General features: G+C 71.9%; 110 protein-coding genes, 4 tRNA genes, 1 pseudogene and 1 riboswitch. Of the genes and pseudogenes, 73 read left to right on the top strand and 42 right to left on the bottom strand.

Annotation, left to right across the window (positions count from 1 at the left end; genetic code table 11):
* Positions 1-20: 20 nt before the first annotated feature.
* The 4 genes from ACFZAT_RS29370 to ACFZAT_RS29385 all read left to right on the top strand — a co-directional run bounded on the left by ACFZAT_RS29370 (position 21) and on the right by ACFZAT_RS29385 (position 410).
* Positions 21-93, top strand: a tRNA-Glu gene (locus ACFZAT_RS29370).
* Between the two features lie 60 nt (positions 94-153).
* Positions 154-226 (top strand) — tRNA-Glu (locus tag ACFZAT_RS29375).
* 12 nt (positions 227-238) lie between these two features.
* Positions 239-310, top strand: a tRNA-Gln gene (locus ACFZAT_RS29380).
* A gap of 27 nt (positions 311-337) precedes the next feature.
* Positions 338-410: transfer RNA gene (locus ACFZAT_RS29385), tRNA-Glu, on the top strand.
* Between the two features lie 74 nt (positions 411-484).
* Here ACFZAT_RS29385 and ACFZAT_RS29390 read toward each other — a convergent pair.
* Positions 485-1126 (bottom strand): MerR family transcriptional regulator, encoded by a 642-nt coding sequence (locus ACFZAT_RS29390; RefSeq protein WP_391268554.1) that lies wholly within the window; start codon positions 1124-1126, stop codon positions 485-487.
* Positions 1127-1228: 102 nt separating this feature from the next.
* Here ACFZAT_RS29390 and ACFZAT_RS29395 point away from each other — a divergent pair, with 102 nt between their 5' ends.
* On the top strand, positions 1229-1720 hold the full coding sequence (locus ACFZAT_RS29395; protein ID WP_391268669.1) for a monooxygenase family protein: 492 nt from the start codon (positions 1229-1231) through the stop codon (positions 1718-1720).
* Positions 1721-1807: 87 nt separating this feature from the next.
* Here the strand turns inward: ACFZAT_RS29395 and ndgR are convergent, their stop codons facing one another.
* Positions 1808-2524: an IclR family transcriptional regulator NdgR gene (gene ndgR, locus ACFZAT_RS29400; protein WP_026237628.1), complete on the bottom strand. Its 717-nt coding sequence runs from the start codon at positions 2522-2524 to the stop codon at positions 1808-1810.
* A gap of 174 nt (positions 2525-2698) precedes the next feature.
* On the opposite strand from ndgR, the gene leuC reads away from it, so the two are divergent.
* The 4 genes from leuC (at position 2699) to ACFZAT_RS29420 (ending at position 5862) form a co-directional block, all read left to right on the top strand.
* Complete coding sequence (gene leuC / locus ACFZAT_RS29405; protein WP_391268555.1) at positions 2699-4126, top strand: 3-isopropylmalate dehydratase large subunit; 1428 nt, start codon at positions 2699-2701, stop codon at positions 4124-4126.
* A gap of 2 nt (positions 4127-4128) precedes the next feature.
* Entirely contained in the window at positions 4129-4722 is a 594-nt protein-coding gene (gene leuD, locus ACFZAT_RS29410) for a 3-isopropylmalate dehydratase small subunit (protein ID WP_391268556.1), read from the top strand.
* A 104-nt stretch (positions 4723-4826) separates the two neighbouring features.
* Positions 4827-5054, top strand: a complete 228-nt coding sequence (locus tag ACFZAT_RS29415; RefSeq protein ID WP_018102425.1) for a hypothetical protein — start codon at positions 4827-4829, stop codon at positions 5052-5054.
* Between the two features lie 142 nt (positions 5055-5196).
* A complete protein-coding gene (locus ACFZAT_RS29420) occupies positions 5197-5862 on the top strand; it encodes an HU family DNA-binding protein (RefSeq protein ID WP_391268557.1) in 666 nt (221 codons plus the stop codon).
* A 94-nt stretch (positions 5863-5956) separates the two neighbouring features.
* On the opposite strand, the gene ACFZAT_RS29425 is transcribed toward ACFZAT_RS29420, so the two are convergent.
* Complete coding sequence (locus tag ACFZAT_RS29425; RefSeq protein ID WP_018102423.1) at positions 5957-6160, bottom strand: hypothetical protein; 204 nt, start codon at positions 6158-6160, stop codon at positions 5957-5959.
* Between the two features lie 9 nt (positions 6161-6169).
* The gene (gene cofC / locus ACFZAT_RS29430; protein ID WP_391268558.1) at positions 6170-6853 is read right to left on the bottom strand and encodes a 2-phospho-L-lactate guanylyltransferase; all 684 of its coding nucleotides are present in this window, start codon (positions 6851-6853) and stop codon (positions 6170-6172) included.
* A gap of 162 nt (positions 6854-7015) precedes the next feature.
* Between cofC and ACFZAT_RS29435 the strand changes: the two genes are divergently transcribed.
* From ACFZAT_RS29435 to ACFZAT_RS29445, 3 genes are all read left to right on the top strand, one after another.
* Complete coding sequence (locus ACFZAT_RS29435) at positions 7016-7768, top strand: 1-acyl-sn-glycerol-3-phosphate acyltransferase (protein WP_391268559.1); 753 nt, start codon at positions 7016-7018, stop codon at positions 7766-7768.
* Positions 7765-8775, top strand: a complete 1011-nt coding sequence (locus tag ACFZAT_RS29440) for an NAD(P)H-dependent glycerol-3-phosphate dehydrogenase (protein ID WP_391268560.1) — start codon at positions 7765-7767, stop codon at positions 8773-8775. Before ACFZAT_RS29435 ends, ACFZAT_RS29440 begins: the two co-directional genes overlap by 4 nt.
* Positions 8776-8854: 79 nt before the next feature.
* Positions 8855-10012: a D-alanine--D-alanine ligase gene (locus tag ACFZAT_RS29445; RefSeq protein WP_391268561.1), complete on the top strand. Its 1158-nt coding sequence runs from the start codon at positions 8855-8857 to the stop codon at positions 10010-10012.
* Between the two features lie 56 nt (positions 10013-10068).
* Here ACFZAT_RS29445 and ACFZAT_RS29450 read toward each other — a convergent pair whose 3' ends face one another.
* Positions 10069-10554, bottom strand: a complete 486-nt coding sequence (locus ACFZAT_RS29450) for a DUF3515 family protein (RefSeq protein ID WP_391268562.1) — start codon at positions 10552-10554, stop codon at positions 10069-10071.
* A 20-nt stretch (positions 10555-10574) separates the two neighbouring features.
* Positions 10575-10808 (bottom strand): Lrp/AsnC ligand binding domain-containing protein, encoded by a 234-nt coding sequence (locus ACFZAT_RS29455; protein WP_391268563.1) that lies wholly within the window; start codon positions 10806-10808, stop codon positions 10575-10577.
* Between the two features lie 240 nt (positions 10809-11048).
* Between ACFZAT_RS29455 and ACFZAT_RS29460 the strand changes: the two genes are divergently transcribed.
* Together ACFZAT_RS29460 and thiD are read left to right on the top strand one after the other, a co-directional pair.
* Positions 11049-12020 (top strand): thiamine-phosphate kinase, encoded by a 972-nt coding sequence (locus ACFZAT_RS29460; protein WP_391268564.1) that lies wholly within the window; start codon positions 11049-11051, stop codon positions 12018-12020.
* A 9-nt stretch (positions 12021-12029) separates the two neighbouring features.
* Complete coding sequence (gene thiD, locus ACFZAT_RS29465; protein WP_391268565.1) at positions 12030-12839, top strand: bifunctional hydroxymethylpyrimidine kinase/phosphomethylpyrimidine kinase; 810 nt, start codon at positions 12030-12032, stop codon at positions 12837-12839.
* A gap of 98 nt (positions 12840-12937) precedes the next feature.
* Here the strand turns inward: thiD and rpmB are convergent, their stop codons facing one another.
* Complete coding sequence (rpmB, locus tag ACFZAT_RS29470) at positions 12938-13123, bottom strand: 50S ribosomal protein L28 (protein WP_026171429.1); 186 nt, start codon at positions 13121-13123, stop codon at positions 12938-12940.
* Between the two features lie 280 nt (positions 13124-13403).
* Between rpmB and ACFZAT_RS29475 the strand changes: the two genes are divergently transcribed.
* The 9 genes from ACFZAT_RS29475 to mutM all read left to right on the top strand — a co-directional run bounded on the left by ACFZAT_RS29475 (position 13404) and on the right by mutM (position 22489).
* A complete protein-coding gene (locus ACFZAT_RS29475; RefSeq protein WP_391268566.1) occupies positions 13404-15041 on the top strand; it encodes a DAK2 domain-containing protein in 1638 nt (545 codons plus the stop codon).
* A 63-nt stretch (positions 15042-15104) separates the two neighbouring features.
* The gene (recG, locus tag ACFZAT_RS29480) at positions 15105-17321 is read left to right on the top strand and encodes an ATP-dependent DNA helicase RecG (protein ID WP_391268567.1); all 2217 of its coding nucleotides are present in this window, start codon (positions 15105-15107) and stop codon (positions 17319-17321) included.
* A 103-nt stretch (positions 17322-17424) separates the two neighbouring features.
* Entirely contained in the window at positions 17425-18009 is a 585-nt protein-coding gene (rsmD, locus tag ACFZAT_RS29485) for a 16S rRNA (guanine(966)-N(2))-methyltransferase RsmD (RefSeq protein WP_391268568.1), read from the top strand.
* A gap of 26 nt (positions 18010-18035) precedes the next feature.
* Positions 18036-18515, top strand: coding sequence for a pantetheine-phosphate adenylyltransferase (gene coaD / locus ACFZAT_RS29490; RefSeq protein WP_391268569.1), 480 nt, complete (start codon positions 18036-18038; stop codon positions 18513-18515).
* 110 nt (positions 18516-18625) lie between these two features.
* Entirely contained in the window at positions 18626-19720 is a 1095-nt protein-coding gene (locus ACFZAT_RS29495; RefSeq protein ID WP_391268570.1) for a cell division initiation protein, read from the top strand.
* Positions 19721-19910: 190 nt separating this feature from the next.
* Positions 19911-20519, top strand: coding sequence for a YceD family protein (locus ACFZAT_RS29500; RefSeq protein ID WP_391268670.1), 609 nt, complete (start codon positions 19911-19913; stop codon positions 20517-20519).
* 2 nt (positions 20520-20521) lie between these two features.
* Entirely contained in the window at positions 20522-20695 is a 174-nt protein-coding gene (gene rpmF / locus ACFZAT_RS29505) for a 50S ribosomal protein L32 (RefSeq protein WP_003965982.1), read from the top strand.
* 19 nt (positions 20696-20714) lie between these two features.
* On the top strand, positions 20715-21539 hold the full coding sequence (gene rnc, locus ACFZAT_RS29510; RefSeq protein ID WP_391268571.1) for a ribonuclease III: 825 nt from the start codon (positions 20715-20717) through the stop codon (positions 21537-21539).
* A gap of 83 nt (positions 21540-21622) precedes the next feature.
* Positions 21623-22489 carry a bifunctional DNA-formamidopyrimidine glycosylase/DNA-(apurinic or apyrimidinic site) lyase gene (gene mutM, locus ACFZAT_RS29515; RefSeq protein ID WP_391268572.1) on the top strand — a complete coding sequence of 289 codons (867 nt, stop codon included), beginning with the start codon at positions 21623-21625 and terminating at the stop codon, positions 22487-22489.
* Here the strand turns inward: mutM and ACFZAT_RS29520 are convergent.
* Positions 22486-22887, bottom strand: coding sequence for a winged helix-turn-helix transcriptional regulator (locus tag ACFZAT_RS29520; RefSeq protein WP_391268573.1), 402 nt, complete (start codon positions 22885-22887; stop codon positions 22486-22488). The genes mutM and ACFZAT_RS29520 overlap by 4 nt on opposite strands.
* A 98-nt stretch (positions 22888-22985) precedes the next feature.
* A complete protein-coding gene (locus tag ACFZAT_RS29525; protein WP_391268574.1) occupies positions 22986-24020 on the bottom strand; it encodes a CAP domain-containing protein in 1035 nt (344 codons plus the stop codon).
* Between the two features lie 142 nt (positions 24021-24162).
* Here ACFZAT_RS29525 and ACFZAT_RS29530 point away from each other — a divergent pair, with 142 nt between their 5' ends.
* From ACFZAT_RS29530 to ACFZAT_RS29545, 4 genes are all read left to right on the top strand, one after another.
* Positions 24163-24444 (top strand): acylphosphatase, encoded by a 282-nt coding sequence (locus ACFZAT_RS29530; protein WP_051093064.1) that lies wholly within the window; start codon positions 24163-24165, stop codon positions 24442-24444.
* A gap of 437 nt (positions 24445-24881) precedes the next feature.
* Positions 24882-25091: a hypothetical protein gene (locus ACFZAT_RS29535; protein ID WP_018102403.1), complete on the top strand. Its 210-nt coding sequence runs from the start codon at positions 24882-24884 to the stop codon at positions 25089-25091.
* 229 nt (positions 25092-25320) lie between these two features.
* The gene (locus ACFZAT_RS29540; protein WP_391268575.1) at positions 25321-29055 is read left to right on the top strand and encodes an AAA family ATPase; all 3735 of its coding nucleotides are present in this window, start codon (positions 25321-25323) and stop codon (positions 29053-29055) included.
* Between the two features lie 100 nt (positions 29056-29155).
* The gene (locus ACFZAT_RS29545) at positions 29156-30580 is read left to right on the top strand and encodes a sugar porter family MFS transporter (RefSeq protein WP_391268576.1); all 1425 of its coding nucleotides are present in this window, start codon (positions 29156-29158) and stop codon (positions 30578-30580) included.
* On the opposite strand, the gene ACFZAT_RS29550 is transcribed toward ACFZAT_RS29545, so the two are convergent.
* The gene (locus tag ACFZAT_RS29550; protein ID WP_391268577.1) at positions 30577-31956 is read right to left on the bottom strand and encodes a cytosine permease; all 1380 of its coding nucleotides are present in this window, start codon (positions 31954-31956) and stop codon (positions 30577-30579) included. The genes ACFZAT_RS29545 and ACFZAT_RS29550 overlap by 4 nt on opposite strands.
* Before the next feature lie 124 nt (positions 31957-32080).
* On the opposite strand from ACFZAT_RS29550, the gene ftsY reads away from it, so the two are divergent.
* Positions 32081-33271 carry a signal recognition particle-docking protein FtsY gene (gene ftsY / locus ACFZAT_RS29555; RefSeq protein ID WP_391268578.1) on the top strand — a complete coding sequence of 397 codons (1191 nt, stop codon included), beginning with the start codon at positions 32081-32083 and terminating at the stop codon, positions 33269-33271.
* Positions 33272-33343: 72 nt separating this feature from the next.
* Here the strand turns inward: ftsY and ACFZAT_RS29560 are convergent, their stop codons facing one another.
* Entirely contained in the window at positions 33344-34003 is a 660-nt protein-coding gene (locus ACFZAT_RS29560; RefSeq protein WP_391268579.1) for a bifunctional DNA primase/polymerase, read from the bottom strand.
* A gap of 360 nt (positions 34004-34363) precedes the next feature.
* On the opposite strand from ACFZAT_RS29560, the gene ACFZAT_RS29565 reads away from it, so the two are divergent.
* The 5 genes from ACFZAT_RS29565 to ffh all read left to right on the top strand — a co-directional run bounded on the left by ACFZAT_RS29565 (position 34364) and on the right by ffh (position 42050).
* Positions 34364-35836 carry a hypothetical protein gene (locus tag ACFZAT_RS29565; RefSeq protein ID WP_391268580.1) on the top strand — a complete coding sequence of 491 codons (1473 nt, stop codon included), beginning with the start codon at positions 34364-34366 and terminating at the stop codon, positions 35834-35836.
* A gap of 377 nt (positions 35837-36213) precedes the next feature.
* Positions 36214-37563 carry an ammonium transporter gene (locus ACFZAT_RS29570; RefSeq protein WP_391268581.1) on the top strand — a complete coding sequence of 450 codons (1350 nt, stop codon included), beginning with the start codon at positions 36214-36216 and terminating at the stop codon, positions 37561-37563.
* On the top strand, positions 37560-37898 hold the full coding sequence (locus ACFZAT_RS29575; protein WP_018102395.1) for a P-II family nitrogen regulator: 339 nt from the start codon (positions 37560-37562) through the stop codon (positions 37896-37898). The genes ACFZAT_RS29570 and ACFZAT_RS29575 overlap by 4 nt, the downstream gene beginning before the upstream one ends.
* Positions 37899-37950: 52 nt before the next feature.
* Positions 37951-40404, top strand: a complete 2454-nt coding sequence (locus ACFZAT_RS29580; protein ID WP_391268582.1) for a [protein-PII] uridylyltransferase — start codon at positions 37951-37953, stop codon at positions 40402-40404.
* A gap of 98 nt (positions 40405-40502) precedes the next feature.
* Entirely contained in the window at positions 40503-42050 is a 1548-nt protein-coding gene (gene ffh / locus ACFZAT_RS29585) for a signal recognition particle protein (protein WP_391268583.1), read from the top strand.
* 65 nt (positions 42051-42115) lie between these two features.
* Here ffh and ACFZAT_RS29590 read toward each other — a convergent pair whose 3' ends face one another.
* On the bottom strand, positions 42116-42961 hold the full coding sequence (locus tag ACFZAT_RS29590) for an SAM-dependent methyltransferase (RefSeq protein WP_391268584.1): 846 nt from the start codon (positions 42959-42961) through the stop codon (positions 42116-42118).
* Between the two features lie 516 nt (positions 42962-43477).
* On the opposite strand from ACFZAT_RS29590, the gene ACFZAT_RS29595 reads away from it, so the two are divergent.
* From ACFZAT_RS29595 to ACFZAT_RS29680, 18 genes are all read left to right on the top strand, one after another.
* Entirely contained in the window at positions 43478-44071 is a 594-nt protein-coding gene (locus ACFZAT_RS29595; RefSeq protein ID WP_018521397.1) for a hypothetical protein, read from the top strand.
* Between the two features lie 157 nt (positions 44072-44228).
* Positions 44229-44663 carry a 30S ribosomal protein S16 gene (rpsP, locus tag ACFZAT_RS29600; RefSeq protein ID WP_073963720.1) on the top strand — a complete coding sequence of 145 codons (435 nt, stop codon included), beginning with the start codon at positions 44229-44231 and terminating at the stop codon, positions 44661-44663.
* Positions 44664-44665: 2 nt separating this feature from the next.
* Entirely contained in the window at positions 44666-44905 is a 240-nt protein-coding gene (locus ACFZAT_RS29605; RefSeq protein WP_005311361.1) for an RNA-binding protein, read from the top strand.
* Positions 44906-44985: 80 nt separating this feature from the next.
* On the top strand, positions 44986-45588 hold the full coding sequence (gene rimM, locus ACFZAT_RS29610; RefSeq protein WP_391268585.1) for a ribosome maturation factor RimM: 603 nt from the start codon (positions 44986-44988) through the stop codon (positions 45586-45588).
* Positions 45588-46409: a tRNA (guanosine(37)-N1)-methyltransferase TrmD gene (gene trmD, locus ACFZAT_RS29615; protein WP_391268586.1), complete on the top strand. Its 822-nt coding sequence runs from the start codon at positions 45588-45590 to the stop codon at positions 46407-46409. Before rimM ends, trmD begins: the two co-directional genes overlap by 1 nt.
* Before the next feature lie 128 nt (positions 46410-46537).
* Complete coding sequence (rplS, locus tag ACFZAT_RS29620; protein WP_266530958.1) at positions 46538-46888, top strand: 50S ribosomal protein L19; 351 nt, start codon at positions 46538-46540, stop codon at positions 46886-46888.
* Positions 46889-46933: 45 nt separating this feature from the next.
* Complete coding sequence (gene lepB / locus ACFZAT_RS29625; RefSeq protein WP_391268587.1) at positions 46934-47704, top strand: signal peptidase I; 771 nt, start codon at positions 46934-46936, stop codon at positions 47702-47704.
* Positions 47697-48767, top strand: a complete 1071-nt coding sequence (lepB, locus tag ACFZAT_RS29630; RefSeq protein ID WP_391268588.1) for a signal peptidase I — start codon at positions 47697-47699, stop codon at positions 48765-48767. Before lepB (ACFZAT_RS29625) ends, lepB (ACFZAT_RS29630) begins: the two co-directional genes overlap by 8 nt.
* Positions 48649-49575, top strand: a complete 927-nt coding sequence (lepB, locus tag ACFZAT_RS29635) for a signal peptidase I (RefSeq protein ID WP_391268671.1) — start codon at positions 48649-48651, stop codon at positions 49573-49575. The genes lepB (ACFZAT_RS29630) and lepB (ACFZAT_RS29635) overlap by 119 nt, the downstream gene beginning before the upstream one ends.
* Positions 49572-50444, top strand: coding sequence for a signal peptidase I (gene lepB / locus ACFZAT_RS29640; RefSeq protein ID WP_391268589.1), 873 nt, complete (start codon positions 49572-49574; stop codon positions 50442-50444). The genes lepB (ACFZAT_RS29635) and lepB (ACFZAT_RS29640) overlap by 4 nt, the downstream gene beginning before the upstream one ends.
* A gap of 49 nt (positions 50445-50493) precedes the next feature.
* Positions 50494-51243 carry a signal peptidase I gene (gene lepB / locus ACFZAT_RS29645; RefSeq protein WP_391268590.1) on the top strand — a complete coding sequence of 250 codons (750 nt, stop codon included), beginning with the start codon at positions 50494-50496 and terminating at the stop codon, positions 51241-51243.
* The gene (locus tag ACFZAT_RS29650; RefSeq protein ID WP_391268591.1) at positions 51233-51721 is read left to right on the top strand and encodes an NUDIX domain-containing protein; all 489 of its coding nucleotides are present in this window, start codon (positions 51233-51235) and stop codon (positions 51719-51721) included. Before lepB (ACFZAT_RS29645) ends, ACFZAT_RS29650 begins: the two co-directional genes overlap by 11 nt.
* Positions 51722-51783: 62 nt before the next feature.
* Entirely contained in the window at positions 51784-52092 is a 309-nt protein-coding gene (locus ACFZAT_RS29655; RefSeq protein WP_018102380.1) for a DUF2469 domain-containing protein, read from the top strand.
* A gap of 84 nt (positions 52093-52176) precedes the next feature.
* The gene (locus ACFZAT_RS29660) at positions 52177-52536 is read left to right on the top strand and encodes a YraN family protein (RefSeq protein WP_018102379.1); all 360 of its coding nucleotides are present in this window, start codon (positions 52177-52179) and stop codon (positions 52534-52536) included.
* Positions 52536-54161, top strand: coding sequence for an ATP-binding protein (locus ACFZAT_RS29665; protein ID WP_391268592.1), 1626 nt, complete (start codon positions 52536-52538; stop codon positions 54159-54161). Before ACFZAT_RS29660 ends, ACFZAT_RS29665 begins: the two co-directional genes overlap by 1 nt.
* Before the next feature lie 68 nt (positions 54162-54229).
* Complete coding sequence (gene dprA, locus ACFZAT_RS29670; protein ID WP_391268672.1) at positions 54230-55426, top strand: DNA-processing protein DprA; 1197 nt, start codon at positions 54230-54232, stop codon at positions 55424-55426.
* Between the two features lie 195 nt (positions 55427-55621).
* Positions 55622-56458, top strand: coding sequence for an RNA polymerase sigma factor WhiG (gene whiG, locus ACFZAT_RS29675; protein WP_391268593.1), 837 nt, complete (start codon positions 55622-55624; stop codon positions 56456-56458).
* Between the two features lie 103 nt (positions 56459-56561).
* Positions 56562-57134 carry a TetR/AcrR family transcriptional regulator gene (locus ACFZAT_RS29680; RefSeq protein ID WP_018102375.1) on the top strand — a complete coding sequence of 191 codons (573 nt, stop codon included), beginning with the start codon at positions 56562-56564 and terminating at the stop codon, positions 57132-57134.
* Between the two features lie 122 nt (positions 57135-57256).
* Here ACFZAT_RS29680 and ACFZAT_RS29685 read toward each other — a convergent pair.
* Positions 57257-57823, bottom strand: a pseudogene (locus tag ACFZAT_RS29685) (murein hydrolase activator EnvC family protein); the annotation flags it as partial.
* 276 nt (positions 57824-58099) lie between these two features.
* On the opposite strand from ACFZAT_RS29685, the gene rpsB reads away from it, so the two are divergent.
* The 5 genes from rpsB (at position 58100) to ACFZAT_RS29710 (ending at position 62680) form a co-directional block, all read left to right on the top strand.
* On the top strand, positions 58100-59002 hold the full coding sequence (gene rpsB / locus ACFZAT_RS29690) for a 30S ribosomal protein S2 (RefSeq protein ID WP_147971192.1): 903 nt from the start codon (positions 58100-58102) through the stop codon (positions 59000-59002).
* 96 nt (positions 59003-59098) lie between these two features.
* Positions 59099-59935: a translation elongation factor Ts gene (gene tsf / locus ACFZAT_RS29695; RefSeq protein WP_073963695.1), complete on the top strand. Its 837-nt coding sequence runs from the start codon at positions 59099-59101 to the stop codon at positions 59933-59935.
* Between the two features lie 156 nt (positions 59936-60091).
* Positions 60092-60868 carry a UMP kinase gene (pyrH, locus tag ACFZAT_RS29700; protein ID WP_143625981.1) on the top strand — a complete coding sequence of 259 codons (777 nt, stop codon included), beginning with the start codon at positions 60092-60094 and terminating at the stop codon, positions 60866-60868.
* Between the two features lie 157 nt (positions 60869-61025).
* Positions 61026-61583 (top strand): ribosome recycling factor, encoded by a 558-nt coding sequence (gene frr / locus ACFZAT_RS29705; protein WP_018102371.1) that lies wholly within the window; start codon positions 61026-61028, stop codon positions 61581-61583.
* Positions 61583-62680 (top strand): phosphatidate cytidylyltransferase, encoded by a 1098-nt coding sequence (locus ACFZAT_RS29710; protein ID WP_391268594.1) that lies wholly within the window; start codon positions 61583-61585, stop codon positions 62678-62680. Before frr ends, ACFZAT_RS29710 begins: the two co-directional genes overlap by 1 nt.
* 65 nt (positions 62681-62745) lie before the next feature.
* Here ACFZAT_RS29710 and ACFZAT_RS29715 read toward each other — a convergent pair whose 3' ends face one another.
* The 18 genes from ACFZAT_RS29715 to ACFZAT_RS29800 form a co-directional block, all read right to left on the bottom strand.
* Entirely contained in the window at positions 62746-63276 is a 531-nt protein-coding gene (locus ACFZAT_RS29715) for a hypothetical protein (protein ID WP_391268595.1), read from the bottom strand.
* A gap of 231 nt (positions 63277-63507) precedes the next feature.
* A complete protein-coding gene (locus ACFZAT_RS29720; RefSeq protein WP_391268596.1) occupies positions 63508-63960 on the bottom strand; it encodes a DUF4145 domain-containing protein in 453 nt (150 codons plus the stop codon).
* A gap of 301 nt (positions 63961-64261) precedes the next feature.
* Positions 64262-65512, bottom strand: coding sequence for a tyrosine-type recombinase/integrase (locus ACFZAT_RS29725; protein ID WP_391268597.1), 1251 nt, complete (start codon positions 65510-65512; stop codon positions 64262-64264).
* Positions 65513-65579: 67 nt separating this feature from the next.
* Positions 65580-65819, bottom strand: coding sequence for a helix-turn-helix domain-containing protein (locus tag ACFZAT_RS29730; protein WP_391268598.1), 240 nt, complete (start codon positions 65817-65819; stop codon positions 65580-65582).
* 437 nt (positions 65820-66256) lie between these two features.
* Positions 66257-67735 (bottom strand): ATP-binding protein, encoded by a 1479-nt coding sequence (locus ACFZAT_RS29735; protein ID WP_391268599.1) that lies wholly within the window; start codon positions 67733-67735, stop codon positions 66257-66259.
* Between the two features lie 3 nt (positions 67736-67738).
* Positions 67739-68602, bottom strand: coding sequence for a bifunctional DNA primase/polymerase (locus ACFZAT_RS29740; protein ID WP_391268600.1), 864 nt, complete (start codon positions 68600-68602; stop codon positions 67739-67741).
* 104 nt (positions 68603-68706) lie between these two features.
* Positions 68707-69204, bottom strand: coding sequence for a hypothetical protein (locus ACFZAT_RS29745; protein ID WP_391268601.1), 498 nt, complete (start codon positions 69202-69204; stop codon positions 68707-68709).
* A gap of 169 nt (positions 69205-69373) precedes the next feature.
* A complete protein-coding gene (gene traB, locus ACFZAT_RS29750; protein WP_391268602.1) occupies positions 69374-71374 on the bottom strand; it encodes a plasmid transfer protein TraB in 2001 nt (666 codons plus the stop codon).
* Positions 71375-71439: 65 nt separating this feature from the next.
* A complete protein-coding gene (traA, locus tag ACFZAT_RS29755) occupies positions 71440-72003 on the bottom strand; it encodes a plasmid transfer protein TraA (RefSeq protein ID WP_391268603.1) in 564 nt (187 codons plus the stop codon).
* 15 nt (positions 72004-72018) lie between these two features.
* Positions 72019-72411 (bottom strand): DUF3307 domain-containing protein, encoded by a 393-nt coding sequence (locus ACFZAT_RS29760; protein WP_391268604.1) that lies wholly within the window; start codon positions 72409-72411, stop codon positions 72019-72021.
* Positions 72401-72880 carry a pRL2-23 gene (locus ACFZAT_RS29765; protein WP_391268605.1) on the bottom strand — a complete coding sequence of 160 codons (480 nt, stop codon included), beginning with the start codon at positions 72878-72880 and terminating at the stop codon, positions 72401-72403. The genes ACFZAT_RS29760 and ACFZAT_RS29765 overlap by 11 nt, the downstream gene beginning before the upstream one ends.
* Before the next feature lie 22 nt (positions 72881-72902).
* Positions 72903-73229, bottom strand: a complete 327-nt coding sequence (locus ACFZAT_RS29770; protein WP_391268606.1) for an RRQRL motif-containing zinc-binding protein — start codon at positions 73227-73229, stop codon at positions 72903-72905.
* Positions 73226-73735, bottom strand: a complete 510-nt coding sequence (locus tag ACFZAT_RS29775; protein WP_391268607.1) for a hypothetical protein — start codon at positions 73733-73735, stop codon at positions 73226-73228. The genes ACFZAT_RS29770 and ACFZAT_RS29775 overlap by 4 nt, the downstream gene beginning before the upstream one ends.
* On the bottom strand, positions 73732-74733 hold the full coding sequence (locus ACFZAT_RS29780; RefSeq protein WP_391268608.1) for a DUF2637 domain-containing protein: 1002 nt from the start codon (positions 74731-74733) through the stop codon (positions 73732-73734). Before ACFZAT_RS29780 ends, ACFZAT_RS29775 begins: the two co-directional genes overlap by 4 nt.
* The gene (locus ACFZAT_RS29785) at positions 74730-75020 is read right to left on the bottom strand and encodes a DUF6303 family protein (RefSeq protein ID WP_391268609.1); all 291 of its coding nucleotides are present in this window, start codon (positions 75018-75020) and stop codon (positions 74730-74732) included. The genes ACFZAT_RS29780 and ACFZAT_RS29785 overlap by 4 nt, the downstream gene beginning before the upstream one ends.
* Positions 75017-75211 (bottom strand): hypothetical protein, encoded by a 195-nt coding sequence (locus ACFZAT_RS29790; RefSeq protein ID WP_391268610.1) that lies wholly within the window; start codon positions 75209-75211, stop codon positions 75017-75019. The genes ACFZAT_RS29785 and ACFZAT_RS29790 overlap by 4 nt, the downstream gene beginning before the upstream one ends.
* Positions 75208-75474 (bottom strand): DUF6284 family protein, encoded by a 267-nt coding sequence (locus tag ACFZAT_RS29795; protein ID WP_391268611.1) that lies wholly within the window; start codon positions 75472-75474, stop codon positions 75208-75210. Before ACFZAT_RS29795 ends, ACFZAT_RS29790 begins: the two co-directional genes overlap by 4 nt.
* A gap of 936 nt (positions 75475-76410) precedes the next feature.
* Positions 76411-77190, bottom strand: a complete 780-nt coding sequence (locus ACFZAT_RS29800) for a UTRA domain-containing protein (RefSeq protein WP_391268673.1) — start codon at positions 77188-77190, stop codon at positions 76411-76413.
* A 16-nt stretch (positions 77191-77206) separates the two neighbouring features.
* On the opposite strand from ACFZAT_RS29800, the gene ACFZAT_RS29805 reads away from it, so the two are divergent.
* From ACFZAT_RS29805 to ACFZAT_RS29825, 5 genes are all read left to right on the top strand, one after another.
* Positions 77207-77695: an NUDIX domain-containing protein gene (locus ACFZAT_RS29805; protein WP_391268612.1), complete on the top strand. Its 489-nt coding sequence runs from the start codon at positions 77207-77209 to the stop codon at positions 77693-77695.
* A 162-nt stretch (positions 77696-77857) separates the two neighbouring features.
* Complete coding sequence (gene rlmN, locus ACFZAT_RS29810; RefSeq protein WP_164401695.1) at positions 77858-78964, top strand: 23S rRNA (adenine(2503)-C(2))-methyltransferase RlmN; 1107 nt, start codon at positions 77858-77860, stop codon at positions 78962-78964.
* Between the two features lie 70 nt (positions 78965-79034).
* Positions 79035-79151, top strand: a riboswitch (TPP riboswitch).
* A gap of 84 nt (positions 79152-79235) precedes the next feature.
* Positions 79236-80339 carry a thiamine ABC transporter substrate-binding protein gene (locus ACFZAT_RS29815; protein WP_391268613.1) on the top strand — a complete coding sequence of 368 codons (1104 nt, stop codon included), beginning with the start codon at positions 79236-79238 and terminating at the stop codon, positions 80337-80339.
* A gap of 86 nt (positions 80340-80425) precedes the next feature.
* Positions 80426-82030, top strand: a complete 1605-nt coding sequence (locus tag ACFZAT_RS29820; RefSeq protein WP_391268614.1) for an ABC transporter permease subunit — start codon at positions 80426-80428, stop codon at positions 82028-82030.
* A 2-nt stretch (positions 82031-82032) separates the two neighbouring features.
* On the top strand, positions 82033-83058 hold the full coding sequence (locus ACFZAT_RS29825) for an ATP-binding cassette domain-containing protein (protein WP_391268615.1): 1026 nt from the start codon (positions 82033-82035) through the stop codon (positions 83056-83058).
* Positions 83059-83069: 11 nt separating this feature from the next.
* Here the strand turns inward: ACFZAT_RS29825 and ACFZAT_RS29830 are convergent, their stop codons facing one another.
* From ACFZAT_RS29830 to ACFZAT_RS29840, 3 genes are all read right to left on the bottom strand, one after another.
* On the bottom strand, positions 83070-84191 hold the full coding sequence (locus tag ACFZAT_RS29830; RefSeq protein WP_391268616.1) for an LOG family protein: 1122 nt from the start codon (positions 84189-84191) through the stop codon (positions 83070-83072).
* Between the two features lie 106 nt (positions 84192-84297).
* Positions 84298-85479 carry a hypothetical protein gene (locus ACFZAT_RS29835; RefSeq protein ID WP_391268617.1) on the bottom strand — a complete coding sequence of 394 codons (1182 nt, stop codon included), beginning with the start codon at positions 85477-85479 and terminating at the stop codon, positions 84298-84300.
* On the bottom strand, positions 85461-86198 hold the full coding sequence (locus tag ACFZAT_RS29840) for an ABC transporter ATP-binding protein (protein ID WP_073963688.1): 738 nt from the start codon (positions 86196-86198) through the stop codon (positions 85461-85463). The genes ACFZAT_RS29835 and ACFZAT_RS29840 overlap by 19 nt, the downstream gene beginning before the upstream one ends.
* Before the next feature lie 256 nt (positions 86199-86454).
* Between ACFZAT_RS29840 and ACFZAT_RS29845 the strand changes: the two genes are divergently transcribed.
* Positions 86455-87894 (top strand): aminobutyraldehyde dehydrogenase, encoded by a 1440-nt coding sequence (locus ACFZAT_RS29845; protein ID WP_391268618.1) that lies wholly within the window; start codon positions 86455-86457, stop codon positions 87892-87894.
* Positions 87895-87995: 101 nt separating this feature from the next.
* Positions 87996-88526, top strand: a complete 531-nt coding sequence (locus tag ACFZAT_RS29850; protein ID WP_391268619.1) for a hypothetical protein — start codon at positions 87996-87998, stop codon at positions 88524-88526.
* A gap of 1 nt (position 88527) precedes the next feature.
* Here the strand turns inward: ACFZAT_RS29850 and ACFZAT_RS29855 are convergent, their stop codons facing one another.
* From ACFZAT_RS29855 to ACFZAT_RS29875, 5 genes are all read right to left on the bottom strand, one after another.
* Positions 88528-89733: a serine hydrolase gene (locus ACFZAT_RS29855; protein ID WP_391268620.1), complete on the bottom strand. Its 1206-nt coding sequence runs from the start codon at positions 89731-89733 to the stop codon at positions 88528-88530.
* A gap of 95 nt (positions 89734-89828) precedes the next feature.
* Positions 89829-90554, bottom strand: coding sequence for a response regulator (locus ACFZAT_RS29860; protein ID WP_391268621.1), 726 nt, complete (start codon positions 90552-90554; stop codon positions 89829-89831).
* Positions 90551-91696, bottom strand: coding sequence for a histidine kinase (locus tag ACFZAT_RS29865; protein WP_391268674.1), 1146 nt, complete (start codon positions 91694-91696; stop codon positions 90551-90553). Before ACFZAT_RS29865 ends, ACFZAT_RS29860 begins: the two co-directional genes overlap by 4 nt.
* Positions 91697-91752: 56 nt before the next feature.
* Positions 91753-92463, bottom strand: coding sequence for a glycerophosphodiester phosphodiesterase family protein (locus tag ACFZAT_RS29870; protein ID WP_391268622.1), 711 nt, complete (start codon positions 92461-92463; stop codon positions 91753-91755).
* A 24-nt stretch (positions 92464-92487) separates the two neighbouring features.
* On the bottom strand, positions 92488-93522 hold the full coding sequence (locus ACFZAT_RS29875) for an adenosine deaminase (protein WP_391268623.1): 1035 nt from the start codon (positions 93520-93522) through the stop codon (positions 92488-92490).
* Between the two features lie 116 nt (positions 93523-93638).
* Here ACFZAT_RS29875 and ACFZAT_RS29880 point away from each other — a divergent pair, with 116 nt between their 5' ends.
* Positions 93639-94616: a DUF4190 domain-containing protein gene (locus ACFZAT_RS29880; protein WP_391268624.1), complete on the top strand. Its 978-nt coding sequence runs from the start codon at positions 93639-93641 to the stop codon at positions 94614-94616.
* 61 nt (positions 94617-94677) lie between these two features.
* On the opposite strand, the gene ACFZAT_RS29885 is transcribed toward ACFZAT_RS29880, so the two are convergent.
* Entirely contained in the window at positions 94678-95247 is a 570-nt protein-coding gene (locus ACFZAT_RS29885; protein ID WP_391268675.1) for an NADAR domain-containing protein, read from the bottom strand.
* A 167-nt stretch (positions 95248-95414) separates the two neighbouring features.
* Between ACFZAT_RS29885 and ACFZAT_RS29890 the strand changes: the two genes are divergently transcribed.
* Together ACFZAT_RS29890 and ACFZAT_RS29895 are read left to right on the top strand one after the other, a co-directional pair.
* A complete protein-coding gene (locus ACFZAT_RS29890) occupies positions 95415-95873 on the top strand; it encodes a hypothetical protein (RefSeq protein ID WP_391268625.1) in 459 nt (152 codons plus the stop codon).
* A gap of 100 nt (positions 95874-95973) precedes the next feature.
* On the top strand, positions 95974-97797 hold the full coding sequence (locus ACFZAT_RS29895; protein WP_391268626.1) for a carbohydrate binding domain-containing protein: 1824 nt from the start codon (positions 95974-95976) through the stop codon (positions 97795-97797).
* Here ACFZAT_RS29895 and ACFZAT_RS29900 read toward each other — a convergent pair.
* Together ACFZAT_RS29900 and gabT are read right to left on the bottom strand one after the other, a co-directional pair.
* Entirely contained in the window at positions 97751-98569 is an 819-nt protein-coding gene (locus ACFZAT_RS29900) for a phosphatase PAP2 family protein (RefSeq protein WP_391268627.1), read from the bottom strand. The genes ACFZAT_RS29895 and ACFZAT_RS29900 overlap by 47 nt on opposite strands.
* A gap of 103 nt (positions 98570-98672) precedes the next feature.
* A complete protein-coding gene (gene gabT, locus ACFZAT_RS29905; RefSeq protein ID WP_391268628.1) occupies positions 98673-100013 on the bottom strand; it encodes a 4-aminobutyrate--2-oxoglutarate transaminase in 1341 nt (446 codons plus the stop codon).
* A gap of 248 nt (positions 100014-100261) precedes the next feature.
* Here gabT and ACFZAT_RS29910 point away from each other — a divergent pair, with 248 nt between their 5' ends.
* From ACFZAT_RS29910 to ACFZAT_RS29940, 7 genes are all read left to right on the top strand, one after another.
* A complete protein-coding gene (locus tag ACFZAT_RS29910) occupies positions 100262-102703 on the top strand; it encodes an ATP/GTP-binding protein (RefSeq protein ID WP_391268629.1) in 2442 nt (813 codons plus the stop codon).
* A gap of 123 nt (positions 102704-102826) precedes the next feature.
* A complete protein-coding gene (locus tag ACFZAT_RS29915) occupies positions 102827-104395 on the top strand; it encodes a PucR family transcriptional regulator ligand-binding domain-containing protein (protein ID WP_391268630.1) in 1569 nt (522 codons plus the stop codon).
* 107 nt (positions 104396-104502) lie between these two features.
* Positions 104503-105948, top strand: a complete 1446-nt coding sequence (locus tag ACFZAT_RS29920; RefSeq protein ID WP_391268631.1) for an aldehyde dehydrogenase family protein — start codon at positions 104503-104505, stop codon at positions 105946-105948.
* 203 nt (positions 105949-106151) lie between these two features.
* Positions 106152-108098 (top strand): acyl-CoA dehydrogenase family protein, encoded by a 1947-nt coding sequence (locus ACFZAT_RS29925; RefSeq protein ID WP_391268632.1) that lies wholly within the window; start codon positions 106152-106154, stop codon positions 108096-108098.
* Positions 108099-108177: 79 nt separating this feature from the next.
* Complete coding sequence (gene aroA / locus ACFZAT_RS29930) at positions 108178-109413, top strand: 3-phosphoshikimate 1-carboxyvinyltransferase (protein ID WP_391268633.1); 1236 nt, start codon at positions 108178-108180, stop codon at positions 109411-109413.
* A 76-nt stretch (positions 109414-109489) separates the two neighbouring features.
* Positions 109490-110752, top strand: coding sequence for a 1-deoxy-D-xylulose-5-phosphate reductoisomerase (dxr, locus tag ACFZAT_RS29935; protein WP_391268634.1), 1263 nt, complete (start codon positions 109490-109492; stop codon positions 110750-110752).
* On the top strand, positions 110749-112059 hold the full coding sequence (locus ACFZAT_RS29940; RefSeq protein WP_391268635.1) for a site-2 protease family protein: 1311 nt from the start codon (positions 110749-110751) through the stop codon (positions 112057-112059). Before dxr ends, ACFZAT_RS29940 begins: the two co-directional genes overlap by 4 nt.
* Positions 112060-112230 lie beyond the last annotated feature (171 nt).

Genomic DNA, 112230 nt, shown 5'->3' on the forward strand with positions numbered 1-112230 from the left:
CAGAGCAAGTTGCAGGACAAGCCCCCGTTGTGTAGCGGCCTAGCACGCTGCCCTCTCACGGCAGTAGCGCCGGTTCGAATCCGGTCGGGGGTACAGATCCTTCCCGCGAGATCATCTGGGTCGCACCCACGGTCTCGATGCAGGATCGCTAGGGCCCCCGTTGTGTAGCGGCCTAGCACGCTGCCCTCTCACGGCAGTAGCGCCGGTTCGAATCCGGTCGGGGGTACTTGCAACACCATGGGCTATGGTGTAATTGGCAACACTACGGTTTCTGGTACCGTCATTCTAGGTTCGAGTCCTGGTAGCCCAGCGCAGTACAGAGCAAGTTGCAGGACAAGCCCCCGTTGTGTAGCGGCCTAGCACGCTGCCCTCTCACGGCAGTAGCGCCGGTTCGAATCCGGTCGGGGGTACAACAGGCAAGAGGCGAAGGCCCTTCACTCCGGTGAAGGGCCTTTCGCTTGTACGCGGCACGGGGCCGTCCCGCTCAATACCCGTACCGCCGGGCCGACTCCTCCTCCTGGGCCAGCCTGCGCAGCGACGCCAGCAACGGCTCGTGCAGCACCGCCGACGCCACCGCCATCTCCACCTGCTGGGAGCGCGTCGGACAGGTCTCCATCTGGTCCAGGTCCCGGACGGCCACCTCGTGCATCAGCCGCGCGTGCTCCTCCAGCTGCGCACTCTCGTACGGATAGCCGAGGCGGGCGAGCGTGGCCAGACCCGCGACGAGCGAGCGGTAGACGGGCGACAGCTCGCCGATCTCGCGGGCGCCCGTCCACCCCAACCGGTCGAGCAGCGCGTCGACTTCCGCCCGCGCCGCCGCCGTCTCCGGAGCCTCCTCGTCCGGCTCCGGCCCGTGCGGGAGCGCCCAGAGGGCCGCGCCCAGCCGGATCGTACGGCCCAGCGACTCGTCGTCCACATGGGCCAGTACCTCGCGGGCCGTCGCGATGGGCAGCCGGCCGACCTGGACCAGCGCCCGGACCAGGCGCAGCCGCCGCAGATGGCTCTCGCCGTACTCGGCCTGTGTGGCGCTCACCCGCTCACCCGGCGGCAACAGGCCCTCGCGCAGGTAGTACTTGATCGTCGCGGTCGCGATGCCGCTCCGCTCGCTCAGCTCCGAGAGGCGCATGCCGTCCTTCCCTTGCGTCCACCCTTGGACAGTGTCACTATCCAATCATTGGACAGTGTCGCTATCCAACGCCTGTCAGGGGGCCCTGTGTTCACGAACATCATGCCGGGACGGACGACCGCCGCAGCCGAGGGCGACGTCGTCGTCCTGCTGATCGGCATGCGGATCAACCACTTCAGGGGTGTGCACCACTGGCTGCCGGTCATGCTGGCGATGCTGCGCATGCTGCGGGAGCTGAAGGCGGACAGGGCCCGGGGGCTGCTCGGCCACGTCCTGCTCTCCGGCTCACCGAGGACGTACTACGTCGTCCAGTACTGGGAGTCGAAGGAGAAGCTGTACGCGTACGCCTCGTCGCCCGACATGTTCCACCGCAAGGCGTGGGCGATGCTCAACCGCAAGGAGAAGAAGTCCCGGCAGCACGTGGGGCTGTGGCACGAGACCTACATCGTGCCCGAGGGCGGCTACGAGGCCATCTACGCCGACATGCCCGCGTACGGGCTGGCCGGGGCGACGGGGTCGCTGCCGATCGAGGGGCGGGGCCGCAGTGCTGCGGACCGGCTCGCGCATCGATCCGGCGCTTCGGGCGCCGAGTGAAGCGGTGAGGGGCTGAGAAGGAGCCGTTGAGAAGGGGGCCGCCACGACGCTGGGGCGGCCTCGGGGGAGGGGAGGCGCGGCCGGGGCTCAGCCGCTGCGGCGCAGCGCCTCGCTCAGCCGGGCGGCCGAGTCGATGACCGCCTGGGCGTGCATCCGGCCCGGGTGACGGGTCAGCCGCTCGATCGGTCCGGAGACCGAGACGGCGGCGACCACGCGATTCGACGGGCCACGCACCGGGGCGGAGACCGAGGCCACGCCCGGCTCGCGCTCGCCGATCGACTGGGCCCAGCCGCGCCGCCGTACGCCGGAGAGCGCCGTCGCCGTGAAGCGGGCGCCCTGGAGGCCGCGGTGCAGCCGCTCCGGCTCCTCCCAGGCCATCAGGATCTGCGCGGACGAGCCGGCCTTCATGGTCAGCGTGGAGCCGACCGGCACGGTGTCCCGCAGTCCGGACAGCCGCTCCGCCGCCGCCACGCAGATGCGCATGTCGCCCTGGCGCCGGTAGAGCTGGGCGCTCTCGCCGGTGATGTCGCGCAGATGCGTGAGCACCGGCCCCGCCGTGGCCAGCAGGCGGTCCTCACCGGCCGCCGCCGCCAGCTCGGAGAGCCGGGGGCCGAGAATGAACCGGCCCTGCATGTCCCTCGCCACCATCCGGTGGTGTTCCAGTGCCACGGCCAGCCGGTGGGCCGTGGGTCGTGCGAGCCCGGTCGCCGCGACCAGCCCGGCGAGGGTGGCCGGCCCGGACTCCAGGGCGCTCAATACCAGAGCCGCCTTGTCGAGAACGCCGACGCCGCTAGAGTTGTCCATACGACGATACTCGCGTCTCACTCTGTGAAACGCAAGTTCAATTTTCCCGGGAAGTTGCGAACCTGTACCGGCGGCCCCACAACGGCCCGTAGCCACCGCCCCGTACGGGGGTCCGGACGGGGGCGCACCGAATCTCTAGTTGGGCCGGCGATGACGCCGGCCGGAGGGAAAGCGATGGGTAGGACACTCGCGGAGAAGGTTTGGGACGACCATGTCGTCCGGCGCGCCGAGGGCGAGCCCGACCTCCTCTTCATCGATCTGCACCTGCTGCACGAGGTGACCAGTCCCCAGGCGTTCGACGGCCTGCGGCAGGCCGGGCGCCCGGTGCGGCGACTCGACCTCACCATCGCCACCGAGGACCACAACACCCCGACCCTCGACATCGACAAGCCGATCGCCGACCCGGTCTCCCGCGCCCAGCTGGAGACGCTGCGGAAGAACTGCGCGGAGTTCGGCGTCCGGCTGCACCCGCTGGGCGACGTCGAGCAGGGCGTCGTGCACGTGGTCGGTCCGCAACTGGGCCTGACCCAGCCGGGCACCACCGTGGTCTGCGGTGACTCCCACACCTCCACGCACGGCGCGTTCGGTGCCCTCGCGTTCGGCATCGGCACCAGCCAGGTCGAGCACGTGCTGGCCACCCAGACGCTGCCGATGGCCCGCCCGAAGACGATGGCGATCACCGTCGACGGCGAACTGCCCGACGGCGTCACCGCCAAGGACCTGATCCTGGCGATCATCGCCCGGATCGGCACCGGCGGCGGCCAGGGCTACATCCTCGAATACCGCGGCTCCGCCATCGAGAAGCTCTCGATGGAGGCCCGGATGACCATCTGCAACATGTCGATCGAGGCCGGCGCGCGGGCGGGCATGATCGCCCCCGACCAGACCACCTTCGACTACCTGCGGGGCCGCGACCACGCCCCGCAGGGCGAGGACTGGGACGCCGCCGTCGCGTACTGGAAGACGCTGCGCACCGACGACGACGCGGTCTTCGACGCCGAGGTGGTCATCGAGGCCGCCGAGCTGGCGCCGTTCGTCACCTGGGGCACCAACCCCGGTCAGGGCGCGCCCCTGTCGGCCAACGTCCCCGACCCGGCTTCGTACGAGGACGCCTCGGAGCGCAACGCCGCCGAAAAGGCCCTGGAGTACATGGGGTTGACCGCCGGCCAGCCGCTGCGCGAGATCAGCGTGGACACCGTCTTCGTAGGCTCCTGCACCAACGGCCGCATCGAGGACCTGCGCAACGCCGCCGCGATCCTGGACGGCCGCAAAGTCGCCGACGGCGTACGCATGCTGGTCGTCCCGGGCTCCGTCCGGGTCGCCCTCCAGGCGGTCGACGAGGGCCTGGACAAGGTCTTCACCGCCGCCGGCGCCGAATGGCGGCACGCGGGCTGCTCGATGTGCCTCGGCATGAACCCCGACCAGCTGGCCCCCGGCGAGCGCTCCGCCTCCACCTCGAACCGCAACTTCGAGGGGCGGCAGGGCAAGGGCGGCCGTACACACCTGGTCTCCCCGCAGGTGGCCGCCGCCACCGCGGTGCTGGGCCACCTGGCCTCGCCCGCCGACCTGTCCGACGACCGCACGCCCGCCGGAGTCCGATAACCATGGAAGCTTTCACCGCACACACCGGCCGGGCCGTTCCGCTGCGCCGCAGCAACGTGGACACCGACCAGATCATCCCCGCCCACTGGCTCAAGAAGGTCACCCGGGACGGCTTCGAGGACGGCCTCTTCGAGGCGTGGCGCAAGGACGAGTCCTTCGTCCTCAACCGCCCCGAGCGCCAGGGCGCGTCCGTCCTGGTGGCCGGCCCCGACTTCGGCACCGGCTCCTCCCGCGAGCACGCCGTCTGGGCGCTGCAGAACTACGGCTTCAAGACCGTCATCTCCTCCCGGTTCGCCGACATCTTCCGCGGCAACTCGCTGAAGAACGGTCTGCTGACCGTGGTCCTGGACCAGAAGACCGTCGACGCCCTCTGGGAGCTGACGGAGGCGGACCCGACGGCCGAGGTGACGGTCGACCTGGAGGCCCGGCAGGTCCGCGCCGAGGGCATCACCGCCGACTTCGAGCTGGACGAGAACGCCCGCTGGCGGCTGCTGAACGGCCTGGACGACATCAGCCTCACCCTTCAGAACGAAGCCGACATCGCGGCTTACGAGGCGGCCCGGCCGGCCTACAAGCCCCGCACAATTCCGGCCTGATCAGCGCGTTTTCAGGACTGCGCCCCCTGCCTTCTGGTAGGGGGCGCAGCCGTTTGTTGGGACCCCGTCGGGCGACAACTCGCCCCAGATGGCACAATCGGTGCATGGAACGCGACAGCCAACTCAAGATTTACGGCCAAGTCGCCGACCAATTGAAGGAAGCGCACTCCCGGGTGCGCGCACTGCAAGTCCCGGACGGCGTAAGGATGGCGTTGAACCGGAAGCTGTTGGTCGTCACGGCCACGGCGAAGCACGATCTCCCGGGCGCGGCAAGGCGTCTGGACCGGTTGATGAAGGACCTCGACGAGGGCCGATTCCCCGAAGGTGACTGACTCCGCAGAACTGCGCGGCGGTCGACTTCGTTGCGGCACTAGGGTGATTAGCCCGTTTCGTGTTTGATTTGCGGTATATATCTGCCTAACGTGCGAAAAAGCCGGACAGATTCGTTCCGGCAATGTCTCCGAAGGGGAAGACGTGAACAAGGCGCAGCTCGTAGAAGCGATTGCCGACAAGGTCGGCGGCCGGCAGCAGGCCGCGGACGCCGTCGACGCGGTGCTCGACGCGATCGTCCGTGCGGTTGTCGCGGGGGACCGGGTCTCGGTCACCGGCTTCGGCTCGTTCGAGAAGGTCGACCGCCCCGCCCGCTACGCCCGTAACCCCCAGACGGGTGAGCGCGTGCGGGTCAAGAAGACCTCGGTGCCCCGCTTCCGCGCGGGCCAGGGCTTCAAGGACCTGGTCAGCGGTTCCAAGAAGCTCCCCAAGAACGACGTGGCCGTGAAGAAGGCCCCCAAGGGCAGCCTCTCCGGCGGTTCTTCCGCCCGTACGACGGCCAAGGCCGCCGCCAAGAAGGCCACCGCGAAGAAGGCCGTGGCGAAGAAGGCCACCGCCAAGAAGGCTGCCCCGGCGAAGAAGACCACCGCCGCGGCCAAGAAGACCACCGCGAAGAAGACGTCGCCGGCGAAGAAGACGACGGCCGCCGCGAAGAAGGCCACCCCGGCGGCGGCGAAGTCGACGGCGGCCAAGAAGACCACCGCCGCCAAGACCGCGCCCGCCAAGAAGACCACGGCGAAGAAGGCGCCCGCGAAGAAGACCACCGCGCGCAAGACCACGGCCAAGAAGGCCACCGCGCGCAAGAAGTGAGACCGGGCCGCACAGGCCCCCACACGCGCCGGGCCGGGCTCCCTCCGGGGAGCCCGGCCCGCGGGCTGTCCGGAGGGCATCCCCCTCGGACGGCTCAGAACGTCTGCAGCGTCACCAGGCTGATCCGCAGCCCGGCCCCCTCGCCCTCGCCCTCGATCCGCACCCGCTGCCCCGGCCGCAGCAGCCGCAGGCCGCCCGCGTCGAAGGCCGCCGCGTCGAAGTCCACCGGGGTGCCGTCGTCGAGCAGCACACTGCCGCTCCGCGTCTCGGGGTCGTACGTGTACGAGGTCGCCTGCATGCAAGCAGACTAGCGGTCCCGGCCGACCGCCCCGGCGGCCCAGCGCCCCGCCGTGAACGGGCCCACGCCCAGGTCCAGCGCCACCCGCAGATCCTCGCCGGTGTCCACGTCCCGGCGCACCGAATCGATGCCCGGCAGCGTGATTTCCACCGCGCCCGAGGCCAGATGGCGTACCCGCGACGGGCCGCCGAATGCGGGCCGCAATTCCACTCCCGGAGCGGCCGACAGAAATGTCGTCCCGATTCCCGCCGCATCGGGAACAAATGCGCGGGGAAAAGCGGCAGAGAATTCGAGGACCCGGGACAATTCCGCCGGACGCAGTGCGGGCAGATCCGCGTTGAGCGCGGCCAGCGGCGCCCCCGGCCTGGCCGACCTGGCCGTCCGCTCACCGTGCGCGAGGGCCGCGTTGAGCCCCGCCCCCGGCGCATCGGGCACGACCAGGGCACCGAGCGCGGCCAGCGCCGCCCCCGCCGCCGTGTCGTCCGTGACGACCACCACATCCGCCACCTCCGGGCAGGACAGCGCGGCGGCCACCGTGTCACGGGCGAAGGCGAGGGCGAACCGGGGGCGCAACAGCGCGCCGGAGGCGGGCGCCAGCCTGCTCTTGGCCCGCGTCAGGGGCTTGAGGGGGACGACCAGGGACCAGCGGCCGGCCGGGTCGGTGTTCGTGGCGGTCCCTCCCTCGATACGCATCGCCGCCTATTCTCGCCTGCCGGTGCGCCGACCCGGAGGGTCGCTCCCCGGGGCGAGGCGTACGGTGTTCTCGACAGAGCAGGGGCCTGGGGCGAGACTTGACCCTCGGTAGTCAGACAGCAGACAGCTCCACGGTCTTGTTCACAGAGGAAAGGTGTCCGAGTGTCCCGCCGCAGAATCGGCTTCTGGTACCGCCTGGCGGCGGTCATCGCGAAACCGCCGCTGGTGGTTCTGTTCAAGCGCGACTGGCGGGGAACGGAACACATTCCGGCCGACGGCGGATTCATCACAGCGGTCAACCACAACTCGTACCTGGACCCGCTCTCGTACGGGCACTTCCAGTACAACACCGGCCGCGTGCCGCGATTTCTGGCCAAGGCGGGGCTCTTCAAGGGCGCCTTCATCGGCACGATGCTGCGCGGCACCGGCCAGATCCCCGTCTACCGCGAGACCACCAACGCGATGGACGCCTTCCGGGCCGCCGTCGGCGCCATCGAGCGCGGCGAGTGCGTCTGCTTCTACCCCGAGGGCACCCTCACCCGCGACCCGGACATGTGGCCGATGGCCGGCAAGACCGGCGCCGCCCGCGTCGCGTTGATGACCCGGGCCCCCGTCATCCCGGTCGCGCAGTGGGGTGCCAACGAGGCGATGCCGCCCTACGCCACCGAGAAGAAGCTGCGCCTCCTGCCCCGCAAGACCCTGCGGGTCAAGGCCGGGCCGCCCGTCGACCTCTCCCGGTTCTACGACCAGGAGCCGACGCCCGAGGTGCTGCGCGAGGCAACCGAGGTCATCATGCGCGCGGTCACCGCGCAGCTGGAGGAGATCCGCGGGCAGCAGGCACCCGCCGAGCCCTACGATCACCGCAAGGCCCGCGCCGAACAGCGGCGCAGGGCCCAAGGAGAGGGACTCACGTGACGCACCCCGCCAAGGCCGCCATCTTCGGAACCGGCTCCTGGGGTACCGCCTTCGCCGTCGTCCTCGCGGACGCGGGCTGCGAAGTGACGCTCTGGGGCCGCCGGGCCGAGGTCGCGGAGGCCATCAACACCACCCGTACCAACCCCGAGTACCTGCCGGGCATCGAGCTGCCCGCATCGGTCCGGGCCACCACGGACGCGGCCGAGGCGCTGCGCGGCGCCGACTACGCGGTGCTCGTCGTGCCCTCCCAGACGCTGCGCGCCAACCTCGCCGACTGGGCCCCGCACCTGGAGCCGCAGACGGTGCTCGTCTCCCTGATGAAGGGCGTCGAACTCGGCACCGCCAAGCGGATGAGCGAGGTCATCGAGGACGTCACCGGGGTCTCCCCGGACCGCGTCGCCGTCGTCACCGGCCCCAACCTGGCCAAGGAGATCGCCGAACGCCGCCCCGCCGCGGCCGTCGTCGCCTGCCGGGACGAGTCGGTCGCCCAGCGCCTCCAGACCGCCTGCCACACCCCGTACTTCCGCCCGTACACCAGCACCGACGTGGTCGGCTGCGAACTCGGCGGCGCCGTCAAGAACGTCATCGGCCTCGCCGTCGGCATCGCGGACGGCATGGGCCTCGGCGACAACACCAAGGGCTCCCTCATCACCCGGGGCCTCGCCGAGACGATCCGGCTGGGCGCGGCCATGGGGGCCGACCCGCTGACCTTCTCCGGACTCGCCGGTCTCGGCGACCTGGTGGCGACCTGCTCGTCGCCGCTCTCGCGCAACCACACCTTCGGCACCAACCTCGGCCGCGGCATGACGCTCCAGGAGACCATCGCCGCCACCAAGCAGACCGCCGAGGGCGTCAAGTCCTGCGAATCGGTGCTCGACCTGGCCCGCAGGCACGGCGTGGAGATGCCGCTGACCGAGACCATCGTCAGCATCGTGCACGAGGGCAAGCCGCCGAAGGTCGCGGTCAAGGAGCTCATGTCGCGCAGCGCCAAGGCCGAACGGCACTGACGCCACCCGGGGCCCACCCGCCCCGGGCGGCCCGTGCCGCGCTGACGCGACCGGTACCAGCAGGTACGCTCATCGCGATATGAGCAGCGAGAACCTCCCCCAGAGCCCGGAGCAGCAGCTCCGCAAGCCGCGCGTGGCCGTCGTGTTCGGCGGCCGCAGCTCCGAACACGGCATTTCGGTGGTCACGGCCGGCGCCGTCCTGAACGCCATCGACCGGACCATGTACGATGTCCTGCCGATCGGCATCACGACGGACGGCCGCTGGGCGCTCACCGCCGACGAACCCGAACGCATGGCCATCGCCGACCGGTCCATGCCGGACGTGGCGCAGCTCGCCGAGTCCGAGGAGGGCGGGGTCGTGCTCTCCGTCGACCCCGGCAGCCGCGAAGTGGTCTACACCGAGCCCGGCGCGGTGCCCAAGGCGCTCGGCGAGGTTGACGTCGTCTTCCCCGTCCTGCACGGCCCGTACGGCGAGGACGGCACCCTCCAGGGACTCCTGGAACTGTCCGGCGTGCCGTACGTCGGCGCCGGGGTCCTCGCCTCCGCCGTCGGCCAGGACAAGGAGTACATGAAGCGCGTCTTCACCTCCTTCGGCCTCGCGGTCGGCCCCTACCTGGTGGTCCGCCCCCGCGAATGGGAGGGCGACCCGGCCGCCGTCCGCAAGCGCATCACCGGCTTCGCCGACGAGCACGGCTGGCCGCTCTTCATCAAGCCCGCCCGGGCCGGCTCGTCCATCGGCATCACCAAGGTCGAGGACGCCTCCGGTCTCGACGCGGCCATCGAGGAGGCCCGCCGCCACGACCCGAAGTTCCTGGTCGAGTCACTGCTGCGGGGCCGCGAGATCGAGTGCGGCGTCCTGGAGTTCGAGGACGGCCCCCGCGCCAGCGTGCCGGCCGAGATCCCGCCGGTCACCGCGCACGACTTCTACGACTTCGAGGCCAAGTACATCGACGCCGCCTCCGGGATCGTGCCGGCGCCGCTGACCGAGGAGCAGACCGCCGAGGTCCAGCGTCTCGCCGTCGAAGCCTTCGACGCCTGCTCCTGCGAGGGCCTGGTGCGCGCCGACTTCTTCCTCACCGAGGAGGGCCGCTTCGTCATCAACGAGATCAACACCCTGCCGGGCTTCACCCCGATCTCCATGTACCCGCGCATGTGGCAGGAGAGCGGCGTCAGCTACCCGCAGCTGGTGGACCGCCTCATCCAGGCCGCGCTGAACCGGCCGACCGGACTGCGCTGACGACACCGGGACACGGCGAAGGGTGTGCGCTCAAGAGCTCCGCGCGGGCGCACACCCTAGAACCGGTTCGGGACCGTCTTCCGCACCGCCGGGGCGAACGCCGCGAGCGGCGTCGTGTCGTGCGCGTACGCCTCCGACAGCGACACCTCGACATACGCCTTGCGCAGGGTCGTCGTCAGCCGGGGCCCGTCGTTCTCCCGCTGCTCCAGCATCCAGTTGACGCCGCTCGCGGTGATGCCCTTCGACTGGTCGTCGTCCATCTTCGCGGGGCGCTCCACACCGCAGCGCAGTACGATCGCCCCGTCCCCCCACCCGGCGGTCAGCACCGACGTGGGTTCGGGGTCGCTCCGCTCCAGACCGCCGACGGTGTCCGGCAGTTCCCCGTCGAGCGCGCGGCAGTAGGCTGCGGCTTCCGGGGACGGGGAGGGCACCGGGACCGACGCCGTCGCGTCGCCCCCGGAACAGCCCGCCGCCAGCAGCACCAGGGCGGCGGACGGACCGAGGAACACGGGGCGGAGGAGCCGGCGGCCGAAGGACGTCACCGGCCCAGCGTAGACGGGGGCTACAGGTGAACGACCGGGCAGGTCAGGGTTCGGGTGATGCCGTCCACTTGCTGGACCCGCGCGACCACCATGCGCCCGAGCTCGTCCACCGTGTCGGCCTGGGCGCGCACGATCACGTCGTAGGGACCGGTGACGTCTTCTGCCTGGATGACTCCCGGGAGCTTGGAGATGGCCTCGGCGACGATCGACGCCTTGCCCACCTCGGTCTGAATGAGGATGTACGCCTGTACCACGGAACCTCCAGGGCGGCCACGAGGATCATGTGGGGGAAAGGGACGCCACGTTATCGCGTCGCCGCGCGGAGCGGGGAGACCCGCGGGCCGGATGACGTCCTCAGCGTGGCGCACAGAACGCGCAAGTTGACGTAACTCTTGACAGTACCGACAGCCAGGACGGCACGCGACCGCGAGTGGGGCGGCGCGCACGGGGGACAGGCCGGAGCGTCCGGCCCGACAAATGAGAGGTGACACTCGGTGAAGGCAACCGTGGGCGAGTTGGGGGAGTTCGGGCTCATCAGGGAGCTCACGTCCCGGCTCACCACCACTCCGGCGGTCCGGCTCGGCCCGGGCGACGACGCCGCGGTCGTGACCGCCCCCGACCGCAGGGTCGTGGCCAGTACGGACATCCTGCTGGAGGGACGGCACTTCCGGCGCGACTGGTCGACGGCGTACGACGTGGGCCGCAAGGCCGCCGCGCAGAACCTCGCCGACATCGCGGCCATGGGCGCCGTGCCCACCGCGCTCCTGCTCGGCCTCGTCGTCCCCGCCGAACTCCCGGTCACCTGGGCCGCCGAGCTGATGGACGGACTGCGCGACGAGTGCCAGGTCGCGGGGGCGGCCGTGGTCGGCGGGGACGTCGTGCGCGGCGACCTCATCACCGTCTCGATCACCGCGCTCGGCGACCTGCGCAACCACGAACCCGTCACCCGGGCCGGCGCCCAGCCCGGCGACGTCGTCGCCGTCACCGGCTGGCTCGGCTGGTCCGCCGCCGGGTACGCCGTGCTCTCCCGGGGCTTCCGCTCGCCGCGCGCCTTCGTGGAGGCCCACCGCCGCCCCGAACCGCCGTACCACGCGGGCCCCGCGGCGGCCGGGCTCGGCGCCACCGCCATGACCGACGTCAGCGACGGGCTCGTCGCCGACCTCGGCCACATCGCCGAGGCCAGCAAGGTCCGCATCGACCTGCGGTCCGGGCTCATCGACGTGCCGTCCCAGATGTCGGACATCGGGCAGGCCGTCGGCGTCGACCCCATGCAGTGGGTACTCACCGGCGGCGAGGACCACGCCATCGTCGCGACCTTCCCGCCCGACGTGAAGCTCCCGGCCCGCTGGAAGGTCATCGGCGAGGTCCTCAACCCCTCGGCGCTGCCCCAGGTGACGGTCGACGGAGCGCCCTGGACCAGCAAGAACGGCTGGGACCACTTCGGCGACATCGAGGACTCCCAGTAGATTGCGGCTATGCCGACCACCACCTCCATACCGCCCCGCGTGCTCACCGTCGCCGGATCCGACTCCGGCGGCGGTGCGGGCATCCAGGCCGACCTCAAGACGATGCTCGCCCTCGGCACGCACGGGATGAGCGTGCTCACCGCCGTCACCGCGCAGAACTCCCTCGGCGTCCAGGGCGCCTGGGAGCTGCCCCCCGAGGCGGTCCGCGCCCAGTACCGCAGCGTCGTGGACGACATCGGCGTCGACGCCGTCAAGACCGGGATGCTGGCGTCCGCCCCGCTCGTGGAGACCGTCGCGGAACTCCTCGCGGACACCGGGGCGCCCGTCGTCGTGGACCCCGTCGGCGTCTCCAAGCACGGCGACCCGCTCCTCGCCGCCGACGCCCTGGAATCCGTCCGTACGAAGCTGCTCCCCGTCGCGACCGTGGCGACGCCCAACCTGGACGAGGTGGCGCAGCTCACGGGCATCGCCGTCACCGACGAGGCCGGGATGCGCCGGGCCGCCGGCGCGCTGCTCGCCTTCGGACCCCGCTGGGTCGTGGTCAAGGGCGGCCACCTGCCCGGCGAGCCCGTCGACCTGCTCACCGACGGCAGCGAGGAGCACTGGCTGCGCGCCCCCCGCCACGACAACCGTCACACCCACGGCACCGGCTGCACCCTCGCCTCCGCCATCGCGAGCCACCTGGCGCGGGGCGCCGGGGTGCCGGAGGCGGTCCGGGCCGCGAAGGCCTACGTCACCGGGGCGATCGAGGCGGGCTTCCCGCTGGGCGCGGGCATCGGCCCGGTCCGCCACGGCTGGCGGCTGCGCGCAGCGGACTGACCACGAGGCGTGCCCCCGTACGGGCACAGCAAAAAGCCGGTCCACCGAGGTGGACCGGCTTTTCGGGCAACCGGTAGGGCTGCGCTACGACGGGAACGTCAGCGCGCGACCTTGCCGGCCTTGATGCACGAGGTGCAGACGTTGAGCCGCTTCGGCGTCCGACCGACCACGGCACGCACGCGCTGGATGTTGGGGTTCCAGCGACGGGACGTACGGCGGTGCGAGTGCGAAATGTTGTTGCCGAAGCTCGGCCCCTTGCCGCAAACGTCGCAGTTGGCAGCCACGGGTCACTCCAAAGACTTCAGATGCACTTACAGTGAATTCCGGTACGCCGGATTCAAGGACTGAAGTGGCGGTACCGGGGGAATGTCCCGACTCTCGTCGGGCAACCGAAGCAGCATACAACGCCTGCTCCGGAGATACGAAACTACCATGTCTTCCACCCCCGCCCTCCCGGCCCCCGGACCGCCCGCACGCTCCGACCGGGGCTAACCTGCGGTGCAGCCAGCCGCCCCGCCCCCGTCACGAGTCCCCGTTCCGAGTCCCGTCCGAGGAGGACCCGAGGTGCCGCAGACCGCCGACGAACCGGATGCCGTCGCGGTACGGAGCTGGTGCTCCCTGGCCCTCGAAGCGCTCGGCCGGGAACGGGAGGCGATCGACGCGATCAACGTCTATCCCGTCGCCGACGGGGACACCGGCACCAACCTCTACCTGACCGTGGAATCCGCGGCGGCCGCCGTCGAAGCGGTCTTCGCCGCCCACGAGACCGGCACCTCGGTCCCCTCCGCCGCCGACGCGGTACGGGCCATGGCCCACGGCGCCCTCATCGGCGCCCGCGGCAACTCCGGCACGATCCTCGCCCAGCTCCTGCGCGGCATGGCCGGCGTCCTCGCGGAGGGCACCGGCGGCGACCGGATGCGCCTCGCCCTCGACCGGGCCGCCGCCTGGGCCCGCGAGGCCGTCGGCCACCCCGTCGAGGGCACCGTCCTCACCGTCGCGGACCGGGCCGCGGCCGCCGCCGCGCAGGCCGCCCCCGGCGCGGACACGGCTGAGGTGGCCCGGGCCGCCTACGAGGGCGCCCGCGCCGCCCTGGACGCGACGCCCGGACAGCTCCCCGCCCTCGCCAGGGCCGGAGTCGTCGACGCCGGCGGGCGCGGCCTGGTCACCCTGCTCGGCGCCCTGGTCGAGGCCGTCTCGGGGCGGGGCCCGGAGCGGCCGTACGAGGCGCCCGTCCCGTTCGTCCCGGTGGGCGGCGGGGACGCGGAGTGCCCGGCGGGCGACGACGGGGACGGGGGCGGCCCCGCATTCGAGGTGATCTACCTCCTGGAAGCGGGTGACGAGGCCGTCGAGCGGCTGCGCGGCCGGCTGGACGCCCTCGGCGACTCGCTGGTGGTGGTCGGCGGCGACGGGTTGTGGAACGTCCACGTGCATGTGGACGACGCCGGCGCCGCGGTCGAGGCGGGCGTCGAGGCCGGCCGCCCGTACCGCATCCGCATCACCCACTTCGCCGCCGACCGCGCCCACGGCCGCCCCGAGCCCGCCCGGCGCGCGGTCGTCGTGGTCGTCCCGGGTGACGGTCTCGCCGCCCTCTGCCGGGAGGCCGGCGCGACGACCGTGCTCGCCCGGCCCGGCGAACCGCCCGCCAGCGGCGAACTGGCCGACGCCGTCCGCCGCGCCCACGCCCGCGAGGTCGTGCTCCTCCCGAACGACGCGGACCTGCGGCACACCGCGGCCGCCGCCGCCGAACAGGCCAGGGCCCAGGGCGTCCGGGTCGCCGTCATCCCGACCCGGGCCGCCGTCCAGGGCATCGCGGCCCTCGCCGTCCACGAGCCGGAACGCAGCTTCGACGAGGACGTGGTCGCGATGACCTCGGCGGCCGGCGCCACCCGCTACGCCGAACTGGCCGTCGCCGAACGGCAGTCCTGGACCACGGCCGGCATCTGCCAGGCCGGGGACATCCTCGGGCTCATCGACGGCGATGTGGCGGTCATCGGCCAGGACGTCCCCGGCACGGCCCGCAAGGTGCTGGACCGGATGCTCGCGGCCGGCGGCGAACTGGTCACCCTCGTCCTGGGCGAGAACACCCCGCCCACGCTGGCCGAGGCCCTGGAACAGCACGTCCGCGACGGGCACCTGGCGGTGGACACCACCACCTACCGGGGCGGCCACCAGGGCGCGCCGCTGCTGATCGGCGTCGAGTAGCACCCGGCGCGACGACCGGCCCGGGCGGCGCCCGACGGACAACTGTCACTGCCGTGGTGTGCAATGGATCGCGTGTCTGCGTTCGAAGAACCCCTCAAGAAGCTCCTCGGCGGGCCCACCGCGAAGGTGATGGCCGACCACCTCGACCTGCACACCGTCGGTGACCTCCTCCATCACTACCCGCGCCGGTACGAGGAGCGCGGCCGGCTCACGGCGCTGACCGACCTCCCGCTGGACGAGCACGTCACCGTCGTCGCCCAGGTCGCCGACGCCCGCGTGCTCACCTTCAACGGCGGACGCGGCAGGCGCCTCGAAGTGACCCTCACCGACGGCCACGGCCGCCTCCAGCTCGTCTTCTTCGGCCACGGCGTCCACAAGCCGCACAAGGACCTGCTGCCCGGCCGGCGCGCGATGTTCGCCGGCAAGGTCTCCGTCTTCAACCGCAAGATGCAGCTCGCCCACCCCACGTACCAGCTGCTCGACGCCGACTCCGCGGACGACGCCGGGGCGACCGAGGCCGTCGACGCCTTCGCGGGCAAGCTGCTGCCGATCTACCCGGCCTGCAAGCAGCTCGACTCCTGGCGGATCGCCAAGGCGGTCGACGCGGTGCTGCCCAGCGCCCGGGAGGCCGTCGACCCGCTCCCCGAAGCCCTGCGCGAGGGACGCGGCTTCACCTCGCTGCCCGAGGCCCTGCTGAAGATCCACCGCCCGGCCACCAAGGCCGACGTGGCCGCGGCCCGGGACCGGCTGAAGTGGGACGAGGCGTTCGTCCTCCAGGTCGCCCTGGCCCGCCGCAGGTACGCCGACACCCAGCTCCCGGCCGTCGCCCGCAGGCCCGCGCCCGGCGGCCTGCTCGACGCCTTCGACGCGAAGCTGCCGTTCACCCTCACCGACGGCCAGCAGAAGGTCTCCAAGGAGATCTTCGACGACCTCGCCACCGAACACCCGATGCACCGCCTCCTCCAGGGCGAGGTCGGTTCCGGCAAGACGATGGTGGCCCTGCGCGCCATGCTCGCCGTGGTCGACGCGGGCGGCCAGGCCGCCATGCTCGCGCCCACCGAGGTCCTGGCCCAGCAGCACCACCGGTCGATCACCGAGATGATGGGGGAGCTGGCCGAGGGCGGCATGCTGGGCGGCTCCGACCAGGGCACCAAGGTCGTGCTGCTCACCGGGTCCATGGGCACCGCCACCCGCCGGCAGGCCCTGCTCGACCTGGTCACCGGCGAGGCCGGCATCGTCATCGGGACGCACGCCCTGATCGAGGACAAGGTCAAGTTCCACGACCTGGGCCTGGTCGTCGTGGACGAACAGCACCGCTTCGGGGTCGAGCAGCGCGACGCCCTCAGGTCCAAGGGGAAGCAACCGCCCCACCTCCTCGTCATGACCGCGACGCCCATTCCCCGTACCGTCGCCATGACGGTCTTCGGGGACCTGGAGACCTCCGTCCTCGACCAGCTTCCGGCCGGCCGCTCGCCCATCGCCAGCCATGTCGTCCCCGCCAAGGACAAGCCGCACTTCCTCAGCCGCGCCTGGGAACGGGTCCGCGAGGAGGTGGAGAACGGCCACCAGGCGTACGTCGTCTGCCCCCGCATCGGGGACGACGAGGACGACCCCGGCAAGAAGAAGGGGAAGAAGACGGCCGAGGAGGAAGCGACGGCCGACAAGCGCCCGCCGCTCGCCGTCCTGGAGATCGCCGGACAACTCGCCGAGGGCCCCCTGAACGGCCTGCGCGTCGAGGTGCTGCACGGCAGGATGCAGCCCGACGACAAGGACGACGTGATGCGCCGCTTCGCCGCCGGCGACGTCGACGTCCTGGTCGCCACCACCGTCATCGAGGTCGGCGTCAACGTCCCCAACGCCACCGCCATGGTCATCATGGACGCCGACCGCTTCGGCGTCTCCCAGCTGCACCAGCTGCGCGGCCGGGTCGGCCGCGGCTCCGCCCCCGGACTCTGCCTGCTGGTCACCGAGGCCCACGAGGCGAGCCCGGCCCGCGCCCGGCTCTCCGCCGTCGCCGCGACCCTGGACGGGTTCGAGCTCTCCCGTATCGACCTCGAACAGCGCCGCGAGGGCGACGTCCTCGGCCAGGCCCAGTCCGGGGTGCGCTCCTCGCTGCGCGTCCTGAACGTCATCGACGACGAGGAAGTCATCGCCGCCGCCCGCCAGGAGGCCGTCGCCGTCGTCGCCGACGACCCAGGCCTGGAGCACCTGCCGGAGCTGCGCACCGCCCTGGACGCCCTGCTCGACAAGGAGCGCGAGGAGTACCTGGACAAGGGGTGAGCCCGTCCGCCCCGGGGAGCCCGGCCCTCCCCGACGCCATATCGTGGGAGGTACGGCGCCCGCGGCATCCCGCGCGCCGCCCCGACCCGAGGACCAGTCACCCATGACCCGCGTGATCGCAGGCGTGGCCGGCGGACGCCGCCTGGCCGTCCCGCCCGGCACCGGCACCCGGCCCACATCCGACCGCGCGCGCGAGGGCCTGTTCTCCACCTGGCAGGCGCTCCTGGGCACCCTCGACTCCATCCGGGTCGCCGATCTCTACGCCGGCTCCGGCGCCGTCGGCCTCGAAGCGCTCTCCCGGGGCGCCGCCCACGCCCTGCTCGTGGAGGCCGACGCCAAGGCCCTGCGCACCGTCAAGGAGAACGCCCGCACCCTCGGCCTGCCCGGCGCCGAGGTCCGGGGCGGCAAAGCCGAGCAGATCGTGACGGGTCCGGCACCCGCGGAGCCGTACGACGTGGTCTTCCTGGACCCGCCGTACGCCGTCACCGACGACGATCTTGGGGAGATCCTCCTCACACTCCGTACGCAGGGGTGGCTCACGAGCGACGCACTCGTCACCGTGGAACGCAGCACCAGAGGCGGAGAATTCAGCTGGCCCAAGGGTTTCGAGCCGTTGCGATCCCGTCGCTACGGCGAGGGAACGCTTTGGTACGGTCGCGCCGCCGCCACGTGCGAAGACGCACGATGACCGGACCGGAGAGCGAGGGAATCAAGTTGCGCCGCGCCGTATGCCCGGGGTCGTTCGACCCCATCACCAACGGACATCTCGACATCATCGGCCGAGCCTCGAAGCTGTACGACGTCGTGCACGTCGCGGTGATGATCAACCAGTCCAAGAAGGGCCTGTTCACGGTCGAGGAGCGGATCGAGCTCATCCGCGAGGTCACCGCCGAGTTCGGCAACGTCGAGGTCGAGTCCTTCCACGGCCTGCTCGTGGACTTCTGCAAGCAGCGCGACATCCCGGCGATCGTGAAGGGCCTGCGGGCCGTCAGCGACTTCGACTACGAACTCCAGATGGCCCAGATGAACAACGGGCTCTCCGGCGTCGAGACGCTCTTCGTGCCGACCAACCCCACCTACAGCTTCCTGTCATCCTCCCTGGTCAAGGAGGTCGCGACCTGGGGCGGCGACGTCTCCCACCTGCTGCCGCCGGTCGTCCAGCGGGCCCTGACCGAACGCCTCGCACAGCGCTGAGCCACTGACAGCGCGTCAGCGTCACGCACCGCAGGTGTCGGGCGGGAGCCGACTGGCCGTACAGTCGTCCCGTCCGTCTCCAACCGGCAGTAGAGAGTGGCGAGCACACGGTGGACGTGCAGAAGAAGCTGGACGAGATCGTCGCGACGGTCGGGAACGCCCGGTCCATGCCCATGTCGGCGTCCTGCGTGGTCAACCGCGCCGAACTGCTCGCGATGCTCGAAGAGGTGCGCGAGGCCCTGCCCGGCTCGCTCGCCCAGGCCGCCGAGGTCATCGGCGGCCACGAGCAGCTGGTGGAGCAGGCCCGCCAGGAGGCCGGCCGCATCATCGAGAACGCCCACGCCGAGCGCACCGCCCTGATCTCCGACACCGAGATCGCCCGGCGCTCCCAGGCCGAGGCCGACCGCATCCTCGCCGAGGCCCGCAAGGAGGCCGACGAGGTCCGCGCCGAGGCCGACGAGTACGTCGACAGCAAGCTCGCCAACTTCGAGGTCGTCCTCACCAAGACCATCGGCTCCGTCGACCGGGGCCGCGAGAAGCTCCTCGGCCGCGGCCAGGGCTTCGACGCCCAGGGCTACGAGGACCCGGACTTCGCCGAGGCCCCCGAGCGCAGCGCCGACCCGGAGACGCTCCGCCGGCGCGCCGACGAGTACGTGGACACCAAGCTCGGCGCCTTCGAGGCGGTGCTCGCCAAGACCCTGGAGGCGGTCGGCCGGGGCCGGCAGAAGCTGCACGGCCGGGTCGCCACCGACGAGCTGGGCGCGCACATCGCCGCCCAGGACGCGGCCGGCGAGCAGGGGCACACCAGCGACGAGGACCACTGGGCCGGACTGGCCGAGGTCGCGGCCCCGCAGCCGCTCCAGATCCCGCACCAGGCGGAGCCGCAGTACGGCCGGCCGGAACCGCAGTACGCGCAGGGCTACGGCTACCAGGACCAGCAGCAGGACGCGTACCAGGCGCAGCAGGACGTCTACGGCTACCAGCAGCAGCCCGACCCGTACGCGGCCTACCAGCAGCAGGGCTACGACCAGGGCCAGGCGCAGGACGCGATGCAGGCACAGGGCGGCTACGACGCCTGGCAGCAGCAGGCCCAGCCCCAGCAGCCCCTTCCGCAGCACGGCGACGCCGCCCTGGACGAGACCAGCCTCTTCGACACCAGCATGATCGACCTGGACCAGCTGCGCCGCTACGAGCAGGAGCGCTGACCCCCGAAGGACCCGGATTGGGAGCTGGGCGGTGTGTCCAGTATCCTGGCTCTTCGGTCGCGCGTATGTCCGCGATCCCGGCTGCCCGCTTCGACTCCGGACGGGCCGGCCCCTCCCACCAGCGCGTGACGCGTTCGATCCGAAAGCAGGAGAAGCCCTGAACGGCCAGCTCGACCACCGAAACCCCCTCGTGTTCGACACGCACGAGCTGGGCCGGCGTCCGGGTGCCATGAAGCGGCTGACCCGCACGGCGGACGCCCCCGCCGACCTCGGGATCGGCGATGTCATCGGAGTGCCGGAAGGCGCCCCGGTGGAGCTGGACCTCCGGCTCGAATCCGTCATGGAGGGCGTGCTCGTCACCGGGACCGCCCGTGCGACGGTCGAGGGGGAGTGCGTAAGGTGTCTGGAGCCGCTGAGCCGAGAGGTCGAGGCGGACTTCCAGGAGATGTTCTCGTACCCTGACGCCGATGACCGGAACCACGGCAAGCCCGCGGATCCGGCCGACGACGCCGAGGACGACGAGGACAGGCTTTTTCTCGAGGACGGCCTGTTCGACCTCGAGCCGGTGCTGCGTGATGCGGTGGTGCTCGCACTGCCGATGCAGCCGGTGTGCAAGGAATCCTGTGCCGGTCTGTGCTCCGAGTGCGGAGTCAGGCTGGACGAGAATCCCGGCCACCACCACGATGCCGTCGACGCTCGTTGGGCGGCACTGCAAGGACTCGCCGAGACCATTCAGGACGGCGAGAAGGACAACATGGGCGGCGCCGCACCCGGCGTCGACAAGAAGCAGGAGAAGTAGCCGTGGCTGTTCCGAAGCGGAAGATGTCGCGCAGCAACACGCGCCACCGCCGGTCGCAGTGGAAGGCTGCGGTCCCCACCCTGGTTTCGTGCGAGCGCTGCCAGGAGCCGAAGCTGCAGCACATCGCGTGCCCCAGCTGCGGCACGTACAACAAGCGCCAGGTCCTCGAGGTCTGAGCGGCTGGTGAGAGGCCCGATGTCTGAGTTGTCCCACGCCAAGAAGCAGGCAGACAACGTCAACACAGCCTCGTCCCACACGCTTCTGGAAGGGCGGCTCGGGTACCAACTCGAGTCCGCCCTTCTGGTGCGTGCGCTGACCCACCGTTCGTACGCGTACGAGAACGGCGGTCTGCCCACCAACGAGCGGCTGGAGTTCCTCGGGGACTCCGTGCTCGGCCTGGTGGTCACGGACACGCTGTACCGCACCCACCCCGACCTGCCCGAAGGCCAGCTGGCCAAGCTGCGGGCCGCGGTGGTCAACTCGCGTGCGCTTGCTGAGGTGGGCCGCGGCCTCGAACTCGGCTCCTTCATCCGGCTCGGCCGCGGTGAAGAGGGCACGGGAGGCCGGGACAAGGCATCCATCCTCGCCGACACCCTGGAAGCGGTGATCGGTGCGGTCTATCTCGATCAGGGCCTCGACGCGGCGTCCGAGCTGGTCCACCGGCTCTTCGACCCGCTGATCGACAGGTCCTCGAACCTCGGCGCCGGCCTGGACTGGAAGACCAGCCTCCAGGAGCTCACCGCGAGCGAGAGCCTCGGGGTCCCCGAGTACCTCGTCACGGAGACCGGCCCGGACCACGAGAAGACCTTCACTGCTGCCGCCCGCGTCGGTGGTGTCTCGTACGGCACCGGCACCGGCCGTAGCAAGAAGGAAGCGGAGCAGCAGGCGGCCGAGTCCGCCTGGCGGGAGATCACCGCCGCCGCCGAGGCGCGGGAGGCGGAGGCGAAGGCCGCCGCCGACGGAGGGGCCGCCGACACCCCTGCCGACCCCGCGCCGTCCACGGACGTCGCTCCGGCCTGACCTGTGGAGAACCCCCCGACGCCACCGCGCGCCGGGGGGTTCTCCCTTTTCTCTGTACGCTTTCTCGCCCCAGGAGCCTCCCCGTGCCCGAACTGCCCGAGGTCGAAGTCGTCCGCCGAGGTCTGGAGCGCTGGGTCGCCGGGCGGACGGCCGGTGAGGTCGAAGTCCTGCACCCGCGCGCGGTCCGCCGCCACCTCGCGGGCGGCGTGGACTTCGCGGCCCGGCTCACGGGGGCGCGGTTCGGGACGGCGATGCGCCGGGGCAAGTACCTGTGGGTGCCGCTGGACGAGGCCGCGGCCGCCGGCTCGCTCCTCGGCCACCTGGGCATGAGCGGTCAGCTGCTCGTCCAGCCCGAGGGGGCGCCGGACGAGAAGCATCTGCGGGTCAGGATCAGGTTCGCCGACGCGGTCGGCACCGAGCTGCGCTTCGTGGACCAGCGCACCTTCGGCGGTCTCTCGCTCCACGAGAACACTCCGGACGGGCTGCCCGACATCATCGCGCACATCGCCCGCGACCCCCTGGACCCGGCGTTCGACGACGCCGCCTTCCACACGGCGCTGCGGCTGCGCCGTACGACGGTCAAGCGCGCGCTGCTCGACCAGTCGCTGATCAGCGGGGTGGGCAACATCTACGCGGACGAGGCGCTGTGGCGCGCCCGGCTGCACTACGACCGGCCGACCGCGACGCTGACCCGCCCCAAGTCCGCCGAGCTGCTCGGCCACGTCCGCGACGTGATGAACGCGGCCCTCGCCCAGGGCGGCACCAGCTTCGACAGCCTCTATGTGAACGTGAACGGCGAGTCGGGCTACTTCGACCGCTCGCTCGACGCCTACGGCCGCGAGGGCGAGCCCTGCCACCGCTGCGGTACGCCGATGGCGCGACGCCCCTGGATGAACCGGTCCAGCTACTACTGCCCCCGCTGCCAGCGACCTCCGCGCGTCACCTCCTAGTTCTCGCGGGCGTCGTAGCGAGCCCGGGCCGCCAAGACCTCGGGCATCCTGCCCTCCACGAAGTGGATCAGGCCGAGCAGCCGCTCCGCGACCTCCCGGCCCAGCGGGGTGAGCTCGTAGTCCACCCGGGGCGGATTGACGAGCTGGGCCTCGCGGTGCACCAGGCCGTCCCGCTCCAGCGCGTGCAGCGTCTGGGACAGCATCTTCTCGCTCACCCCGTCGACCCGGCGGCGCAGCGCGTTGAAACGCAGGCTCTCCTCGTACAGGGCGCCGAGCGTGAGGGCGCCCCAGCGGCCGGTGGCGTGTTCGAGCAGGCCGCGCGAGGGGCACTGCTTCGAGAACACGTCGAAGGGCAGGTCGTCCGTCGCCGACGTCTCCGGTGCGGTGCTCTGGTCCATGAAACCAGCGTACGCCCGCACAGCGCTTTCCCTGAGTCAGTGTGATTCGCGGGAGGCGAGTGGGGCGTACGAGGCGGTGGGTGCGGCGGTGGTGCGGGTCAGAAGCCGAAGTCCTGGGTCCACCAGGGGCCGCCGGCCCCGTAGTGGACGCCGACGCCGAGCGTCTTGTAATCGCAGTTGAGAATGTTTGCGCGGTGGCCGTCGCTGTTCATCCAGGCGTCCATCACGGCCTGTGCGTCGGCCTGTCCGCGGGCGATGTTCTCGCCGCCGAGACCCGAGACACCGGCCGCGTCCGCCCGGTCCCAGGGGCTCTTGCCGTCGGGGTCGGTGTGGTCGAAGAAGCCGCGCGCCGCCATGTCGTCGCTGAAGTCCTGGGCGAGCGAGTTGAGCGAGGCGCTCGCGGTGACCGGGCTGCATCCCACCTTGCCGCGCTCCTCGTTGACGAGCGCCAGGATCGCGGCCTGGGCCGAGGCGGCGGTGCTCGTCGGAGCGCTGCTCTTCGACGGGGCCGGCGCGGAGGGCTTCGCGGCCTTGGCGGCGGGGGCCTTCGAGGACGAGGAGGAGGGCGCGGCCGACCCCTTCCTGCCCGACGTGGCCTTCGACGGCGACGCGGTCTTCGAGGGCGAGGCGGTCTTGGACGGCGACGCGGTCTTGGACGGCGACGCGGACGTGGAAGCCGCGGCCGTCTTCGAGGGCGAGGCAGAAGCGGAAGCCGAAGCGGAGGGCGAGTGCGAAGCGCTGGGCGAGGCCGAATCGGAGGGCTTCGACGTCGCGGAGTGCGACTTCTTGGGCGCGGAGGGCCGGTCGGTCCCGCGGCTCGCCGGTGCGGAAGCGGAGGACCGATCGGAGGGCGACGCGGTGATGCCCCCCTGGGTGAGCAGGTCCGGGGCGGCCTGGGAGCGCACCTGGTCGGCGGCCGGACCGCCGCCCACGGTGTAGCTGTCCCCGCCGGGCAGCAGCCCCGACGCCACGGCGACGGCGCCGACGGCCACGGCCGCCGAGACGCCTATGAGTCCGGTGCGCACGGGGATCGCGGACCGCTTTCTGCGGCCCGTCCCGCGGTGCCGGGCCGAGGCCCCGTCCGCGTGTTCCTCAGCGGCGGGGGCTGCGGCGCTGCGACGATGGCGTCCCATCTGCTGTGCCCTTCTGACGACGCGGACGCCGTTTTCGGCGCCCGTGCTCACCCGATCGAGTGAAGCTTTTGCGAGGGGACTGTACGCCATGGCGATTCGCCGGGACGTGCTCCGAAAGCAATGTGACCGATAGCGTTCGGGCATGAACGAAGATGCACGGCTCACCGCGTGGGTACGCGGCCGAGTACAGCAAGTAGGCTTCCGCTGGTTCACCAGGGCAAACGCTTTGGAGATCGGCGGCCTCACCGGATTCGCCCTCAATCTGGACGACGGCCGGGTACAGGTCGTGGCGGAGGGGCCGCGTGAGAATTGCCACCGTCTTCTCGACTGGCTCCGCTCCGACGACACACCCGGCCGCGTTGACGGCGTCACTGAGATATGGGACACGCCGCGCGGCGGATACGAGGGATTCGCGATCCGCTGAGAGCGCCCCCGAAAGGCTCCCGAAAGGGGCTCGTGTTCGGCCCGTGTTCGATGCGCGGCGGGTGGTGACGGCCGGCGGCCCCGTCGCGCGTACACATGAAATGACCTGCGGAATGTTCCGATGGTTGCCAAGATTCGGTTGGCATGCCAGGCTGCCGCCCTAAGGATGATCTCCGTACCCCTGAGGGCCCCGTCGGAGAGTCGCGCCGCATGATCGTCTTGCCGCGCGCCCCCGGGACGCCCGCCTCTGTGGGGTGTGATCGTGTTGACCGTCAAACTTTTTGGTGAGACTCTGAAATCCCCGCGCACCTCAGCTGTTCGGCAGAGCTGGTAGGCAGCAGGACAGCAGTGACAGCGAGCACTGCCGAACACCGCGGGTGCGATCCCTCACGACCCACACCGCATCGGTCGGTCACTCATTGTGGAGGACCATCCATCATGGCAAAGGCGCTTCTCGGTTACGTCGGCGGTTCCGACCCGCGACTCCTCGCCGAGATGCGACGGCTCCAGCAGCGCGTCCAGGACCTCGAATCCGAGCTCGTACGGATTCAGGAGGAGAACGACGCGCTCAACGCCGCCGCCCAGCACCAGTCGCTGCTCGACAGCATCGACATCGACGTACCCCAGGCGGAGCCGGCACTGACCTGACCCGCACGGCGACCTGATCCGCACGCCACGCCCGCATTTCCGTCAGGCCGCGGGCACGTGTGCGGTACCGCCTGATCCGCAGAATCACAGGGGACGCTTCGGCGTCCCTTCTTTCTTTTCCCCCAGCCTCGCGCAGGTCCCGCCCCGGACGTACACCCCTTCCCTTACCGTCTGATGTGCCCTGCACCTTCATCAGCGAAACCGAGAGTGAAAGGTAGAGTCCGGCGGCGTGCACCTCAAGGCCCTGACCCTGCGCGGTTTCAAGTCGTTCGCCTCCGCCACGACGCTGCGGTTCGAACCCGGCATCACCTGTGTCGTCGGGCCCAATGGGTCGGGCAAATCCAATGTGGTGGACGCGCTCTCCTGGGTCATGGGTGAACAGGGCGCGAAATCCCTGCGCGGCGGCAAGATGGAGGACGTGATCTTTGCCGGGACCACCGGCCGGCCGCCGCTGGGCCGGGCCGAGGTCTCGCTGACGATCGACAATTCCGACGGTGCCCTGCCGATCGAATACGCCGAAGTCACCATTACGCGGATCATGTTCCGGAACGGCGGCAGCGAATACCAGATCAACGGCGACACCTGCCGGCTGCTGGACATCCAGGAACTCCTCTCCGACTCCGGCATCGGCCGCGAGATGCACGTCATCGTCGGCCAGGGACAGCTGGACTCCGTCCTGCACGCCGACCCGATGGGCCGCCGCGCCTTCATCGAGGAGGCGGCCGGCGTCCTCAAGCACCGCAAGCGCAAGGAGAAGGCGCTGCGGAAGCTGGACGCGATGGGCGCGAACCTCGCCAGGGTCCAGGACCTCACCGACGAACTGCGCAGACAGCTGAAGCCCCTCGGCCGGCAGGCGGCCGTGGCCCGCCGCGCCGCCGTCATCCAGGCCGACCTGCGCGACGCCCGGCTGCGCCTCCTCGCCGACGACCTCGTGACGCTGCGCACCGCCCTGCGCAGCGAGATCGCCGACGAGGCCGCGCTCAAGCAGCGCCGGGAGGCCGCCGAGGCGGAGCTCAAGGCCGCCCTCGCCCGCGAGGCCGAACTGGAGGACCAGGTAAGGCGGCTGACGCCACGGCTCCAGCGCGCCCAGCAGACCTGGTACGAGCTCTCGCAGCTCGCCGAACGGGTGCGCGGCACGATCTCGCTGGCCGACGCCCGGGTGAAGAGCGCCACCGCCCCGCCCGAGGAGGAGCGCCGGGGCCGCGACCCCGAGGACATGGAGCGCGAGGCCGCCCGCATCCGCGAGCAGGAGGCCGAGCTGACCGCCGCCCTGGAGGCGGCCGAACACGCCCTGGACGACACGGCATCCCACCGCCATGAGCTGGAGCGCGAGTTGGCGGCCGAGGAGCGCCGCCTCAAGGACGCCGCCCGCGCCCTCGCCGACCGCCGCGAAGGGCTCGCCCGGCTGCACGGCCAGGTCAACGCCGCCCGCAGCCGCGCCGGTTCGGCCCAGGCGGAGATCGACCGGCTCTCCGCCTCGCGCGACGAGGCCCGGGAGCGGGCGGTCGCCGCGCAGGAGGAGTACGAGGAGCTGAAGGCCGAGGTCGACGGCCTGGACGCCGGGGACACCGAACTCGGCGCACAGCACGAGGCCGCCCGCCACGCGCTGAAGGATGCCGAGGCGGCGCACTCCCGGGCCCGCGAGGAGGCCACCGCCGCCGAACGGCAGCGCGCCGCGGTCGCGGCCCGGCACGACGCGCTCGCCCTCGGGCTGCGGCGCAAGGACGGCACGGGGGCGCTGCTCGGGGCCCGCGACCGGCTCACCGGCCTGCTCGGGCCCGCCGCCGAACTGCTCACGGTGGCCCCGGGCCACGAGGTCGCGGTGGCGGCGGCGCTGGGCGCGGCGGCGGACGCGGTCGCGGTCACGGACCCGGCCACCGCGGCCGAGGCGATCCGGCTGCTGCGCAAGCAGGACGCGGGGCGCGCGGCGCTGCTTCTGGGCGCCCCGGCGCGGTCCGCCACCGGGGACGGCGACGCCACCGGGCACGTACCCGGTCAGGGCACCTCGGCACACCCGCCGCACCACGGCGCCGCCGCGCACCTCGCGCTTCCCGGCCAGGGCGCGGAGGGCGGCGGAGCGGTGGAGTCCGGACCGGCGACGCGGGCGCCGGACCCCGTGCACACCGCACAGGCCCTCGCCCCCACGGGCGGCACCGGCGCCCACGTCGCCGATCTCGTCAGCGGTCCCGTCGAACTGGTGGCCGCCGTCCGCAGGCTGGTGCGGGACATGGTGGTCGTCGCGACCCTGGAGGACGCCGAGGACCTGGTCGCCGCGCACCCGGAGCTGACCGCGGTGACGGGGGAGGGCGACCTCCTCTCCGCCCACTTCGCGCACGGCGGCTCCGCCGGGGCGCCCAGCCTCCTCGAAGTGCAGGCGTCCGTGGACGAGGCCGCCGCCGAACTCGCCGGGCTCGCCGTGCGCTGCACCGAACTGGCCGGGGCCCAGCGGCTCGCGGCCGGGCGGCGCACCGAGGCGGCGGCCCTGGTCGAGGAGCTGGGGGAGCGGCGCAGGGCCGTCGAGCGGGAGCGCTCCGGGGTCGCCCAGCAACTCGGCCGCCTGGCCGGACAGGCACGGGGAGCCGCCGGTGAGGCCGAGCGCATGGACGCCTCCGCAGCCCGGGCCCAGGAGGCGCTGGAGCGGGCCACCGAGGAGGCGGAGGAGCTGGCCGAACGGCTGCTCGTCGCCGAGGAGGCGGCCGGGGACGGTGCCGACGACGAACCGGACACCGGCGTGCGCGACCGGCTCGCGGCCGACGGTGCCAACGCCCGCCAGACCGAGATGGAGGCCCGCCTCCAGGTCCGTACACACGAGGAACGCGTCAAGGCCCTCGCCGGACGCGCCGACTCGCTGGACCGGGCCGCGCGCGCCGAGCGCGAGGCGCGGGCCCGGGCCGAGCGGCGGCGCGCCCGGCTGCGCCACGAGGCGGAGGTGGCGGCGGCCGTGGCGTCGGGGGCCCGGCAGCTCCTCGCGCACGTCGAGGTGTCCGTCGTGCGGGCGGAGCGGGAGCGGGCGGCGGCCGAGGCGTCCAAGGGGGAGCGGGAGCGCGAGCTGGCGGCGGAGCGGCTGCGCGGCCGGGACCTCAAGGGGGAGCTGGACAAGCTGACGGACTCGGTGCACCGGGGCGAGGTGCTGGGGGCCGAGAAGCGGCTGCGGATGGAGCAGCTGGAGACCAGGGCGCTGGAGGAGCTGGGCGTCGAGCCGGCCGGTCTGGTGGCGGACTACGGACCCGACCAGCCGGTCCCGCCGTCGCCGCCCGCCGAGGGGGAGGAGCTGCCGGAGGACCCGGAGCATCCCCGTAACCAGCCCCGGCCGTTCGTCAGGGCCGAGCAGGAGAAGCGGCTCAGGTCGGCCGAACGGGCGTATCAGCAACTCGGGAAGGTGAATCCGCTCGCCCTCGAGGAGTTCTCCGCGCTGGAGGAGCGGCACAAGTTCCTCTCCGAGCAGTTGGAGGACCTGAAGAAGACCCGGGCCGATCTGCTCCAGGTCGTCAAGGAGGTCGACGAGCGGGTCGAGCAGGTGTTCACCGAGGCGTACCGGGACACCGCGCGCGAGTTCGAGGGTGTCTTCTCGCGCCTCTTCCCGGGCGGTGACGGGCGGCTGATCCTGACCGATCCCGACCACATGCTCACCACCGGGGTGGACGTCGAGGCCCGGCCGCCGGGCAAGAAGGTCAAGCGGCTCTCCCTGCTGTCCGGCGGGGAAAGGTCCCTCACGGCGGTGGCGTTGCTGGTCTCGATCTTCAAGGCGAGGCCCAGCCCGTTCTACGTCATGGACGAGGTCGAGGCGGCGCTGGACGACACCAACCTCCAGCGGCTGATCCGGATCATGGAGGAGCTCCAGGAGAGCTCACAGCTCATCGTCATCACGCACCAGAAGCGGACGATGGAGGTCGCCGACGCGCTGTACGGCGTCTCGATGCAGGGCGACGGCGTATCGAAGGTGATCAGCCAGCGTCTTCGCTGAGCGCGGGGGAACCCGAGTGGTGGCGGGGCCGAAGATGTGCGCCACTTGAGATCCACTTACCCATGTCCGATGCCGTGGCCCCGCCCCAGGGAGGACTTACGTGACCAGTACGTCGCCAGGATCCGGACCGGAGTCCGGGGCCCGTTCGGCCCATCCGGACCACCTCGGCCATGTCATCTTCATCACCGCCGCCGCCGCGATGGGCGGCTTCCTGTTCGGCTACGACAGCTCCGTGATCAACGGTGCCGTCGAGGCGATCCGCCACCGTTACGACATCGGCTCCGGCACGCTCGCCCAGGTCATCGCCATCGCGCTGATCGGCTGCGCGATCGGCGCCGCCACGGCCGGCCGGATCGCCGACCGCATCGGACGCATCCGCTGCATGCAGATCGCCGCCGTCCTCTTCACGATCAGCGCCGTGGGCTCCGCGCTCCCGTTCGCGCTCTGGGACCTGGCGATGTGGCGCATCATCGGCGGCTTCGCCATCGGCATGGCCTCGGTGATCGGCCCGGCCTACATCGCCGAGGTCTCGCCGCCCGCCTACCGGGGCCGGCTCGGCTCCTTCCAGCAGGCCGCGATCGTCATTGGCATCGCCATCTCCCAGCTCGTCAACTACGGCATCCTGCAGATCGCGGACGGCGACCAGCGCGGCAAGATCGGCGGGCTGGAAGCCTGGCAGTGGATGCTCGGCGTGATGGTGGTTCCCGCCGTCCTCTACGGGCTGCTCTCCTTCGCGATCCCCGAGTCGCCGCGCTTCCTGCTCTCCATCGGCAAGCGGGAGCGGGCCCGGAAGATCCTCGAAGAGGTCGAGGGCAAGAACGTCGACCTGGACGCGCGGGTCGACGAGATCGAGACCGCGATGCGCCGCGAGCACAAGTCGTCCTTCAGGGACCTGCTCGGCAGCCGCTTCGGCTTCCTGCCGATCGTCTGGGTCGGCATCGGCCTCTCGGTGTTCCAGCAGCTCGTCGGCATCAACGTGGCGTTCTACTACTCCGCGACGCTGTGGCAGTCCGTCGGCATCGACCCGACCGACTCCTTCTTCTGGTCGTTCACCACGTCGATCGTCAACATCATCGGTACCGTCATCGCGATGATCCTGGTGGACCGCGTCGGCCGCCGCCCGCTCGCCCTCGTCGGCTCCTGCGGCATGGCCGTCGCCCTCGCCTTCGAGGCGTGGGCCTTCTCCGCCGACCTGGTCGACGGCAAGCTCCCGACCGCCCAGGGCGCGGTGGCCCTCGCCGCCGCCCACATCTTCGTGCTCTTCTTCGCCCTGTCGTGGGGTGTGGTGGTCTGGGTCTTCCTCGGCGAGATGTTCCCCAACCGCATCCGCGCCGCCGCGCTCGGCGTCGCCGCGTCCGCGCAGTGGATCGCCAACTGGGCGATCACCGCCAGCTTCCCGAGCCTCGCGGACTGGAACCTCTCGGGCACGTACATCATCTACGCCTGCTTCGCCACGCTCTCGATCCCCTTCGTCCTCAAGTTCGTGAAGGAGACCAAGGGCAAGGCGCTGGAGGAGATGGGCTAGGGCCCTTCGTCCGGGCGGCCCGGGCGCGGCAGCACCGCGTACAGGCCGCCCGAGACGAGCGCCGTGACCGCCCAGCCCAGGCCGCTGCGGCCCGTCCAGGTCCCGGCGAGCGGACCGGTGAACCACTCCACGCCGGTGAACAGCAGCCCCACCACGAGCCCCGCGCCCCAGGCGGCCACGGCGGGCCACGCGATGCCTCCCGTGTACCAGTACGCACCGCCCCGGCCGGTGTCCATGAGCGCCACCGGGTCGTAGGCCCGGCCGCGCAGCATGTCCGTGGCGAAGACCCCGATCCACGCCGAGAACGTCACCGCGAGCAGCCGCAGGAACGACACGAAGGCGTCGATGAAGCTGCTCGCCACCATCATCAGGAGCGAGCCCAGGAACAGGCTGATCGCCGCGTTCACCCCGACGGCCCAGGCGCGCGGCACGGTGATGCCGAGGCTCTGCGCGGTGAACCCGGCCGAGTACATCGACAGCGCGTTGACCAGCACCATCCCCGTGACCGCCACCACCAGATACGGGACGGAGAGCCAGGTCGGCAGCAGGATCCCGATGAAGGAGACCGGATCGCGGGTCAGCGCCAGCTCCGGCGTCCGCACCGCCATCACCGCCCCCATCACCACCAGCGGCACCAGCACCACCAGCGCCCCGCCCACCGTCGCCGCGACCGTCGCCCGGCCCGAGGAGGAGCGCGGCAGATAGCGGGCGAAGTCCGGACCGGACGGCGCCCAGCTGATCCCCCCGGCCGTCAGCGTGCCGATGCCCGCGATCACCATCGACACCGCGCCCGGCGGCCGGTCGAGCACCGCGCGCCACGGCACCGTCACCGCAAGATGCGCCAGCACCAGGACGCTGAAGGCGCCGAAGAGATACGCCGACCAGACGCAGCACACCCGCAGCGCCCGCAGCCCGAGCCCCGACAGCAGAAAGCTGCCCGCCACGAAGGCGATCAGCGTCGCCATGATCAGCGCGGTCGTGCTCCGGACCCCGAACAGGACCTGGCCCACGGTCAGCAGGGCGTACGCGCCGGTGACCGCGTTCATCGTCTCCCAGCCCCACCGCGCCATCCAGATCAGCGTCCCCGGCGCCAGATTGCCCCGGACGCCGAAGACCGCGCGCGACAGCGCCATGCCGGGGGCGCCGCCGCGCTTCCCGGCCAGCGAGACGAAGCCGACCAGGCCGAACGAGATCAGCGGCGCCAACAGGGCCGCCACCAGCACCTGCCAGAAGCTCAGCCCGTTCAGCACCACGAGCCCCGCGCCCACGGTGAGGAGCAGCACGGTCATATTGGCCGTGGCCCAGGTGGGGAAGAGGGACCGGACCCGGCCGGTGCGCTCCTCGTCGGGCACGGGGTCCAGGCCACGGGTCTCCACGGCCAGGATCGTACCTTTCCGGCATACCGGGCGTGACGACCGCGAGGTCGCACGGGCCCGCGATCCTGCGCCGGACCGGTCCCTCCCTGGATTGCCGGCCCGGGTGACCGATACTGGGAGGGTTATGGAATTCGTCATCCTTGCTGTAGTCATCGCCCTGGTCGCGGTCGGCGTGATCAGCGGGCTCGTGGTCAGCAGCCGCAAGAAGAAGCAGCTGCCCCCGGCACCGTCGAGCACGCCGACCATCACACCTCCCGCCGAGCCCCGTGTCGGCGAGGAGGCCGAAGAGCCGCGCGAGGAATCGCGCCGCACCATCGAGGACGTCGCGGCCCCGCCCGCCGAGGCCGCGCCGGAGACCGTGGAGCCGGAAGCCCCCGCGCTCGACGTCCCCGAGCCCACCGCCGGCCGGCTCGTCCGGCTGCGCGCCCGCCTCGCCCGCTCGCAGAACACCCTCGGCAAGGGGCTCCTCGCCCTGCTGTCCCGGGACAATCTGGACGAGGACACCTGGGAGGAGATCGAGGACACCCTCCTCACCGCCGACGTCGGCGTCGCCCCCACCCAGGAGCTGGTCGAGCGCCTGCGCGAGCGCGTCCGGGTGCTCGGCACCCGCACCCCCGAGGAGCTGCGCGCCCTGCTCCGTGAGGAACTGCTCACCCTGCTCGGCACCGACTTCGACCGCGCCGTGAAGACGGAGGGCGGTCTGGAGACCCCCGGCGTCGTGATGGTCGTCGGGGTCAACGGCACCGGCAAGACCACCACCACCGGCAAGCTGGCCCGGGTGCTCGTCGCCGATGGCCGCAGCGTGGTGCTCGGCGCGGCCGACACCTTCCGTGCCGCCGCCGCCGACCAGCTCCAGACCTGGGGCGAGCGCGTCGGCGCCCGTACCGTGCGCGGTCCGGAGGGCGGCGACCCGGCCTCCATCGCCTACGACGCGGTCAAGGAGGGCATCGCCGAGGGCGCCGACGTGGTGCTCATCGACACCGCAGGCCGGCTGCACACCAAGACCGGGCTCATGGACGAGCTGGGCAAGGTCAAGCGGGTCGTCGAGAAGCACGGCCCGCTGGACGAGGTGCTGCTCGTCCTGGACGCCACCACCGGGCAGAACGGCCTGGTGCAGGCGCGGGTCTTCGCCGAGGTGGTCGACATCACCGGCATCGTCCTCACCAAGCTGGACGGCACCGCCAAGGGCGGCATCGTCATCGCCGTCCAGCGCGAGCTGGGCGTCCCGGTCAAGCTCGTCGGACTCGGCGAGGGCCCGGACGATCTGGCCCCGTTCGAGCCCGAGGCGTTCGTGGACGCGCTGATCGGGGACTGACCCCCACGCGACAGCTGAGAAGCCCGGCCGTTTCGCGCGGCCGGGCTTCTCGGCGTCCGGACGGTACGCGGCTCAGCCGCAGGGCGCCGCCCACCGGTGGCAGAGGTACGCCAGCGTGCCCAGCAGCAGCCGGGCCTCCGGCGGCGTCGCGCTGTCGGGCCCGGGCGCCCGCAGCCAGCGGACCGGCCCCAGCCCGCCCCGGTCCGAGGGCGGAGCGGTGATGTGGCTGCCCGGGCCGAGCGCCCGCAGATCGAGCCCCGCGTCGTCCCAGCCCATCCGGTACAGCAGCCGGGGCAGCTCGGCGGCGGCGCCCGGCGCGACGAAGAACTGCGCCCGGCCCTGCGGGGTCACCGAGACCGGGCCGAGCGGCAGCCCCATCCGCTCCATCCGCACCAGGGCCCGGCGCCCGGCCCCCTCCGCCACGTCCAGCACGTCGAAGCTCCGGCCCACGGGGAGCATCATCGAGGCGCCGGGCACCTCGGCCCAGGCGCGCGCCGCCGCGTCGAGCGTCGCCCCGGCGGGCACCTCACGGGCGAACTCCAGCGGATGCGCGCCCGGGGCGGCGCAGCCGGGGGTCCCGCAGGAGCAGGCGCCGCCCGCCGCGCGGGCCCCGGGCACCACGGCCCAGCCCCACAGCCCGGTGTACTCGGCCACCTCCGTACCGCCGGCGGCGGCACGGGCGCGACGCCGTGCGCCGGTGCGCATCTCGCGGATTCCGATCGTGAAGCCCATGCCCCCTCCAACGGGTCCGGTTCACCGGTGGTTACGAAGAGGAGCGTGCAACCGCCCGCGCGCCCCCGGGCGCTTCCTCGCGCCCGTGCGAATCGTCCTGTCAAGTGAATCGCGGCCCATGGGGGTGGCGTTCAATCGAAGGGGTGGCGAATGGTGGCGATTACGCAAAGGCCTCGCCGGGCCCGTGATCACAGGATTACCGTCGGTACACGAACCATGGAAGTATGTGCGCCCGTGGGTATGCCGCAGGCAACCCGGTTCTCTGTTCGATCGGGCCCAACGCCCGTACGGGCGACATGAGTTCGAGGCATTCTGGTGGTGCTTCGCGCGACACGTATTCGGCGGGATGGGGGCTTATCCGTGAGTGGCAGCGGCGCAGGCGAGACGAATGCCGGCAAGCGCCCGAACGGGCAACTGGGGTCATGGTTCGTGCGCAGCGGCTGGTCGAAGGGCGAGCTGGCGAGGCAGGTGAACCGCCGGGCGCGCCAGATGGGCGCCCACCACATCAGCACCGACACCTCCCGGGTGCGGCGCTGGCTGGACGGCGAGCAGCCGCGCGAGCCCATCCCGCGCATCCTGTCCGAGCTGTTCTCCGAGCGCTTCGGCAGCGTCGTGGCCGTCGAGGACCTGGGGCTGCGAACCCCGCACCAGGCTCCCTCCGTGGCCGGTGTGGACCTGCCCTGGGCGGGCCCGCAGACCGTCGCCCTGCTCAGCGAGTTCTCCCGGAGCGACCTGATGCTGGCCCGCCGGGGCTTCCTCGGCAGCTCGCTCGCCCTCGCCGCCGGTCCCGCGCTCATCGAGCCCATGCAGCGCTGGCTGGTCCCGGTCGCGGCCGCCCCCGCCGCCGAACCGGAACCCGCCGCCGCCCGCCGCCCGTCGCGGCTCTCCGGCCCCGAGCTGGACCTGCTGGAGTCGACCACCACGATGTTCCGCCAGTGGGACGCGCAGTGCGGCGGCGGACTGCGCCGCAAGGCCGTCGTCGGCCAGCTCCACGAGGTCACCGACCTGCTCCAGGAGCCCCAGCCCGCCGCCACCTCCAGGCGGCTGTTCCGCTGCGCCGCCGAACTGGCCGAGCTGGCGGGCTGGATGAGTTACGACGTCGGCCTCCAGCCCACCGCCCAGAAGTACTTCGTGCTCGCCCTGCACGCCGCCAAGGAGGCCGGCGACAAGCCGCTCGGCTCGTACGTCCTGTCCAGCATGAGCCGCCAGATGATCCACCTCGGCCGCCCGGACGACGCCCTGGAGCTGATCCACCTCGCCCAGTACGGCAGCCGCGACTGCGCGACCCCGCGCACCCAGGCGATGCTGTACGCGATGGAGGCCCGCGCCTACGCGAACATGGGCCAGCCCAGCAAGTGCAAGCGGGCGGTCCGCATGGCCGAGGACACCTTCCTCGACGCCGGTGTCGACGGCGAGCCGGAGCCCGACTGGATCCGCTTCTTCTCCGAGGCCGAACTGAACGGCGAGAACTCGCACTCGTACCGGGACCTCGCCTATGTGGCCGGCCGCAGCCCCACGTACGCCTCGCTCGCCGAGCCCGTCATGCAGAGGGCGGTCCAGCTCTTCGGCGAGGACGACGAGCACCAGCGCTCCTACGCGCTCAACCTGATCGGCCTCGCCACCGTGCACCTCCTCAAGGGCGAGCCCGAGGCGTCCACCGCGCCGGCCGAGCAGGCGCTGCGCGTGGCCAAAAAGGTGCGCTCCGAGCGGGTCAACACCCGGCTCCGCAAGACCGTCGACACCGCCGCCAGGGACTTCGGGGACGTGCCCGAGGTCGCCCGGCTCACCGAACTCCTCATCGAACAGCTGCCCGAAACCGTGGAAACCGTCTAGCGACGGTCCACCGGGCCCGCAGTCCCCGGCCACGACGATCACCCAGTACGGACCGACTTCGGCTCCCCCCATTGCCAGGTCAACGGGTGATCGCCGTGGCCGGTTCGTGTGGTCGTTCCCCCGTCGGAGCGTCGTAACCGCACCGTATGCGGCCCGGGCCGCAGAGTGGGCGCGAGCGTGGGTACGGCATGCGCGGTTCATGGGGACGTAACACGTCGCTTCCCTTCGTCACTGCCGCGAAACATCGCGGCGCACCGGCCGAAACGGCGCTGGGCGAACCTCGTGGCTCATAACCGGCCCGCACTTTCCCCAGTGGTTCCGCAGTGGTTGTGCCCCCACCGCCCGCGCGCGGCCGCACCGACGACGAGGAGACGCCGATGCCCCCAGGCATCACGACGCTTGCCGCAGACACCCCGACGCTGTCTGCCGCCAACACCGGCTTCATGCTCATCTGCTCGGCCCTGGTGATGCTCATGACCCCGGCCCTCGCCTTCTTCTACGGAGGCATGGTCCGCGTCAAGAGCACCCTCAACATGCTGATGATGAGCTTCATCAGCCTCGGGATCGTCACGATCCTCTGGGTGCTGTACGGCTTCAGCCTCGCCTTCGGGACCGACGCCGGATCCGTCATCGGCTGGAGCCAGGACTTCGTCGGCCTCAGCGGGATCGGCGTCACGGAACTCTGGGACGGCTACACCATCCCGGTCTACGTCTTCGCCGTGTTCCAGCTGATGTTCGCCGTCCTCACGCCCGCCCTGATAAGCGGTGCCCTCGCCGACCGGGTCAAGTTCACCTCCTGGGCCCTGTTCATCACGCTGTGGGTCACCGTCGTCTACTTCCCGGTCGCGCACTGGGTGTGGGGCGCGGGCGGCTGGCTGTTCGAGCTCGGCGTCATCGACTTCGCCGGGGGTACGGCCGTCCACATCAACGCGGGTGCGGCGGCGCTCGGCGTGATCCTGGTGATCGGCAAGCGCGTCGGCTTCAAGAAGGACCCGATGCGGCCGCACAGCCTGCCGCTCGTCATGCTCGGCGCCGGTCTCCTCTGGTTCGGCTGGTTCGGCTTCAACGCCGGCTCCTGGCTCGGCAACGACGACGGCGTGGGCGCGGTCATGTTCGTCAACACGCAGGTCGCCACCGGTGCCGCGATGCTCGCCTGGCTCGCCTACGAGAAGATCCGCCACGGCGCCTTCACCACCCTGGGTGCCGCCTCCGGCGCGGTCGCCGGACTCGTCGCCATCACCCCGGCCGGCGGCGCGGTCAGCCCGCTCGGCGCCATCGCGGTCGGCGCCATCGCCGGCGTCCTGTGCGCCATGGCCGTCGGCCTCAAGTACAAGTTCGGCTACGACGACTCCCTGGACGTCGTCGGCGTCCACCTCGTCGGCGGCATCATCGGCTCCCTGCTCATCGGCTTCTTCGCCACCGGCGGCGTCCAGTCCGACGCCAAGGGCCTCTTCTACGGCGGCGGGCTCGACCAGCTCGGCAAGCAGGCCGTCGGGGTCTTCGCGGTCCTCGCGTACTCTCTCGTCGTCTCCGCGATCCTCGCCTTCCTCGTCGACAAGATCCTGGGGATGCGGGTGGACGAGGACGACGAGGTCTCCGGCATCGACCAGGTCGAACACGCCGAGACCGCGTACGACTTCAGCGGCGCCGGCGGCGGCGCGGCCTCCCGTACCGCCGCCCCCGCCCCCGGCCCGGCCGCCCCGACGAACAAGAAGGTGGACGCATGAAGCTCATCACCGCAGTCGTGAAGCCCCACCGCCTCGACGAGATCAAGGAAGCCCTCCAGGCGTTCGGCGTCCAGGGCCTCACCGTCACCGAGGCCAGCGGCTACGGTCGTCAGCGTGGCCACACCGAGGTCTACCGGGGCGCCGAGTACACCGTCGACCTCGTCCCCAAGATCCGCATCGAGGTCCTGGTCGAGGACGAGGACGCCGAACAGCTCCTCGACGTCGTCGTCAAGGCAGCCCGCACCGGCAAGATCGGTGACGGCAAGGTCTGGACCGTCCCCGTCGAGACGGCCGTGCGGGTCCGTACGGGCGAACGCGGCCCGGACGCCCTCTGACCGGCCCCCGCCGACTGTTTCGCACGGTTACGCACACGGAAAGGGCAGCTGGGTGACGAGCATCGAAGCGACCACCGAATCCGAGGACTCGCGCCCCAGCGGCTATGCGGCGGCCCGGCTGCGCCTTCTCCAGGAGAAGGAGCGGCCCGGGCCGCCGCGCCGTGCGGCCCTCGCCGCCCTCACCGACGACTGGCTCACCGGTCTGTTCACCGGCGCGGCCCAGCACGCCGGGATCCGGGGCGCCGCCCTCGTCGCCGTCGGCGGCTACGGCCGCGGCGAACTCTCCCCGCGCAGCGACCTCGACCTCCTCCTCCTGCACGACGGCACCGCCGACCCCGCGGCCGTCGCCGCCCTCGCCGACCGGATCTGGTACCCCGTCTGGGACCTGGGCCTCGCCCTCGACCACTCCGTACGCACCCCCGCCGAGGCCCGCAAGACCGCCGGCGAGGACCTCAAGGTCCAGCTCGGACTGCTCGACGCCCGCCCGGTCGCCGGCGACCTCGGCCTCGTCGCGTCCCTGCGCACCGCGATCCTCGCCGACTGGCGCAACCAGGCCCCCAAGCGCCTGCCGGACCTCCGCGAACTCTGCCGCGAACGCGCCGAACGCCACGGCGAACTGCGGTTCCTCCTCGAACCCGACCTCAAGGAGGCCCGGGGCGGCCTGCGCGACGTCACCGCCCTGCGCGCCGTCGCCGCCTCCTGGGTCGCCGACGCCCCCCGCGAAGGACTCGCCGAGGCCCGCCGCGTCCTCCTCGACGCCCGCGACGCCCTCCACCTCACCACCGGCCGCGCCACCGACCGCCTCGCCCTCCAGGAACAGGACCAGGTCGCCCAGGCCCTCGGCCTCCTCGACGCCGACGCCCTGCTCCGCCAGGTCTACGAGGCCGCCCGCACCGTCTCGTACGCCACCGACGTCACCTGGCGCGAGGTCGGCCGGGTCCTGCGCGCCCGCTCCGCCCGGCCCCGGCTGCGCGCCCTGCTCGGCGGCGGCCGGACCCCCGCGCCGGACCGGACCCCGCTCGCCGACGGTGTCGTGGAGGCCGACGGCGAGGCCGTCCTCGCCCGCACCGCCCGGCCCGAACGCGACCCGGTGCTCGTCCTGCGCGCCGCCGCCGCGGCCGCCCAGTCCGGGCTGCCGCTCTCCCGCCACGTCGTACGCCACCTCGCCACCACCGCCCAGCCGCTCCCGGTGCCCTGGCCGGCCGAGGCCCGCGAGGAACTCGTCACCCTGCTCGGCGCCGGCGAGGCCACCATCCCCGTCTGGGAGGCGCTGGAGGCCGAGGGCCTGGTCACCCGCCTGCTGCCCGACTGGGAACGCGTCCACTGCCGCCCCCAGCGCAACCCCGTCCACACCTGGACCGTCGACCGCCACCTGGTCGAGACGGCCGTCCGCGCCGCCTCGCTCACCCGCCGCGTCGGCCGCCCCGACCTCCTCCTCGTCGCCGCCCTGCTGCACGACATCGGCAAGGGCTGGCCCGGCGACCACTCCGTCGCCGGTGAGGTCATCGCCCGCGACATGGCCGCCCGCATCGGCTTCGACCAGCACGACGTGGGCGTCATCGCCGCCCTCGTACGCCACCACCTGCTGCTCATCGAGACCGCCACCCGGCGCGACCTGGACGACCCGGCCACCGTCCGCGCCGTCGCCGACGCCGTCGGCACCACGGCCACCCTGGAGCTGCTGCACGCCCTCACCGAGGCCGACGCGCTGGCCACCGGGCCCGCCGCCTGGTCCGCCTGGCGCGCCTCCCTCGTCACCGAACTCGTCAAACGCGTCGCCCAGGTCCTGGCGGGGGAGGCCCCCGAGGAGCCCGAGCCGGCCGCGCCGAGCGCCGAGCAGGAGCGCCTCGCGATCGAGGCGCTGCGCACCGGCACCCCGGTCCTCGCCCTGCACACCCGGCCCGAGACCCCGCACGAGGAGGACGGCCCGGAACCGGTCGGCGTCGAACTCCTCATCGCGCTGCGCGACCGGCCCGGCGTGCTGCCCGCCGCCGCCGGGGTCCTCGCCCTGCACCGCCTCACCGTCCGCGCCGCCGACCTGCGCGCCGTGGAGCTGCCCACGGAGCTGGGGGACTCCGCGGACCTGCTGCTGCTCAGCTGGCGCGTCGCCGCCGAGTACGGCTCGCTGCCCCGGGCGGACCGGCTGCGCGCCGACCTCGTACGCGCCCTGGACGGCACCCTGGACATCCCCGCCCGCCTCGCCGAGCGGGAGGCGGCCTACCCCCGGCGGCGCGGCGTGAAGGCGCCGCCGCCCCGGGTGACGGTGGCCCCGGCGGGCTCCCGGCTCGCCACGGTGATCGAGGTGCGCGCGCAGGACGCCCCCGGGCTGCTGCACCGCATCGGGCAGGCACTGGAGCGGAGCGCGGTACGGGTGCGGAGCGCGCATGTGTCCACCCTGGGGGCCAACGCCGTCGACGCCTTCTACGTCACGGACGTGGACGGCGAGCCGCTGCCGGCGAAGCGGGCGGCGGAGCTGGCCCAGGAGGTCGAGAAGGCGCTCGGCTGAGGCCGGAACCGGGCGAGGTCTTGGCGTTCTCCGGCGTCCGGATACCCTGGGAACCTACTGACCCGACCCGCCCCCGACCCTGAGGACCGACGAGCGCCGTGTTCGATACTCTCTCCGACCGCCTTGCCGCGACTTTCAAGAACCTCCGGGGCAAGGGCCGCTTGTCCGAGGCGGACATCGACGCCACGGCTCGCGAGATCCGTATCGCCCTGCTCGAAGCCGACGTGGCGCTGCCCGTCGTCCGGTCCTTCATCGCCAACGTCAAGGAGCGGGCGCGCGGCGTAGAGGTCTCCCAGGCCCTCAACCCCGCCCAGCAGGTCGTCAAGATCGTCAACGAGGAGCTCATCTCCATCCTCGGCGGCGAGACCCGGCGGCTGCGGTTCGCCAAGAACCCGCCCACCGTGATCATGCTCGCCGGTCTCCAGGGTGCCGGTAAGACGACCCTCGCCGGAAAGCTCGGACTCTGGCTCAAGGGCCAGGGCCACTCCCCGCTGCTCGTCGCCTGTGACCTCCAGCGCCCCAACGCCGTCAACCAGCTGAGCGTCGTCGCCGACCGCGCCGGTGTCGCGGTGTACGCCCCCGAGCCGGGCAACGGCGTCGGCGACCCGGTCCAGGTCGCCAAGGACTCCATCGAGCACGCCCGGACCAAGCAGTACGACGTCGTGATCGTGGACACCGCCGGCCGCCTCGGCATCGACCAGGAGCTGATGCAGCAGGCCGCGGACATCCGCGACGCCGTCAGCCCGGACGAGATCCTCTTCGTCGTCGACGCGATGATCGGCCAGGACGCGGTCAACACCGCCGAGGCGTTCCGCGACGGCGTCGGCTTCGACGGCGTGGTGCTCTCCAAGCTCGACGGTGACGCCCGCGGTGGTGCCGCCCTGTCGATCGCCCACGTCACGGGCAAGCAGATCATGTTCGCCTCGAACGGCGAGAAGCTGGACGAGTTCGACGCGTTCCACCCGGACCGCATGGCCTCGCGCATCCTCGACATGGGTGACCTGCTCACCCTGATCGAGCAGGCGGAGAAGACCTTCAGCCAGGAAGAGGCCGCCAAAATGGCCTCCAAGCTGGCGTCCAGCAAGGGCAAGGACTTCACCTTCGACGACTTCCTGGCCCAGATGGAGCAGGTCAGGAAGATGGGCTCCATCTCCAAGCTGCTCGGCATGCTGCCCGGCATGGGTCAGATCAAGGACCAGATCAACAACATCGACGAGCGCGACATCGACCGCATGGCCGCGATCATCAAGTCGATGACCCCGAAGGAGCGCGCCGACCCGACGATCATCAACGGCTCGCGCCGCGCCCGTATCGCCAAGGGTTCCGGCTCCGAGGTCTCCGCCGTCAAGGGCCTGGTCGAGCGGTTCTTCGAGGCCCGCAAGATGATGTCGAAGATGGCGCAGGGCGGCGGCATGCCGGGGATGCCGGGGATGCCGGGCATGGGCGGCGGTCCGGGCCGCCAGAAGAAGCAGGTCAAGCAGGCCAAGGGCAAGCGCAAGAGCGGCAACCCGATGAAGCGCAAGGCCGAGGAGCAGGCCGCGGCCGCCCGCCGCGAGGCCGCCCAGAACGGCGTCCCCGGTCTCCCGGCCGGCCAGGACGCCCAGAACTTCGAGCTGCCGGACGAGTTCAAGAAGTTCATGGGCTGACGCCCGCGTCAGGTCGTGCCGGAGGGGCGCTCACCCCGCGTGGTGGGCGCCCCTCCGGCGTACGTTCACGTCGTGCAGACCAGATACCGGAACACGTTGGACATCCACACCGTGCCGTCCGGCCGCCGGTGCGGGTGCAGCGCCTCGGCGAGCTCCTTCTCCACCTGCCAGCGGTCCGTCGCCCGGACCGCCGCCTCGAACAGCCGGGTCGACAGCAGACCGCGTACCGCGCTGTCCATGTCCGCGTAACCGAACGGGCAGGCCACCCGCCCGGAGCCGTCCGGCCGCAGCCCGGCCCGGAAGGCCACGTCCTCCAGATCGTCGCGGCGCGGCCCGCGCCAGCCGCCACCCGGTCCGCGCCCGTCGTCGGCGAGCCGGCCGGCCACCCGGAGCACCGACTCCGTGGCGCACCGCTCCGGCGGGCCCCAGCCGGTCAGGACGACCGTCGCGCGCCGGTCCGCCGACGGCACGGCGGTCTCCAGCGCCCGTACCAGCTCCTCGCCGTCGCCCGCCTCGCAGCCGATCGGGGTGAACGCGGTGATCAGGTGGTGCGGCCCGCCGTCCGCCGCCGCGGCGACGCTGTCCGTGAGCAGCGGGGCGGTGGCCGGTGCGCCGCGGTCCTCCGGTGCGGGGAGCAGCCGGGTCCGGGCGAGGGCGAGGCGGTCCGGGTCGGTGTCCACGCCGGTGACCGAGGCGCCCCGGCCCACGGCCATCAGCAGCGCCAGACCGGAGCCGCAGCCGAGCGAGAGCATCCGTGTGGCGGGCCCCACCTCAAGGCGCGTGTACACCGCTTCGTACAGCGGTGCCAGCATCCGTTCCTGGATCTCCGCCCAGTCGCGGGCGCGGGAGGCGCCGTCCGCGAGGGCGGACGGCTCCGTGGGCCGGTGGTGCCGAACGAGCGTTGGTGTCATGGAATGCGCCCCAATCCGCCGAGGTTGCCGGTTCTGCCGATCGGTCGTGCCCGAAGTGGACGGCTGTCCCGTCCAGGTGACGCGCGCTCCCCCGTATGCAAGAGAACTGCGCATCCGCCGCCGCGTCCAGAGGTCTGCGGGGCGTGGTTCTCCGCACTGCCGTCCGGAGCACGACGGCACCGGCGCACCCGGACGGCGGGGACGCCCCGGAGGGTCCGTCCCGTCCTCTGCCGGTCCAGTCTCACCCGGCACGCCGGTGGGGGCACGTCGAGCACGTCAGGGCGGTGCGGGTACCCTCGCCCCTGCCGTCCGTCCCCGGAGGGGGCGCGTACCGCGGCTACGCGCGCAGGCGTACGCGCCGCTACGTACCGTCTTGGTGCGAGCTGTGAGGCTTCTCCGCAGATCAGCGCACCCGCCCTCGTCGCGACGCATGAAGGTCAACCGACTGGTACGTGCAAAATATTTGGGATGGCCCGGAATCGGAACACCGAGGGCCCCGCGCTCGTTGGTCACGACGTGAGCACGACACCACCTGTACTTGCCGCAGAGCTGGCGCAGGCGTGGGCCGACATTCAGCGGTACCACCCCGAGCTGCCCGATCTCGCCGCACCCGAGTCCCTGATCGGAGAATCCTCGTCCGCCTGTGGCGCCGAGCTCTCCTTCGAGCGACTGCTCCACGAGGCAGTCCACGGCATCGCCGCCGCCAGAGGTGTCCGCGACACCTCGCGCGCCGGCCGCTATCACAACCGACGATTCCTGGCGATCGCCGAGGAGCTGGGCCTCGACCATGCCGAGGAGCCCCATCCCAGCAGCGGCTTCTCGCTGGTCACGCTCAACCCCGAGGCCAAGCGCCGCTACCGGCCGACGACGGAACGGCTGCAGCGCGCCCTCAAGGCGCACACCGTGGCCACCGCCGCCGACACCAAGCGCTCCTTCCGCGGCCCGGCCGCCCGGCACGGCTCCTCCGGAGGGGGCGTGCGGGTCAAGGCCGTCTGCGACTGCGGCCGCAATGTGCGCGTGGTCCCCTCGGTCCTCGCCCAGGCGCCGATCGTCTGCGGCGGCTGCGGAAAGCCGTTCCGGATTCCGGAGACCGCGGTCGCGGTGGGGTGAGCCGATGGGGTGTGGCACAATGGCTAGCTGTACTCGACAGTCGCACAGGACCCCTCTCTCCTCCGGCTGACGCGTCCATCGGGCACCCGAGTACCGCAACCCCACGTGGCATCTTCGTTGTGCCCAACCACGTCATAGACCAGGAGACACCACTTCCGTGGCAGTCAAGATCAAGCTGAAGCGTCTGGGCAAGATCCGTTCGCCTCACTACCGCATCGTCGTCGCCGACTCCCGCACCCGCCGTGACGGCCGGGCCATCGAGGAGATCGGTCTGTACCACCCGGTGCAGAACCCGTCGCGCATCGAGGTCAACTCGGAGCGTGCGCAGTACTGGCTGTCCGTCGGCGCCCAGCCGACCGAGCCGGTCCTCGCGATCCTGAAGCTCACCGGCGACTGGCAGGCGCACAAGGGCCTCCCGGCCCCCGCGCCGCTGCTGCAGCCGGAGCCCAAGGCCGACAAGCGCGCCCTGTTCGAGGCCCTCTCCAGCGATGGTGAGGAGTCGAAGGGCGAGGCCATCACGCCGAAGGCGAAGAAGGCCGACAAGAAGGCGGACGAGGCTGCTGCCTCCTCCGCCGAGTCGACCGAGGCCTGAGCATGCTCGAGGAGGCTCTCGAGCACCTCGTGAAAGGCATCGTCGACAACCCCGATGATGTGCAGGTCGCCTCGCGCAACCTGCGCCGTGGCCGTGTGCTGGAGGTCCGGGTGCACCCCGACGACCTCGGCAAGGTGATCGGCCGCAACGGCCGCACTGCACGCGCGCTGCGCACCGTCGTGGGCGCCATCGGCGGCCGTGGCATCCGCGTCGACCTCGTCGACGTGGACCAGGTTCGCTGACAGAAGTTGAACACCGGCACGGGCCGGGGAGGGCCAAGCGCCCGCCCCGGCCCGTCGTCGTACGACAGGAGAGACACAAGGTGCAGTTGGTAGTCGCGCGGATCGGTCGCGCCCACGGCATCAAGGGCGAGGTCACCGTCGAGGTGCGCACGGACGAGCCGGAGCTGCGGCTCGCGCCCGGCGCCGTCCTGGCCACCGACCCCGCCACGGCGGGCCCGCTCACGATCGAGACCGGCCGGGTGCACAGCGGCAGGCTGCTGCTGCGCTTCGAGGGCGTGAAGGACCGTACGGGCGCCGAGGCGCTGCGCAACACCCTGCTGATCGCCGACGTGGACCCGGCGGAGCTCCCGGAGGATCCCGAGGAGTTCTACGACCACCAGCTGATGGACCTGGACGTGGTCCTCGCCGACGGCACCGAGATCGGGCGGATCACCGAGATCACGCATCTGCCCTCGCAGGACCTCTTCATCGTGGAGCGGCCGGACGGCAGCGAGGTGATGATCCCGTTCGTGGAGGAGATCGTCACCGAGATCGATCTGGAGGAGCAGCGCGCGGTGATCACCCCGCCGCCCGGCCTGATCGACGCGAGCGAGGCGGTCGTGGCGTCCGCGCGCGAAGCCGAGGCCGAGTCCGGCTCCGAGTCGGGGTCCGAGGGCTCCGCGCCGAAGGCCGAGGACGACTGATGCGGCTCGACGTCGTCACGATCTTCCCCGAGTACCTGGAACCGCTGAACGTCTCCCTGGTCGGCAAGGCCCGCACGGCCGGCCGCCTCGACGTCCACGTGCACGACCTGCGCGACTGGACGTACGACCGGCACAACACCGTGGACGACACCCCGTACGGCGGCGGCCCGGGCATGGTCATGAAGACCGAGCCGTGGGGCGAGGCGCTGGACGAGGCCCTGGCGGACGGTTACGAGTCCGGTGCGCACGCCCCGGTCCTCGTGGTGCCCACGCCGAGCGGCCGGCCGTTCACGCAGGAGCTGGCCGTCGAGCTGTCCGAGCGGCCCTGGCTGATCTTCACCCCGGCCCGCTACGAGGGCATCGACCGCCGGGTCACCGAGGAGTACGCCACCCGGATGCGGGTGGTCGAGGTGTCCATCGGCGATTACGTGCTGGCAGGCGGGGAGGCCGCGGTGCTGGTGATCACCGAGGCGGTGGCCCGGCTGCTGCCCGGCGTCCTCGGCAACGCGGCCTCCCACCAGGACGACTCCTTCGCCCCCGGCGCGATGGCCAACCTGCTGGAGGGCCCGGTCTACACCAAGCCGCCCGAGTGGCGCGGCCGGACCATCCCCGATGTGCTGCTCAGCGGCCACCACGGGCGGATCGCCCGCTGGCGGAGGGACGAGGCGCTGCGTCGTACGGCAGCCAACCGGCCCGATCTGATCGAGCGGTGCGAGGCGTCCGGCTTCGACAAGAAGGACCGGGAGATGCTGTCCATCCTCGGCTGGTCCCCGGAGCCGGGCGGCCGATTTTGGCGCAGGCCCGAGGCCGTGGAAGAATAGGCCGCTGCTGTCCGTCCGGCGTGCGCCCCTGCCACAGGGGGACACGACGCCCGTCCGACGCGATCGGCCCCTAGCATTCATCACTCTCCCGTCGATGACCTGTGGCATCGGCGAAGAAAGCAGACAACATGGCTTCCCTGCTCGACGACGTCAATGCCGCGTCGCTGCGTACCGACATCCCGGCCTTCCGCCCGGGTGACACGGTCAACGTTCACGTCCGCGTGATCGAGGGCAACCGCTCCCGTGTCCAGCAGTTCAAGGGCGTCGTCATCCGCCGCCAGGGCGCGGGCGTCAGCGAGACCTTCACGGTCCGCAAGGTCTCCTTCAGCGTCGGCGTCGAGCGCACCTTCCCGGTGCACAGCCCGATCTTCGAGAAGATCGAGCTCGTGACCCGCGGTGACGTCCGTCGCGCCAAGCTGTACTTCCTCCGTGAGCTCCGCGGCAAGGCCGCGAAGATCAAGGAGAAGCGCGACCGCTGAGCTGACTGCCTGGTCCACAGGGTGTCCGGTTAAGCTCTGGCCCCGATGGACACGCAAGCAGAACTCCAGGAGCGCGATCTCTCCTCCGCACCCGATACGGGTCCGGGGGAGGGGTCGCGCTCTTCGCGTGTCCGGGACCGGATCACCGGACGGCTGTCCTGGCGGGGCACGCTCGGGGTCGGTGCCGCCTGCGCGGTGTTCGTGCTCCTCTTCAGCACCTTCGTGGTGCAGCCCTTCCTGATCCCCAGCGGCTCGATGGAGCGGACGCTCCGGGTGGGCGACCGGGTGCTCGTCAACAAACTGGCCTACCGCTTCGGCGGAGAGCCCCGTCGGGGCGACGTGGTGGTGTTCGACGGCACCGGCTCGTTCGTGCGCGAGGGGGCGGCGCAGAACCCCGTCACCGGGCTGCTGCACGGGGCCGCCGCGTCCCTCGGGCTCGCCGAGCCCGCCGAGACCGACTTCGTGAAGCGGGTGGTGGGCGTGGGGGGCGACCGGGTGGTCTGCTGCGACGCGCGGGGCCGGATCGAGGTGAACGGGCGGCCGCTGGACGAGGACTACCTGTATCCCGGGGACGCGCCCTCGACGGTGCCCTTCGACATCGTGGTGCCGGAGGACACCCTGTGGATGATGGGCGACCACCGCTCCCGTTCCCGGGACTCCCGCGACCACCTGGGGGAGCCGGGCGGCGGTGTGGTGCCGGTGGACCGGGTGATCGGGCGGGTCGACTGGTTCGGCTGGCCGCTCGGCCGGCTGGGCTCGCTGCCGGGGACCGACGCGTTCGACTCCGTACCGGCGCCCGGCCCGTCCCATGGGTAGCCACGGGCGCCACGGTGCCCCCGCGGCGGCGGACGGAGGCACGCGCTCCCTGCCCACCCGGGCCGAGCGGCGCAAGCTGGCCCGCAAGGTGAAGCGGAAGCGGCGCAGATCGGCCGTACGGGAGATCCCGCTGCTGATCACGGTGGCGCTGCTGATAGCGCTCGTCCTCAAGACCTTTCTCGTACAGGCGTTCGTGATCCCGTCCGGGTCGATGGAGCAGACCATCCGGATCGGCGACCGGGTGCTCGTGGACAAGCTGACGCCCTGGTTCGGCTCGAAGCCGCAGCGCGGGGACGTCGTCGTGTTCCGCAACCCCTCGGACTGGCCGCCGCCGAATCCCGAGAGCTCCGGGACCGGGGAGTCGCCCGTCGTCGTCAAGCAGGTGAAGCAGGCGCTCACCTTTGTCGGGCTGCTGCCGTCGGACGACGAGCAGGACCTGATCAAGCGGGTGGTGGCGGTCGGCGGCGACACCGTGAAGTGCTGCGCGTCGGACGGGAGGCTCCTCGTCAACGGTGTGGCGGTCGAGGAACCGTACGTCTATCCCGGGGATTCACCCTCCACCATCAAATTCGAGGTAAAGGTTCCGGCGGGTCGCCTCTTCGTCATGGGGGACCACCGCTCCAATTCCGCGGATTCGCGCTTCCACATGGACAAGACGGCGAACGGCACGATCTCCGAGGACGCCGTCGTGGGGCGGGCGAAATGGATCGTCTGGCCCTTCGGACACTGGGCCGGCCTGGAGCAACGCTCGGCGTTCGCCTCGGTCCCGGACGCGCGCGCCGGTACGGGGGCCGCCTCCTGGCCGTCGAATAGTGTGTCCAGTGATCCAGGCGGATTGATCCGGCTCCCGACCCCTGCGGAACTCCCGCTCGTTATGGGAGTGGTGGGCCTGCGTCGGCTAGGACGCGGGCGGTGGCACGGAGTAAGGAGTGGATGTGGGGGATTTGGCGGTCGGCGCACGATCCGGACACGACGAACCCGAGGACCGGCCGGGCCGCTCGGCGCATTCCGATCCCGCCGGTGCGGCGGAGGACGGGGCGACGGTGAGCGGGGCGGACAGTGACGGCGGCGCGTCCGGGGGCAGCACGGCCCGGAAGAAGAACCCCCGCCCGTTCTGGAAGGAGCTGCCGCTCCTCATCGGCGTCGCGCTGGTCCTGGCGCTGCTGATCAAGACGTTTCTGGTGCAGGCGTTCTCGATTCCCTCGGACTCGATGCAGAACACGCTGCAGCGGGGTGACCGGGTCCTGGTGGACAAGCTGACGCCGTGGTTCGGTTCGGAGCCGGAGCGCGGCGAGGTCGTCGTCTTCCACGACCCGGGCGGCTGGCTGGAGGACAGCCAGGCCCCCGAGCCGAACGCGGTGCAGAAGTTCCTCAGTTTCATCGGCCTCATGCCATCGGCCGAGGAGAAGGACCTGATCAAGCGGGTCATCGCGATCGGCGGTGACACCGTGCAGTGCAAGAAGGGCGGCCCCGTCGAGGTCAACGGCAAGGCGCTGGACGACAAGTCCTTCATCTTCGAGGGCAACAGCGCCTGCGACGACGAGCCGTTCGGGCCGATCAAGGTGCCCAAGGGCCGGATCTGGGTCATGGGCGACCACCGGCAGAACTCCCTGGACTCGCGTTACCACCAGAACCTGCCGGGCAACGGCACCGTCTCCAACGACGAGGTGGTCGGCCGGGCCATCGTGATCGCGTGGCCGGTCAGCCGCTGGGCGACCCTCCCGATCCCGAAGACCTTCGACCAGCCCGGTATCAACGCCGCCGCCGCGGCGGCCCCCGGGGCGGTCGGCCTCGCGGGCGCGGTGCCCCTGGTGCTCTGGCGTCGGCGGCGCCGGACCACGACCGCCGGCACAGTGAGGAACGACGCGTGAGCGACCTGGCAGACGGAGCACAGTCCGAGCAGGCACGGTCCGCGGAGTCTCCCGCCGACGAGCCGTCCGCCGCCGAGCCTTCGTCCACCGAGCCGGAGTCCGGCAAGAAGAAGAGCGGTCGGCCGTTCTGGAAGGAGCTGCCGCTCCTCATCGGCATCGCGCTGGTCCTGGCCCTGTTCATCAAGACGTTTCTGGTGCAGGCGTTCTCGATTCCCTCGGACTCGATGCAGAACACCTTGCAGCGGGGTGACCGGGTCCTGGTGGACAAGCTGACGCCGTGGTTCGGTTCGGAGCCGGAGCGCGGCGAGGTCGTCGTCTTCCACGACCCGGACGGCTGGCTGGACGACGAGCCGACCCCGAAGCCCAACGCCGCGCAGAAGTTCCTGAGCTTCGTCGGGCTGATGCCGTCCGCCGAGGAGAAGGACCTGATCAAGCGGACGATCGCGGTCGCCGGTGACACCGTGGAGTGCAAGAAGGGCGGCCCGGTCCAGGTCAACGGCAAGGCGCTCACCGAGCCGTACATCTTCCCCGGCAACAGCGCCTGCGACGACATGCCCTTCGGGCCGTTCAAGGTGCCGGACGGCAAGATCTGGGTGATGGGCGACCACCGCCAGGACTCGGCGGACTCCCGCTACCACACCAGCGACGCCAACAAGGGCTTCGTGCCGGTGAGCCAGGTCGTGGGCCGGGCCGTGGTCGTCGCGTGGCCGGTGAACCGCTGGTCCGTGCTGTCCGTCCCGGACACCTTCGACCAGCCCGGGATCAGCGCCGCGGCCGGTGCCGCCCCCGGCGTCCTGGGACTCGCGGGCGCGGTCCCGTTCGTGCTCCGGCGCAGGCGGAGGCTGACCGCCGGGCGTACTGCCGGGTAGGGTGCCCACGCGGATCAGCGATTGTCGATCTCCGATGGGGGACGCCGGTATGGGTGCAACAGGTCGTACGGACGACGGCCGCGGCCGGCTCGGCAGCAGGCTGTCCGGGGTGGCGGTGGCCCTCGGCTGCCTGCTCTTCCTCGGCGGCTTCGCCTGGGGCGCGTTCGTCTACCAGCCGTACACGGTGCCCACCGAGTCGATGACCCCGACCGTCGACGCGGGCGACAAGGTCCTCGCGGAACGCGTGAACGGCAGCGAGGTCCGGCGCGGTGACGTGGTGGTCTTCAACGACCCGGAGTGGGGCAACACCCCCATGGTGAAGCGGGTCGTCGGCGTCGGCGGCGACAAGATCGCCTGCTGCGGCAAGGACGGCCGTCTCACGGTCAACGGCATACCCATCGACGAACCGTATCTGCGCTCGCCCGGCCGCGCCTCGGCCCAGGACTTCACCGCCGAGGTGCCCAAGGGCCAGCTCTTCCTGCTGGGCGACGACCGCACGGTCTCGCTGGACTCCCGGGTCCACCTGGAGGACGCCACACACGGCTCGGTGCCCCGGGGCGCCGTGGAGTCCAGGGTCGACGCCGTCGCCTGGCCGCTGGGCTCCATGATCGGCCGGCCCGAGGCGTTCGCCGCGCTGCCGGGCGGTGTCTCGTCGGCCGGGCCGCTCAGGCTCCAGCTGACCGCGATGGTGGTGGGCATCGTGCTCATCCTGGGCGGTGCGGCGTACGGTCCGCTCGCGGCCCGGTCCGCCCGGCCGAAGCGGAGCGCGAAGCCGCAGGCGGCCGCCGGTGTCCGCTGAGGTGCGCAGGGTCGCCCGCCTGGTGCTCCTCGACCCGGACGACCGCATTCTGCTGATGCACGGCTTCGAACCGGAGGACCCGGACCGCACCTGGTGGTTCACCCCGGGCGGCGGCCTGGAGGGCGACGAGACCCGCGAGCGGGCCGCGCTGCGCGAGCTGGCCGAGGAGACCGGGATCACCGACGTCGCACTGGGTCCGGTGATCTGGCGGCGCCGGTGCTCCTTCACCTTCGACGGCCGGCGATGGGACCAGGACGAGTGGTACTTCCTGGCCCGTACGGCACAGACCGCCACGGACACCAGCGGCCACACATGGCTGGAACGCCGCAGTGTCACCGAGCTGAGGTGGTGGACCTCCGCCGAACTGTCGGCGGCGCGTGAGACGGTGTACCCCACCGGGCTCGCCGACCTGCTCCGGAGGCTGCTCGACGAGGGCCCTCCGCGTACGCCGGTGGACCTGGCACCCGGAAGCGGCTGAGCTCCGGGGCGCCGGAGCCCGGCGCACAATGGGGAAACGCACGGCTGAAGGGGAACATGCCAATGAGCGCCGAGGACCTCGAGAAGTACGAGACCGAGATGGAGCTGAAGCTCTACCGGGAGTACCGCGATGTCGTCGGTCTGTTCAAATTCGTGATCGAGACCGAACGGCGCTTCTACCTCACCAACGACTACGAGATGCAGGTGCACTCGGTCCAGGGCGAGGTGTTCTTCGAGGTGTCCATGGCGGACGCCTGGGTCTGGGACATGTACCGGCCCGCCCGGTTCGTGAAGCAGGTACGGGTGCTCACGTTCAAGGACGTCAACATCGAGGAGCTCAACAAGAGCGATCTCGAACTTCCGAGTGGATGAGTTATCCACAATCGCCCGCTTGTCCACCAAGATCCACTGAAGTAGGGCGGACGCGTCAGAGTCGGTGCCGGAGGTGGTGCCGATATGAACGCACGGGGGGCTCTCGGGCGGTACGGCGAGGACTTGGCGGCGCGGCTGCTGGCCGACGCCGGCATGTCCGTACTGGAACGGAACTGGCGCTGTCGCGCCGGTGAGATCGACATCGTCGCGATGGACGGGGACGCGCTCGTCATCTGCGAGGTGAAGACCCGCAGGTCGGGCGCGTACGAGCATCCGATGGCCGCGGTCACCCCGGCCAAGGCCGAGCGGCTGCGCCGACTGGCCGCGCTCTGGCTGGAGCGGCACGGCGGCCCGCCCCCGGGCGGGGTGCGCATCGACCTGGTCGGGGTGGTGCTGCCCGAGCGCGGCGCGCCCCTGGCCGAGCACGCGCGGGGGGTGGCCTGATGGGGTTCGCACGTGCCTGCTCGGTCGCCCTGGTCGGCGTCGAGGGCGTGGTGGTGGAGGTCCAGGCGGACCTGGAGGCCGGTGTGGCGGCGTTCACGCTGGTGGGGCTGCCCGACAAGAGCCTGGTGGAGAGCCGCGACCGGGTCAGGGCGGCCGTGGTCAACTCCGGCGCGGAGTGGCCGCAGAAGAAGCTCACCGTGGGACTCTCCCCGGCCTCGGTGCCCAAGGGCGGCTCGGGCTTCGATTTGGCCGTGGCGTGCGCGGTTCTCGGCGCGGCGGAGCGGATCGATCCCGAGTCGATCGCCGATGTGGTGATGATCGGGGAACTGGGGCTCGACGGCCGGGTGCGCCCGGTACGGGGAGTGCTCCCCGCGGTCCTGGCGGCGGCCGACGCCGGTTACCGCCAGGTGGTCGTCCCGGAGCAGACCGCGGGCGAGGCGGCGCTCGTCCCCGGCGTCTCCGTGCTCGGGGTGCGCAGTCTGCGGCAGCTGATCGCGGTGCTGTGCGACGAACCGGTGCCGGACGAACAGCGGTCCGAGGGGGAGGGCCGCCCCGATCCGATGCTCGCCGGGCTGATGGTGCCCGGCGCCGGACTGGGCACCGGCCTCGCCAGGGGCCCGGCGGCCGGGGACGGCGCCCGGCCGGACCTCGCGGACGTGGCGGGGCAGGAGCGGCCGCGCAAGGCCCTGGAGGTCGCCGCGGCCGGCGGTCACCACCTGCTGCTGACCGGTCCGCCGGGCGCGGGCAAGACCATGCTGGCCGAGCGCATGCCCGCGATCCTGCCCCCGCTCACCCGGCAGGAATCCCTCGAAGTGACCGCGGTCCACTCGGTGGCCGGCATCCTGCCACCGGGCGAGCCCCTGATCGCCCGGCCGCCGTACTGCGCACCGCACCACTCGGCGACGATGCAGTCGCTGGTGGGCGGGGGCAACGGACTGCCCAGGCCGGGAGCGGTCTCGCTGGCCCACCGCGGCATCCTCTTCCTGGACGAGGCGCCCGAGTTCTCCGTGAAGACGCTGGACGCGCTGCGCCAGCCCCTGGAGTCCGGGCACGTCGTCGTGGCGCGCAGCGCGGGTGTGGTGCGGCTGCCGGCCCGGTTCCTGATGGTGCTCGCCGCCAACCCGTGCCCCTGCGGGCGGCACACCCTGAGCGGTGACGGCTGCGACTGCCCGCCGTCTGCGGTGCGGCGGTATCAGGCCAGGCTCTCCGGGCCGCTGCTCGACCGGGTGGACCTCAGAGTGACCGTCGCCCCGGTCACCCGGGAGGACCTGATGGGGCGGGGCGGCCGGGGCGAGTCCACAAAGACCGTCGCCGCCCGGGTGCGGGAGGCCCGGGAGCGCGCGGCCGAGCGGCTGGCCGGCACCCCTTGGAGGACCAACAGCGAGGTGCCGGGCCATGAGCTGCGGACCCGGCTCGCCGCGGCCCCGGGCGCGCTGATGGCCGCCGAGCGGGACATGGAGCGTGGGCTGCTCACGGCCCGGGGCCTGGACCGGGTGCTGCGGGTGGCCTGGACGGTCGCGGACCTGCGCGGCGGGGCCCGCCCCGACGCCTCGGACGTGGCGGCCGCCCTGGAGCTGCGCAGCGGCATCCCGCGCGGTGTCCCGCTGGGGGTGGGGGCGCCGTGACGGGGTGTGGAGGAGCCGGGGTCGCTTACGGCGCGGATGACGGGGCGGGCGGATACGCGGGCGCGCGGGTGGCCGGCGGCCCGGGCCCGGGCGGCGGCGTCGGCGCGGGCCCTGGCGCGGCGGAGCGGCTGGCCCGGGCGGCGCTGACCCGGGTGCTGGAACCCGGCGACGAGCGGGGCGGGCGGTGGCTGCGGGAGTACGGCGCGGTCGGGCTGTGGCGCCGCATCACGGACCCGGCCGGCGAGGCGGAGCGGCTGCGCGGCATGACGGTGCGGCGGCTCGCCGGCTACCGGCTCCGCGCGGCCCGGGCCGACCCGGAGCGGGATCTCGCCGCCGTCGCGGCGGTCGGCGGTCGCTTCGTCTGCCCCGGCGACCGCGAGTGGCCGACGCAGCTGGACGACCTGGGCGACGCACGGCCGACCGGGCTGTGGGTGCGGGGCGGGCCCGATCTGCGGCTCTGGGCGCTGCGCTCGGTCGCGGTGGTCGGCGCCCGCGCCTGCACCCCGTACGGGGCGCACATGGCGACGACGCTGGGCGCGGGGCTCGCGGAGCGCGGCTGGGTGGTGGTCTCGGGCGCCGCCTTCGGGGTGGACGGCGCGGCGCACCGGGGCGCGCTGGCGGCGGGCGGGGCGACGATGGCGGTGCTGGCCTGCGGGGTGGACGTGGCCTATCCGCCGGGCCACGCCGAACTGATCGCGCGGGTGGCCGCGCAGGGGCTCGTCATCGGTGAGCTGCCGCCGTCCGAGCACCCGACGCGGAGCCGGTTCGTCCTGCGGAACAGGGTGATCGCCGCGCTGACGCGGGGGACGGTGGTCGTGGAGGCGGAGTACCGCAGCGGTTCGCTGGCGACGGCGCGGGTCGCGCAGCGGCTGGGGCGCTACACCATGGGGGTTCCCGGACCGGCGACCAGCGGTCTGTCGGCCGGTGTCCACGAACTCCTGCGCGGAGACTGCGTGCTGGTCACGGACGCCGCCGAAGTGGCCGAGCTGGTGGGCGACATCGGGGACCTGGCGCCGCCCAGGAGCGGCCCGGTGCTGGCCCGGGACCTGTTGGACGCCGTCGCCGGGCGGGTGCTGGACGCGCTGCCGGCGCGCGCCGCCGTCGATGCCCGGGAGGTGGCGCGGGGCGCCGGGACCAGCGCCGACGAGGCCCTCGGCAAGCTGTACGAACTGCACTCACTGGGATACGTCGAACGCGTGGGCGGGGGATGGAGGTTGACGCGGAGGCCGACTTGCCGGGACGACGCGCGGCGAGGCGGTTCTTGACCTGGGGCATTCGGGTGAAAAGGTGATGCCGATGACCTCGGCGGACGCATCGACGGTGACTCCGGGGCCGGTGAGCGCCCGGTCGGCATCCTCTATCCTGCGCGCACCGCGACAGCTCAGTCACGCTACGCTCACAAGGATTCCGCCCCAGAGACAAGTCCCAGTACTTCACGGCAGAACGGCTCAAGGCACCACATGCCCCAGCACACCTCCGGGTCTGGCCGCGCGGCAGTTCCACCGGCTGCGCGTGGCACTGTGCGCCCCCCCGCCCCGTCCTCGCTCGACGAGTTGTGGCGCTCGTACAAGACGACCGGCGACGAACGGCTGCGGGAGCAGTTGATCCTGCACTACTCGCCCCTGGTCAAATATGTCGCCGGGCGGGTGAGCGTGGGCCTGCCGTCCAACGTGGAGCAGGCGGACTTCGTCTCGTCCGGGGTGTTCGGGCTGATCGACGCCATCGAGAAGTTCGACATCGAGCGGGCCATCAAGTTCGAGACGTACGCGATCACCCGCATCCGGGGCGCGATGATCGACGAACTCCGGGCGCTGGACTGGATCCCGCGCTCGGTGCGGCAGAAGGCGCGCGCCGTCGAGCGCGCCTACGCGACCCTGGAGGCGCAGCTGCGCCGTACCCCGTCCGAGCCGGAGGTAGCGGCGGAGATGGGCGTCACACTGGACGAACTGCACGCCGTCTTCAGTCAGTTGTCCCTGGCCAACGTGGTCGCGCTGGAAGAACTGCTGCACGTGGGCGGCGAGGGCGGCGACCGGCTGAGCCTGATGGACACGCTGGAGGACACCGCCGCCGACGACCCGGTCGAGGTGGCGGAGGACCGGGAGCTGAGACGGCTGCTCGCCCGGGCGATCAACACCCTCCCGGACCGCGAGAAGACGGTCGTCACGCTCTACTACTACGAAGGCCTGACCCTCGCCGAGATCGGCAACGTCCTCGGGGTCACCGAGAGCCGGGTCAGCCAGATCCACACCAAATCGGTGCTCCAGCTCCGCGCGAAGCTGGCCGACGCCGGGCGCTGAGCGGGCCCGTCGGGCACCCGGGCCGGGAACCTCGGCCCGCGCGCGTACCTCTCGGCGGCCGTCGCCGTAGAGTGGAGGCGTGCCCAGGATTCGAGCGGCCTCCGTGGCCGAGCACCGGACCATGCAGCGCGGCGCCCTCCTGGACGCAGCGCGATCCCTGCTGTCCGAAGGGGGCACGGAAGCGCTGACCTTCCCCGCCCTCGCCGAACGCACGGGCCTCGCCCGGTCCTCCGTCTACGAGTACTTCCGCTCCCGCGCCGCCGTCGTGGAGGAGCTCTGCGCCGTCGACTTCCCCGTCTGGGCGGCCGAGGTGGAGAGCGCGATGGAGCGGGCCGGGACGCCCGAGGAGAAGATCGAGGCGTACGTACGGCGCCAGCTCGACCTGGTCGGTGACCGGCGCCACCGGGCCGTGGTCGCGATCTCCGCCAGTGAGCTGGACGCGGGCGCCCGCGAGAAGATCCGCGCCGCGCACGGCGGGCTCATCGCCATGATCGTGGAGGCGCTCGGCGACCTCGGCCACGCGGAACCCCGCCTCGCGGCCATGCTGCTCCAGGGCTCCGTGGACGCTGCGGTCCGGCGTATCGAGCTGACCGTGGCGGAGGAGCCCGGCGTCATCGCCGACACCGCCGTCGCCATGATCCTCGACGGCGTCCGGGGCCCCGGCACCCGCGACTGACCCCTTTGCGCCGACGCCCGACCGGCCCCGGCGCGACCACCCCGCCGGGACGCCCACCACGGCCACGGCACGGCGAGCACCACCAGAACGGCAGGCGCGACGGCCCCGGCCGGGCCCCCTGCCCTCAGCGCCCCCGGCAGCGGCACGCCGTACACCGGCAGCAGGCGCGAGGGGCCGCGCCGCAGCAGTGACGGCGGCAGCAGCGACAGCGGGTCCAGATACGCCTCACCCCGGCGCAGCCCCCAGTGCAGGCAGCCCGCCGCGCAATGGGACGGCCCCGCCCCCAGCACCGCCACCACCTGCCCCGCCGCGACCTCGTCGCCCTGCACGACCAGCGGCCGCACCGGCTCGTACGTCGTCCGCAGCGGCGGGTCGCCCGTCCCCGCCAGCTCCACGGCGACCACTCCGCGCCCGGCGACCGCCCCCGCGAACGAGACCCGGCCCGCTGCGGCGGCCAGCACCTCGGTGCCCGGCGCGGCGGCCAGGTCCACGCCCCGGTGGCCCGGTCCGTAGGGCCCGGCGGGCGGCTCCCATCCCCGTACCACCGAGGGGCGCCCGGCCAGCGGCCAGACCGGCGCCCCGCCGCCCGCCGCCACGGCGGCACCCGGCCACCCGCCCCACGCCGTCAGCGCGGCGAGCAGCACGGCCCAGGGCACACACCACCGCGCCCGTTCGCTTGTGATTCGCATGGCGCCACCGTCCCCCGGACCCCACCCGCGTGGGGATCATGGACCGGATCTGTGGACTACCGGCCGGTTGTGGACAGCGCCGTCACCCGGGACCCGGACGGTCCCGTACACTTCTTCAGGCGACCCGGGTCACCGGGTCGACTTCGCACGCCCCGCCACCACCCGTTCAGCGGAGGTGGCCGCGCCCCTCGGTCCCTTGTGGCACGGCGCGCCGGGGCGTCAGGCGCGACAGCAAACCTGCTGCCGCGATAACCGAGTACCTCAAGGAGTACGGCCATGGCCGTCGTCACGATGCGGGAGCTGCTGGAAAGCGGCGTCCACTTCGGTCACCAGACCCGTCGCTGGAACCCGAAGATGAAGCGCTTCATCTTCACCGAGCGCAACGGCATCTACATCATCGACCTGCTCCAGTCGCTGTCGTACATCGACCGCGCCTACGAGTTCGTCAAGGAGACCGTCGCGCACGGCGGCTCCATCATGTTCGTGGGTACGAAGAAGCAGGCCCAGGAGGCCATCGCCGAGCAGGCGACGCGCGTCGGCATGCCGTACGTCAACCAGCGCTGGCTCGGTGGCATGCTCACCAACTTCTCCACCGTCTACAAGCGCCTCCAGCGCCTGAAGGAGCTGGAGCTCATCGACTTCGAGGACGTGGCCGCCTCCGGCCTCACCAAGAAGGAGCTCCTGGTCCTCTCCCGCGAGAAGGCCAAGCTGGAGAAGACCCTCGGTGGTATCCGCGAGATGCAGAAGGTGCCGAGCGCCGTCTGGGTCGTCGACACCAAGAAGGAGCACATCGCCGTCGGTGAGGCGCGCAAGCTCCACATCCCGGTCGTCGCGATCCTCGACACCAACTGCGACCCCGACGAGGTCGACTACAAGATTCCGGGCAACGACGACGCGATCCGCTCCGTCACCCTGCTCACCCGCGTGATCGCCGACGCCGTCGCCGAGGGCCTCATCGCCCGCTCCGGCGCCGCGACCGGCGACTCGAAGCCGGGCGAGAAGGCCGCCGGCGAGCCCCTCGCCGAGTGGGAGCGTGACCTGCTCGAGGGCGACAAGAAGGCCGACGCCGAGGTCCAGTCCTCCGCCGAGACCGAGAAGGACGCCGACGCCGACGCGAAGCCGGAGGCCATCGCCGCCGAGCAGGCCGAGGCCCCGGCCGCGGACGCCGAGCAGGCCTGACACCCGTCACGGCTGAAGACGGCGGGGGCCGGTGCGCTGGCACCGCCCCCGCCGTCCACCCGTAGATCTTCAGACTTCGAGAGAGAACACAGACTCATGGCGAACTACACCGCCGCTGACGTCAAGAAGCTCCGTGAGCTCACCGGCGCCGGCATGATGGACTGCAAGAAGGCGCTCGACGAGGCCGACGGCAACGTCGACGGCGCCGTCGAGGCGCTGCGTATCAAGGGCCAGAAGGGCGTCGCCAAGCGCGAGGGCCGTTCCGCCGAGAACGGCGCGGTCGTCTCCCTCGTCTCCGAGGACAACACCTCCGGTGTCCTCGTCGAGCTGAAGTGCGAGACCGACTTCGTCGCCAAGGGTGACAAGTTCCAGGCCGTCGCCAACGCGCTGGCCGCGCACGTCGCCGCGACCTCCCCGGCCGACCTGGAGGCGCTGCTCGCCTCCGAGATCGAGCCCGGCAAGACCGTCCAGGCGTACGTGGACGAGGCCAACGCCAACCTCGGCGAGAAGATCGTCCTGGACCGCTTCGCGCAGTTCCAGGGTGCCTTCGTCTCGGTCTACATGCACCGCACCATGCCCGACCTGCCCCCGCAGATCGGTGTGATGGTCGAGCTGGACAAGGCCGACGCCGACCTGGCCAAGGGCCTCGCCCAGCACATCGCCGCCTTCGCGCCGAAGTACCTCTCCCGCGAGGACGTCCCGGCCGAGGTCGTCGAGGCCGAGCGCCGCGTCGCCGAGGAGACCACCCGCGCCGAGGGCAAGCCCGAGGCCGCCCTCCCGAAGATCGTCGAGGGTCGCGTCAACGGCTTCTTCAAGGAGGCCACCCTCCTCGGCCAGCCGTACGCGCTGGACAACAAGAAGTCGGTCCAGAAGGTTCTGGACGAGGCCGGTGTCACCCTGAAGCGCTTCACGCGCATCAAGGTCGGCATCTGAGTCCGTCCGCGAAAAACGGCGGACCCGGTAGGGTCTGGTGCAGTCGACGGCCGCACACCGCCGTACGACCGCAGATCTGACGAGGAGGCCATTGCCGCAAGGGACACCAGACCCACCGGCAATGGCCTTCTTCGTATGTGCACGAGGAGAATCCCCATGAACAAGGGCGCGGACGCCGCCAAAGACGACGACAAGCGCGAGGACGGCAAGGTGCGCGGACGCTTCATGCTGAAGCTGTCCGGAGAGGCATTCGCCGGCGGCGGGGGCCTCGGTGTCGACCCCGACGTCGTGCACGCCATCGCCCGCGAGATCGCGGCCGTCGTCCGGGACGGCGCGGAGATCGCGGTCGTCATCGGAGGCGGCAACTTCTTCCGCGGCGCCGAGCTCCAGCAGCGGGGCATGGACCGGGCGCGCTCCGACTACATGGGCATGCTCGGCACCGTGATGAACTGCCTCGCCCTCCAGGACTTCCTGGAGAAGGAGGGCATCGACTCCCGCGTCCAGACCGCCATCACCATGGGCCAGGTCGCGGAGCCGTACATCCCGCTGCGCGCCGTGCGGCACCTGGAGAAGGGCCGCGTCGTGATCTTCGGCGCGGGCATGGGCATGCCTTACTTCTCCACCGACACCACCGCCGCCCAGCGCGCCCTGGAGATCGACGCCGAAGCGCTGCTCATGGGGAAGAACGGCGTGGACGGGGTCTACGACTCCGACCCGAAGACCAACCCCGCCGCGGTCAAGTTCGACGCGCTGGAGTACAGCGAGGTGCTCGCCCGCGACCTCAAGGTCGCCGACGCCACCGCCATCACGCTCTGCCGTGACAACGAACTGCCGATCCTCGTCTTCGAGCTCACCACCGCGGGCAATATCGCCCGCGCCGTCAAGGGTGAGAAGATCGGCACGCTCGTGAGCGACCAGGACACCCGCGCCTGACCACCGGCGCGTCCACCGGTGAGGCCCGGTGGAACAGGGGCGCGGGACCGCCCCGGAAGATGGACAACGGCCTGCCGGTCGGACACCGTGCAGGTGAGGACGCGACGCAGGACCCGCCGGGCCCGCCGGGCCCGTTCAAGACACGCAGGAGCACGTGGTGATCGAAGAAACCCTCCTTGAGGCCGAGGAGAAGATGGAGAAGGCCGTCGTCGTCGCGAAAGAGGACTTCGCCGCGATCCGTACCGGCCGTGCGCACCCGGCGATGTTCAACAAGATCGTCGCCGACTACTACGGTGCGCCGACCCCGATCAACCAGCTGGCCTCGTTCTCGGTGCCCGAGCCCCGTATGGCCGTCGTGACGCCGTTCGACAAGACCGCGCTGCGCAACATCGAGCAGGCCATCCGCGACTCGGACCTCGGCGTCAACCCGAGCAACGACGGCAATATCATCCGGGTCAACTTCCCGGAGCTGACCGAGGAGCGTCGCCGCGACTACATCAAGGTCGCGAAGACGAAGGCCGAGGACTCCAAGATCTCGATCCGCGCCGTGCGCCGCAAGGCCAAGGAAGCGCTCGACAAGCTGGTCAAGGACAAGGAGTCCGGCGAGGACGAGGTGCGCCGCGCCGAGAAGGAGCTCGACGACACCACCGCGAAGTACGTCGCGCAGGTGGACGAGCTGCTGAAGCACAAGGAAGCCGAGCTGCTCGAAGTCTGATGAACGACTCTTCCTGGGGCGCTCCGCAGGGCGCCGGCCAAGGGGCCGCGCCGGAGATGCAGGGTGCTGCGGCGGGTCCTGCCTACGATGTGCACGACGCCCAGCAGACTCGGCCCATGCCCATCGTGCCGGACGTTCCCGACGCAGGTAGAGACGCTGAAGACCGTGATCACCGGGAACAGGGGGCCGGACGCCTGAGCGGCGGCCCCCTGTTCCGCGACGAGAAGCCGCAGGAGCCCATGCCGACCGCGCCGCCGCCCCCGCCCCCGCCCCCGCAGAAGAAGCGCGCGGGCCGGGACCTGGGGGCCGCCATAGGGGTCGGCCTGGGTCTCGGGGCCCTGGTCGTCGTCTCGCTCTTCTTCGTCAAGGAAGTCTTCGTCGGCGTCATCGCGCTCGCCGTGGTGGTCGGCCTCTGGGAGCTCACTTCCCGGCTGGAGGAGCGCAAGAGCATCGAGGCGCCCCTCGTGCCGCTCGCCGTCGGCGGCGCCGCCATGGTCGTCGCGGGGTACGCGCGCGGGGCCGAGGGTGCCTGGGTCGCCATGGCCCTGACCGCCCTGGCGGTGCTCGTGTGGCGGATGGCGCAGCCGCCCGAGGACTACCTCAGGGATGTCACGGCGGGCATCTTCGCCGCGTTCTACGTGCCCTTCCTGGCCACCTTCGTCGCCATGCTCCTGAAGGCCGACGACGGCCCGCAGCGGGTGCTGACCTTCCTGCTGCTGACCGTGGTCAGCGACACGGGGGCGTACGCGGTCGGCTGGCGGTTCGGCAAGCACAAGCTGGCTCCGCGCATCAGCCCCGGCAAGACCCGCGAGGGCCTGTTCGGAGCGGTCGCCTTCGCCATGGTGGCCGGTGCGCTGTGCATGCAGTTCCTGATCGACGACGGTTCCTGGTGGCAGGGCCTGCTGCTGGGCCTCGCGGTCGCGGCCAGCGCCACCCTGGGCGACCTGGGCGAGTCCATGATCAAGCGGGACCTCGGCATCAAGGACATGGGCACGCTGCTGCCGGGTCACGGCGGGATCATGGACCGGCTGGACTCGCTGCTGCCGACCGCTCCGGTGGTCTGGCTGCTGCTGGTGCTGTTCGTCGGCTCCGGCTGAGACCGGCGTCCGCACATGGCTGAGGGGCCACCGCTCGCGAGCGGTGGCCCCTCAGCCATGTGGCGTCAGCCGCGCTCGCGCAGCGCCGTCCGCATACCGCGGTTCATCGCCAGCGACCGGCGGCGCATCCACAGGATCCAGGCGCAGAACGCCGCCATGAACACGGCGAAGGCCAGCGGGAACAGCAGGGAGCCGCCGCTGGTGGCAGCGAGGACGAACATGGCCACGACGATCAGGCCCATGAACGCCATCCAGAACGGGAGCCACCGCTTGCCCCGTTCGATCTTCCCCAGATGCTCGTCGACCAGTCGCCGCATCACGGCCCGTTCCTCGGGGTCGTTCGGCACCTCGTGGTGGCGGATCTTGCGGTCGAGGCCGGCGATGGCGTCCGGGGACGCACCCGTCGCCCGGCTCGTCCGCCTCCGCTGGAGGACCAGGGCCACCATCACGACGGCGGTGTAGACGGCGCCCTGGACCAGCCACACGGCCGGATGCTCGTCGTGGCGTAAGAGCGCGTTCAGGCCCACGCCGAGTCCGAAGACCACCACGCCCTGCCCGATCAGGCTGTCGTTGAACCAGTGTTTGACGGTGTGCACGGCACCTACCTCCTGCGGCGGCCGAAGACTCTCTGTGCTCTTCCGGTTACCCCGTAATGCGCCCCTCACCGCGACGCACGCGGGCACCTCCGCACGTCTGCGACACTGGAAGAACCATGCCTAAGCCCGGAGAACTGGCAGCAATCTGGGCGCGCTCGGCCCCTGACCAGCACTTTTCGTGTTCGTCAGGGGCCTGATCTATGCCATGGGGCCGTCTCTGGGCCGTGAGCGTCAGAACGGAGGCTTGTCTGCGGCTTCGCTCACGATCTCCACCGCGTGCACCTCGGGCCCTGCTGTGAGGGAGTTTTCCGCGCCCCCGTCCTTGAGCCGCTGTTCCCGCTCAAGACGCTGAGCTTTGCGGCGTCTAACCCTGGCGGGGGACTGGAACACTTCGTCCAGAATCTCGTCCATGAGGCCCAAGATCTCCGCCGCTGTGGCGCTATCCATCGGCTCGGCCACAAGGTCGCCATGGGCGACTTCGTTGCCGCCATAACGAACCTCGTGGGCCGCGTCTCGCACGTACTCGCGGATTAGTTGCCCTTCGAATAGTTTGTCGATCTTTTTTTCAAGGCTGCCGGTTTTGATACCCCGGTCCTTCGCCGTAGCTTCCAAGACTGCGCGCGCCAGTGCCACTGCCGCCCTGTTGGCGTCAATCGATAGGCATTGGTGCGCCTCTGTCGCCATGCTGGCAATGGCAGACGGGACATCGTCGTAGGTGCGACTGCCGACCTGCCGAGGTATCCATGCATGGGGGCCGTCAACGACTAGCCGTGACTTGCCGCCATACTCTAGGCCGCCTACTTCTCGTCGGCCTGTCGCGATGCTGAGGCGACCGCATCCGTCGCACTGAAAGATCATGTCTGCCCGCTGCGGTTCCGTCCACATGACAGTGCCGACATCAACACTGTGGACGTTGCGCATATTGCATCGATCATTGCACCAGCCGCACGTTCTTGATACTCCCATGCGGCAAAGAGTAGATCCCCTAACTTCCAGGGTCATCGTCTTTCTGGCGTCGCCGAAGGGCGATATCGACGGCCTTACGCGTCCGTTCTTGGCTCTCTGGCATCAGGTGGGCGTACACCCGCAGCGTGAGCGCTGGGTCGGTGTGCCCAAGGTACTGGCTGACTGCCTTGATGCTCTCGCCAGCGTCCAGCAACACTGAGGCGTAGAAGTGCCGAAGCGCGTGCATGCCGTGTTCGCGGGCGGACTCGTACTTCCCTTCTTGGGCGCCCGGGATGAGGCCGGCCGCAGCGAGTGCGGGCTTCCACTCCTGGATGTTGAAGTTGCTCCGCCAGACCACTCCAGCCGCTGTGTTCGTGAACAGGAGACGAGCCGTCACCTTCGGGCCGTCAGGCTTCCGCCACGGCAGGGTGACCTCAACCGGCTTGCAGGCGTCCATGTGTACCCGCAAGGCTTCTGCCACCGAGGATGGAAGCGGAACGTCTCGTTCCTTGTTGCATTTCGGTGGGGCGAATACAGCCGTGCCCTGAATGAGCTTCACCTGTCGAATGACCCGAAGGATGCCTGCTTCGAAGTCGATGGCGTCTTCAGCGAGTCCTACGATCTCCCCCTGCCGGAGCCCGCAGCCAGCGCCCGTGTCCACCATGGTCCGGTAGCGCTGGGGAAGGGCTTGGCGGACTGCCTGCACCTGTGAGGCCAGCCACGGGGTGACTCGTCGCCGTTCAACCGATGGCGGGCGCACGGACTTAGCGGAGCATGGGTTGCGGGGGAGGAGTCCATCGTCCACGGCCGCGCTCAGTACTGCTCGAACGTCGCCGTAAATGTTGCGGGCGTAAGCGCCGCTCACCCCTGGGTTGGCCTCAAGGGCGCTCACCAGCTCTCGAAGGTGTTCCGGCCGAAAGGAGTCGAGCGGGCGCGAGCCGAGGACGGGGAAGGCGTGCAGGCGTAGGCGTTGCTCGGTGACGATTTGGCTCGACAGGTCCGCGCTGTGCGCCTTGAGCCACTTCTCGGCGTAGCCCTTGAACGTGACTCGGGCCGCGCGAGGGTCGATGTACTGCCCCCTGGACATGTCGGAAGCGATGTGACTGAGCCAGTTCTCGGCGAGGCGCTTCTGCCGGTCGGGGAAGGACTTGGACTTCTCGGTGCCGTCAGGGCCGATGTACCGGGCCCGGTAGCGGAGCCCGATGCCGTAGCGGTCGCTCTTGACCCGTACGGGCTTGCCCTCGGCGTTGGTCTCGGTCTTGTACCAGCGGTCTTGGATGTGGCCGGCCAATGGGTGCTCCTGTGGGCATGGGGCAGGGGCACGACCGGGTGGTCGTGCCCCTGCTGGTCGGTGGGTGTCAGGCGGCGGCTTCGGTGTTGCTCTCGACCCAGGCCCGGACTGCGGCGGGGTTGTAGCGCAGGTACTTGCCGATGCGGATGGCAGGCGGCCCTACGCCGGTCTTGCGCCAGGCGTAGACCGTTTCGACGCTCGGCAGGCCGAACATGTGCTTCAGGTCGTCGGGGGTGAGGTAGCGGTCGGGGAGGCCGGCGCGCAGGGTGGTCTGCGGGTCGGTCTCGGGGGCACGTTTCGGGGCCACGGGGCGACTCCTTGGGGGAGGGGCGGCTGTGCCTGTCCTAGGTGCGGATTTCTGCGTCACAGCGTCACGAGCGTCACGCGGGCGGTTGACCTGCGGTTTTGTGTGACGCGGGGGTGTGGGCGTGCGTCATCGGTGCGTCACGGGGTGCGTCACGGCGTGACGCAGGTGACGCAGGATGACGCAGAGCTTTGCCGTCTGCGTCACGCCCTTAGCCGCAGGCCAGGGGGTGTTTTTGCCGTCCGTGTGACGCTGTGACGCAGAGCTTCCCTACTTAGGAAAAAGGGGAAGGGGTGTCTGTAGTGGTGGCGGTGGCTCTCAGGGCGTGAAGTGAGGGGCCGCTTCGCGGCGCGACCCTTGGGCGGCGTTCCGCCGAACAGCAAGAAGAGCACCCGCGGGGGCGTGCTCTTCTTGCTTGTCCAGCGAAGCGGCGGTGCGGGTCAGGTCATCTCCGGCTGCTCGTACTCGGGCGGTGCGGCGGCCGGACGGGCCATCTCCAGGTAGCGGCCCTCTCGGGTGCGGCCGGAGTCGATGAGGACGCCCCGGGCGGCGAGGGTGGGCTGAAGGCGCTTGAGCCGGTCGGAGAGCACCTTGCCCGTGGTCGGCCACCCCTTGGGCAGGGGACGGAGTTCGTCGCCGCTGTAGAGGCGGCTGAGGTGGTGCAGCCACTCGGTGGACGTCATCCGCTGCTCACTGCCGGGGGCGATTTCCTCAGCGTGCTTGAGGACGGTCTGCGCGAGGAGGTCCCCCTCAATCACGTCGTCGTTCAGGTCGTCCAGGCTCGCCCGGTACGCGGCGAGCGCCCCCAGTCCGGTGGCGGTGTCGAGTTGGGCGCACAGGTGCGCGAAGTCCGCCATCCGCAGATCGGTCGGCGTCTCCGCCTCAGCGGCCCGCACCTTGACGGTCAGGTCCAGGAGCGAGCCGAGGATGACCGGCAGGGCGTCTTCGAACTCGCCCCAGAGTTCGGCTTCGGTGCGCCGGACACGGGGGCGTTCCAGCCGCAGGGGCAGGAGGCGTTCTGCGAGGTCAGGGCGGATGACGCCGACGTCGATGCCGGTCAGGAGCAGGGGGCGGCGGTAGCGGGCGCGGTGAACGTCCCCGTCGGTGAACAGGGCCCGCTTCACGGACTCGGCACCGGTGACGATGCAGCACATGGCGTCGGACAGGTCCGGCGTCATGTGGGAGAGGTTGTCCAGCGCGGTCACCCACCCCGCCGCGACGGCGGCGATCAGGTTCTCCTCATCCTTCGGGGCCCGGCGCAGGTCCCCGCTCATGCCCTCCACGATCCGTACGAGCATCCGCCCGCCGGTCGACTTCCCCGCCCCCTGCGGACCGGTGAGGAACGGGGCGGGAACCGGCACGGACGGGCCCAGGCAGCCGACGAGCCAGGCGATGGCCAGGCACTCGGTCTCGGCGGTGGCGAAGTTGCACAACCTGAGCAGGAGGTCGATGCCCTTGTCCTCGGTGTCCTTGGCCGGCAGCGGGAGTTCTCCGGTGAGCTGGGTGCGCCGCCAGCAGACCTCGCGCGGGTCGGGGACGGTGATGTCCCACCCGGTGGGGTGGATGCGGACGGACTTGCCGTCGGCCCGGCCGAGGTCCAGCCACGTCGCCCCGTCGAAGCCGGGGGCGACCCGAATATGTACGGGCTGCGTGGTCTCGGTGAGCGCGAGTGCTTCGATCAAGTCGAGTGCCTCCTTCAGGGCGGTGCCGTTGAAGACGCCGCGCCCGTCCTTGAACATGCCGACCATGAGTTCCTGCCGGTGACTGCCCGTTGTGCCCTGGGAACGGATGGGGCGGGCGACGGGGTGACCGTTCTTCTGGGCGTAGACGGTGCCGTCGGCGGTGCGGAAGTACCGGAAGTGGGACTGCGCATACTCGGTAATGACTTCGCGGGCCGGGTTCTTCTCGTCGTCAGACACGGCTCACATCCCCAAGCGGGTCAGGGCGTTGCCCCAGGCGTCGCTGCAGTGCCGTTCGGACTCGCCCTTGGTCTGGGCGGCGGCGAACAGGCGCTGCATGTGGGCGTTGGTCAAGCACCCGCACCGGCCGTGCGTCGCGAGGACGGCGAGGAACGTGCGGTACACGGTGGCGTGCACGGCGGTCGTGGCGGCGGTGATCTGCTGCTCAGCCATCGCGATCCCGCGTTCCAGGAAGACGGGTGTGCGGTGACGGCACTCCCCGCCCGCGGCCGGCAAGGGCGCGGTGATGGGCCGGACCGGAGACGGCTTCGAGGCGACCAGCGCGCGGACGGTGTGGGGCAGGTCGGCCATGGTGCCGGTTCCGGGGCTCACCCAGCGGGCGTAGGACATCGTGGACTTGATGTCGACTCCGGGCCGTACGGCGTTCGCGGACTGCATGGTGCCCCGGTAGATCCAGTGCTCGCCCCGCGTGGTGGACACGGTCTGGGTGAGGGGCAGCGTGCGGTGGGCCCAGGTGATGGCGTCGGAGTTGTCGAGGTCTACGACGGTCAGCCCGGCCCCGCCCGGGTGGTAGGCGACACCTTCCGCCTGACGCCACGCGGCCACCCACGCGGGTGAGGTGATCACGGCGAGGTCGTGAGTGGCGGCGGCCCACGCGTGGCACGGACGCGGGCACAGGCAAGAGCCGGGAACCTTCATGTTGGGGCGCCCGCCGCACGCGTTGTTGTGGCAGGGCGGGCAGTTCCCGAACGGGATCTTTCCCGCCCGCAGCGGCAGGACCGGCGTATCGGCCGCCGCGAGCGACAGGGCCGTGCGCAAGTGCGCCCCCGGCTTGGGGCCTCGCGGAATGAGGGTTGATTGCGTCATGCTGGTGTCTCCAGTTCTGTGAGAAGCACTGGCAGAAGAGGGCGGCCCCGGCTTTGGCGAGACAGGGGCCGCCCTCGGTGTTGCTTGGGACAGGTGTCTGCCCCTTAGTGCCGGTTGATGGTCTTGGTCCACAGGCCGCGGTTGGTGGTGCGGGTGGTGCGCTGGTCCTGGTGGACGGGGCCTTTGTAGTGGTGGTGGTGCTCGGTGTGGGCGTTGGCCTTGGCGCGTCCGGCGGAGCGGAGCAGGGAGCCGACGGCGAGGATCAGGGCGACGGGTCCGCCCGCGCCGACGGCGAGTGCGACGGGGTCGACGTGGCCGAGGGTGTAGAGGACGAGAGAGGTGGCCCCGCCCAGGGACAGGGTGGCGACCGATCCGGTGAGCATCAGGGCGCTGGCGTCCGTCGCCTTCTGGGACATCGGGGGGCGGCCCGGCTGGGTGACGGGCGGGGTGGGCCCGTATGCGGGGAGCGGGGTGTCGTCGCGGTGCGCGGTCGGCGTCTCGTAGGCCGGTGCGTATGCCTCGTGGATGAGGCGGCGGGCGTGGAGGTCGGCTTCGGCGGGGGTGAGCGGGCGACTGGCCGGGGGCTGGTCGGGTCGGTTCATGGGAGGGTCCTCCCGGACGGGCGGGGGCCCGGCGTCGGGTGTGACGGCGGGCCCCGGCCGAGGGGCGCGGGTGGGTGTGACGGGGGTGTGACGGGCCTCTGTGATGGCCCGTCACACCCGCTCCCGCCTAGGGGTTTGGGTGTGACGGGCCCGTCACGTGTGACGGCTGTCAGGCGGCGGCGAGAACGGGCACGATGCGCCACCGGCCGGTCTGGGAGGTCGGCTGGAGACGTCCCTCCATGGCGGCGTCCTTGAGCCGCTTGGACACCCAGGACCGGCCGAGATGGTTGCGGTCGCACCAGTCCATGAAGTCCTTCGGGCCGATGACCATCTGCCCGGCCGCCTCGAACTCGTCCAAGGCGCGGGCGAACAGCTCCCGTGCCTCGTCGGGGGACGGCTTGCGCCCGGTCTCCTGTCCGAACAGCGGGGTGTCGTCGCCCTGCTGCGGGGCGGGGAGGTCGGCCTCCGGGTCCATCGCGGCATCCTCGGGATCCAGCAGGGTGCCGGTCCGGGTGCTGGCGTCGTCCTGGTCGGCCATGGTGGTCTCCGTGTCGTCGGCCGTGGCTCGGCCGGTGTAGGCGTTGCCGACGACCGCCTTCGCGGCACCGGTGGTGACGGGGTCGGCGGTGGCGCCGTTGCGGAGCGCCCACTGGGCGAGCATTTCCATGACCGGTGCGGCGTCCGCGGTGAACTGCCGTGTGCGGGCGGGGGCGGCGTAGCGGTCGGGGTCGATGCCCCCGGCGACGACGTAGCAGTAGCCCGGCTTACGGTTGCCCCACGCTCCGGGGTGGGCACCGGCGTCGATGACCGCGTCCGGGAGGGAGAACCCCTCGTCGCGGGGGTCGCAGCCCAGCGCGATGACCGAGGGCAGGGATGCCCGGGTGCTGGTGGACATCTGGTCGTACGAGGGCCGCTGGAGCGAGACGATCAGCGAGCATCCGGCGGAACGGGCTTCCTGGGCGATGCCGGTGAACGCGTCGTCGCCGAGGGCCCGGAGGGTGTTGGCGGCCTCTTCCATCCAGGCGACCATGTACGGCATGCCCTCACACCCACAGGGCGTGTTGTCCGGGCGGCAGGAGTGCGCCGGGTCGGTCTGCCGCTGGGCGGACTGGGGTGTCCACTGCCGGTAGGAGTGCTTGCCCAGCCACCCCGTCCGGGCGGGGATGACCTGCTGAAGTGCCTCCACCATGGCTTCGGTGCCGGAACCGCCTTCCGCGGCCCAGTCATACGCGGGCAGCAGGGGGCGGAAGTCCTGGAACGCCTTGGGGTCGGAGAGCCACATGATGACGTCGCGGCGGGACAGGATCTCCGTCTGAAGGTTCAGCGCCGCGTCGCCCTTGCCGGAGCCGGTGCCCCCGGCGATCAGGAAGTGCTGGGCGTTGCGCCCGGCCTTCGGGTCACCGGGCAGCCACACCACCAGCGGTGATCCGTCGTCGTACCGACCGATGACGAGCGGGTCCATGATCGACCCGCCCGGGTTCGAGGGCCCCTCCCACGGTTCTGCCTCGGTGAGCATGTCTCTGGGGACGATGACGAGGTCGCCGCGGCGGGCGGAGTCCGGGTCGGGCTGGAACCGTACCGCCGACTGCGGGAGGTCCAGCGCGGACGCGATCCGCGCCAGGGCTTTCGCGACGTCGTCGGTGGTCTGCTCGCCGGGCTCCAGTGCGAGCGCGGCGGTGACTCGGTTCGGTTCGACCTGCGTGCGCCCGATCTTCGCCTTCGCGAGACCGACCTTTTCCAGCAGACCCTTGTCCGCCGACCCGGCCGCCTCGCCGTCCGAGGTACGCAGCGCCATGCGGATGTTCCACGACAGAGCGAGGACCGCCCCGCCCATCAGGTAGACGTCCGGAAGACTGCCGGCCAAGGGACCGGCGAGGGCAGCTCCGGTCATCCATGCGGACCCGGCGGCGACGGTGATCGCGGAGTGCAGACGCCGCTGCGGGCTGGTTTCCCGCCCCGCCCACCAGGTCGCCCCGGTTAGGGCGACCGCAGACAGGGTGAGGCCGACGCCGGCGCCGACCGAGTCCGCCCACATCAGGTGCGCCCCCGACCCGGCGACGCCGATCCCGGCGACACCCAGCCACGGCGGCAGGTGCGGCTTCGCCCGGTGCAGCAGGTAGGCCCCGATGCTCCCGCCGCCCGACGTGCCGTGCTCGCCGTGGTTCCTCATCCGCCTTCCCATCCTGTCCAGCTCCCGTTCCATGTCGCGTCCGTCCTGGTCGACCCATCGGCGGCTCACTGGGCACCCCAGTTCATGCGGGGCTGCTGCGGGCGCTGGGCGCGGTGGCGGTGGGCGTTGAGCTCGCCCTCGTACTCCTGCTGGAACTGCGCGTAGCAGGCCGCGGCCATCTTCGCGGCGTTGCGCAGCTCGTCGGCGGCCCGCTGCATCTTGCGGGACACCTTGAACGCGCGGATCTTCGCGCCGCCCATGCGGCCGTTGGGGTCCGGGACCGTTGCGAGGACGGCCTTGAGGATTTCGGCGCCCATCGCGACCTCGAAGGAGAGCATCACTGCCGCGGCCCGCAGGCTGTTGCAGTAGTTCCGGATCTGCGCGGGCGTCGCGAACTCCGGCGGAGGCAGCAGGCTCTCCGCGTGCCGGCGCGCGCCGGGGACGGAGGCGGACTTGTTGTTGTTGACGGTGACGTTGATCGGCGGGACGAATCCGCCGGCCACCGAGCCGACGAACCCGCCGGCCATCGAGCCGACGTTGCTGGCGAACTTGGCGCCCTTGCTCTCGGGCGCCGGGCCCCCGCCCCTGCGGGCGCGGGGCGGGGTGGTCCGGGTGTTGTGGCTTGCCATGGTGAACCCCTTGTCTCAGGCGGAGAGGAAGAGCGCCGCGGCAACGAGCGCGGCGATGTGGGCGGTCTGATCGACGTGCGCGGCACCACCGGAAGCAGCCCAAGCGGACTGGCCGGTGTGGGTCATCCACCACCGCACCGGCCACCGCCGGTCGATCACCGCGTGCGTGCCACCGATCCACACCAGCGCGGCCGTCGCGGACAGCAGCGGAAGCCGCCACCCGAGCACGGCCGCACCCAGGGCGAGCAGCAGGCCGCAGACGGCAACGTGCGTCCCGGCGTGGGCGATGTTCGCCCGCCAACCGGCCAAACCAGGCTGGTCCTTGTGCCCGGCCTGGTGGTCGGTCTGCAGCGGGTAGTCGGAGATCAGGTGGCCGAGGTAGAGCAGGAACGCGATGTCAGCGAACACGTAACGCCCCCTCGGTCACAGAGAAGTGGCGCCCGGCAGTCGCGAGCAGGGCGTCATGGGTCTCCAGCGCGCCGCGCCGGAGGGCTTCCAGTTCGTGCTCGTCGGTCGGGTTGCGCATCGCGTAGGTGGCCTGCACCGCGAGACGGGCGGCCTCCTGGGCGACGGGGGCGAGGAGCTGAACGCGGGCAGCCGGGGCGGTGATGCTGCCGCGGGTGCGGTGCGACTCGTCGCGCAGCGCCTGGATACGTTCCTCGTCGGCGCCGGTCAGCCTGGCGTCGCCGAGTTCCCACATCGCCCGGCGGTGAGCGGAGAGAGCGACCGCGAGGTCGATGACGGCATTGACGCAGTCACGGCGCCGGTCATCGGCACGAGTAGCGTCACGGGCAGAGCGGGCGATACGAGCCTGGACGAACCCCGCGACCAGCGTCCCGGCGAGGGTGCCGAACACGGCGATAAGGGTCTGTTCCACGTAGACCTCCGTGGTGGGCGGGTCAGCAAGAGGAGTCGGAGCAGGGCACGCACATGCCGAGCGAGCGCGGGATGCAGTACCCGGCATCCCGCCGGCAGACCGGGCAGGTACGGCGAGCCCGCATGGCTTTGGCCAACGCCGCGGTACGGCCCGGGGTCATGGGCCGTACCGGGCGTGCGAGGTCGATGCGGTAGAGGTAGGCGACCAGGGGGTCGCGGCGGCGCCGGGGCCGGCAGACCTCCGCGACAACGCCTTGACCACCCGGTCGCAGCCCCATCGCGCGCAGCTGGCGCCGGGTGGCCAAACCGTCGGGGGCCAGGCGCCACCGGTAGGTGGGCAGCGTGCTCACCGGACGCCACCGAGCGGAACGGGCCAGATGAGCCAGGGGACCTCGGAGGGCGGCGGCTCGGGGGAGCGGGAAGCGGCGCGGGCAGCCCACCCGTCCTGCGGGGCACCCTCGGTCTCGGCCGTGATCTGCGCCGCATCCCGGGTGGCGTGCACGCTGTGCAGGTCACCGGAGCGGTACAGCAGGTAAACGTGGTCGGCCCGGTTGGACTGCTTGCGCGCAGTCCGCAGCAACATCCGCAGCGCCTGCCGGTCCTCAGTGTCCAGAAGCGACTGGCCGCGCAGAGCCCCCAACTCGCCCTTCAACAGGCACAGTTCGTCGTTCGCCCGGGTGAGTTTGGTTTGGAGGGTTTCCGCCGTGGCTTCAGCGCGGGCCGTGGCAGCGTTGGCGAGGTCCCGTTCCAGCTCGTGCTGCTCGCCCTTGACGCGTGCGGCCTTGATGGTCGCTTCGGCCTTGGCGAGGTCGGCACGCAGAGCGTTGAGGGTACGGGTCCGGATCAGCGCGATCATGCGGAGGCTCCTTCGAGAGCGGCAGGGTTGGTGTCGCGCAGTTCCTGGTAGCGGGTGGAGACCCAGCCCACCGACCAGCCGCACAGCTCCGCAGCCGTGCGCACGGGCACCCCGGAGGCGTGGGCGGCGGTGACGATCTGGCGGGCACGGTCCTCGGGCAGTTTGGTGTTCACCGGCCCGCCGGACAGCAGCGCTTCGCGTTCACGGGTCTCCCGCTCCGCCCGCTCCTGCTGCTGCCGGTGCTCCGTCTGCTCGCTCTCCAACCGCTCGCGCTCGCGGCGCTGAGCGGCCTCGCGTTCAAGGCGTTCACGCTCGACGCGCTGCTGTTCACGCTCGCGTTCACGACGTTCACGGGCCTCACGCTCGGCCCGCTCCCGGGCCTCTGCCCGCTCGCGCTCCTCACGCCGCGCCGCTTCCTCGCGGGCGGTCTGTTCACGGGCCAGGAGGGCTTCGTGCTCGCGCTGCTCGCGCGCCAACTGGGCGGCGTGTTCGCGCTCCTCGCGGGCCCGCCGCTCCTGCGCCTCGCGGCGTTCGGCGGCTTCCTGCTCGCGCTCTTTGCGTTCGGCCTTGAGTTGGTCTTCGCGGGCCTGCTGGGCGGCGGTGATGGCTTGGCGGTAGGCGAGACCGGTCTCTGCCGTGACGATGAGCAGGAGGGGTGCGACTGCGTGCACGGCCACGCCGACCAGCTCTTTTCGCAGCGCGGAGTCCGCGACGTTCAGGGCAAGGGTCATCGCTCCGGTCATCCACCGCAGCGCGATCGGCCAGCGCCCGCCGTGCCCGCCCAGCCGGGCCAGCACAGAATCGAGCCGCACGACGATCACGACCGCGGCGTCCACGACGAGCGGAAGGATCGGGGCGGTCCAGGTCCAGCCCTCGGGGGTGTGGCGCTCCATCAGCGGGGTGACCGTGAGGATCGAGAACAGCATCGCGCCGCCCACGATCAGCCACGTCCCCACTGACAGCGCCTTCTCCGCTGAACGGATCTGAACATCGTTCACGACGCCACCTCCCGGACCTGTGCCGACGCGATCAGAGAGACGGGCTGGGCGGGGTCGTCGCCCGGGGCGTAGTCCTCGGACCAGGCCCACTCGGGGGTGTCGGTGAACGTGTAGCCGAGAGCGTCCAGAGCCCGCGAACGGTCCTGAACACTCGGCACCGCGGCGCCGTCGAAGACGTACTCAGGCCACTGAGAGCCCGGGATGCCGTAGATCGCCACGTACAGGCGCCACCGGCCCGTGCTCTGCCCGATGGCCATCTGCGCGGGGAACGTGCCGGGCGCGCTCATGCTTTACCGCCCCGACGGGCACGGCCGTAGAGCACCCAACCGGTGATCTGAACGGCGATGGCACCAGCGGCCAGGCAGCGCCATGCCGGTTCGTCCAGCACAGCCGCCAGGATCGACCCGACGCCGGCCAGGCCGATACCGGCGAACACGAGAACCAGCGCGGCGCGCTGCGACAGCGGGAAGCCGCTCATGCCGCACCGCCCGGCTGCATCGTGGCGGTGCGGTTGGTCAGGTCGCGGCGGGCGGCCATGACCCGCTTGCGGGCCCGGCGGATGCGCCGCTCGTCCAGCTCCCTGGCCGGGCGGTCGATGGTCGTGATCTGCGCGTCGAGCAGATCGACCTCCGCGAGGATGAGCGGCATCTCGTGCTCGATCGCGTCCAGCTCGGCGGCCGACGGCTCGAAGTCGAGCGACGCGGCCGTAACAAGGCCCTGAAGGGCAGCGATGGGGATCATGGGTCGTTGTCTCCTCACAGTTGAACGGCCCAACAGCACCCCGGAGCAGCCACTCCGGGGTGCTGGCCGTTGGATGAAAGACCACCCGAGGGGTGGCGGTGCCCCGGGCCGGATTCGATCCGGCGGCATCACGCCGGGTCCGGGGCGGGGGTGGTTCAGCGGCCGGAGCCGCCGGAGGAACGTCGGTTGGCCTCGCTGACCTTCTCCGACAGCTCCTTGTGCTCCTGCTCTGTCAGACTGCTGATCACAGGTGCCTCCCATCAGGTGCCTGTATCGCGGCACCCCGGTTGCCCCCGGGGTGCCGCCGTGGTTCCGGACCATCCGGCTCCCCTCAACCCCGCCCGTACAGCACCGCACTTGGCAGCGCCGGACGGGCGGGGGAGGCAACCGGCCCGCGATAGCCGCGGGGATTCGGTCGAGCTGGCGGCCTGCCGAACGTGGCCACCGACGCGGCGGGCGTTGTCACGAGCGCGGGTCCAGCGCTGGTGACGCCCCAGGTATTCGTTGATGCATCGAGCCCCCTCGGTTGTAGGGACGGCGGATGGGTTCGGTTCTCCGATTCGCACGGCGCCGCTCGATCCGGGGAGATCCGAAGTCCCGGACGTCTGAGGGGGCGGCTTCAAGGTGTGCCGCGCGGTTCTTTCGAGTCGGTGGCGTGTCCCCCGTCTGGGGTGTCGGGCCCCGGTGTGACGGGGGCCCTTTCTCGGCCGACTGGTCTCCACTCACCTCGGCCGGTGCGGTCACGGCCGTCGTACTGCGGTGGATCACGCTGTGGAGTTGTAGTGCCGGAAGGCACGCAATGCACGGAACCCGAGGGCTCCTACACTCCTGTACTCATGTGCAGGAGTTATGTCCATCAGAGTGCCCAACTCCTGTACATGAGTCAACCCGCCGCGAGGACTTCTTTCGCGACGGGCTGCGGGAGGTGCTTGCCGGTCAGTCGCCGGCGGGGATGCGGTAATCGAGAACGAACTGGTCAGCGGCCATGATCGTGTCGCACACCTCGACCACTCGACCCTCTTCGGTCTCCGCGCTTCGCGTCAGGTGGATGACCGGCGAACCCGGGCTGAGGGTGAGAGCGCCCGTCTCCGCCTTGGTCGCCAGGCGGGCGCGGACGGTCTCGGTGAACTGCCCCAGGATGTGACCGTTGTCCTCCAGTCGCGCGTAGATGCCACCGCCGCCGGGATTCTCCTCGAACAGCTCTGGAATGTCCTTCGCGATGTCCCAGGGCAGGTAGGAGGTGGCCTCTTCGGTCGGAGTGCCATCACTGAAGTAGAGGCGCCGACGCGCGAGGACTTTGGTTCCTTCCGGTACGCCCAGGCGCTCCGCGATCTCGCCCACCGCTTCCGTCGGGCCGATGTAGAGCACGGTGACCCCGGGCTTCTTGCCTGCCTGCTCCGTCTCCGCGATGTACGCGGCCTTACCGGCTCGTCGGTGTGAGCGCCTGAAGCGGTCCGACGACTTGCGGCGAACGGGCGGCTGGCTCTTCACGAACGAACCCTTGCCGTGGAGGGTGTCGATGAGACCGGTCGGTCGGAGCTCTGCGACTGCCTTCCGTGCCGTGCCCTGTGAAACGGAGTAGCGGGTCATGAGCTCGGATTCGCTGGGCACCTTCTGCCCAGGCTTAAGGACCCCTTCCCTGATCTGCCGAGCGAGGTCGTCGGCGATCTGTAGGTACCGTGGCTGACCAGAGTCCCTTACGGCTGTTGTGCCCATGTCCTTCTGCTCTCCTATGCTCATATACATGAGTAACGCTACCCAGGAAGATGCGTCAATGTCGCTGCACTCGGTCTCAGTGGCTGGCGTAGTCGTTCGTGAAGATGGTCGGGTCCTTGCCATCCGGCGGGCCGACAACGGTGCCTGGGAGGCGCCGGGCGGCGTTCTTGAACTCGATGAGCGGCCGGAAGTTGGTGCCTGCCGAGAAGTCATGGAAGAGACCGGAATCGAGGTGGACCCGGTCCGCCTGACAGGCGTGTACAAGAACATGGCGCGCGGCGTAGTGGCCCTGGTTTTCCTGTGCCGGCCAACGGGAGGCCGGGAGCGAACCTCGGACGAGTCGACGGCTGTGCGGTGGCTCACTCGCGAGGAGGTCCGAACCCTCATGACCGAGGCGTACGCGGTCCGGGTTCTGGATGCGCTCGACGGAGGAGCGACGCAGGTGCGCGCGCACGATGGCCGCCGCCTGCTGAAGCCGGGCCCCGATGCCGTCTCGCGCGCCTGACCTGCTGACTGAAGCGTGGCACGGGGCCGTCTGTGGGCCGTCCCAGGGTCGCCAGTGACCACCGACCACGACCAGTAACGACCGGGTTCGCGTAGCAGTCACCCGGGCTGAGCTGGGCGACGACGCGGGGCACCTCGGCTTGTCTGCGACACTGGAAGAACCATGCCTAAGCCCGGAGAACTCACTTTCGTCGCGCCCCGCGGAGCCAAGAAGCCGCCGCGGCACCTCGCCGACCTCACGCCCGCCGAGCGCAGGGAGGCCGTCGCCGCGATCGGCGAGAAGCCGTTCCGCGCCCAGCAGCTCTCGCAGCACTACTTCGCGCGGTACGCGCACGACCCGGCCGAGTGGACCAACATCCCGGCCGGATCGCGGGACAAGCTCGCCGAGGCGATGTTCCCCGACCTGATGTCCGTCGTCCGGCACATCAGCTGCGACGACGACACCACCCGTAAGACCCTCTGGAAGCTGCACGACGGGACGCTGGTCGAGTCCGTCCTGATGCGCTACCCGGAGCGGGTCACGATGTGCATCTCCTCGCAGGCCGGCTGCGGGATGAACTGCCCGTTCTGCGCGACCGGGCAGGCCGGACTCGACCGCAACCTGTCGACCGCGGAGATCGTCCACCAGATCGTGGACGGCATGCGCGCGCTGCGCGACGGCGAGGTTCCCGGCGGGCCCGCCCGGCTCTCCAACATCGTGTTCATGGGCATGGGCGAGCCGCTGGCCAACTACAACCGCGTCGTCGGCGCGATCCGCCGGCTCACCGACCCCGAGCCCGACGGCCTCGGCCTCTCGCAGCGCGGGATCACCGTCTCCACCGTCGGCCTGGTGCCCGCGATGCTGCGGTTCGCCGACGAGGGGTTCAAGTGCCGCCTCGCGGTCTCGCTGCACGCCCCGGACGACGAGCTGCGCGACACCCTCGTGCCGGTGAACACCCGGTGGAAGGTGCGCGAGGTGCTGGACGCCGCGTGGGAGTACGCGGAGAAGTCGGGCCGTCGCATCTCCATCGAGTACGCCCTGATCCGCGACATCAACGACCAGGCGTGGCGCGGCGACCTGCTGGGCCGCCTCCTCAAGGGCAAGCGGGTCCACGTCAACCTGATCCCGCTCAATCCGACGCCCGGCTCCAAGTGGACCGCCTCGCGGCCCGAGGACGAGCGGGCGTTCGTGGAGGCCATCGCGTCCCACGGGGTGCCGGTCACCGTCCGCGACACCCGGGGACAGGAGATCGACGGCGCCTGCGGACAGCTGGCGGCCTCCGAGCGCTGAGGCGGGCGGCCGTCGGTGCCCGGGACCACGGCCGAAAACGGCCGTGTAGCCTGGGGCCGAAGTCAACTGCATATTCCGACAGGGGAGCGCCACAGCGCTGAGAGTGCGGCACCAAGGACAGGTTGGCCGCAGACCCTCTGAACCTCGCCCGGGTCATTCCGGGTAGGAAGTTCGGACCATACTCAAGCTGTTGCGCCCTGCCCGCTTCCGGCTCCGGCCGGTGTGCGGGCGGGGCCGCGTCTCTTCCTGGTCACTCCAGGAGGAATCACACATGAGCACCACCCAGAAGGCCGCGGTGGCGGCCGTCGCCGCCGCGCTCGGCGTCACCGCGCTGGCCGGCTGCGGAAGTTCCGACGACTCGGGCTCCGGTTCCGGTTCCACCCAGGGCGCCGGTTCAAAGACCGTCACCCTCGTCAGCCACGACTCCTTCAACGCCTCCAAGGGCGTGCTGAAGGAGTTCACCCGGCAGACCGGCTACACCGTCAAGGTCCTCAAGAGCGGGGACGCGGGCGCCGCGCTGAACCAGGAGATCCTGACCAAGGGTTCCCCGCGCGGCGACGTGTTCTTCGGCGTCGACAACACCCTGCTCTCGCGCGCCCTGGACAACGGCCTGTTCACCCCGTACGAGGCCAAGGGCCTGGACCGGGTCCCGGTCGATGTCCAGCTGGACGCGGACAAGCACCGCGTCACCCCGGTCGACACCGGCGACATCTGCGTCAACTACGACAAGAAGTACTTCGCCGACAAGAAGCTCGCGCCGCCGAAGACCTTCGCGGACCTGGCGAAGCCCGCGTACAAGAACCTGCTCGTCACCGAGAACGCCGCGACCTCCTCGCCCGGCCTCGGCTTCCTCCTCGGCACCGTCGCCACCTTCGGCGAGGACGGCTACCAGGACTACTGGAAGAAGCTGAAGGACAACGGCGTCAAGGTCGTGGACGGCTGGGAACAGGCGTACAACGAGGAGTTCTCCGGCTCGGCCGGCGGCAGGAAGGCCAAGGCCGACCGGCCGCTCGTCGTCAGCTACGCCTCCAGCCCGCCCGTCGAGGTGCTGTACGCGGACCCGCGGCCGAAGACCGCGCCGACCGGGGTCGCCACCGGGACGTGCTTCCGCCAGATCGAGTTCGCCGGTCTGCTGGACGGTGCGAAGAACGAGGCGGGCGGCAAGGCCCTGCTGGACTTCCTGATCGGGAAGGAGTTCCAGGAGGACATGCCGCTCACCATGTTCGTCAGCCCGGTCGCCAAGGACGCCGAGTTGCCCGAGCTCTTCACGAAGTTCGGCGCCACCGCGGAGAAGCCGGCGACCGTGGCCCCGGACACCATCGCCAAGAACCGTGAGCAGTGGGTCCAGTCGTGGTCCTCGCTCGTAGTGAAGTAGCGAAGACCCCCGTACGCGGACCGGGCGCGCGCGGGAGGTCCGCACGCGCCCGGGCCCGGCGCGGGGCCGCGGTGCGGCTCGGCCTGATGGCCGTGCCCGTCGCGTTCTTCGCCGTGTTCTTCGCCTACCCGGTCGCCGCGATCGTGGGCCGGGGGCTCAAGGCGGACGGCGTCTGGCAGTTCGGCAGGTTCGGCGAGGTGCTGGCCCGGCCGGAGATCCGGGACGTCCTCTGGTTCACGCTGTGGCAGGCGCTCGCCTCGACCGCGCTGACCCTGCTGATCGCGCTGCCCGGCGCGTATGTCTTCGCCCGGTTCGACTTCCCCGGCAAGCAGGTGCTGCGGGCCGTGGTCACGGTGCCGTTCGTGCTGCCGACCGTCGTGGTGGGCACCGCGTTCCTCGCGCTGCTCGGGCGCGGTGGGCTGCTGGACGAGCTGTGGGGCGTGCGGCTCGACACGACCGTGTGGGCGATCCTGCTGGCGCACGTCTTCTTCAACTACGCGGTCGTCGTCCGGACCGTCGGCGGGCTCTGGGCACAGCTCGACCCGCGCCAGGAGGAGGCCGCCCGGGTGCTCGGCGCGAGCCGGTTCGCCGCCTGGCGCCGCGTGACCCTGCCCGCGCTCGCCCCGGCCGTGGCCGCCGCCGCGCTGATGGTCTTCCTCTTCACCTTCACCTCCTTCGGAGTCGTACAGATCCTCGGCGGCCCCGGCTTCTCCACGCTGGAGGTGGAGATCTACCGGCAGACCGCGCAACTGCTCGCGCTGCCCACGGCCGCCGTGCTGACGCTCGTGCAGTTCGCCGCCGTCGGCGCGATCCTCGCCGTGCACGCCTGGACCGTACGCCGCAGGGAGCGCGCGCTGAAGCTGGTCGACCCCTCGGCGACCGCGCGCAGGCCGCGCGGGGCCGGCCAGTGGATGCTGCTCGCCGGGGTCCTGCTGAGCGTGCTGCTGCTGGTCCTGCTGCCGCTCGCCGTCCTGGTGGAACGCTCGCTGGGCGGCTCCGGTCTCGCCTACTACCGCGCGCTGACCTCGGCGGACGCCAACAGCGGTACGTTCCTGGTGGCGCCGGTCGAGGCGATCGGGAACTCCCTGCGCTACGCCGTCGTCGCGACGCTGATCGCCCTCGTCGTCGGCGGGCTCGCCGCCGCCGCGCTCACCCGGCGGGCGGGGCGGCTCGTCCGGGGCTTCGACGCGCTGCTGATGCTGCCGCTCGGGGTCTCGGCGGTCACCGTCGGCTTCGGCTTCCTGATCACCCTGGACAAGCCGCCGCTCGACCTCCGTACCTCCTGGATCCTGGTGCCGCTCGCCCAGGCGCTGGTCGGGGTGCCCTTCGTCGTACGGACGATGCTGCCGGTCCTGCGCGCGGTGGACACCCGGCTGCGGGAGGCGGCGGCGGTGCTCGGGGCGTCGCCGCTGCGGGCCTGGCGCGAGGTGGACTTCCCGCTCGTACGGCGGGCGCTGCTGGTCGCCGCCGGGTTCGCGTTCGCCGTGTCGCTGGGGGAGTTCGGCGCGACCGTGTTCATCGCGCGGCCCGACAACCCGACGCTGCCGGTGGCCGTGGCGCGGCTGCTAGGCCGGTCCGGGGAGCTCAATTACGGCCAGGCCATGGCCCTCAGCACCATCCTGATGCTCGTGTGCGCGGTGTCGCTGCTGCTGCTCGAACGCATCCGCACCGACCGATCCGGGGAGTTCTAGAGATGCTGACGCTCGAATCGGCCACCGTCCGCTTCGGCGACCGGGCCGCGCTCGACGGGGTCGACCTGGAGGTCGCCGACCACGAGATCGTCTGCGTCCTCGGGCCGAGCGGCAGCGGCAAGTCCACCCTGCTGCGCCTGGTCGCAGGGCTCCAGGAGCCGGACGGCGGCCGGGTCCTGCTCGACGGCACCGACCAGGACGGCATCCCGGTCCACCGGCGCGGCCTCGGCCTGATGTTCCAGGACCACCAGCTCTTCCCGCACCGCGACGTCGGCGCCAACGTCGCCTTCGGCCTGCGGATGCACGGCGTCGGCCGGGGTGAACAGGACCGCCGGGTCGCCGAACTCCTCGACCTCGTGGGCCTCCCCGGCGCCGCACGCCGCGCCGTCGCCGCGCTCTCCGGCGGCGAGCAGCAGCGCGTCGCCCTGGCCCGGGCGCTCGCCCCCAGCCCTCGGCTGCTGATGCTCGACGAGCCCCTGGGCCAGCTGGACCGCAGCCTGCGCGAACGGCTCGTCGTGGAGCTGCGCGCCCTCTTCGGCCGCCTCGGCACCACCGTGCTCGCCGTCACCCACGACCAGGGCGAGGCGTTCGCGCTGGCCGACCGGGTCGTCGTGATGCGCGAGGGCCGCGTCGCCCAGGTGGGCACCCCGCTGGAGGTGTGGCAGCGCCCCGCCTCCGCCTTCGTGGCCCGCTTCCTGGGCTTCGACAACGTCGTCGAGGCGACCGTCGAGGGGGAGGCGGCGGACACGGAGTGGGGCGAGGTGCCGGTGCCGGCGGGGTCACCGCAGGGCGCCTGCGATCTGCTGGTGCGGCCGGCCGGGGTCCGCATCGGCGCCCCCGAGAAGGGCCTGCGCTGCGTCGTGGGCGCCCGCACCTTCCGGGGCAGCCACGTCGCCGTGACCCTGCACCCGGAACACGGCCCCCTGCTGGAGGCCGAGTGCCCCCTGCGCGGAACACCGGAGGAGGGCGAGCGGGTGGGCGTCACCTTCGACGCACCGGAGTGCGTGGTGCTGCCGGCGGTGTTCTGACGGGGAGAGGGTTACGCCTCCGACAGCCGGGCAAGGGCCTCCGGCGCTTCCTCCACCGTGTCGACCAGGGCGATGCGGGCCTCCATCTTCCGGCCGGACGCCAGGGTTTGGAGGAGGGGCCAGGCGGGGAGCTCGCGGGTCCAGTGGTCGTGGTCCACCAGCACCATCGGGACGGGTTCGCCGCGTGACTCGTAGTAGTTGGGGGTGACGCTGTCGAAGATTTCCTGGACGGTCCCGGCCGCTCCGGGAAGGAAGATCACGCCGGCGTCCGACCGGGCCAGCAGCCCGTCCTCGCGCAGGGCGTTGGTGAAGTACTTGGCGATGTGCCCGGCGAACGGGTTCGGCGGCTCGTGGCCGTAGAACCAGGTGGGGATCGCCACGGACGGGCCGCCGTCCGGCCAGCGCTCCCGTACCGCGAAGGCGGCCCGCGCCCAGTCGGTGACCGAGGGCGTGAAGGACGGCACCGCGCCCAGCATCGCGCACGCCTCGTCCAGCATCGCGTCGTCGTGCGGCGCCGCGTACGCCCCCAGGTTGGCCGCCTCCATCGCGCCCGGGCCGCCCCCGGTCGCCACGGTGAGGCCGCTGCGGGCCAGGGTTCTGCCGAGCCGGGCCGCAGCGGCGTAACCGGCGCTGCCCCGGTCCAGCGCGTGACCGCCCATCACACCGGCGACCCGGGCCCCGGCGAGCACCTCCTCCAGCGCGTCCGAGATCGCGTCGTCGTGCAGCGCCCGGAGCATCGAGGCGAACACGTCGCCGTCCGACCGGGTCCGCCGGAACCAGTCGTGGGCCAGGGCGTCCGGCGTGGCCGCGTAACCCTTCCGGGCGAGGCCGTCGTAGAGCGCGTCGGGGGAGTAGAGCAGGCCCCGGTACGGGTCGAAGGGCAGGCCCGGGACGGGCGGGAAGACGAAGGCCCCGCCGGCCCGGACCTTCTCCTCGGGGCCGGGCTCCATCGGGCAGCCGAGGAACACGGCCCCGGCGGTGTCCGTGGCCAGCAGCTCCGCGCTCCGCTCCGTCAGGTCCACCGACTGCACCCGGCGCCCGGCCAGCGAACCGGCGGCCACCGCCGCGTCGAATTCGGCCAGCGACTCGATCTCGTCGCCGTGGGTGTTCTTGTGCTCGTCCGCGTTCCCCATGAGGGGCCATGCTACGAAATGCTCATCCGACAAGTGCGCGCGCCCGGAAACACGGAACCGGCCGGGCAGCGAGCCCGGCCGGTCCGTCGGTCGCGTCGAGCCGCGCTCAGGGGGTCAGCGGCAGCGCGGCCAGCTCGGCGATCGCCCAGGTGAGCGGGGCGAAGAGGACCAGCAGCGCCACCGCGCGCAACCCAGTCGCCGCGCGCAGCGCCGAGGCCGGAGCCCCGAGCCGCAGCAGCGCCCTGGCCGTCTCGGCGCGGGCCTGGCGGGCCTCCAGGGCCGAGGTCAGCAGCGTCGCCGTGGTGCAGCCGACGACGAGCACCGCGCCCAGGGCCGTGAGCGGACCGAACGGCCGGGGCCCGGTCCCGTACAACGCGAAGGCGGCGATGACCGCCGACAGGACGGCGCAGACGATCCCCAGTGGGCGGCCGATCCGGCGCGCCTCGTCCATCAGGACCCGGCCGGCCAGCAGGCGTACGGCTCCGGGCCGGACCGTCTGGAGCAGCTTGCCGCACAGGTAGGTCAGGCCGGGGCCCGCCGTGGCCAGGCCGATCGCCGTCAGCGTCCAGCCGACGAGCACCCAGGCCGGGGTGGAGTCCAGCTTGCCGGGCAGCGGGAAGGGGCTGCCGGGCGTGCCCCGGCTCGCGTACGCCTCGACGGCGAGCCCGGCGGCGGTCAGGGCGACGCCCCAGGGCAGCCCGCCCGGCGGCGCGGCGGGGGCGGGGACCTCCTCGGCGGGCACCAGGTCGCCGCTGTCGTCCGTCTCGCGTGCCGCCCGCACGGGCCGGCCGCGCAGCGCCAGCGCACTCGCCGTAGCGGCCGCCACCGGCACCAGGGCCAGCAGGACGAGGACGGCGGCGATCGGCAGCGAGGCGTCCGCGCCGAGCAGGTCGGCGGCGGCACCGTCGAACGGCAGCCCGGACAGGTCGCCGCGCAAGTGGAGGAAGAACAGCAGCGCCACCGCGGAGCCCAGGGTGCACGAGACGGCGGTGGAGACCGCGGCGAGCACGCTCAGCTTCACCGGCCCGAGGCCCACGGCGGACAGCCCGGTACGCGGCCGGGTGCTCGGATCCGTACGGGCCACCGCGACCGCGAACTGCACGGTCGCCGCCAGCGGGACGAAGCACCACAGCAGCCGCAGCACCGCCCCCGCCGAGTGCGGGTGCGCGGCGGTGTAGCCGAGGGTGCACAGGAGTAGGAAGCCGACCCCGGCGGAGGCGGCCGCGACCAGCAGCCGCCGCATCAGGACCAGCGGATGGGAACCGCGGGCTAGACGGAGAGCGAGCACGCCGCGCGCCCCTCCGGATCGGCTTCGGCGGGCAGGCCGACCGTGGAGACGCGGCGCCCGTCGAGCAGGGGCACCACACGGTCGGCGAGCGCGGCGATCTCGGCGTCGTGCGTGGCGAGCACCACCGTGATCCCGTGCGAGCGGGCGGCGCTGGTCAGGGTCCGCAGGACATGCGTGCGGTCCGTGCGGTGCAGCGTCGCGGTCGGCTCGTCGGCGAAGATCACCGAGGGCCCGGCGGCCAGCGCGCGGGCCACCGCGATCCGCTGCCGCTGGCTCTGCTGGAGGGTGTGCGGGCGCTTCTTGGCGCACGTGCCGATGTCCAGCCGCTCCAGCCACTCCATGGCGGCCTTCCGGGCCTCCCGGTGCGAGGCGCCGCGCAGCAGGAGCGGCAGGGCGGTGTTCTCCCAGGTGTTCAGCTCCGGGACGAGCTGGGGCTCGGGGGCGATCCAGCCGAACTTGTCGCGGCGCAGCCGCTCGCGCAGCCTCGGCCCCATCGTGTGCACCGGCACGCTGTTGAACCAGACCTCGCCCTGCTCGGGCACCAGCTGGCCGGACAGGCAGTGCAGCAGCGTCGTCTTGCCGCTGCCGCGCGGACCGGTCACCGCGAGGATCTCGCCGTCGCGGATGCCCAGGGAGACCCCGCCGAGCGCGGGTGAGCCGTTGTGGGAGTGCTGCAGGGAACGCGCCCAGATCACATCGTTGTCCGGCGGGGCCACCATGGCGTACACCTCGGTTCAGATCAGATATCCCGTCCCCCGTACGGGGGAACGAAGAGGGGGCCGATCGGTCACTCGGCACCGTAAGGATTCGGATAGCGGTGAGCGGACAGCACGCGGCCCGGGCCCGCCTCTTCCCACTCGATCGGCCGCATCCGGGCCGCTCCGGGGCCCGGGGGGCGCCTTGCCCGGCACAGCACACCGGCGCCCGACTACGCTGGTCGTCTCACCCATTGGACATATACGAGGAGGGGTGGCCGTGACCGCCGAGGTACGCCGTCTGCGCAACTACATCAACGGGGAGTTCCGGGACGCCGCCGACGGGCGGACGATCGACGTGGTCAACCCGGTGACCGAGGAGGTCTACGCGACCTCGCCGCTCTCCGGCCCCGCCGACGTCGACGCCGCGATGGCCGCAGCCGCGGCCGCGTTCCCCGCCTGGCGCGACGCCACACCGGCCGAGCGCCAGCGCGCCCTGCTCAAGATCGCGGACGCGTTCGAGGAGCGGGCCGAGGACCTCATCGCCGCCGAGTCCGAGAACACCGGCAAGCCGATCGGGCTGACCCGCACCGAAGAGATCCCGCCGATGGTGGACCAGATCCGCTTCTTCGCGGGCGCCGCCCGGCTCCTGGAGGGGCGCTCGGCCGGCGAGTACATGGAGGGGCTGACCTCCATCGTGCGGCGCGAGCCGGTCGGCGTCTGCGCGCAGGTCGCGCCGTGGAACTACCCGATGATGATGGCCGTCTGGAAGTTCGCCCCGGCGCTCGCCGCGGGCAACACCGTGGTCATCAAGCCGTCCGACACGACGCCCGCCTCGACCGTGCTGATCGCCGAGATCATCGGGCAGATCCTGCCCAAGGGCGTCTTCAACGTCATCTGCGGCGACCGGGACACCGGCCGCGCGATGGTCGAGCACCGGACCCCGGCGATGGCCTCGATCACCGGCTCGGTGCGGGCCGGCATGCAGGTCGCCGAGTCGGCCGCCAAGGACGTCAAGCGCGTCCACCTGGAGCTGGGCGGCAAGGCGCCCGTCGTGGTCTTCGAGGACACCGACATCGCCAAGGCCGTCGAGGACATCTCGGTCGCGGGCTACTTCAACGCCGGCCAGGACTGCACGGCCGCCACCCGCGTACTGGTCCACGAGTCCATCCACGACGAGTTCGTCACCGCGCTCGCCAAGGCCGCCGCCGACACGAAGACCGGGCAGCCGGACGACGAGGACGTGCTCTACGGCCCGCTCAACAACGCCAACCAGCTGGCCCAGGTCAGCGGCTTCATCGAGCGCCTTCCCGCCCACGCCCGGGTCGAAGCGGGCGGCCACCGGGTCGGTGACAAGGGCTACTTCTACGCCCCGACCGTCGTCTCCGGGCTCAAGCAGGACGACGAGATCATCCAGCACGAGGTCTTCGGCCCGGTCATCACCGTCCAGTCGTTCCGCGACGAGGCGCAGGCCGTGGAGTGGGCGAACGGCGTCGAGTACGCCCTGGCCTCCTCGGTGTGGACCAAGGACCACGCCCGCGCCATGCGGATGTCGAAGAACCTCGACTTCGGCTGCGTCTGGATCAACACCCACATTCCGCTGGTCGCCGAGATGCCGCACGGCGGTTTCAAGAAGTCCGGTTACGGCAAGGACCTTTCGGCCTACGGCTTCGAGGACTACACGCGCATCAAGCACGTGATGACGTCCATCGAGGGCTGAGCGACGTCTCCGGGGCCCCGTGCGCACGGGGCCCCGGGCCTTCCCGCGCTGTAGCGGGGGGCGGCGTAAAAAGCCGGTAAACGCGGGCGTACGCTGCGGACATGAGCGAGCGACACGCCTTGCGAAGGCGTATACGCGTCTGGTTGGTCGTCTTCATCGTCTGTCTGGTTCTGAGCGGGCTGACCGCCTTCCCGCTCGTCCACGAACTGCGGTGGACCGAGGATCTGCTGACGTCCTCGGCCTCTCCCGTCCCCGAACACTTCCCGGCTCTGCTGGAGTGGATCACCCGCGTCCGCACCGGCCTCGACGAGGCCGACGCCCGGTATCCCTTCGTGCTGTACGGCACCGACTGGCTGGCCTTCGCCCACCTGGTCATCGCGGTCGCCTTCTACGGTCCCTTCCGCGACCCCGTCCGCAACATCTGGGTGATCGAGTTCGGCATGATCGCCTGCGCCGGGATCATCCCGCTCGCGCTGATCTGCGGCCCTATCCGCGACATCCCGTTCTGGTGGTCCGTCATCGACATGTCGTTCGGCGTCTTCGGGGTGATCCCGCTGCTGATCGTGCACCGCAAGATCAGGCGTCTCGAGGCGATGGAGCAGGCACCGGAGCGCGAACCGGTGGCGGCCTGACTCAGTCGGCGGACGGCGCCCCGAAGACCGTCGAGACCACGCCCATGACCAGGGCGTTCTCCCCCTCGGCCTTCGCGTCCGTGGAATTGATGCTGTAGACGAGCGTGCGGGAGAGATCACGCGTGGCGCCGATTCCCGCGTTGTAGCCCCAGCGGCCGCCGGTCTTGCCCCAGACCTGGCGGCCGCCCAGCTTCCAGGTGGACAGGCCGGCGCTGAACGCGGGCGCCCTGCCGGTCACGAAGTCGCGCACCGAGGGGTCGGGCAGGGTGAACATCTCCTCCAGCAGCGGCCCGCGCACCACGCGGCCCCGGAACAGGGCGGTCAGGAAGCGCTCCAGGTCGGCGGTGGTGGAGATGACGTCCCCCGCCGCCCAGCCGTCGGTGGGGCTCCACAGGCTGACGTCCCGCAGCCCGGTGGTGCCGTCCTCCAGCTTCATGCGCTGGTACCCGTGGTTGTGCGGGCCGTGGATACGGGGATCGGTGCCGGGGAACGAGGTGCCGCTCAGACCGAGCGGGGCCAGGATGCGCCGGGACACCTCCGCCTCGTAGCTGTGCCCGGTGACCTTCTCGATCAGCAGCCCGGCCACCGTGTAATTGATGTTGAGGTAGTGCTGCCGGGTCCCCGCCGGGAACTCGCGCTCCTTGGCCGTGGCCGAGGCGACCAGCTCCCGCGCGTCGAAGCGGTGGAAGCGGTTGGCGTACCACTCCTCCACCGTGTCGCCCGGGAAGTCGGCCGACGGCAGTCCGCTGGTGTGGTTCAGCAACTGGCGTACGGTGACCGCCCCGTACGCCGCGGGGATCAGCTCCGGCAGGTAGGAGCGCACCGGGCGGTCCAGGCTCAGCCGGTGCTCGGTGGCGAGCTGGAGGACGGTCGCGGCGGTGAACACCTTGGTCACCGAACCCGCCCGGAAGCGCGCGTCCGGGTCCGCCGGCCGCTTCGTCACCAGGTCGTGGACCCCGGCGGAGCCGCGCCACGCGCCCTCGGTGCCGCCCAGCCGGATCAGGGCGGCCGTCGCCCCCTCGTCGGGGAGCCCGGCGATGAGGTCGCTCAGCAGCGCCTCGATGTCCGTGCCGGGGGTCGCCGGGGCGGTGGTGTGCGCTCTGCCGTGGGCCGGGGCGCCGGTCGCGAGGGCCGGGCCCGCGGTGCCCGCCGCGATTCCGGTGACCAGGGCGGCGGCGAGGACGGTACGGCGGATGCGGGCGTTCATCGTGATGCCTCCAGGCAGCGGGATCCTTGGCGGCGAAGTCCCGTCGACCGCGCCGTCGTTGATCCCATCCTGCGGACCGGGAGGCCCTTCGCGGATCACCGGAGCGGGGGGTTCCCGGCGGGCCCGTTCCTCCCCTGCGCGGGGGAGGAGGACGGCGGTGCTCCCTCGGGCGAGGGAGCGACGAGCCCGGTCTCGTAGGCACAGATGACGGCCTGGACGCGGTCGCGCAGGCCCAGTTTGGACAGCACGTTGCCCACATGCGTCTTCACCGTGTGGTCGCTGACCACCATGGCCGCCGCGATCTCCGCGTTGGACAGCCCTCGCGCCAGATGCAGCAGCGTCTCGCGCTCCCGCGCGGTCAGCACGCCGAGCCGCCGCTCGTCCACGACCGCCGCCGCCGGGCGCGAGGTGTACTCGGCGATCAGCAGCCGCGCCACCGAGGGCGCCAGCAGCGAGTCGCCCGCCGCCACCACCCGTACCGCGTGCACGAGGTCGTCCCTGCGCACGTCCTTGAGCAGGAAGCCGCTCGCCCCCGCGTGCAGCGCCTCGTACACGTAGGCGTCGGAGTCGAACGTCGTCAGCATGACCGTCCGGCAGGCGGTCCGGGCGCTGATCTCGCGGCAGGCGCCGATGCCGTCGAGCACGGGCATCCGGATGTCCAGCAGGGCCACGTCCGGCTCCAGCCGGCGCACCGCGTCCACCGCCTGCTTCCCGTCGCCCGCCTCGGCCACCACCTCGATGTCCGGCTGGGCGTCCAGGATCATCGCGAAACCGCTGCGGACCAGCTCCTGGTCGTCCGCCACCACCACCCGGATCGTCAACTCCCCACCTCCAGCGCGGACGTTACCGGCACCAGCGGCAGCGTGACGTCGACCCCAAAGCCCTGTCCGTCCGGCCCGGGGCCGGTCCGGGCGCTGCCGCCGTGCGCCGCCGCCCGCTCCCGGATGCCGATCAGACCGTGGCCGGAACGCGTCTTCGGCCCCGTGCCGACGCCGTCGTCGGTCACCGAGACGGTCAGGCTGCTCTCCCCGTACGCCAGCAGGACGGCGGCCTCGGTGGCGGCGGCGTGCTTGACCGCGTTGGTCAGGGCCTCCTGCACGATCCGGTACACCGCGCTGTCGGTGTCGCGCGGCAGCGGGCGCTCCGGACCGGTCACCGTGAGGGTGACCGCCAGACCGCTGGAGCGTACGCGCTCCACCAGCGCCGGGAGTCCGTCCAGGGCCGGCTGCGGGGAGCGGGGCGCGCCGGGCCCCTGCCCCTCCTCGCGCAGTACGCCGAGCATCCGGCGCAGCTGGACCATCGCGTCCCTGCCGGTCTCCGAGATCGCGTCGAACGCCGCCTCGGCCCGCTCCGGTGCCGTACGGACCGCCACCGGGCCGGCCTCCGCCTGCACGATCATCAGACTCACCGCGTGCGACAGGATGTCGTGCATCTCGCGGGCGATCCGGGCGCGTTCGCGGGCCGCCGCCTGCTCGGCCTCGATCCGGCGGGTGACCTCCAGCTGCCGCGCCCGGTCCTCGACCGCCCTGGTGTACGCCTGGCGGGTGTCGGTGAACCGGCCGAATCCGTACGCCGCCGTGAACACCATCAGCGAGAAGACCAGCTCACGGGCCTCGCCCGTGTTGAACGCCACCGAGGGGAAGACGATCGCCAGGGTGAGCGCCCCGCAGAGCCGGCGGGCCGGCGACGGGGCGTGGGCGGCGACGCTGTAGAGGGCGACCAGGCCGGTGTACGGCAGGGTCTGCCCCGGGCCGTCGACCGCCAGCCCGTACAGGCTCTGCGTCGCCAGCACGGCCAGCAGCACCCGCACGGGCGCCCGGCGCCGCCAGAGCAGCGGCACCACGGTCAGCGTCGTCAGCAGATACGCGGACAGCGAGGCGGGTTCCAGGCCGGGGTCCCGGGGCAGCACCCACGGCACCGACACCGCCGCCTGCACCACCAGGACCACGCAGAGGTCGGTCACCCGGGGGCCGGGAGCACCGGTCTCCCGCAGCCGGCGCCAGACCGTGCGGGCGCCCGTCACGGTCTCCGCCCGGCCCCGTGGCAGTCGATCAGCTTGCGGAGCACGTCGATCCGGTTGGTGGTGACGGAGTCCACGCCGTGGCCGACCAGCCGGCGCATCGTCCGGCCGGTGTCCGCGGTCCAGGCCGAGACCAGCAGCCCGTCGCGGTGGTTGCGGTCCGTCAGCTCCCGGCTGACCAGCCCGAACCGGTAGTTCAGCCAGCGCGGCCTCACCGCGTCGAGCAGCGCGGCACGCGGCGGGGCGAGCGTCGTCCAGGTCATCGCGATCTCGGCGGACGGGTCGGCCGCCCGCACCCGGAGCATCGCCTCGGGCCCCGCGCAGTAGTAGACGCGCTCTCCGGCCCCGCACTCCCGCACCACGCCCACCACGCGCTTCACCGACTCCGGTGTGGAGCCCGGCAGGTCGATCATCAGGCGGTGCGCGCCGACGGCGAGCAGCGCCTCGCGCAGCGTCGGCACCCCGCCCTCCGTCAGCTCGCCCAGCTCCTGGTGGCTGAGCCGGTCCAGCCGCAGGTCATGGCCCCAGAGCCGGTCCAGCGTGGCGTCGTGCAGCAGGACCGGCACCCCGTCCCGGGTGACCCGGACGTCGATCTCCACCGCGTCCGCCCCGCGTTCGAGCGCGGAGCGGATCGAGGAGAGGGTGTTCTCGCGGGCGCGGTACGGATCGCCGCGATGCGCGACGGCGGTGACAGACGAGGGCGTGGGCATGGGGCCATTGTCACCGCCGGCACGTCAGCGTCCGGCGCGGGTGAGCCAGTTGGTGGTGTACGTGTCGATCTCGTCGGTCAGCGTGCGCTTCCCGGCCGGGTCCAGGAAGGACGCCTCGACGGCGTTCTTCGCCAGCGCGGCCACGCCGTTCTCGTCCAGGCCGAGGATCCGGGCGGCCACCGCGTACTCGTTGTTGAGGTCGGTGCCGAACATCGGCGGGTCGTCGCTGTTGATCGTGACCAGCACCCCGGCCTGGACCATCTCGCGGACCGGGTGCTGCTCGATGTCCTTCACGGCGCGGGTCGCGATGTTGGAGGTGGGGCAGACCTCCAGGGCGATGCGCCGCTCGGCGAGGTGGTCGAGCAGCTTGGGGTCGGCGACCGAGCTGGTGCCGTGGCCGATGCGCTCGGCGCGCAGCTCGGTCAGCGCGTCCCAGACGGTCTGCGGGCCCGTGGTCTCCCCGGCGTGCGGCACCGAGTGCAGGCCCGCGGCGATGGCGCGGTCGAAGTAGGGCTTGAACTGCGGGCGTTCCACGCCGATCTCCGGGCCGCCGAGGCCGAACGACACCAGTCCCTCGGGCCGCAGGTCCACCGCGAGCCGGGTGGTCTCCTCGGCGGCCTCCAGGCCGGCCTCCCCGGGGATGTCGAAGCACCAGCGCAGCACGACGCCGAGCTCCCGCTCGGCCGCCTTGCGGGCGTCCTCGATCGCCTCCATGAACCCCTGCTCGGGAATGCCGCGCCGGGTCGAGGAGAACGGGGTGACGGTCAGCTCCGCGTACCGGATGTTCTGCCGGGCCATGTCACGGGCGACCTCGTACGTCAGCAGCCGGACGTCCTCCGGGGTGCGGATCAGGTCCACGACCGACAGATAGACGTCGATGAAGTGGGCGAAATCGGTGAAGGTGAAATAGTCCGCCAGCGCCTCGGGGGCGGTGGGGACCTTGGAGTCGGGGTGGTGCGCGGCCAGCTCCGCGACGATGCGGGGGGAGGCCGAACCGACGTGGTGGACATGGAGCTCGGCCTTGGGCAGCCCCGCGATGAAGGGGTGCAGGTCGGTCATCGGGGCCTCCGTGGGCAGGAGTGTGACGGGCTCCGGTCAAGGGGTGACCGGGGCGGGGGACGGGAGTCATCGTAGGACGGGCCCGTAGCATGACCGCATCACGATGGGGGAGGCCCATGTCGGACAACACAGATCAGCCTGCGGACGGGGCCGCTCCGGTCGACCCCTGGGCACCGCCGGAGCGCCGCACGCCCCGCGGGACCCCGGCTGCTTCGGGCGGCCCCGGGCCCTCGGACAACCCGGCGCCCCCGGCCGGCCGCGTGCCGCTGGACAAGAAGCCCGGCGCCGGGACCCCCGGCCCCGACGCCCCGGCCGACGGCACCCCCGCCGACGGCATATCCGGCGACCCGCGCCCGCCCGCCGTGCACGACCAGCTGACGGTCACCTCCATGCCCGGCATCGGCACGGGACCGGTACCGCCCTCCGCTTACGGCACGCCGCAGCCCGGGCCCGCCGGATGGGCCGCCCCCGGAACCCCCGGGTCCGTGCCCCCGCCGCCCGTCGGCCCGAACGGCCCGGGCCAGGCCGGGCCGCCGTCCCAGGACGGCTTCCCGGGCACCCAGCCGCAGGACGGCTTCCCCGGCGCCCAGACCCCGTACGGCCACCCCGGCCCGCAGACCCCCGGATACGGCTACCCCGGCGCCCAGCCCCCGCAGTTCGGCTACCCCGCCGGGCAGGCGCCGCAGTACGGCTACCCGGCCTACCCCGGCTACGGAAACCCGTGGGGCGGGCCGGCGCCCGCCAACGGGCTGGGCATCGCCTCGCTGGTGCTCGGCATCATCGCGACGGCCGGCTTCTGCATGTACGGCCTGGGCATCGTCCTCGGCATCCTCGCGCTGATCTTCGGCATCATCGGCCGCGGCCGTGCCCAGCGGGGCGAGGCCGACAACGGGGGCGTGGCGCTGGCCGGGATCATCCTCGGCTCCATCGGGATCGTCGTCAGCGCGGCCTTCCTCGGCCTCTTCATCTGGCTCGTGACCAACGACGACTTCGACGACGAGGACAGCGGGTCCGACTACGAGCCCGCGCCCGTCTCCCTCGTCACCGAGGCGCGCGAACTTCCGCCGCTGGGCCACTTCTCCGTACGGGCCTGAGCGCACCGGGGCGACGGCTCGCGGGGCGACGCGGAACACCTCCGCCGCCCCGCGAGCCGCCTCATATGGACCCGGCCGCGCCCCGCAGCTCCTCCCGGGCCGCCATCAGCGCGAACCCCAGCAGATTGAGCCCGCGCCACTTGGCCGGGTCCTCGGCGCGCGGGTCGTCCGCCGCGAGCCCGATGCCCCAGATCCGGTCCAGGGGGCTCGCCTCCACCAGCACCCGGTCACCGGTGCGCAGCAGGAACGCGCCCAGCTCCGGGTCCTGGCCGAACTTGTGCACGCTGCCCGCCACCACCAGGCCGTACCGCTCACGCTCCCAGACGGCGTCCTGGAAGCCCCGCACCAGCCGGCCGGTCTTCTTCGCCTCGGCCGGGCTCTTCGCCGCCACCGCCCGCTCCGCCGCCTCCGCGTCGCCGAACAGCCGGGCCTTGCCGGCCATCATCCAGTGCTCCGCCGACGCGTATGTCACGCCGTCGACCGTGAACGGCGAGGGCCACCACTGACTGAGGCAGCTCGCGCCGATGGAGCCGTCGGGGCGCGGCCGGTGCCCCCAGAAGTGCAGGTACTTCACCCTCTCGCCACGAGCGGCCAGCTCGACGAGGTCCTCGACACTGCGCACGTCCCCCATGTGTTCCATGGTCCGGAGTCTGTCACCCGCCACTGACAACGGGTCCACGTGACCCAGATCACTACCAATGAGTAGCCGAACCCGCGTCATGAACCGGCCCCGACCCGCTCTCTCCCGTGAACGCGCCCGCCGCCCGGCCGGCGCGACACGGACTACGGAGGCGGGCCATGAAGGGCTCGGAGGTCAGGGCAGCGGTCGAGTGGCTGGCGTCGGCGGCGCCCGACCCGGTCGCCTGCCGGTGGGACTGGGAGCGCGATCCGCGGGGGATCGCGCTGCTGCCCGCCGGCCGGCGCTGGGACGTGCTGATCCTGCCGGGGGAGCTGGGCTATCCCACGCTCGATGTGCTCACCCGGCTCATCGACCGGCCGGGGCCGGTCCTCGCGGACTTCGGCGAGTCCCGGATGGGGTTCTTCGTGCCGCCGGGCACCGTCGCCCGCTGGGTCGGCACGGGCATCCGGGGGGCCGGGAGCGGTACCTGGATCGTCGTCCCGCACCCGGGCCGCCCGGCCGGAAAGGTGCGCTGGCTCGTCCCGCCCGACGGCTCGGGGACCCTCACCGACGCCACGCTCCTGGAGCTCGCGATGCACGAAGCGGCGGCCGGTCCGGCGGGAAGCGAGGGGGTCTGACACTGCCAGAGGTCTTGACAACCCGATTGGTCTGGACCATGTTGTGCGCGCCGCATCAATTCCCCGCGCCGCACCAATTCCCCCCTGTACGGAGGCCGTTGTGGAACGCACAAGACCCCCCGCCCGCATGACCGGACTGGTGGCCGCCCTCTCGGCCGCCCTGCTCACCGCGGGCGGTCTCGCCGCCTCGGCGCCCACCGCCGCCGCGGCCGACGCCCAGCTGGCGAGCAACGGCACCTTCGAGGCCGGGCTGTCCGGCTGGAACTGCTCCGGCGGCAGCGGAGCGGCTGTCAGCACCCCCGTACACGGCGGGACTTCGGCACTGAAGGCCACCCCGGCCGGCAGCGACAACGCGCAGTGCTCCCAGTCCGTGAAGGTCAAGCCCGGCTCCACGTACACGCTGAGCGCCTGGGTGCAGGGCAGTTACGTCTACCTCGGTGCCTCGGGCACCGGCACGACGGACGTCTCCACCTGGACGCAGTCCGCGCCCGGCTGGCAGAAGCTGACGACCACCTTCACCACCGGGCCGTCCACCACCTCCGTCAGCATCTACACGCACGGCTGGTACGGCACCCCGGCCTACTACGCCGACGACATCAGCCTGACCGGCCCGGGCGGCGACCCGGTCGTGCTGCCCTCCGCCCCCACGGGCCTCAAGACCGGTACGGTCACCTCCTCCTCGGTCGCCCTGTCCTGGACGGGCTCCTCCGGGGCCACCGGCTACAACGTCTACCGGGGCGGCAGCAAGGTCCAGAGCGTCACCGGGACCTCGGCGACCGTGACGGGCCTCAGTGCCTCCACCGCGTACAGCTTCCAGGTCAGCGCCGTCAACGAGGCGGGCGAGTCGGCCAGGACGGCGGCGGTCTCGGCGACCACGAGCAAGGGCAGCGAAGGTGGTACCGGTACCCAGCTGCCCGCCCACGCGCTCGTCGGCTATCTGCACGCCAGCTTCGCCAACGGCTCCGGCTACACGCGCATGGCGGACGTGCCCGACTCCTGGGACGTCATCGACCTGGCCTTCGGCGAGCCGACCTCCGTCACCTCGGGCGACATCCGCTTCAAGCTCTGCCCGGTCACCGAGTGCCCGAACGTCGAGTCGGAGGCCGAGTTCAAGGCGGCCATCAAGGCCAAGCAGGCCGCCGGCAAGAAGGTGCTGATCTCCATCGGCGGCCAGAACGGCCAGGTGCAGCTCGCCACCACCGCCGCCCGGGACATGTTCGTCTCCTCGGTGAGCAAGATCATCGACGAGTACGGGCTCGACGGCCTGGACATCGACTTCGAGGGCCACTCGCTCTCGCTGAACACCGGGGACACCGACTTCCGGAACCCCACCACCCCAGTGATCGTCAACCTGATCTCGGCCGTGAAGACCCTCAAGGCCAAGTACGGCGAGAAGTTCGTCCTCACCATGGCCCCGGAGACCTTCTTCGTCCAGCTCGGGTACCAGTACTACGGCTCCGGCCCCTGGGGCGGCCAGGACCCGCGCGCCGGCGCCTATCTGCCGGTGATCCACGCGCTGCGCGACGACCTCACCCTGCTGCACGTCCAGGACTACAACTCGGGCTCCATCATGGGTCTGGACAACCAGTACCACTCCATGGGCGGCGCCGACTTCCACATCGCGATGACCGACATGCTGATGGCCGGCTTCCCGGTCGCCGGTGACCAGACGAAGGTCTTCCCCGGTCTGCGGCCCGACCAGATCGCGATCGGCCTTCCGGCCTCCACCCAGGCGGGCAACGGTCACACCTCGCCCGCCGAGGTCACCAAGGCGCTCAACTGCCTCACCAAGAAGACCGACTGCGGCTCCTACGCCACCCACGGCACCTGGTCGGGCCTGCGCGGCCTGATGACCTGGTCCGTCAACTGGGACCGCTTCAACAACTGGGAGTTCTCGAAGAACTTCGACGCCTACTTCGGCTGAGCACCCCGTACAACAGCAGGAGCAGCAGCCCGCACAGGAACCAGCTGCCCAGCACATCCAGCGGCCAGTGATAGCCGCGGAGCACCAGACCGATGCCCGTCACCGCCGTCAGCAGGACGGCGGTGACGGGCATCATCCACGTGTGCCGCCCCCGCCCGGCCAGCAGCAGCGCCGAAGCCCCGTACGCCACCGCCGCCGTCGCCGCGTGCCCCGACGGGTAGTAGCCGGTGGCCTCGGTCAGCGGCCCGGGCCGGGCGATCCACTCCTTGAGCGGTACGACGAGCAGCGGCACCGCCGCCATGGCGAGGGCGGCGTCCAGCGCCTCCCGGCGCCGTCCGCGCAGCAGCGACCAGCCGATCGCACAGGCCAGCACCGGAAGGGCGACCTGCATGTTGCCGAGATCGGCGAGGAATTCGGTGAGCCACCGGGGGCCGTGACCGACGAGCGCCCGTCCGGCGCGCTCGTCGAGGCCGCGCAGCGGGCCGTCGGCGGCGATCTGCCAGGTGGTCAGCGCGAAGAGGGCCGACAGGCCCGACACCAGGGAGAGGAAAAAAGCCGTCCGCCCCGGAACTGGGGGGGTTGTTCCGGAGCGGACGAGTGGACCGGTTTGCCGCGCGCCCCGGGGGGTGTGGGGCGAGCGGCCATCCGATCGGTGAGGAGTTCCGGAGCGTGGTGCCCCAGTGGTGTGCGCGAAGGCACGCCCGGGACGGTGCCGAGGAAGCTCCGACCCGGATTCACCCGCAGTCCCCTGCGGGCGGGGTGTTTCTCTCATCTGCGGAAACCGTACGTCAGGGGAAGGGGGACCGATAGCGGGTACGGTATCCCGCCATCGGGCCCCCACCTTTTCTTCACAGGCCCGCACGCGAATCCGGTGCTCAGACCCCGGCGAAGGCGCCCTCCAGGACGTCCAGGCCCTCGTTCAGCAGGTCCTCGCCGATCACCAGCGGCGGCAGGAAGCGCAGCACGTTGCCGTACGTGCCGCAGGTCAGGACGAGGACGCCCTCGGCGTGGCACGCCTTCGCCAGCCGGGCGGCCGCCTCCGGGTGCGGGTCCTTCGTGCCCGGCTTCACCAGCTCGATCGCGATCATCGCGCCGCGGCCCCGGATGTCGCCGATGAGGCCGCCGTTCGGGAGCTTCGCGCGCATCCCTTCGAGGCGGCCCTTCATGACCTCCTCGATGCGCTTCGCCTTCTTGTTCAGGTCCAGCTCGCGCATCGTCTCGATCGCCCCGAGGGCGCCCGCGCAGGCGACCGGGTTGCCGCCGTACGTACCACCCAGGCCGCCCGCGTGCGCCGCGTCCATGATCTCGGCGCGGCCGGTCACGGCGGACAGCGGAAGGCCGCCCGCGATGCCCTTGGCCGTGGTGATCAGGTCCGGGACGATGCCCTCGTCCTCACAGGCGAACCACTGGCCGGTCCGGCAGAAGCCCGACTGGATCTCGTCGGCCACGAAGACGATGCCGTTGTCCTTCGCGAACCGCGCGACGGCCGGCAGGAAGCCCTTGGCGGGCTCGATGAAGCCGCCCTCGCCGAGCACCGGCTCGATGATGATCGCGGCGACGTTCTCCGCGCCGATCTGCTTGGTGATCTGGTCGATGGCCTGGGCGGACGCCTCCGCGCCGGCGTTCTCGGCACCGGTCGGCCAGCGGTAGCCGTACGCCACCGGCACCCGGTAGACCTCCGGCGCGAACGGGCCGAAGCCGTTCTTGTACGGCATGTTCTTGGCGGTCAGCGCCATCGTGAGGTTCGTCCGGCCGTGGTAGCCGTGGTCGAACACGACGACCGCGGTGCGCTTGGTGTACGCGCGAGCGATCTTCACCGCGTTCTCGACGGCCTCGGCGCCCGAGTTGAACAGCGCGGACTTCTTCGCGTGGTCGCCCGGGGTCAGCTCCGCGAGCCGCTCGCAGACCTCCACGTACCCCTCGTACGGCGTGACCATGAAGCAGGTGTGGGTGAAGTCGGCCAGCTGCGCGGAGGCCCGGCGCACGACGGCCTCGGCGGAGGCGCCGACCGAGGTCACGGCGATGCCGGAACCGAAGTCGATCAGCCGGTTGCCGTCCACGTCCTCGATGATCCCGCCGCCCGCCCGCGCGGTGAACACCGGCAGCGTGGAGCCGACGCCCGCGGCGACCGCCGCCAGCCGCCGGTCTTGCAGCTCGACCGACTTCGGACCGGGGATGGCGGTGACGAGTCGGCGCTCCTGCGGGATTTCGGTCATGCGGGGCTCCTGGGGGTGTTTCGGACGCTTCTTCGTTGTGCAGGCTAGGCGCGGGACCACGGGCGGGGCATGCTCCGATCGGTAGTGGTCGCGCACGTGTCGTTGTCCGCGACGGACAGAAGGCCGCGCGGGGGTACGGGGCGTGATCCCGGCGGTCACTATCCGGGCGCGTTGCTGAACTCACCGTGTGCGCGCACTAGATTGACCGGTGCAGTGACGGACCTGGCTGGTCAAGGGGGCAACGGTTCATGGAGAACGACGGTACGCACGGCGCGTGGGACACGCGGGGCGCGCAGCCGCCCGACGCGCGGGCCAAAGGCTCCGCCGTACCGCGTCCGGCCGGCCCGCCCCCCGCCGCCCCGCCCGCCTACCCGCCCGCGGTGCCGCCGCCCGCCCGGCCCCCCGCCGTGCCGGCGCCGCCCGCGCCCACCCCGCCCCCGGGCACCGCCGCGCCCACCGCCGACTGGTTCAACGCCCCACGCCCCGAAGCCGGCCCCGGCGTCTGGCGGTACGGATTCGTGCCCCGGCCCGCCGAGCGCCCGCCGCGCCCGTCGCTGGTCGGCCCGGCGGCGACGCTGATCCTCTGGCTGCTGCTGTGGCTGCTGCTCCGGGCGCGCGCCATCCCCTACGTGTTCAAGCCGATCGCGATCATCACCGGGCCCGAGTGGTGGACCATGGGCGGTCTGCGGGACGACGCGCCGGGCCTGGTGGTCGACTCGACCACCCTCTACTACGAGGTCCTGGTGCTCATCCTGGGCTTCTACGCCGCCCGGCTCGGCGGCTGGGCGTACGTCATCCGGTACTTCGCCGGAGAGCGGTACGAACGCCTCAGGCTGACGCTGTCGGTGGCCGCCGCGGTGGTGCTGCTGTGGCTGGCCTGGACCCCCAAGGTGCCGCTGCTGCTCGTGCTCATGGGGTCGGCGCAGGGCTGGCTGCTCAGCGGCGACCAGCTGAAGGCCACCGTGGCCGCCTACACCTGCTACGCGCTGACCACCGCCATCGTGGTGTGGCCCATCGCCCGTGCCGCGCACTGGGGAGACGCCCTCCGCGACCTCCGGTCCGGACGCGCGCCCGGCCGCCCCCAGGCCGCGGACGGCACCGCCCCCGCCCCGGCGGACGGCCCCCTGCGCGCCCAGTGGCCCGAACTGCGTGCCGCCGGTGCCACCGACGCCGCCGAGGCGCTGACCGCCGCCGTGTACGCGGGCCGGATGAACGACGTGGACTGCGTACGGGTGGGCCACGCCTGGACCGGGGCGCGCGGCCGCCCCGACCGGCCGGCCTCCTTCACCGAGACCGTGTTCCGCAAGGGCGCCGACGCCTTCCTGCACCCCTCCGGCCTCCGGGACGTGCCCCGGCGCACCGCCACCCACGACCCGCTCACCGGCCAGGTCCGCATCGGGGAGTGCGCCGACGACCCGCGCAACCCCTACCGCCACCGGGGCTCCGGCATTGCGCTGGAACCCGCGTCCCTCGGCACCTCGCTCCTGGCCGTCGGCCCGCCGGGCTCCGGCAAGACCGAGCGGGTCGTCCGGCCCGTCGTGGAAGCCCTCGCGTTGCGGGCGCTCACCGGACAGGCCGCGGTGCTCGCCGTCGGCGCGGCGGGCGGCGGGCTCGGCCCGGACGACGCCTACGACGTCGTCATCCGCATCGGTGACCCCGCGTCCCTGCACGACTTCGACCTCTACGGCGGCACCACCGACCCGGACGAGGCCGCGGCGGCCCTCGCCGAGGGGCTGGCCGGTGACATCCCCACCCTGGAGACCCGGCGCGCCGCGACCGCCCTCGGGCAGCTGCTCGGTCCGTTCCGCACGGTCCACGGCCGCTTCCCCTCCGTACCCGAACTCCGCGAGCTCCTCGAAGGCTCCGGCGCCGCGCTCGCCGCGCTGCGCGAGGCCCTGGCTGCCGGGGGACACCAGGCGATGCTGCGCGAGCTGGAGGCCCGGGCCCGCCAGACGGGCGGCGGCGCCGACCCGGCCGCCGTCCTGGCCGACCGGATCGCCACGCTCGACCGGCCCGCCTTCGCGGGGTTCTTCGCCACCGGCGAGGACGCCCGGCCGTTCTCGCTGCGCTCCCTGGGCCGCCACCCGCTCCGGGTCCGCGTCGACCTGCCGGAGCGCGTGCACGCCGAGGCGTCCCGCATCCTGGCCCGCCTGGTACTCGCCCAGTTCAACGCCGTCACCGCCGCCCGCACCGACCGCTCGCTGTTCGTCTGCCTCGTCCTGGACGACGCCACCCACGCCGTCACCGCCGACACCGTCCGGGGCATCCGCCGCCTGCGGTCCGTCAACGCCGGGGCGGTCCTCGCCCTGCGCACCCTCGACGACGTGCCGGAGGGGCTGCACACGGCGCTGCTCGGGGCGTTCGGCTGCACCATGGTCTTCCCCGGCCTCACCACCTGGGACGGCAAGCGCTTCGCGGAGGCGTGGGGAAAGGAGTGGGTGGAGGTCCGCGAGGTCGCCCAGCACGGCGTCTTCGCCGACCAGCCGCTCACCCGCGCCCTGCACTCCCTGCGCAAGATGGCCACCGGAAAGGCCGTCACCACGGACGCGGTCACCGTCCGCCAGGTCGAACGGGAACGCTGGTCCGCCTCCGCCCTCGCCTACGAGCTGCCGCACGGCCACGCGGTGCTCTCCCTGGCCACCGTGGACGGCGAGCACATGCCCCCGCTGCTGGTGAGACTGGCCGGCTGAGGCGGGAGAGGCAGCAGGGACACGAGTGGCAGCGGTGACAGAGACTCTGCCACCCTGGCAGAATCGAAGTGAGCCGTTCATACGGGACGGCGAAATCGCCCCCTGTCGAAGGCCCTCACCTCCATGCCGCCCACGCTCGCCTCGCTCGTCCAGCACTCGGCGCTCAAACTCACGGTGCGCGCGGGGGCGGACCGCCTCGGCACACCGGTGCGCTGGGCGCACGCCAGCGAGCTGACCGACCCCGTCCCCTACATGGAGGGCGGCGAACTGCTGCTGGTCACCGCGACCAACCTGGACGCGGAGAACCCGGAGGCGATGGGGCGTTACGTGCGACGGCTCGCCGACGCCGGGGTCGCCGGGCTCGGCTTCGCCGTCGGAGTCAACTACGACGAGGTGCCCCGGCCACTGATCGGCGCCGCCGAGGAAGCCGGGCTGCCGCTCCTCGAAGTGCCCCGCCGCACCCCCTTCATCGCCATCGCCAAGGCCGTCTCCTCGCAGATCGCGGCCGACCAGTACCGCGCGGTCACCGCAGGCTTCGAGGCACAGCGGGAGCTGACCAGCGCCGCGCTCGCCGGGGACGGGCCCGCCGCCCTCCTCACCCGCCTCGCCGCCCACGTCGACGGCTGGGCCGCCCTCTACGACGCCGCAGGGGCCGTCGTGGCCGCCGCCCCCGACTGGGCGGCCCGCCGCGCCGCCCGGCTCACCCCCGAGGTGGAGCGGCTGCGCGCCCGCCCCGCCCCGGCCAGCATGGTCGTCGGCGACACCGACGACCGCGTCGAGCTGCAGTCCCTGGGCACCGGCCGCCGGGTCCGCGGCGCCCTCGCCGTCGGCACCGGCGCGGCCCTCGGCACCGCCGAGCGGTACGCCGTGCACTCCGCGGTCGCCCTGCTCACCCTCACCACCGCCCGCTCCCGCGCCCTCCAGGGCGCCGAACAGCGCCTCGGCGCGGCGGTGCTGCGGATGCTCCTCGCCGGCCAGCCCGACCACGCCCGCGCGGTCGCCGGGGACCTCTACGGCGGACTGCTCGACGCCCCCTTCCGGCTGCTCATCGCCGAGGGCCAGGACCCCTCGGCCACGGCGCTCCTGGCCGACGCCCTCGACACCGCCGCCGACCGGTCCGGGGAGACCCTGCTGATGGTCCCCGAGGGCGAACGCCTCCTGGTGCTGGCGGCCGACGGCGGCGCGGCGGTGACCGCCTGCCAGGCGTACGCCGAGGCGCAGGACGCGCTGACCCCGCGCGAACCGGCCGCCGCCCAGGAGTCCGATGTCGTGGTGGGCATGTCCGCACCGGCGGGCCCGGTCGCCGTGTCCGCCGCGTACAAGCAGGCCGAACAGGCCCTCTCGGTGGCCCGCCGCCGGGGCCGGGCCCTGGTCGAGCACGCGGAGCTGGCCACCGGGTCCGTGCTGCCGCTGCTCGCCGACGACGCGGTACGGGCCTTCGCCGACGGGATGCTCCGCGCGCTGCACGAGCACGACGCCAAGGGCCGGGGCGATCTGGTCGCCTCGGTGCGCGCCTGGCTCTCGCACCACGGGCAGTGGGACGCGGCCGCCGCCGACCTGGGGGTCCACCGGCACACCCTGCGGTACCGGATGCGCCGGGTGGAGGAGATCCTCGGGCGGTCGCTGGACGACCCGGACGTCCGGATGGAGCTCTGGCTCGCCCTCAAGGTCACCGCATCGCCTGGCCAATAAGGCGCACCCGGGCAGCTGTCCGCTCCATCCGGGACAAACACCGGCCGGCCGCCCCGGCCCTACCGTGGGGGCGGACACACCCCACGCCATCGAAGGGCCGGAACTCCATGACCTCCACCCACGCCTTCTGGCTGGCCGGCCGCCAGGCCACCGGCGAGGAAAGCTTCGACGTCACCAACTCCTGGGACGGGCGCCTCGTCGGGACGGTCTCCGTCCCGACGGAGGCCCAGGTCGAGGAGGCCGTCGCCGCCGCGCACGCCGTGCGCGAGGAGTTCGCCGCGACCCCGGCCCACGTCCGCGCCGCCGCGCTGGACCACGTGGCCCGCCGGCTGGCCGAGCGCACCGAGGAGATCGCCCAGCTGATCTCCGCCGAGAACGGCAAGCCCATCAAGTGGGCGCGCGGCGAGGTCGGGCGGGCCGTGTCCGTCTTCCGCTTCGCCTCCGAGGAGGCCCGCCGGTTCAACAGCGGCGAGGCCCAGCGCCTGGACACCGACGCCGGCGGCACCGGCCGCCTCGGCCTCACCCGGCGCTTCCCGCGCGGCACCGTCCTCGGCATCGCGCCCTTCAACTTCCCGCTGAACCTCAGCGCCCACAAGGTCGCCCCGGCCATCGCCGTCGGCGTCCCGATCATCCTGAAGCCCGCCCCGGCCACCCCGGTCTCCTCGCTGGTCCTGGGCGAGCTGCTGGCCGAGACGGACCTGCCCGCCGGCTCCTGGTCGGTCCTCACGGTCCCCAACGACCGGATGCCCGCCCTGGTCCAGGACGAGCGGCTGCCCGTGATCTCCTTCACCGGGTCCGCCCCCGTCGGCTACGCGATCATGGACTCGGTGCCCCGTAAGCACTGCACGCTGGAGCTCGGCGGCAACGGCGCCGCCGTCGTCCTCGGTGACTACGCCTCCGACGAGGACCTCGACTGGGCCGCGACCCGCATCGCGACCTTCTCCAACTACCAGGGCGGCCAGTCCTGCATCTCCGTCCAGCGAGTCATCGCCGACGCGGCGGTGTACGAAGGGCTGCTGCCCAGGATCGTCGCCGCCGTGGCGGCCCAGGTCACCGGCGACCCGTCCGACCCCACCACCGACGTCGGCCCCCTCGTGGACGAGGCCGCCGCCCGGCGCGTCGAGTCCTGGGTGGACGAGGCCGTCGCGGCGGGCGCCCAGCTCCTCGCGGGCGGCAAGCGCGACGGGTCGACGTACGCCCCGACCGTCCTCGCCGGGCTGCCCGACGGCGTCACCCTCGCCACCGAGGAGGTCTTCGGTCCTGTCCTGTCCGTGCAGAAGGTGAACGGCGAGGCCGAGGCGTTCGCCGCCGTCAACGCCTCGCAGTACGGCCTCCAGGCAGGTGTGTTCACCCATGACATCCAGGCCGCCTTCCGCGCCCACCGCGCGCTGGAGGTCGGCGGTGTGATCATCGGGGACGTCCCCTCGTACCGCGCCGACCAGATGCCGTACGGCGGCGCCAAGCAGTCCGGCGTGGGCCGCGAGGGCGTCCGTTACGCGATGGACGACTACACCTACGAGCGCGTCCTCGTCCTCACCGGGCTCGCCCTCTGACGCCCACGCGGACGCATGCCGCACCCGGCGGCGGGCAGGGGAGTGGTGGCCGACCCGATCGGCGCCCCGGGGCTGGTCGGGGTGGCAGGAATCGGGTACATACGGACGAGTAGAACCGGACAGGTACGCACGGGCGGACGCGACCCCGCCGCCCGTGCGCCTGCCGGGTCCGCCCACCCGACGACGCGGCGAGGTGAGCCCTCATGTCCGCTCCATCCGCACAACAGCCCACGCCCAAGGTGACCGAACGCGAAGCGCGCCAGGTCGCCGAGGACGCCCGGGAACAGGACTGGCGCAAACCGAGCTTCGCCAAGGAACTCTTCCTCGGCCGCTTCCGCCCGGACCTGATCCACCCGCACCCGCAGCCCGCAGGCGAGGACGTCCGGCGCGGCGAGGAATTCCTCGCCCGGCTCCGCGAGTTCTGCGAGACCCGGGTGGACAGCGCCCTCATCGAACGCGAGGCGAAGATCCCCGACGAGGTCGTGAACGGCCTCAAGGAACTCGGCGCGCTCGGCATGAAGATCGACGTCAAGTACGGCGGTCTCGGCCTGACCCAGGTCTACTACAACCGGGCCCTCGCCCTGGCCGGCTCCGCGAGCCCCGCGATCGGCGCCCTGCTCTCCGCCCACCAGTCGATCGGCGTGCCCCAGCCGCTGAAGACCTTCGGCACCCAGGAGCAGAAGGACACCTTCCTGCCCCGCCTCGCCCGTACGGACATCTCCGCCTTCCTCCTCACCGAGCCGGACGTGGGCTCCGACCCGGCGCGGCTCGCCACCACCGCCGTCCGGGACGGGGACGACTACGTCCTCGACGGGGTGAAGCTGTGGACCACCAACGGAGTCGTCGCCGACCTGCTGGTCGTCATGGCACGCGTACCGAAGTCACCGGAGGGCAAGGGCGGCATCACCGCCTTCGTGGTCGAGGCGGACGCCCCCGGCATCACCGTGGAGCACCGCAACTCCTTCATGGGCCTGCGCGGCATCGAGAACGGCGTCACCCGCTTCCACCAGGTGCGCGTGCCCGCCGCCAACCGGATCGGACCCGAGGGCGCCGGGCTCAAGATCGCGCTCACCACGCTCAACACCGGCCGGCTCTCGCTGCCCGCGATGTGCGTCGGCTCCGGCAAGTGGTGCCTGAAGATCGCCCGGGAGTGGTCCGCCGTCCGCGAGCAGTGGGGCAGGCCGGTCGCCCGGCACGAGGCCGTCGGCTCCAAGATCGCCTTCATCGCCGCGACCACCTTCGCTCTGGAGGCCGTGGTCGACCTGGCCTCGCAGATGGCCGACGAGGACCGCAACGACATCCGCATCGAAGCGGCCCTCGCCAAGCTGTACGGCTCCGAGATGGGCTGCCTGATCGCCGACGAACTGGTCCAGATCCGCGGCGGACGCGGCTTCGAGACCGCCGCCTCCCTCGCCGCCCGGGGCGAACGCGCCGTGCCCGCCGAGCAGATGCTCCGCGACATGCGGATCAACCGGATCTTCGAGGGCTCCACGGAGATCATGCACCTGCTGATCGCCCGCGAGGCCGTCGACGCCCACCTCAAGGTCGCCGGCGACATCATCGACCCCGACAAGCCGCTCTCCGCCAAGGCGAAGGCCGGCGCCAACGCGGCAGGCTTCTACGCGAAGTGGCTGCCCAAGCTCGTCGCCGGCCCCGGCCAGCTGCCCACCACGTACGCCGAGTTCAACCCGTCCGGCCATCCGGACCTGGCCACGCATCTGCGGTACGTCGAACGCGCCTCGCGCAAGCTGGCCCGCTCCACGTTCTACGCGATGTCCCGCTGGCAGGGCCGGATGGAGACCAAGCAGGGCTTCCTCGGCCGCATCGTGGACATCGGCGCCGAACTCTTCGCGATGAGCGCCGCCTGCGTCCGCGCCGAGCACCTGCGCGCCACGGACGAGCACGGCCGCGAGGCGTACCAGCTCGCCGACGCCTTCTGCCGCCAGGCCCGCATCCGCGTCGAGGAGTTGTTCACCCGGCTCTGGTCCAACACCGACGACCTCGACCGGCGCGTCGTAGAGGGCGTCCTGTCCGGCACGTACGGCTGGCTGGAGGAAGGCGTGGTCGACCCGAGCGGCGAGGGCCCCTGGATCGCCGACGCCACCCCCGGCCCCTCCACCGAGGAGAACGTCCACCGCCCGGTCCGCTGAGCCCTCGGGCACCGCGGGGCGCGTCCAGTCGCTGGACGCGCCCCGCCGCATGTCCCGGTGCACGGCAGGATGGACGCCCGTGACCGTCATCCATGTTCCCGGCTCCAAGTCCGTCACCGCGCGCGCCCTCTTCCTGGCCGCCGCCGCGAACGGCCGCAGCACGCTCGTACGCCCGCTGAGCTCCGACGACACCGAGGGCTTCGCGGCCGGGCTCACCGCGCTCGGCTACGAGGTCGAGCAGGAGGCGGACGCCTGGCACATCACCGGCCGCCCCGACGGGCCCGCCGCCGCCGAGGCCGACGTCTACTGCCGTGACGGGGCCACCACCGCCCGCTTCCTGCCCACCCTCGCGGCGGCCGGCGCCCGCGGCAGCTACCGCTTCGACGCCTCCGCGCAGATGCGCCGGCGCCCCCTCGCCCCGCTCACCGAGGCCCTGCGCACCCTCGGCGTCGACCTGCGCCACGAGGAGGCCGAGGGCCACCACCCCCTGCGCGTCGAGGCCGCCGGCATCAAGGGCGGCGAACTCACCCTGGACGCCGGGCAGTCCAGCCAGTACCTCACCGCCCTGCTGATGCTCGGCCCGCTCACGGAGACCGGGCTGCGGATCACCGTCACCGACCTCGTCTCGGCGCCCTACATCGAGATCACCCTCGCGATGATGCGCTCCTTCGGCGCCCGGGTCACCCGCAGCGGCCCCGACGGCACCCTCTTCACCGTGGAGCCGGGCGGCTACCGCGCCACCACCTACGCCGTCGAACCCGACGCCTCCACCGCGAGCTACTTCTTCGCCGCCGCCGCCCTCACCGGCCGCGAGATCACCGTCCCCGGACTCGGCGAGGGCGCCCTCCAGGGGGACCTGCGGTTCACCGACGTCCTGCGCCGCATGGGCGCCGAGGTCACCATGAAGGACGGCGCCACCACGGTCCGCTCGACGGGCACCCTGAGCGGCCTCACCGTCAACATGCGCGACATCTCCGACACCATGCCCACGCTCGCCGCGATCGCCCCCTTCGCCTCGGGCCCCGTACGCATCGAGGACGTCGGCAACACCCGGGTGAAGGAGTGCGACCGGCTGGAGGCGTGCGCGGACAACCTGCGCCGCATGGGCATCACGGTCGCCACGGGCCCCGACTGGATCGAGATCCGGCCGGGCACGCCCGAGCCCGTCGAGATCGAGACGCACGGCGACCACCGCATCGTCATGTCGTTCGCCGTCGCGGGGCTGCGCACCCCCGGCATCACGTACGACGACCCGGGCTGCGTACGCAAGACGTTCCCCGGCTTCCACGAGGCGTTCGCCGCCGCCACCGGCTGAGGGGGAGCGCGGGGAGGGGGACACGGTCGGGCCAACCCGGGACACCCTGTCCCCGCGCACAGGGGGAGCGGCGACAATGGGGCCCATGACCGACAGCCCTGCCCCTCTCGCCGACCCGCACCTCGTCTTCGACGCCGTGGAAGGACGCCGGGATCTCGTCATCCTCGGCTCCACCGGGTCCATCGGTACCCAGGCCATCGACCTGGTGCTGCGCAACCCCGGCCTCTTCCGCGTCACCGCGCTGTCCGCGGCCGGCGGCCGGGTCGCCCTCCTCGCCGAGCAGGCCCGCCTGCTGAAGGTGCGCACGGTCGGAGTCGCCTCGCCCGAGGCCGTACCCGCCCTGCGCGAGGCGCTGCGCCAGGAGTACGGGGCGGGCGAGCCGCTTCCCGAGATCCTCGCCGGGCCCGACGCGGCGACGGAGCTGGCCGCGAGCGAATGCCACACCGTGCTCAACGGGATCACCGGCTCCATCGGCCTCGCCCCGACCCTGGCCGCCCTGAAGGCCGGCCGCACCCTGGCGCTCGCCAACAAGGAGTCCCTGATCGTCGGCGGCCCCCTGGTCAAGGCGCTGGCCGCCCCGGGGCAGATCATCCCGGTCGACTCGGAGCACGCCGCGCTCTTCCAGGCGCTCGCCGCCGGCACCCGCGCCGATGTGCGCCGGCTCGTCGTCACCGCGTCCGGCGGCCCCTTCCGCGGCCGCACCCGGAGCGAGCTGGCCGAGGTCACCCCCGAGCAGGCCCTCGCGCACCCGACCTGGGCGATGGGCCCGGTCATCACCGTGAACTCGGCCACCCTGGTCAACAAGGGCCTCGAAGTCATCGAGGCGCACCTGCTCTACGACATCCCCTTCGACCGCATCGAGGTCGTCGTCCACCCGCAGTCGTACGTGCACTCCATGGTCGAGTTCACCGACGGCTCCACGCTCGCCCAGGCCACCCCGCCCGACATGTGCGGCCCGATCGCCATCGGACTGGGCTGGCCGCTGCGCGTCCCCGACGCGGCGCCCGCCTTCGACTGGACGAAGGCGTCCAGCTGGGAGTTCTTCCCGCTGGACACCGAGGCCTTCCCGTCCGTCGGCCTCGCCCGGCACGTCGGTGCGCTGGGCGGCACCGCGCCCGCCGTGTTCAACGCGGCCAACGAGGAGTGCGTCGACGCGTTCCTGTCCGGGAAGCTCCCCTTCAACGGCATCATGGACACGGTCACGGCGGTGGTGGGCGAACACGGCACACCGGAATCGGGAACTTCTCTCACCGTCGCGGACGTACTCGAAGCGGAGACCTGGGCGCGGACCCGGGCCCGGGAACTCTCGGCCAAGGCCATTGCGGAGGCACGCGCATGAGCATGACGACGATCCTGCTGACGATTCTCGGCATCGCCGTCTTCGCGTTCGGCCTGCTCTTCTCCATCGCCTGGCACGAGCTGGGGCACCTCTCCACCGCCAAGCTCTTCGGCATCCGCGTCCCCCAGTACATGGTCGGCTTCGGCCCCACCATCTGGTCCCGGAAGAAGGGCGACACCGAGTACGGCATCAAGGCCATCCCGGCCGGCGGCTACATCCGGATGATCGGGATGTTCCCGCCCGGCGCCGACGGAAAGCTGGAGGCCCGCTCCACCTCGCCCTGGCGCGGCATGATCGAGGACGCCAGATCCGCCTCCTTCGAGGAGCTCCAGCCGGGCGACGAGGACCGCCTCTTCTACACGCGCAAGCCGTGGAAGCGCGTCATCGTGATGTTCGCCGGCCCCTTCATGAACCTGGTCCTGGCCGTCGCGATCTTCCTCGGCGTCGCCATGACCTTCGGCTTCCAGACCAACACCACCGAGGTCGCCGGCGTCCAGAAGTGCGTCATCCCGCAGAGCACCGAGCGCACGACCTGCAAGGGGTCCGACGCCGTCTCCCCGGCCCAGGCCGCCGGGCTGAAGAAGGGCGACGTGATCGTCGCCTTCGACGGCGACCGCGTGGACTCCTGGGACGCCCTCTCCGACCGCATCCGCGACACGACGGGCCCCGCCGACATCACCGTCGAACGCGACGGCCAGGAGAAGACCCTGCACGCGGTGCTTCTGCCGAACGCGGTCGCCAAGAAGGACTCGCACGGCGAGCCCGTCCCCGGCGAGTTCGTCACCGCCGGATACCTCGGCTTCGCCGCCCAGACGAAGATCCTCCCGCTCTCCTTCGGCGACTCGGTCGTCCGCATGGGCGACATGGTGGAGAACGGCGTCGACTCGATCGTCTCGCTGCCCTCCAAGATCCCCGCCCTCTGGGACGCCGCCTTCGGTGACGGCGAGCGCGCGGCGGACTCCCCGGTCGGTGTCGTCGGCGCCGCCCGGATCGGCGGCGAGGTGATGACGCTGGACGTCCCCGCGGAGAGCCAGATCGCGATGATGCTGTTCCTGCTGGCCGGCTTCAACCTCTCGCTGTTCCTCTTCAACATGCTCCCGCTGCTCCCGCTCGACGGCGGCCACATCGCGGGGGCCCTGTGGGAGGCGCTGCGCCGGAACACGGCCCGGATCTTCAAGCGCCCCGACCCCGGCCCGTTCGACGTCGCCAAGCTGATGCCCGTCGCCTACGTGGTCGCCGGGGTCTTCATCTGCTTCACCCTGCTCGTCCTCGTCGCCGACGTGGTCAACCCGGTCAAGATCACCTGACCGGGGCGCACCGGACGCGCCCGGTGCACCGCGAGTGACCGGCGGTGTGCGGGGTGCGTCCGACGGGCCGACATTCCGTACGGGGCCGGACGCGGTGTGCTCCCGGCCGCCCCCGGTGACGTAACCTCGAAGGCCGGAGCCCGCCGATACCGGGACGTCGATCCACACCTT

It is taken from the genome of Streptomyces sp. NPDC008163 (assembly GCF_042956885.1).
Lineage (GTDB): Bacteria > Actinomycetota > Actinomycetes > Streptomycetales > Streptomycetaceae > Streptomyces > Streptomyces drozdowiczii_A.

Excerpts from the sequence above, each read along its gene's own strand:
- ACFZAT_RS29925 (WP_391268632.1), top strand. The coding sequence starts at position 106,152 with ATGTCCGCTCCATCCGCACAACAGCCCACGCCCAAGGTGACCGAACGC.
- whiG (WP_391268593.1), top strand. The coding sequence starts at position 55,622 with ATGCCCCAGCACACCTCCGGGTCTGGCCGCGCGGCAGTTCCACCGGCT.
- lepB (WP_391268588.1), top strand. The coding sequence starts at position 47,697 with ATGGGTAGCCACGGGCGCCACGGTGCCCCCGCGGCGGCGGACGGAGGC.
- ACFZAT_RS29910 (WP_391268629.1), top strand. The coding sequence starts at position 100,262 with ATGGAGAACGACGGTACGCACGGCGCGTGGGACACGCGGGGCGCGCAG.
- ACFZAT_RS29395 (WP_391268669.1), top strand. The coding sequence starts at position 1,229 with ATGCCGGGACGGACGACCGCCGCAGCCGAGGGCGACGTCGTCGTCCTG.
- ACFZAT_RS29560 (WP_391268579.1), bottom strand. The coding sequence starts at position 34,003 with ATGGGCTTCACGATCGGAATCCGCGAGATGCGCACCGGCGCACGGCGT.
- ACFZAT_RS29605 (WP_005311361.1), top strand. The coding sequence starts at position 44,666 with ATGCTCGAGGAGGCTCTCGAGCACCTCGTGAAAGGCATCGTCGACAAC.
- ACFZAT_RS29590 (WP_391268584.1), bottom strand. The coding sequence starts at position 42,961 with ATGACACCAACGCTCGTTCGGCACCACCGGCCCACGGAGCCGTCCGCC.
- ACFZAT_RS29415 (WP_018102425.1), top strand. The coding sequence starts at position 4,827 with ATGGAACGCGACAGCCAACTCAAGATTTACGGCCAAGTCGCCGACCAA.
- rplS (WP_266530958.1), top strand. The coding sequence starts at position 46,538 with ATGGCTTCCCTGCTCGACGACGTCAATGCCGCGTCGCTGCGTACCGAC.
- ACFZAT_RS29870 (WP_391268622.1), bottom strand. The coding sequence starts at position 92,463 with ATGCCCACGCCCTCGTCTGTCACCGCCGTCGCGCATCGCGGCGATCCG.
- thiD (WP_391268565.1), top strand. The coding sequence starts at position 12,030 with ATGCCGACCACCACCTCCATACCGCCCCGCGTGCTCACCGTCGCCGGA.
- recG (WP_391268567.1), top strand. The coding sequence starts at position 15,105 with ATGGATCGCGTGTCTGCGTTCGAAGAACCCCTCAAGAAGCTCCTCGGC.
- ACFZAT_RS29665 (WP_391268592.1), top strand. The coding sequence starts at position 52,536 with ATGGGGTTCGCACGTGCCTGCTCGGTCGCCCTGGTCGGCGTCGAGGGC.
- leuC (WP_391268555.1), top strand. The coding sequence starts at position 2,699 with ATGGGTAGGACACTCGCGGAGAAGGTTTGGGACGACCATGTCGTCCGG.
- ACFZAT_RS29920 (WP_391268631.1), top strand. The coding sequence starts at position 104,503 with ATGACCTCCACCCACGCCTTCTGGCTGGCCGGCCGCCAGGCCACCGGC.
- ACFZAT_RS29390 (WP_391268554.1), bottom strand. The coding sequence starts at position 1,126 with ATGCGCCTCTCGGAGCTGAGCGAGCGGAGCGGCATCGCGACCGCGACG.
- ACFZAT_RS29915 (WP_391268630.1), top strand. The coding sequence starts at position 102,827 with ATGCCGCCCACGCTCGCCTCGCTCGTCCAGCACTCGGCGCTCAAACTC.
- ACFZAT_RS29655 (WP_018102380.1), top strand. The coding sequence starts at position 51,784 with ATGAGCGCCGAGGACCTCGAGAAGTACGAGACCGAGATGGAGCTGAAG.
- pyrH (WP_143625981.1), top strand. The coding sequence starts at position 60,092 with ATGAACAAGGGCGCGGACGCCGCCAAAGACGACGACAAGCGCGAGGAC.
- ACFZAT_RS29880 (WP_391268624.1), top strand. The coding sequence starts at position 93,639 with ATGTCGGACAACACAGATCAGCCTGCGGACGGGGCCGCTCCGGTCGAC.
- ACFZAT_RS29875 (WP_391268623.1), bottom strand. The coding sequence starts at position 93,522 with ATGACCGACCTGCACCCCTTCATCGCGGGGCTGCCCAAGGCCGAGCTC.
- ACFZAT_RS29940 (WP_391268635.1), top strand. The coding sequence starts at position 110,749 with ATGAGCATGACGACGATCCTGCTGACGATTCTCGGCATCGCCGTCTTC.
- ACFZAT_RS29805 (WP_391268612.1), top strand. The coding sequence starts at position 77,207 with ATGCTCATATACATGAGTAACGCTACCCAGGAAGATGCGTCAATGTCG.
- ACFZAT_RS29775 (WP_391268607.1), bottom strand. The coding sequence starts at position 73,735 with ATGATCGCGCTGATCCGGACCCGTACCCTCAACGCTCTGCGTGCCGAC.
- ACFZAT_RS29785 (WP_391268609.1), bottom strand. The coding sequence starts at position 75,020 with ATGAGCGCGCCCGGCACGTTCCCCGCGCAGATGGCCATCGGGCAGAGC.
- ACFZAT_RS29840 (WP_073963688.1), bottom strand. The coding sequence starts at position 86,198 with ATGGTGGCCCCGCCGGACAACGATGTGATCTGGGCGCGTTCCCTGCAG.
- ACFZAT_RS29575 (WP_018102395.1), top strand. The coding sequence starts at position 37,560 with ATGAAGCTCATCACCGCAGTCGTGAAGCCCCACCGCCTCGACGAGATC.
- ACFZAT_RS29720 (WP_391268596.1), bottom strand. The coding sequence starts at position 63,960 with ATGGCGACAGAGGCGCACCAATGCCTATCGATTGACGCCAACAGGGCG.
- ACFZAT_RS29815 (WP_391268613.1), top strand. The coding sequence starts at position 79,236 with ATGAGCACCACCCAGAAGGCCGCGGTGGCGGCCGTCGCCGCCGCGCTC.
- ACFZAT_RS29855 (WP_391268620.1), bottom strand. The coding sequence starts at position 89,733 with ATGAACGCCCGCATCCGCCGTACCGTCCTCGCCGCCGCCCTGGTCACC.
- ACFZAT_RS29820 (WP_391268614.1), top strand. The coding sequence starts at position 80,426 with ATGGCCGTGCCCGTCGCGTTCTTCGCCGTGTTCTTCGCCTACCCGGTC.
- ACFZAT_RS29530 (WP_051093064.1), top strand. The coding sequence starts at position 24,163 with ATGAACGAAGATGCACGGCTCACCGCGTGGGTACGCGGCCGAGTACAG.
- cofC (WP_391268558.1), bottom strand. The coding sequence starts at position 6,853 with ATGCGTATCGAGGGAGGGACCGCCACGAACACCGACCCGGCCGGCCGC.
- ACFZAT_RS29825 (WP_391268615.1), top strand. The coding sequence starts at position 82,033 with ATGCTGACGCTCGAATCGGCCACCGTCCGCTTCGGCGACCGGGCCGCG.
- tsf (WP_073963695.1), top strand. The coding sequence starts at position 59,099 with ATGGCGAACTACACCGCCGCTGACGTCAAGAAGCTCCGTGAGCTCACC.
- rlmN (WP_164401695.1), top strand. The coding sequence starts at position 77,858 with ATGCCTAAGCCCGGAGAACTCACTTTCGTCGCGCCCCGCGGAGCCAAG.
- dxr (WP_391268634.1), top strand. The coding sequence starts at position 109,490 with ATGGGGCCCATGACCGACAGCCCTGCCCCTCTCGCCGACCCGCACCTC.
- leuD (WP_391268556.1), top strand. The coding sequence starts at position 4,129 with ATGGAAGCTTTCACCGCACACACCGGCCGGGCCGTTCCGCTGCGCCGC.
- ACFZAT_RS29900 (WP_391268627.1), bottom strand. The coding sequence starts at position 98,569 with ATGAGAGAAACACCCCGCCCGCAGGGGACTGCGGGTGAATCCGGGTCG.
- rsmD (WP_391268568.1), top strand. The coding sequence starts at position 17,425 with ATGACCCGCGTGATCGCAGGCGTGGCCGGCGGACGCCGCCTGGCCGTC.
- ACFZAT_RS29795 (WP_391268611.1), bottom strand. The coding sequence starts at position 75,474 with ATGATCCCCATCGCTGCCCTTCAGGGCCTTGTTACGGCCGCGTCGCTC.
- ACFZAT_RS29425 (WP_018102423.1), bottom strand. The coding sequence starts at position 6,160 with ATGCAGGCGACCTCGTACACGTACGACCCCGAGACGCGGAGCGGCAGT.
- ACFZAT_RS29800 (WP_391268673.1), bottom strand. The coding sequence starts at position 77,190 with ATGGGCACAACAGCCGTAAGGGACTCTGGTCAGCCACGGTACCTACAG.
- ndgR (WP_026237628.1), bottom strand. The coding sequence starts at position 2,524 with ATGGACAACTCTAGCGGCGTCGGCGTTCTCGACAAGGCGGCTCTGGTA.
- trmD (WP_391268586.1), top strand. The coding sequence starts at position 45,588 with ATGCGGCTCGACGTCGTCACGATCTTCCCCGAGTACCTGGAACCGCTG.
- ACFZAT_RS29890 (WP_391268625.1), top strand. The coding sequence starts at position 95,415 with ATGAAGGGCTCGGAGGTCAGGGCAGCGGTCGAGTGGCTGGCGTCGGCG.
- ACFZAT_RS29885 (WP_391268675.1), bottom strand. The coding sequence starts at position 95,247 with ATGGGGGACGTGCGCAGTGTCGAGGACCTCGTCGAGCTGGCCGCTCGT.
- lepB (WP_391268587.1), top strand. The coding sequence starts at position 46,934 with ATGGACACGCAAGCAGAACTCCAGGAGCGCGATCTCTCCTCCGCACCC.
- gabT (WP_391268628.1), bottom strand. The coding sequence starts at position 100,013 with ATGACCGAAATCCCGCAGGAGCGCCGACTCGTCACCGCCATCCCCGGT.
- ACFZAT_RS29830 (WP_391268616.1), bottom strand. The coding sequence starts at position 84,191 with ATGGGGAACGCGGACGAGCACAAGAACACCCACGGCGACGAGATCGAG.
- ACFZAT_RS29570 (WP_391268581.1), top strand. The coding sequence starts at position 36,214 with ATGCCCCCAGGCATCACGACGCTTGCCGCAGACACCCCGACGCTGTCT.
- ACFZAT_RS29710 (WP_391268594.1), top strand. The coding sequence starts at position 61,583 with ATGAACGACTCTTCCTGGGGCGCTCCGCAGGGCGCCGGCCAAGGGGCC.
- ftsY (WP_391268578.1), top strand. The coding sequence starts at position 32,081 with ATGGAATTCGTCATCCTTGCTGTAGTCATCGCCCTGGTCGCGGTCGGC.
- rpsB (WP_147971192.1), top strand. The coding sequence starts at position 58,100 with ATGGCCGTCGTCACGATGCGGGAGCTGCTGGAAAGCGGCGTCCACTTC.
- ACFZAT_RS29525 (WP_391268574.1), bottom strand. The coding sequence starts at position 24,020 with ATGGGACGCCATCGTCGCAGCGCCGCAGCCCCCGCCGCTGAGGAACAC.
- traB (WP_391268602.1), bottom strand. The coding sequence starts at position 71,374 with ATGAGGAACCACGGCGAGCACGGCACGTCGGGCGGCGGGAGCATCGGG.
- ACFZAT_RS29520 (WP_391268573.1), bottom strand. The coding sequence starts at position 22,887 with ATGGACCAGAGCACCGCACCGGAGACGTCGGCGACGGACGACCTGCCC.
- traA (WP_391268603.1), bottom strand. The coding sequence starts at position 72,003 with ATGGCAAGCCACAACACCCGGACCACCCCGCCCCGCGCCCGCAGGGGC.
- lepB (WP_391268590.1), top strand. The coding sequence starts at position 50,494 with ATGGGTGCAACAGGTCGTACGGACGACGGCCGCGGCCGGCTCGGCAGC.
- ACFZAT_RS29790 (WP_391268610.1), bottom strand. The coding sequence starts at position 75,211 with ATGAGCGGCTTCCCGCTGTCGCAGCGCGCCGCGCTGGTTCTCGTGTTC.
- ACFZAT_RS29660 (WP_018102379.1), top strand. The coding sequence starts at position 52,177 with ATGAACGCACGGGGGGCTCTCGGGCGGTACGGCGAGGACTTGGCGGCG.
- ACFZAT_RS29745 (WP_391268601.1), bottom strand. The coding sequence starts at position 69,204 with ATGAACCGACCCGACCAGCCCCCGGCCAGTCGCCCGCTCACCCCCGCC.
- ACFZAT_RS29445 (WP_391268561.1), top strand. The coding sequence starts at position 8,855 with ATGAGCAGCGAGAACCTCCCCCAGAGCCCGGAGCAGCAGCTCCGCAAG.
- ACFZAT_RS29740 (WP_391268600.1), bottom strand. The coding sequence starts at position 68,602 with ATGACGCAATCAACCCTCATTCCGCGAGGCCCCAAGCCGGGGGCGCAC.
- ACFZAT_RS29850 (WP_391268619.1), top strand. The coding sequence starts at position 87,996 with ATGAGCGAGCGACACGCCTTGCGAAGGCGTATACGCGTCTGGTTGGTC.
- ACFZAT_RS29535 (WP_018102403.1), top strand. The coding sequence starts at position 24,882 with ATGGCAAAGGCGCTTCTCGGTTACGTCGGCGGTTCCGACCCGCGACTC.
- rnc (WP_391268571.1), top strand. The coding sequence starts at position 20,715 with ATGTCTGAGTTGTCCCACGCCAAGAAGCAGGCAGACAACGTCAACACA.